At 53.4% G+C, this 115,343-nt stretch carries 101 protein-coding genes, 3 pseudogenes, 1 riboswitch and 1 other annotated feature (2 of these 106 cut by a window edge); of the genes and pseudogenes, 55 read left to right on the top strand and 49 right to left on the bottom strand.

The features are described 5' to 3' along the window. From HV127_RS19340 to dgcJ, 4 genes are all read right to left on the bottom strand, one after another. Positions 1 to 180, bottom strand: partial view of a glycoside hydrolase family 31 protein gene (locus HV127_RS19340; RefSeq protein ID WP_182238014.1) — the 5' portion only. Its footprint begins 1,857 nt before the window's first position; only the first 180 of its 2,037 coding nucleotides appear in the window; its start codon is at positions 178 to 180; its stop codon lies beyond the left edge, outside the window. 7 nt (positions 181 to 187) lie between these two features. Next, on the bottom strand, positions 188 to 1,531 hold the full coding sequence (locus tag HV127_RS19345; protein ID WP_182238016.1) for a glycoside-pentoside-hexuronide (GPH):cation symporter: 1,344 nt from the start codon (positions 1,529 to 1,531) through the stop codon (positions 188 to 190). A 202-nt stretch (positions 1,532 to 1,733) separates the two neighbouring features. Beyond that, on the bottom strand, positions 1,734 to 2,234 hold the full coding sequence (locus HV127_RS19350; RefSeq protein WP_182238018.1) for a YbaK/prolyl-tRNA synthetase associated domain-containing protein: 501 nt from the start codon (positions 2,232 to 2,234) through the stop codon (positions 1,734 to 1,736). 33 nt (positions 2,235 to 2,267) lie between these two features. Then, positions 2,268 to 3,764: a diguanylate cyclase DgcJ gene (gene dgcJ, locus HV127_RS19355; RefSeq protein ID WP_182238020.1), complete on the bottom strand. Its 1,497-nt coding sequence runs from the start codon at positions 3,762 to 3,764 to the stop codon at positions 2,268 to 2,270. Between the two features lie 344 nt (positions 3,765 to 4,108). Between dgcJ and HV127_RS19360 the strand changes: the two genes are divergently transcribed. Next, positions 4,109 to 5,278 (top strand): glycosyltransferase family 9 protein, encoded by a 1,170-nt coding sequence (locus HV127_RS19360; RefSeq protein WP_182240734.1) that lies wholly within the window; start codon positions 4,109 to 4,111, stop codon positions 5,276 to 5,278. A gap of 51 nt (positions 5,279 to 5,329) precedes the next feature. Here HV127_RS19360 and HV127_RS19365 read toward each other — a convergent pair whose 3' ends face one another. Together HV127_RS19365 and yeaG are read right to left on the bottom strand one after the other, a co-directional pair. Beyond that, positions 5,330 to 6,613, bottom strand: coding sequence for a YeaH/YhbH family protein (locus tag HV127_RS19365; RefSeq protein WP_181482626.1), 1,284 nt, complete (start codon positions 6,611 to 6,613; stop codon positions 5,330 to 5,332). Between the two features lie 132 nt (positions 6,614 to 6,745). Continuing rightward, positions 6,746 to 8,680, bottom strand: a complete 1,935-nt coding sequence (gene yeaG, locus HV127_RS19370; RefSeq protein WP_142514194.1) for a protein kinase YeaG — start codon at positions 8,678 to 8,680, stop codon at positions 6,746 to 6,748. A 426-nt stretch (positions 8,681 to 9,106) separates the two neighbouring features. Here yeaG and HV127_RS19375 point away from each other — a divergent pair, with 426 nt between their 5' ends. Next, positions 9,107 to 9,853 carry a MipA/OmpV family protein gene (locus HV127_RS19375; protein ID WP_182238022.1) on the top strand — a complete coding sequence of 249 codons (747 nt, stop codon included), beginning with the start codon at positions 9,107 to 9,109 and terminating at the stop codon, positions 9,851 to 9,853. Positions 9,854 to 9,946: 93 nt separating this feature from the next. Continuing rightward, positions 9,947 to 10,801 (top strand): aldo/keto reductase, encoded by an 855-nt coding sequence (locus tag HV127_RS19380; RefSeq protein WP_182238024.1) that lies wholly within the window; start codon positions 9,947 to 9,949, stop codon positions 10,799 to 10,801. Positions 10,802 to 10,895: 94 nt separating this feature from the next. On the opposite strand, the gene HV127_RS19385 is transcribed toward HV127_RS19380, so the two are convergent. Together HV127_RS19385 and gapA are read right to left on the bottom strand one after the other, a co-directional pair. Beyond that, the gene (locus tag HV127_RS19385; protein ID WP_182238026.1) at positions 10,896 to 11,780 is read right to left on the bottom strand and encodes a D-hexose-6-phosphate mutarotase; all 885 of its coding nucleotides are present in this window, start codon (positions 11,778 to 11,780) and stop codon (positions 10,896 to 10,898) included. 74 nt (positions 11,781 to 11,854) lie between these two features. Further along, positions 11,855 to 12,850, bottom strand: a complete 996-nt coding sequence (gapA, locus tag HV127_RS19390; protein WP_110273585.1) for a glyceraldehyde-3-phosphate dehydrogenase — start codon at positions 12,848 to 12,850, stop codon at positions 11,855 to 11,857. Positions 12,851 to 13,189: 339 nt separating this feature from the next. Here gapA and msrB point away from each other — a divergent pair, with 339 nt between their 5' ends. Both msrB and HV127_RS19400 read left to right on the top strand, forming a co-directional pair. Next, on the top strand, positions 13,190 to 13,603 hold the full coding sequence (msrB, locus tag HV127_RS19395) for a peptide-methionine (R)-S-oxide reductase MsrB (RefSeq protein ID WP_182238028.1): 414 nt from the start codon (positions 13,190 to 13,192) through the stop codon (positions 13,601 to 13,603). A 43-nt stretch (positions 13,604 to 13,646) separates the two neighbouring features. Further along, positions 13,647 to 13,922, top strand: a complete 276-nt coding sequence (locus HV127_RS19400; RefSeq protein ID WP_110273659.1) for a YeaC family protein — start codon at positions 13,647 to 13,649, stop codon at positions 13,920 to 13,922. A 54-nt stretch (positions 13,923 to 13,976) separates the two neighbouring features. Here the strand turns inward: HV127_RS19400 and yajD are convergent, their stop codons facing one another. Together yajD and HV127_RS19410 are read right to left on the bottom strand one after the other, a co-directional pair. Beyond that, a complete protein-coding gene (yajD, locus tag HV127_RS19405; protein ID WP_112217055.1) occupies positions 13,977 to 14,321 on the bottom strand; it encodes an HNH nuclease YajD in 345 nt (114 codons plus the stop codon). Between the two features lie 102 nt (positions 14,322 to 14,423). Further along, complete coding sequence (locus HV127_RS19410) at positions 14,424 to 15,677, bottom strand: glycoside hydrolase family 18 protein (protein WP_181482619.1); 1,254 nt, start codon at positions 15,675 to 15,677, stop codon at positions 14,424 to 14,426. Positions 15,678 to 16,004: 327 nt separating this feature from the next. On the opposite strand from HV127_RS19410, the gene HV127_RS19415 reads away from it, so the two are divergent. From HV127_RS19415 to HV127_RS31770, 8 genes and pseudogenes are all read left to right on the top strand, one after another. Continuing rightward, positions 16,005 to 17,081 (top strand): zinc-binding dehydrogenase, encoded by a 1,077-nt coding sequence (locus tag HV127_RS19415; RefSeq protein ID WP_182238030.1) that lies wholly within the window; start codon positions 16,005 to 16,007, stop codon positions 17,079 to 17,081. 27 nt (positions 17,082 to 17,108) lie between these two features. Next, on the top strand, positions 17,109 to 18,488 hold the full coding sequence (locus HV127_RS19420) for an MFS transporter (protein WP_182238032.1): 1,380 nt from the start codon (positions 17,109 to 17,111) through the stop codon (positions 18,486 to 18,488). A gap of 17 nt (positions 18,489 to 18,505) precedes the next feature. Further along, positions 18,506 to 19,549 (top strand): NAD(P)-dependent alcohol dehydrogenase, encoded by a 1,044-nt coding sequence (locus tag HV127_RS19425; protein ID WP_182238034.1) that lies wholly within the window; start codon positions 18,506 to 18,508, stop codon positions 19,547 to 19,549. Positions 19,550 to 19,573: 24 nt separating this feature from the next. Continuing rightward, positions 19,574 to 20,410, top strand: coding sequence for a ketose-bisphosphate aldolase (locus HV127_RS19430; RefSeq protein WP_096757304.1), 837 nt, complete (start codon positions 19,574 to 19,576; stop codon positions 20,408 to 20,410). Between the two features lie 4 nt (positions 20,411 to 20,414). After that, positions 20,415 to 21,362, top strand: a complete 948-nt coding sequence (locus tag HV127_RS19435) for a sugar kinase (RefSeq protein ID WP_182238036.1) — start codon at positions 20,415 to 20,417, stop codon at positions 21,360 to 21,362. Positions 21,363 to 21,371: 9 nt separating this feature from the next. Beyond that, complete coding sequence (locus tag HV127_RS19440; RefSeq protein WP_110273575.1) at positions 21,372 to 22,355, top strand: aldo/keto reductase; 984 nt, start codon at positions 21,372 to 21,374, stop codon at positions 22,353 to 22,355. A gap of 136 nt (positions 22,356 to 22,491) precedes the next feature. After that, on the top strand, positions 22,492 to 23,250 hold the full coding sequence (locus tag HV127_RS19445) for a DeoR/GlpR family DNA-binding transcription regulator (RefSeq protein WP_110273574.1): 759 nt from the start codon (positions 22,492 to 22,494) through the stop codon (positions 23,248 to 23,250). Positions 23,251 to 23,387: 137 nt separating this feature from the next. Then, positions 23,388 to 23,498 (top strand): annotated as a pseudogene (locus tag HV127_RS31770) (hypothetical protein); the annotation flags it as partial. A 148-nt stretch (positions 23,499 to 23,646) separates the two neighbouring features. Here HV127_RS31770 and HV127_RS19450 read toward each other — a convergent pair. After that, positions 23,647 to 24,627 carry an IS5-like element IS5 family transposase gene (locus HV127_RS19450; RefSeq protein WP_042934497.1) on the bottom strand — a complete coding sequence of 327 codons (981 nt, stop codon included), beginning with the start codon at positions 24,625 to 24,627 and terminating at the stop codon, positions 23,647 to 23,649. Between the two features lie 25 nt (positions 24,628 to 24,652). Between HV127_RS19450 and HV127_RS19455 the strand changes: the two genes are divergently transcribed. After that, positions 24,653 to 25,945, top strand: coding sequence for an MFS transporter (locus HV127_RS19455; protein ID WP_275944522.1), 1,293 nt, complete (start codon positions 24,653 to 24,655; stop codon positions 25,943 to 25,945). A gap of 144 nt (positions 25,946 to 26,089) precedes the next feature. Here the strand turns inward: HV127_RS19455 and pncA are convergent, their stop codons facing one another. The 3 genes from pncA to sppA form a co-directional block, all read right to left on the bottom strand. Beyond that, positions 26,090 to 26,731, bottom strand: a complete 642-nt coding sequence (gene pncA / locus HV127_RS19460; protein WP_182238038.1) for a bifunctional nicotinamidase/pyrazinamidase — start codon at positions 26,729 to 26,731, stop codon at positions 26,090 to 26,092. Between the two features lie 10 nt (positions 26,732 to 26,741). Further along, positions 26,742 to 27,758 carry an asparaginase gene (gene ansA, locus HV127_RS19465; protein WP_182238040.1) on the bottom strand — a complete coding sequence of 339 codons (1,017 nt, stop codon included), beginning with the start codon at positions 27,756 to 27,758 and terminating at the stop codon, positions 26,742 to 26,744. Positions 27,759 to 27,890: 132 nt separating this feature from the next. Next, positions 27,891 to 29,744 carry a signal peptide peptidase SppA gene (gene sppA, locus HV127_RS19470; RefSeq protein WP_182238042.1) on the bottom strand — a complete coding sequence of 618 codons (1,854 nt, stop codon included), beginning with the start codon at positions 29,742 to 29,744 and terminating at the stop codon, positions 27,891 to 27,893. Positions 29,745 to 29,910: 166 nt separating this feature from the next. On the opposite strand from sppA, the gene HV127_RS19475 reads away from it, so the two are divergent. Continuing rightward, complete coding sequence (locus HV127_RS19475; protein ID WP_182238045.1) at positions 29,911 to 30,462, top strand: NAD(P)H nitroreductase; 552 nt, start codon at positions 29,911 to 29,913, stop codon at positions 30,460 to 30,462. A 104-nt stretch (positions 30,463 to 30,566) separates the two neighbouring features. On the opposite strand, the gene phoC is transcribed toward HV127_RS19475, so the two are convergent. Continuing rightward, positions 30,567 to 31,313, bottom strand: coding sequence for an acid phosphatase PhoC (gene phoC, locus HV127_RS19480; RefSeq protein ID WP_110273568.1), 747 nt, complete (start codon positions 31,311 to 31,313; stop codon positions 30,567 to 30,569). A gap of 226 nt (positions 31,314 to 31,539) precedes the next feature. Between phoC and selD the strand changes: the two genes are divergently transcribed. The 4 genes from selD to HV127_RS19500 all read left to right on the top strand — a co-directional run bounded on the left by selD (position 31,540) and on the right by HV127_RS19500 (position 37,438). Then, positions 31,540 to 32,583, top strand: a complete 1,044-nt coding sequence (gene selD / locus HV127_RS19485; RefSeq protein WP_182238047.1) for a selenide, water dikinase SelD — start codon at positions 31,540 to 31,542, stop codon at positions 32,581 to 32,583. A gap of 4 nt (positions 32,584 to 32,587) precedes the next feature. Further along, the gene (locus tag HV127_RS19490; RefSeq protein WP_182238049.1) at positions 32,588 to 34,537 is read left to right on the top strand and encodes a DNA topoisomerase III; all 1,950 of its coding nucleotides are present in this window, start codon (positions 32,588 to 32,590) and stop codon (positions 34,535 to 34,537) included. Between the two features lie 301 nt (positions 34,538 to 34,838). Then, a complete protein-coding gene (locus HV127_RS19495; RefSeq protein ID WP_182238051.1) occupies positions 34,839 to 36,539 on the top strand; it encodes a molecular chaperone HscC in 1,701 nt (566 codons plus the stop codon). Continuing rightward, complete coding sequence (locus tag HV127_RS19500) at positions 36,536 to 37,438, top strand: J domain-containing protein (RefSeq protein ID WP_182238053.1); 903 nt, start codon at positions 36,536 to 36,538, stop codon at positions 37,436 to 37,438. The genes HV127_RS19495 and HV127_RS19500 overlap by 4 nt, the downstream gene beginning before the upstream one ends. A gap of 108 nt (positions 37,439 to 37,546) precedes the next feature. Here the strand turns inward: HV127_RS19500 and HV127_RS19505 are convergent, their stop codons facing one another. Further along, positions 37,547 to 38,527: an IS5-like element IS5 family transposase gene (locus HV127_RS19505; RefSeq protein ID WP_042934497.1), complete on the bottom strand. Its 981-nt coding sequence runs from the start codon at positions 38,525 to 38,527 to the stop codon at positions 37,547 to 37,549. A 200-nt stretch (positions 38,528 to 38,727) separates the two neighbouring features. On the opposite strand from HV127_RS19505, the gene HV127_RS19510 reads away from it, so the two are divergent. Both HV127_RS19510 and HV127_RS19515 read left to right on the top strand, forming a co-directional pair. Next, positions 38,728 to 39,750, top strand: coding sequence for a tetratricopeptide repeat protein (locus tag HV127_RS19510; protein WP_275944526.1), 1,023 nt, complete (start codon positions 38,728 to 38,730; stop codon positions 39,748 to 39,750). Between the two features lie 97 nt (positions 39,751 to 39,847). Continuing rightward, positions 39,848 to 42,232 carry an SEL1-like repeat protein gene (locus HV127_RS19515; RefSeq protein WP_182238065.1) on the top strand — a complete coding sequence of 795 codons (2,385 nt, stop codon included), beginning with the start codon at positions 39,848 to 39,850 and terminating at the stop codon, positions 42,230 to 42,232. 59 nt (positions 42,233 to 42,291) lie between these two features. Here HV127_RS19515 and gdhA read toward each other — a convergent pair whose 3' ends face one another. Both gdhA and HV127_RS19525 read right to left on the bottom strand, forming a co-directional pair. Beyond that, positions 42,292 to 43,635, bottom strand: a complete 1,344-nt coding sequence (gene gdhA, locus HV127_RS19520; RefSeq protein WP_110273561.1) for an NADP-specific glutamate dehydrogenase — start codon at positions 43,633 to 43,635, stop codon at positions 42,292 to 42,294. A gap of 182 nt (positions 43,636 to 43,817) precedes the next feature. Beyond that, the gene (locus tag HV127_RS19525; RefSeq protein ID WP_182238067.1) at positions 43,818 to 44,228 is read right to left on the bottom strand and encodes a pyrimidine (deoxy)nucleoside triphosphate diphosphatase; all 411 of its coding nucleotides are present in this window, start codon (positions 44,226 to 44,228) and stop codon (positions 43,818 to 43,820) included. A gap of 86 nt (positions 44,229 to 44,314) precedes the next feature. On the opposite strand from HV127_RS19525, the gene HV127_RS19530 reads away from it, so the two are divergent. Then, positions 44,315 to 44,932: a CDP-alcohol phosphatidyltransferase family protein gene (locus HV127_RS19530; RefSeq protein ID WP_182238069.1), complete on the top strand. Its 618-nt coding sequence runs from the start codon at positions 44,315 to 44,317 to the stop codon at positions 44,930 to 44,932. A gap of 135 nt (positions 44,933 to 45,067) precedes the next feature. Here HV127_RS19530 and HV127_RS19535 read toward each other — a convergent pair whose 3' ends face one another. The 8 genes from HV127_RS19535 to xthA form a co-directional block, all read right to left on the bottom strand. Further along, positions 45,068 to 46,375 carry a sulfurtransferase gene (locus HV127_RS19535; protein WP_182238071.1) on the bottom strand — a complete coding sequence of 436 codons (1,308 nt, stop codon included), beginning with the start codon at positions 46,373 to 46,375 and terminating at the stop codon, positions 45,068 to 45,070. A gap of 78 nt (positions 46,376 to 46,453) precedes the next feature. Beyond that, a complete protein-coding gene (locus tag HV127_RS19540) occupies positions 46,454 to 47,086 on the bottom strand; it encodes an ATP-binding cassette domain-containing protein (RefSeq protein ID WP_182238073.1) in 633 nt (210 codons plus the stop codon). Beyond that, positions 47,086 to 48,621 (bottom strand): ABC transporter permease subunit, encoded by a 1,536-nt coding sequence (locus HV127_RS19545; protein ID WP_182238075.1) that lies wholly within the window; start codon positions 48,619 to 48,621, stop codon positions 47,086 to 47,088. Before HV127_RS19545 ends, HV127_RS19540 begins: the two co-directional genes overlap by 1 nt. Further along, positions 48,594 to 49,754: an ABC transporter substrate-binding protein gene (locus tag HV127_RS19550; RefSeq protein WP_182238077.1), complete on the bottom strand. Its 1,161-nt coding sequence runs from the start codon at positions 49,752 to 49,754 to the stop codon at positions 48,594 to 48,596. Before HV127_RS19550 ends, HV127_RS19545 begins: the two co-directional genes overlap by 28 nt. A 9-nt stretch (positions 49,755 to 49,763) precedes the next feature. After that, a complete protein-coding gene (locus HV127_RS19555) occupies positions 49,764 to 50,315 on the bottom strand; it encodes a carboxymuconolactone decarboxylase family protein (protein ID WP_182238079.1) in 552 nt (183 codons plus the stop codon). Next, positions 50,312 to 51,010, bottom strand: coding sequence for a TVP38/TMEM64 family protein (locus tag HV127_RS19560; RefSeq protein WP_181482591.1), 699 nt, complete (start codon positions 51,008 to 51,010; stop codon positions 50,312 to 50,314). The genes HV127_RS19555 and HV127_RS19560 overlap by 4 nt, the downstream gene beginning before the upstream one ends. Continuing rightward, positions 50,997 to 51,662, bottom strand: coding sequence for a TVP38/TMEM64 family protein (locus HV127_RS19565; RefSeq protein ID WP_182238081.1), 666 nt, complete (start codon positions 51,660 to 51,662; stop codon positions 50,997 to 50,999). Before HV127_RS19565 ends, HV127_RS19560 begins: the two co-directional genes overlap by 14 nt. Before the next feature lie 183 nt (positions 51,663 to 51,845). Continuing rightward, positions 51,846 to 52,652: an exodeoxyribonuclease III gene (gene xthA, locus HV127_RS19570; protein WP_182238083.1), complete on the bottom strand. Its 807-nt coding sequence runs from the start codon at positions 52,650 to 52,652 to the stop codon at positions 51,846 to 51,848. A 195-nt stretch (positions 52,653 to 52,847) separates the two neighbouring features. Here xthA and HV127_RS19575 point away from each other — a divergent pair, with 195 nt between their 5' ends. From HV127_RS19575 to HV127_RS19615, 9 genes are all read left to right on the top strand, one after another. Beyond that, entirely contained in the window at positions 52,848 to 53,978 is a 1,131-nt protein-coding gene (locus HV127_RS19575; protein ID WP_182238085.1) for an RNA-guided endonuclease TnpB family protein, read from the top strand. Between the two features lie 423 nt (positions 53,979 to 54,401). After that, positions 54,402 to 55,622, top strand: coding sequence for an aspartate aminotransferase family protein (locus tag HV127_RS19580; protein WP_182238087.1), 1,221 nt, complete (start codon positions 54,402 to 54,404; stop codon positions 55,620 to 55,622). Beyond that, positions 55,619 to 56,653 (top strand): arginine N-succinyltransferase, encoded by a 1,035-nt coding sequence (gene astA / locus HV127_RS19585; RefSeq protein WP_182238089.1) that lies wholly within the window; start codon positions 55,619 to 55,621, stop codon positions 56,651 to 56,653. Before HV127_RS19580 ends, astA begins: the two co-directional genes overlap by 4 nt. Then, positions 56,650 to 58,128: a succinylglutamate-semialdehyde dehydrogenase gene (gene astD, locus HV127_RS19590; protein ID WP_182238091.1), complete on the top strand. Its 1,479-nt coding sequence runs from the start codon at positions 56,650 to 56,652 to the stop codon at positions 58,126 to 58,128. The genes astA and astD overlap by 4 nt, the downstream gene beginning before the upstream one ends. Continuing rightward, positions 58,125 to 59,450, top strand: a complete 1,326-nt coding sequence (gene astB / locus HV127_RS19595; protein WP_182238093.1) for an N-succinylarginine dihydrolase — start codon at positions 58,125 to 58,127, stop codon at positions 59,448 to 59,450. Before astD ends, astB begins: the two co-directional genes overlap by 4 nt. Before the next feature lie 9 nt (positions 59,451 to 59,459). After that, positions 59,460 to 60,422 carry a succinylglutamate desuccinylase gene (gene astE, locus HV127_RS19600; RefSeq protein WP_182238095.1) on the top strand — a complete coding sequence of 321 codons (963 nt, stop codon included), beginning with the start codon at positions 59,460 to 59,462 and terminating at the stop codon, positions 60,420 to 60,422. Positions 60,423 to 60,771: 349 nt separating this feature from the next. After that, complete coding sequence (spy, locus tag HV127_RS19605; protein WP_110273546.1) at positions 60,772 to 61,251, top strand: ATP-independent periplasmic protein-refolding chaperone Spy; 480 nt, start codon at positions 60,772 to 60,774, stop codon at positions 61,249 to 61,251. 224 nt (positions 61,252 to 61,475) lie between these two features. Continuing rightward, positions 61,476 to 62,018 (top strand): LemA family protein, encoded by a 543-nt coding sequence (locus tag HV127_RS19610; RefSeq protein WP_182238097.1) that lies wholly within the window; start codon positions 61,476 to 61,478, stop codon positions 62,016 to 62,018. A gap of 4 nt (positions 62,019 to 62,022) precedes the next feature. After that, positions 62,023 to 64,062, top strand: a complete 2,040-nt coding sequence (locus tag HV127_RS19615; protein ID WP_182238099.1) for a DUF2207 domain-containing protein — start codon at positions 62,023 to 62,025, stop codon at positions 64,060 to 64,062. Between the two features lie 41 nt (positions 64,063 to 64,103). On the opposite strand, the gene cho is transcribed toward HV127_RS19615, so the two are convergent. Both cho and nadE read right to left on the bottom strand, forming a co-directional pair. Further along, the gene (cho, locus tag HV127_RS19620) at positions 64,104 to 64,964 is read right to left on the bottom strand and encodes an excinuclease Cho (protein ID WP_182238102.1); all 861 of its coding nucleotides are present in this window, start codon (positions 64,962 to 64,964) and stop codon (positions 64,104 to 64,106) included. 104 nt (positions 64,965 to 65,068) lie between these two features. After that, complete coding sequence (gene nadE, locus HV127_RS19625) at positions 65,069 to 65,896, bottom strand: ammonia-dependent NAD(+) synthetase (RefSeq protein WP_182238104.1); 828 nt, start codon at positions 65,894 to 65,896, stop codon at positions 65,069 to 65,071. A gap of 230 nt (positions 65,897 to 66,126) precedes the next feature. On the opposite strand from nadE, the gene osmE (HV127_RS19630) reads away from it, so the two are divergent. The 7 genes and pseudogenes from osmE (HV127_RS19630) to chbG all read left to right on the top strand — a co-directional run bounded on the left by osmE (HV127_RS19630) (position 66,127) and on the right by chbG (position 70,955). Further along, positions 66,127 to 66,465, top strand: coding sequence for an osmotically-inducible lipoprotein OsmE (gene osmE / locus HV127_RS19630; protein ID WP_110273541.1), 339 nt, complete (start codon positions 66,127 to 66,129; stop codon positions 66,463 to 66,465). 284 nt (positions 66,466 to 66,749) lie between these two features. Further along, a complete protein-coding gene (gene osmE, locus HV127_RS19635; RefSeq protein WP_182238106.1) occupies positions 66,750 to 67,085 on the top strand; it encodes an osmotically-inducible lipoprotein OsmE in 336 nt (111 codons plus the stop codon). A 284-nt stretch (positions 67,086 to 67,369) separates the two neighbouring features. Next, positions 67,370 to 67,435 (top strand): annotated as a pseudogene (locus HV127_RS19640) (PTS sugar transporter subunit IIB); the annotation flags it as partial. 67 nt (positions 67,436 to 67,502) lie between these two features. Further along, a complete protein-coding gene (locus tag HV127_RS19645; RefSeq protein WP_042934497.1) occupies positions 67,503 to 68,483 on the top strand; it encodes an IS5-like element IS5 family transposase in 981 nt (326 codons plus the stop codon). 147 nt (positions 68,484 to 68,630) lie between these two features. After that, positions 68,631 to 68,735, top strand: a pseudogene (locus HV127_RS19650) (AraC family transcriptional regulator); the annotation flags it as partial. Positions 68,736 to 68,837: 102 nt separating this feature from the next. After that, positions 68,838 to 70,184, top strand: a complete 1,347-nt coding sequence (locus HV127_RS19655) for a 6-phospho-beta-glucosidase (RefSeq protein ID WP_112216771.1) — start codon at positions 68,838 to 68,840, stop codon at positions 70,182 to 70,184. 12 nt (positions 70,185 to 70,196) lie between these two features. Next, entirely contained in the window at positions 70,197 to 70,955 is a 759-nt protein-coding gene (chbG, locus tag HV127_RS19660) for a chitin disaccharide deacetylase (RefSeq protein WP_182238108.1), read from the top strand. Positions 70,956 to 70,994: 39 nt separating this feature from the next. On the opposite strand, the gene katE is transcribed toward chbG, so the two are convergent. Then, the gene (gene katE, locus HV127_RS19665; protein ID WP_182238110.1) at positions 70,995 to 73,253 is read right to left on the bottom strand and encodes a catalase HPII; all 2,259 of its coding nucleotides are present in this window, start codon (positions 73,251 to 73,253) and stop codon (positions 70,995 to 70,997) included. Positions 73,254 to 73,434: 181 nt separating this feature from the next. On the opposite strand from katE, the gene cedA reads away from it, so the two are divergent. After that, entirely contained in the window at positions 73,435 to 73,689 is a 255-nt protein-coding gene (gene cedA / locus HV127_RS19670) for a cell division activator CedA (RefSeq protein ID WP_228727478.1), read from the top strand. Between the two features lie 78 nt (positions 73,690 to 73,767). Here the strand turns inward: cedA and HV127_RS19675 are convergent, their stop codons facing one another. The 4 genes from HV127_RS19675 to hxpB all read right to left on the bottom strand — a co-directional run bounded on the left by HV127_RS19675 (position 73,768) and on the right by hxpB (position 77,555). Continuing rightward, entirely contained in the window at positions 73,768 to 75,159 is a 1,392-nt protein-coding gene (locus tag HV127_RS19675; RefSeq protein ID WP_142514219.1) for an L-cystine transporter, read from the bottom strand. A gap of 133 nt (positions 75,160 to 75,292) precedes the next feature. Then, on the bottom strand, positions 75,293 to 75,883 hold the full coding sequence (locus HV127_RS19680; protein ID WP_112216774.1) for a metal-dependent hydrolase: 591 nt from the start codon (positions 75,881 to 75,883) through the stop codon (positions 75,293 to 75,295). Between the two features lie 92 nt (positions 75,884 to 75,975). Then, positions 75,976 to 76,737, bottom strand: coding sequence for a 2-dehydro-3-deoxy-D-gluconate 5-dehydrogenase KduD (kduD, locus tag HV127_RS19685; protein WP_181482574.1), 762 nt, complete (start codon positions 76,735 to 76,737; stop codon positions 75,976 to 75,978). 149 nt (positions 76,738 to 76,886) lie between these two features. Continuing rightward, the gene (gene hxpB / locus HV127_RS19690; protein ID WP_182238112.1) at positions 76,887 to 77,555 is read right to left on the bottom strand and encodes a hexitol phosphatase HxpB; all 669 of its coding nucleotides are present in this window, start codon (positions 77,553 to 77,555) and stop codon (positions 76,887 to 76,889) included. Between the two features lie 274 nt (positions 77,556 to 77,829). Between hxpB and HV127_RS19695 the strand changes: the two genes are divergently transcribed. Further along, positions 77,830 to 78,366, top strand: a complete 537-nt coding sequence (locus HV127_RS19695; protein ID WP_182238114.1) for a YniB family protein — start codon at positions 77,830 to 77,832, stop codon at positions 78,364 to 78,366. 35 nt (positions 78,367 to 78,401) lie between these two features. Here the strand turns inward: HV127_RS19695 and yciA are convergent, their stop codons facing one another. From yciA to HV127_RS19720, 5 genes are all read right to left on the bottom strand, one after another. Beyond that, positions 78,402 to 78,800, bottom strand: a complete 399-nt coding sequence (yciA, locus tag HV127_RS19700; RefSeq protein ID WP_181482571.1) for an acyl-CoA thioester hydrolase YciA — start codon at positions 78,798 to 78,800, stop codon at positions 78,402 to 78,404. Between the two features lie 100 nt (positions 78,801 to 78,900). Continuing rightward, on the bottom strand, positions 78,901 to 81,081 hold the full coding sequence (locus HV127_RS19705) for a TonB-dependent siderophore receptor (protein WP_182238116.1): 2,181 nt from the start codon (positions 81,079 to 81,081) through the stop codon (positions 78,901 to 78,903). A gap of 195 nt (positions 81,082 to 81,276) precedes the next feature. Continuing rightward, a complete protein-coding gene (locus HV127_RS19710; protein ID WP_182238118.1) occupies positions 81,277 to 82,578 on the bottom strand; it encodes a voltage-gated chloride channel family protein in 1,302 nt (433 codons plus the stop codon). Positions 82,579 to 82,657: 79 nt separating this feature from the next. Further along, a riboswitch (Fluoride riboswitch) is annotated at positions 82,658 to 82,719 on the bottom strand. Positions 82,720 to 82,820: 101 nt separating this feature from the next. Further along, positions 82,821 to 83,360, bottom strand: a complete 540-nt coding sequence (locus tag HV127_RS19715) for a septation protein A (protein ID WP_110273526.1) — start codon at positions 83,358 to 83,360, stop codon at positions 82,821 to 82,823. Between the two features lie 51 nt (positions 83,361 to 83,411). Beyond that, positions 83,412 to 84,155: a YciC family protein gene (locus tag HV127_RS19720; protein WP_142514224.1), complete on the bottom strand. Its 744-nt coding sequence runs from the start codon at positions 84,153 to 84,155 to the stop codon at positions 83,412 to 83,414. 313 nt (positions 84,156 to 84,468) lie between these two features. Here HV127_RS19720 and ompW point away from each other — a divergent pair, with 313 nt between their 5' ends. After that, complete coding sequence (ompW, locus tag HV127_RS19725; protein WP_182238120.1) at positions 84,469 to 85,107, top strand: outer membrane protein OmpW; 639 nt, start codon at positions 84,469 to 84,471, stop codon at positions 85,105 to 85,107. A 136-nt stretch (positions 85,108 to 85,243) separates the two neighbouring features. Here ompW and HV127_RS19730 read toward each other — a convergent pair whose 3' ends face one another. Both HV127_RS19730 and HV127_RS19735 read right to left on the bottom strand, forming a co-directional pair. Further along, entirely contained in the window at positions 85,244 to 85,489 is a 246-nt protein-coding gene (locus HV127_RS19730) for a YmjA family protein (protein ID WP_182238122.1), read from the bottom strand. 294 nt (positions 85,490 to 85,783) lie between these two features. Continuing rightward, positions 85,784 to 86,731, bottom strand: a complete 948-nt coding sequence (locus tag HV127_RS19735) for a zinc-binding alcohol dehydrogenase family protein (protein WP_182238124.1) — start codon at positions 86,729 to 86,731, stop codon at positions 85,784 to 85,786. Between the two features lie 74 nt (positions 86,732 to 86,805). Between HV127_RS19735 and HV127_RS19740 the strand changes: the two genes are divergently transcribed. After that, the gene (locus tag HV127_RS19740; protein ID WP_182238126.1) at positions 86,806 to 87,261 is read left to right on the top strand and encodes a MarR family winged helix-turn-helix transcriptional regulator; all 456 of its coding nucleotides are present in this window, start codon (positions 86,806 to 86,808) and stop codon (positions 87,259 to 87,261) included. A 32-nt stretch (positions 87,262 to 87,293) separates the two neighbouring features. Here HV127_RS19740 and trpA read toward each other — a convergent pair whose 3' ends face one another. From trpA to HV127_RS19765, 5 genes are read right to left on the bottom strand one after another with little or no spacing between them, the layout of a single operon-like run. Further along, the gene (trpA, locus tag HV127_RS19745; RefSeq protein ID WP_112216786.1) at positions 87,294 to 88,103 is read right to left on the bottom strand and encodes a tryptophan synthase subunit alpha; all 810 of its coding nucleotides are present in this window, start codon (positions 88,101 to 88,103) and stop codon (positions 87,294 to 87,296) included. Next, positions 88,103 to 89,296 (bottom strand): tryptophan synthase subunit beta, encoded by a 1,194-nt coding sequence (trpB, locus tag HV127_RS19750; RefSeq protein WP_182238128.1) that lies wholly within the window; start codon positions 89,294 to 89,296, stop codon positions 88,103 to 88,105. The genes trpA and trpB overlap by 1 nt, the downstream gene beginning before the upstream one ends. A 9-nt stretch (positions 89,297 to 89,305) precedes the next feature. After that, the gene (gene trpCF, locus HV127_RS19755; protein WP_182238129.1) at positions 89,306 to 90,664 is read right to left on the bottom strand and encodes a bifunctional indole-3-glycerol-phosphate synthase TrpC/phosphoribosylanthranilate isomerase TrpF; all 1,359 of its coding nucleotides are present in this window, start codon (positions 90,662 to 90,664) and stop codon (positions 89,306 to 89,308) included. Positions 90,665 to 90,667: 3 nt separating this feature from the next. Continuing rightward, positions 90,668 to 92,263 (bottom strand): bifunctional anthranilate synthase glutamate amidotransferase component TrpG/anthranilate phosphoribosyltransferase TrpD, encoded by a 1,596-nt coding sequence (trpD, locus tag HV127_RS19760; protein ID WP_181482516.1) that lies wholly within the window; start codon positions 92,261 to 92,263, stop codon positions 90,668 to 90,670. After that, on the bottom strand, positions 92,263 to 93,825 hold the full coding sequence (locus HV127_RS19765) for an anthranilate synthase component 1 (RefSeq protein ID WP_182238131.1): 1,563 nt from the start codon (positions 93,823 to 93,825) through the stop codon (positions 92,263 to 92,265). The genes trpD and HV127_RS19765 overlap by 1 nt, the downstream gene beginning before the upstream one ends. A 35-nt stretch (positions 93,826 to 93,860) precedes the next feature. Then, positions 93,861 to 93,956, bottom strand: a sequence feature (Trp leader region). A 227-nt stretch (positions 93,957 to 94,183) separates the two neighbouring features. Between HV127_RS19765 and rnm the strand changes: the two genes are divergently transcribed. From rnm to HV127_RS19780, 3 genes are read left to right on the top strand one after another with little or no spacing between them, the layout of a single operon-like run. Further along, positions 94,184 to 95,053 (top strand): RNase AM, encoded by an 870-nt coding sequence (gene rnm / locus HV127_RS19770; protein ID WP_182238133.1) that lies wholly within the window; start codon positions 94,184 to 94,186, stop codon positions 95,051 to 95,053. A 9-nt stretch (positions 95,054 to 95,062) separates the two neighbouring features. Then, positions 95,063 to 95,683 (top strand): L-threonylcarbamoyladenylate synthase, encoded by a 621-nt coding sequence (locus tag HV127_RS19775; RefSeq protein WP_110273510.1) that lies wholly within the window; start codon positions 95,063 to 95,065, stop codon positions 95,681 to 95,683. A gap of 30 nt (positions 95,684 to 95,713) precedes the next feature. Further along, positions 95,714 to 97,609, top strand: a complete 1,896-nt coding sequence (locus HV127_RS19780; protein ID WP_182238136.1) for a DUF2207 domain-containing protein — start codon at positions 95,714 to 95,716, stop codon at positions 97,607 to 97,609. A gap of 384 nt (positions 97,610 to 97,993) precedes the next feature. Here HV127_RS19780 and HV127_RS19785 read toward each other — a convergent pair whose 3' ends face one another. Next, the gene (locus tag HV127_RS19785) at positions 97,994 to 98,257 is read right to left on the bottom strand and encodes a hypothetical protein (protein WP_181482510.1); all 264 of its coding nucleotides are present in this window, start codon (positions 98,255 to 98,257) and stop codon (positions 97,994 to 97,996) included. Between the two features lie 536 nt (positions 98,258 to 98,793). Between HV127_RS19785 and rluB the strand changes: the two genes are divergently transcribed. The 4 genes from rluB (at position 98,794) to HV127_RS19805 (ending at position 104,593) form a co-directional block, all read left to right on the top strand. Continuing rightward, positions 98,794 to 99,681, top strand: a complete 888-nt coding sequence (rluB, locus tag HV127_RS19790; RefSeq protein ID WP_110273507.1) for a 23S rRNA pseudouridine(2605) synthase RluB — start codon at positions 98,794 to 98,796, stop codon at positions 99,679 to 99,681. 179 nt (positions 99,682 to 99,860) lie between these two features. Then, positions 99,861 to 101,225: an MFS transporter gene (locus HV127_RS19795; protein WP_182238138.1), complete on the top strand. Its 1,365-nt coding sequence runs from the start codon at positions 99,861 to 99,863 to the stop codon at positions 101,223 to 101,225. 18 nt (positions 101,226 to 101,243) lie between these two features. Beyond that, on the top strand, positions 101,244 to 103,595 hold the full coding sequence (locus tag HV127_RS19800; protein ID WP_182238140.1) for a glycoside hydrolase family 3 C-terminal domain-containing protein: 2,352 nt from the start codon (positions 101,244 to 101,246) through the stop codon (positions 103,593 to 103,595). Positions 103,596 to 103,618: 23 nt separating this feature from the next. Continuing rightward, the gene (locus HV127_RS19805) at positions 103,619 to 104,593 is read left to right on the top strand and encodes an AraC family transcriptional regulator (protein ID WP_182238142.1); all 975 of its coding nucleotides are present in this window, start codon (positions 103,619 to 103,621) and stop codon (positions 104,591 to 104,593) included. Here HV127_RS19805 and cobO read toward each other — a convergent pair. Both cobO and HV127_RS19815 read right to left on the bottom strand, forming a co-directional pair. Next, positions 104,565 to 105,155 carry a cob(I)yrinic acid a,c-diamide adenosyltransferase gene (cobO, locus tag HV127_RS19810; RefSeq protein WP_182238145.1) on the bottom strand — a complete coding sequence of 197 codons (591 nt, stop codon included), beginning with the start codon at positions 105,153 to 105,155 and terminating at the stop codon, positions 104,565 to 104,567. The two genes, HV127_RS19805 and cobO, sit on opposite strands and share 29 nt — an antisense overlap. Beyond that, positions 105,152 to 105,913: a YciK family oxidoreductase gene (locus HV127_RS19815; RefSeq protein ID WP_110273503.1), complete on the bottom strand. Its 762-nt coding sequence runs from the start codon at positions 105,911 to 105,913 to the stop codon at positions 105,152 to 105,154. The genes cobO and HV127_RS19815 overlap by 4 nt, the downstream gene beginning before the upstream one ends. Before the next feature lie 254 nt (positions 105,914 to 106,167). On the opposite strand from HV127_RS19815, the gene sohB reads away from it, so the two are divergent. After that, on the top strand, positions 106,168 to 107,214 hold the full coding sequence (gene sohB, locus HV127_RS19820; RefSeq protein ID WP_182238147.1) for a protease SohB: 1,047 nt from the start codon (positions 106,168 to 106,170) through the stop codon (positions 107,212 to 107,214). Between the two features lie 56 nt (positions 107,215 to 107,270). Here sohB and HV127_RS19825 read toward each other — a convergent pair whose 3' ends face one another. After that, on the bottom strand, positions 107,271 to 107,522 hold the full coding sequence (locus tag HV127_RS19825) for a YciN family protein (RefSeq protein ID WP_004101388.1): 252 nt from the start codon (positions 107,520 to 107,522) through the stop codon (positions 107,271 to 107,273). Positions 107,523 to 107,933: 411 nt separating this feature from the next. On the opposite strand from HV127_RS19825, the gene topA reads away from it, so the two are divergent. From topA to acnA, 5 genes are all read left to right on the top strand, one after another. Then, on the top strand, positions 107,934 to 110,531 hold the full coding sequence (gene topA, locus HV127_RS19830; RefSeq protein WP_181482505.1) for a type I DNA topoisomerase: 2,598 nt from the start codon (positions 107,934 to 107,936) through the stop codon (positions 110,529 to 110,531). Positions 110,532 to 110,862: 331 nt separating this feature from the next. Continuing rightward, a complete protein-coding gene (gene cysB / locus HV127_RS19835; protein ID WP_110273501.1) occupies positions 110,863 to 111,837 on the top strand; it encodes an HTH-type transcriptional regulator CysB in 975 nt (324 codons plus the stop codon). 286 nt (positions 111,838 to 112,123) lie between these two features. Continuing rightward, positions 112,124 to 113,104 carry an IS5-like element IS5 family transposase gene (locus tag HV127_RS19840; RefSeq protein WP_042934497.1) on the top strand — a complete coding sequence of 327 codons (981 nt, stop codon included), beginning with the start codon at positions 112,124 to 112,126 and terminating at the stop codon, positions 113,102 to 113,104. A 177-nt stretch (positions 113,105 to 113,281) separates the two neighbouring features. Continuing rightward, positions 113,282 to 113,449, top strand: a complete 168-nt coding sequence (locus HV127_RS19845) for a YmiA family putative membrane protein (RefSeq protein WP_110273500.1) — start codon at positions 113,282 to 113,284, stop codon at positions 113,447 to 113,449. Between the two features lie 394 nt (positions 113,450 to 113,843). Then, positions 113,844 to 115,343: the 5' portion of an aconitate hydratase AcnA gene (acnA, locus tag HV127_RS19850; RefSeq protein WP_182238149.1), read on the top strand. It continues 1,173 nt past the right edge of the window; the window shows 1,500 of its 2,673 coding nt (coding positions 1–1,500); it begins with the start codon at positions 113,844 to 113,846; the stop codon falls past the right edge of the window.

Raw genomic sequence — 115,343 nt, forward strand, 5'->3', positions numbered from 1 at the left:
ATCCCGGGAGATTTCGGCCTGGCATGATTCTGGCGTCAGTAGCGCCTGAAGCTCCGAATTAAACTCCGGCGCACAGGTGGCGCGTACCCGCAGGCTGTTTTCGCCCCAGGGCTCAAGGCGTAAAATCTGCCGTTCGAAGCGCCATTCGATGGCGTTAGCATGCTGTATTAATTCGCTCATGGTGAGATCATCCTTTCACAAGAGATTGCGTTTTAGCCAAATTGATTTCCTGCATGGTCTGGTCATCAAGCTTGTACCAGCGCAGCGTGGCGAAGACCGCCAGCGAGAGTAGGCCGGGAACAACGGTAAACAGGGCGACGATGCAGTTCATTGCAAGTGATGTTTGTTCCGGCGCGTTGGCGACGTAGCCGCTAAAGCCCAGAGTCCAGCCGACGATAGCGCCGCTGAGGGCCATTCCCAGCTTGAGGACCGCGAGGAAGGTGGAGAATATGACGCCATCCATACGTTTACCCTGTCGCCATTCGCCGTAGTCGGCGACATCGGCCATCATTACCCACATCAGCGTGGTGGTGGCCTGATAAAGCGTGGAGATAATGAACGTCAGCGGGACCAGCACGAAAACGGATTTCGGCGCGAAGAATAGAGCGATGCTCAGCACCCCCGCCAGCACAGCGCAGTAGCCGAACATTTGAACTTTGTTGAAATTACGGGTCAGTCGTTTGGCCAGCAAGCTACCTGCGGCCTTGCCAAGAATATGCGCGCCTAGCATCCACATAAAGTAGCTGGCGCTGCCGAGGTAGTAAGTAACGAAGTACATCATCGCCCCGAGACGGATTACGCCAAAGCCAATGTTGGTCATCACCAGCACCGCGACGACCCGCCACTGATCGTTGCGCAGGAGATCGCGCAGTTCAGACAGATAGTTGTTATGGGTAGCGGGCGCTTTAATACGTTCACGGGTGTTGGCAAAGCAGATCCAGAACATAATCACCGCTGCGCTGGCCATAATCGCCATCGCCCAGCGATAGCCCGCCAGCTTATCCGCGCCGCCGAGGTACTCCGCCAGCGGCATCATGAAAAACGTCGACATTGCGCCGCCGAGCGTGGCAAGGAAGAAGCGCCAGGATTGCAGGGAGATACGTTCGTCATTATCGGGGGTGATCACCGCCCCCATCGAGCAGTAGGGAATATTGATGGCGGTATACATCAGCATCATGAAGGTGTAGCTGACGCTGGCGAAAATCATTTTGCCGGTCATATCCAGAGATTGCGGTACGGCGTAAGTCAGGAGGCAGCTCAGGCCAAATGGCAGGGCTAACCACAGCATCCACGGGCGGAATTTCCCCCAGCGCGAGCGAGTGCGGTCAGCCATATAGCCCATTGCCGGGTCGATGATGGCATCGGCGGTACGGGCGAGCAGAAACATCGTGCCGACAAAGGCTGCCGGGAGGCCCACCACATCGGTATAGTAAAACGTCAGAAAAATAATCACGTTATCCAGGCCGATATGGCTGGCCATATCCCCAAGGCCATAACTGATTTTTTCTTTACGGGTAACTTTAGTCGTCATTGATGTCACCTGGTGTCGTTAAGATACGGTTTCAGTAATTACGAGCTATAGTGTGGTTGAAGCTGGAGGGTTAACAATTGCGGGATTTGGTATCAGAATTACGTAAAATGCTTTTCGTGATACCGGTAACAAAGAATGCAAAATAAAATGCAACGTTATCGGAAATAACTCAGATAACGTTGCGATAGAGGCGAGGGAGGGGTCAGACCTCGCGGCGAAAGACCACCAGCTCGGGTTGGGCAATACGTAAATAGTCAGCGGTGTTGAGGATAATCGATTTGTCGAGCTGCCCGGCGTTGAAGGCGATTTCCGGGAAACGCTCAAATAGCAGCGGGTCGGCGACCAGACGCAGCGATGGGTGGAAGCTGAAAGGTGGAATTGCGCCAAACACGCAGGCGGTGAGAGTATCGACCTCTGCGGGGCTGGCCAGTGAGGCTTTGCTGCCGCCGATATGTTCGGCCAGGCGGGCTAAATCGGCCTGTTGATCGGCGGCAAGAATCGCCAGTACGTGTTGATTCACCCCATGACCTTTGACTTTACATACCAGCGCTTTTGCACCCTGACCCAGGGCCGTACCGCGGATCTCGGATACCGCTTCACATTTCCCGACGGCTTCATGCTCAACAACCCGGAAACGAGCATCGGATCGGTTAAGCAACTCGAGCAACTGCTGGTGGGTGCTCTGTATTACAGGCGCGTTCATGTCAGTCTGTCCTTGCGGGTTAAAGTATCCAGCTTAACCTTCTCGTGCCGGAAGTGGATGTTTTTTCTGTTTTTTATTTTCGTACAGCCGGGCATCGGCGATGTTCATCACGTCCACCAGGTTATCTCCCGACGCCATGCTGCAGGCTCCCCACGAGAAATTAACGCGTTTATTGATATCAACCGCCGTCAGGTGTTGGCGGATGCGCTCGGGAATATCCTGAGCATCTTCATTGGCGTAATCGATCAGAATCAGAAAGAACTCGTCTCCGCCCAGGCGAATACCGTAATCGCTTTTACGTATGGACGACGATATGGCCTGCGCGAGCATAACAATAGCCCGGTCGCCTTCGTTATGCCCCCAGGTATCATTAATGTATTTCAGTCGGTCGCAGTCGAGCGCCATAAACACGATGTTCACGCCCTGTTCCGTTAGCTTTTGCAGACGGGACTCAAGGATCGGGGAGAGGATTTTACGGTTGAAAAGACCGGTTAATGAATCGCTGATGTTTTCTTTGAAAACATCGGTATACAAACGGAAGTGCATCCGTACAAGATGCAGCAGTACGCCAGTAGATATCAGGTAAAACAGGAACAGCTTCCAGGAGCTAAGCAGGAAATACATCACGTCCAGCGACAGCGCGATCTGCATATTCTCTGCAACCTGATTGTTGTAGTGGGCATAGCCGAAAATATGCGTTTGGCTGCGGTGAACGATGATTTCGGTTGTTGAATCCGAGTCCGTTAAGGTGATGTCCAGATAGCGCCAGACTAAGGGGCGGTCGGCGGTATACAGGAGCTGTTCAATATCTTTGCGGGTGACATCGACCATCACGACGCCTTTGAGCAGATCCTGGTGATAGACTGGGGTCAAAAACGATAAAATATTCTGCCCTGTTATCGCGTCAACGTAGATGCTGGAAATCAGCGTACGGCCGCGAAGTAAACTATTCAGGTTAGCCTGTGAGATACCTAATTTGCCGTCGTGGAGAAAATTCCAGTTATCCAGCAAACTGTTTTTAATCTCAACTGGTGAATGAAAATAAACATATTTATTATTTAAATCAATGAAGTAGCGTAATTTTTTATCGGATTTATAAGGGCCGGTTTCGTGTCCGGGAGTGGTACTGTTACGGTCAATTGTTGTATCAAATACCTGCAAAGCGGGTAGATCGTTCACCCACGCCAGGCATGAAGTTTGATTAGCGCTGAGTGTGCCGTGAAGTAGAGGAAAGGTATACTCTGTAATATTCAGCCCGCTAACGTCACCTTTTGTTTGCATGCTGTCGCAAGCCAGCTGCGCGACGTCGGTAGAGGGAAGGGCATCTAACTTGCGAGCAAACTGGGAGATAATAAGCTGATTTTGATATTTATCGTAGAGAAAAGCGTACTCGCCTTTTTCGACGATATAGCGCATATATTCTGACATGTCCCGATGGCTGGCGACTAATTCATACACCAGAAATGAAGAGGTCAGAACAACCACGCCCGCAGAAATAAAATGGCGGAGTAATTTATTCTTTAATTTCATGATGATAGTTCCGCCAAAGTAATTGCGCTGATTTTATCATGCCCAGACTGGGTATGTCATTCAAACGGCTTACCTCCGGTGAGCAAATATTGACCGGGGATGGGGGGTAAGTAGCTTCTTAAGTATAAGGCAGCTATGAAAATTGGGTTGCCCGATGATATCCAGGCTAATTCCACAATTTACTCATTTTATCTTCAATCAGTTATGCTGGAATGACAAAAAGTATTACTATTCGTTCTGCGCCATAAACATAAGAATTTTATTTATCAAGCGAACTTTTCTTATTTTTATTAGTCCTTAGCAAGATCAGGAGAAGTACTGTTGATAGTGGTTACGAGGTTATGATGATGGAAAACACAGCGGTGCAGGTATCCCCCAGGAAGTTCAAAAAAATAAGAGAGCTGAACAGGCGCCGTAATTACTTTGTTAAGAAAGTACGCAATGTCTTGCGGGTTCATATCGCCAAAGCATTTTGGGATAATCGCAAACGCCATGATGTCGACTTGTCATCGGCTAAAACGGTTCTGATGATGCGTAATGAAGGGGCGATAGGCGATGTGGTTGTGGATTCGGCGCTGGTTAAATGCCTCCATGAGTCGGGGATGACCGTTGATTTCCTGCTGACAAAGTCAAACAGTCAGGTTATGCGGCACAATCCGCACATCCGTCGCATCTATGAAGCTGAAAATGTCAATTCCGCGGATTACCTGCGTAAATTCAAACACAATGTTCCTCAACCTGTAATTGATGAGCTTGCGAATAATAAGTACGATATTATTATTGACCCCTCGCTGTTTGATATCCCTGTACACAGAATGCTGCTGCTACGGCAAATAAAAGCTAAGTCAGTGCTGGGGTTTAATAAGTGGGCGTCGATTAACCACTACACCAAGTCCTTTGATTTTGACTGCGAAAACTGGCACGTCAGCAAGACATTTGCACTTATTGCCGATCACCTGAAGCTGGATAAAAAGCATCTGGAGTCCTATGACCTGCATATTCCGCAGGATACCTATCAGCAAGTTCGCGAGTATCTGGCCGGTTTGGATGGGCGTAAGGTGGTGATTAATATTTTTGCCGGGCATCAGGACCGCAGTTTGTCGCAGGAACAACTCGCGTCAATCATTGAAAAATTACGCTCAGATTATCCTGATATAAACATTGTCTTGCTCGATCATCGCAATGAGATCCGCATTCCTTTGCCCGAAAAGGTGAGGGTGAATCCGTTTAAAACGCTGCACCATACTATGGCGCTGATTGCACAAGCTGATTTGGTTATCTCACCGGATACTTCCGTTGTGCATATGGCGGCGGCATGGAAAAAACCGCTGATCGCCATCTATAAAGATGTGCGCATGAACAATCGGCTTTGGGCTCCTGGCTATGACAACGCGCGGCAGATCATTGTCCAGTGCGGTAAGGTGCATCAGAAGCAGAACCTCGCCAGCCTGATTATGGCTGAGATTGATTCTGACCTGCTGCCACTGACGCCGGAGTGTGAACAGGTTGGCTAAGTGAGGGTGGAAACAGCCAGCAACAACGCGTCGCTGGCTGTTTTGGATAGACTAACCGTCGGATTTTGACGTCTGCTTGTGGAACAGTTCGCGGAACACCGGATAGATATCCTCCGGGTCGCGGATATGTTGCATGGCAAAGTTCTCGAACGTTGACTGCAGGTGCTCATATTCGCGCCACAGCGTCTGATGTGCGCGTCGGGTTATCTCGATATAGCTGTAGTAACGCACAACCGGTAGAATTTTCTTCGCCAGCAATTCGTGACATAACGGCGAGTCATCAGCCCAGTTATCACCATCCGATGCTTGTGCAGCGTAGATATTCCACTGCCCCGGGTCGTAACGCTCCTTGACCACTTCATCCATCAATTTCAGGGCACTGGAGACGATCGTGCCGCCGGTTTCCTGCGAATAAAAGAATTCGTGTTCATCGACCTCTTTAGCTTGCGTATGGTGGCGTATATAAACGACATCCACGTTTTTATAGGTCCGGCTGAGAAACAGATACAGCAGGATGTAAAAACGCTTGGCCATATCCTTGGTTGCCTGATCCATCGATCCGGAGACGTCCATCAGGCAGAACATCACCGCCTGGCTTGAAGGCTCTGGTCGCTTTTCATAGTTCTTGTAGCGTAGGTCAAAAGTGTCGATAAACGGTACGCGGTCGATTTTCGCCCGTAGCTCGGCAATCTCTTTACGCAGGCGTTCCTCTTCCAGCAGCTGTGCTGGTTCGCTTTTGCTGATGATATCCAGATCTTCTTCCAGCGCGTGCAGTTGCCGACGCTTACCCGCTGTCATTGCAGTACGCCGCGCCAGCGAGTTTTGCAGCGAGCGAACGACGCTGATATTAGCCGGTACCCCGTTGGCGGTATAACCTGCACGGTGGCTCTTAAACTCCGTCAACTGCCGTTGCTGATTTTTTTTCAGGTTTGGCAGGGCCAGATCTTCAAATAACAGATCCAGATATTCATCTTTCGAAATCTGAAAGACGAATTCATCTTGTCCTTCGCCGTCGGCGCTGGCTTGTCCCTGACCGCTGCCACCACCGCCACCGCCGCCCTGTGGGCGTTCGATGCGGTCGTTTTGTACAAAGTGATCGTTACCCGGGTGCACGCGATTGCGCAGCCCGCCGCGACCCTGATGAAACATCGGCTCGTTAATATCGTCCGTTGGGATGGAGACGGACTCTCCGCTCTGAATATCAGTCACCGAGCGTTTATTGATAGCCTCGGAGATCGACTGTTTTATCTGCGCTTTATAACGGCGCAGAAAGCGCTGCCTGTTGACTGCGCTTTTGTTTTTCCCGTTCAGGCGTCGGTCTATGAACCAGGTCATATGCCCTCCTGTACTGCATTTGCCAACTGATGCCCTTGGTCATTCCGGCGGGAGCGTGTGCCCCGCAGCAGAATGTCACTGGGTATACGCAGTTTTATTAGCCCGGCAGTTATTGCCTGCCGGGCTGGTCTATCAGGATGATTTACGGACCCGCAGATACCATTCGCACAGCAGACGAACCTGCTTGCGGGTATAACCTTTCTCCATCATGCGGTCGACAAAATCATCGTGTTTCTTCTGCTCATCGGTTGACGTTTTCGCGTTGAAGGAAATGACTGGCAACAGCTCTTCGGTATTAGAGAACATTTTCTTCTCAATAACCGTGCGCAGTTTTTCGTAGCTGGTCCAGTTTGGATTACGCCCGCTGTTATGTGCTCTGGCGCGCAGCACAAAGTTGACGATCTCGTTACGGAAGTCTTTCGGATTACTGATCCCGGCCGGCTTCTCGATTTTTTCCAGTTCCGCATTCAGCGACTCGCGGTCAAACAACTGACCGGTATCCGGGTCGCGATACTCCTGATCCTGAATCCAGAAGTCGGCGTAGGTGACATAACGGTCAAAAATGTTCTGCCCATACTCAGAATAGGATTCAAGGTAGGCAGTCTGGATCTCTTTGCCGATAAACTCAGCGTATTTCGGGATCAGATAGCCTTTGAGGAACTCCAGGTAACGCTCGGATTGCTCCTGCGGGAACTGTTCGCGCTCGATTTGCTGTTCCAGGACGTAGAACAGATGTACCGGGTTAGCAGCGACCTCCGCGTGGTCGAAGTTGAATACCCGCGAAAGGATCTTAAAGGCGAAGCGGGTGGACAGGCCGTTCATCCCTTCGTCGACACCGGCATAATCGCGATACTCCTGGTAGGATTTCGCTTTCGGATCGGTATCTTTCAGGCTCTCGCCATCATAAACGCGCATTTTTGAGTAAATGCTCGAGTTTTCCGGCTCTTTCAGGCGCGACAGAATTGAGAAGCGCGATAGCGTTTCCAGGGTGCCTGGGGCACAAGGCGCATGGGTCAGTTCACTGTTGTTAAGCAGTTTTTCATAGATACGGATCTCTTCCGAGATGCGCAGGCAATAAGGCACCTTGACGATATACACACGGTCGAGGAAGGCCTCATTGTTTTTGTTATTACGGAAGGTAACCCATTCCGATTCGTTGGAGTGGGCAAGGATAATCCCGTTGAACGGCAGGGCTGAGATCCCTTCGGTGCCGTTATAGTTTCCTTCCTGAGTGGCGGTCAGCAGTGGATGCAGCACCTTAATTGGCGCTTTGAACATCTCAACGAACTCCATCAACCCTTGGTTGGCACGGCACAGGGCGCCGGAATAGCCGTAGGCATCCGGGTCATTCTGCGCGTAGTGTTCCAGCTTACGGATATCCACTTTACCCACCAGCGCGGAGATATCCTGGTTGTTCTCGTCACCCGGCTCGGTTTTGGCGATGGCAATCTGTTCCAGTATAGATGGCCAGACTTTTACCACGCGGAATTTAGTGATATCGCCGCCGAAATCATGCAGACGTTTGGCCGCCCATGGCGACATGATAGTCCCCAGATAGCGGGTAGGCACGCCGTACTCTTTCTCAAGAATCTGCGCATCTTCCTGCGGATTAAAAAGGCACAGCGGGTGATCGTTAACCGGACTGCGCTCCCCGTTGGCGCTCAGAACGTAAATCGGGACGCGCTGCATTAAGGACTTCAGGCGTTCGGCAAGCGATGATTTGCCGCCGCCCACGGGTCCCAGCAGATACAGAATTTGTTTCTTCTCTTCCAGCCCCTGAGCGGCGTGTTTTAAGTAAGAAACAATTTGCTCGATAGCATCTTCCATACCGTAAAACTCTTCAAACGCCGGATAGCGTGCGACAACCCGGTTTGAAAAGAGACGGGATAGCCTGGGTTCCAGGGCCGTATCGACCATGACCGGCTCACCGATGGCCATCAGCAATCTTTCTGCTGCGTTAGCATAAGCACTGCGATCTTGCCGACAGATGGTAAGAAACTCCTGCAGTGTGAACTCTTCGTCCTTGGCAGCTTCATAACGCTGGCGATAGTGATCGAATATATTCATGGCATGCCGTCCTTTCGTATTTAGCACAGGTTGAGAGCCGTTCATATGAATAGTGGGAGCTCCCGGAAGAGGTAAGCCGCACAACGTTCACTGATTCTCCAGCAACCCTTATGCCAGGTTGGCGAAGTCTCCGGATAACGTGCCCCGCAATTACTTCTTCTAAATTAAAGCGTAGATGCATTTGGAAAACTTGCATGGCACAGAAAATCAATTTCAATGACATATCAATAACTCATCAAGAAAAGCGACGGCTTTACTCACGTCTTGTCAACGGGCGTCATCACGCTGTCATTTTGTTGTCAGCCTGCAGTCATCTGAGGATGAGAAATTAGTTAGTTTAGTGTAATGACAGGTAAAGAATTTGAGGCATGACGTTTACAACGTTAAACTGCCTGCGCTGATTATTTGACAACAGGAATATGGATCGTGACTAAAATCAAACTTCTGGCACTTGGTGTGTTGATTGTGACTTCAGCATCCGTCGTACACGCTGAAGGGAAGTTCACTTTGGGTGCGGGTGTGGGTGTCGTCGAACATCCTTACAAGCAGTACGATGCTGATGTTTACCCGGTGCCCGTTATTAATTATGAGAGCGATAACTTCTGGTTTCGTGGTTTAGGTGGTGGTTACTACCTGTGGAATGATACCAACGATAAGCTCTCGATTACCGCCTACTGGTCGCCGATGTACTTTAAGCCGGGTGATAGCGACAGCCAGCAAATGCGTCGCCTGGATAAACGTAAATCCACAGTGATGGCCGGGCTTTCTTACGAACACCATACACAGTACGGTTTCCTGCGTACCGCCCTGGCAGGCGATACGTTGGATAACAGTAACGGCATTGTGTGGGATCTGGCCTGGCTGTATCGCTATACCAACGGTAACCTGACGCTTACGCCGGGTATTGGCGTGGAGTGGAATAGCGACAATCAGAACGAGTACTACTATGGCGTTTCGAAGCATGAATCAGATCGCAGCGGTATGCGTAGCTACGATCCGGATAGCAGCTGGAACCCGTACCTGGAGCTGTCGGCAAACTATCGTTTCCTCGGCGACTGGAGCGTATACGGCGTTGCACGCTATACCCGCCTGTCTGACGAAATCACCGATAGCCCGATGGTGGACAAATCCTGGAGCGGTGTGATTTCTACCGGGATCACTTACTCCTTCTGATTGTGCTTCTTTACAAGGCAATTCGTGCATCAAAACAGGGCGTAAAGCCCTGTTTTGCATTACGGTGGTGCAATCAAACGACAGGAGGAATTTATGGCAGAAAGGACAATACGTTTTGGTGAGCATGATGCAGTCCCGGTAATTGGTCAGGGTACCTGGTATATGGGCGAAAATCAGGCGCTGCATGCTCAGGAGGTCGCTGCACTACGTGCGGGCATCGATCTGGGGCTGACGGTTATCGACACGGCGGAAATGTACGCTGATGGCGGTGCGGAAGAGGTGGTGAGCGAAGCGATTCGCGGGCAGCGTGACCGTGTAGTGCTGGTTTCCAAAGTCTATCCCTGGAATGCTGGTGGGCGCAAAATAGCCAGCGCCTGCGAAGCCAGCCTGCGCCGCCTGAATACCGACTATCTTGATCTTTATTTGCTGCACTGGCGCGGTGATTATTCATTGCAGGAAACGGTTGAAGGCATGGAAGCGCTGGTGGCGCAGGGGAAAATTCGTCGCTGGGGCGTGTCGAATCTCGATTACGATGATATGCAGCAGCTCTGGCAGACGGACGGTGGCGATCAGTGCGCGACCAATCAGGTGCTCTACCACCTGGCTTCCCGCGGTATCGAGCATGACCTGCTGCCGTGGTGCCAGCAGCAGCGGCTGCCGGTGATGGCATATTGTCCACTGGCTCAGGCCGGACGCCTGCGCAATGGACTTTTAAATCATACCGTTGTGAAAAATATCGCTGAAGCCCGAGGCGTCACCGCCGCACAAGTGCTACTGGCGTGGGTGATTAGCCATCAGGGTGTGCTGGCTATCCCAAAAGCAGCAAGCATCGAGCACGTAGAGCAAAACGCTGCAGCGCTGGAAATTATGCTCAGTGCCGAGGAGCTGGCGCTTCTGGATAAAGCCTATCCGGCACCGGGAAGAAAAACGCCGCTGGATATGGTTTAAAGAAAAACCCCGACTCAGCGGGGCTTAAGTACCGTAGGCCGGGCAAGGCGTTGGCCGCCGCCCGGCACAAATACAAGACTATCCAATCTGGATCTTAGCGTTTCACCACGCGAATGGTTTGCGCCAGGCGCGAAGGTTTCTCTTCGCTGGCCTTCTGTGGCTCGATCGCGCAGCAGCTTTCTACACAAACGAAGGTTTTATAACCATCGTCAGGCATATCGCCCATGCTGACAGAAAGCGCCGGTCCTGGGTTCCAGCCTACCACGTTGCTGTTATGGTGATGGATAACGTCGATGTTGCGGTTCAACGCGTCGTCATGAATTACGCTGCAGGCATCCGCATTCAGATAAACGCGGTCGGTACGGTCAGGGAACGTCTGTACGCCGTCGCTTAATACACCCTCTTCGGCATTATTGACTTTATCAACGTAACGATCGCCAAGGCCGCTCACTTTCACCGCGGCGATATCACCAACATTGAAGTAGGTGTGCAGGGCGGAAGTGGTTTCAAATTCGCCGTGTGCTTCCAGCTCAATCTCACAGGTTTTACCCAGTTTGAAACGGGCTAATAGCGTGAACTCGTGCGGCCAGTACTGGCGAGTCGCATCGCTGCTTTGCAGTTCAAAGGTCAGCACCGCGCCGTTGTCGTCTTCTTTATGCGCTTTCAGCGTCCACGGCAGATTGCGCGCGAAGCCGTGTGAAGGCAGGCCTTGCTGTGCCGCTGGGCCAAACCACGGCCAGCAAATCGGTACGCCGCCGCGCAGGGCAACGCCATTTTTGAACGGTGTGTTACCGCTGAGCCACAGAACTTCTTCTTCTCCGGCAGGTTTCCAGGAGAGCAGATGAGCGCCCTGGAGGGCAAAGGAGGCTTTAACCTGCGGATGGTCAACGACGATTAGCTCAAGGTCATCAAGCTGACGGCGGGAGAGGACAGGGGTAAGCTGTTCGATAACCGGGAGGGCAAAAATTTTATTAATCATTACGCAATCCTTTATCTTCAGACAAAAAAAAGAGCGACCGAAGTCGCTCTTACAGATTACTTTCTCATCTCAACTTATTTGGAGATGTGAGCAATCAGGTCCAGAACCTTGTTGGAGTAACCCGTTTCGTTATCGTACCAGGAAACCAGTTTCACAAAGTTGTCGTTCAGAGCGATACCTGCTTTAGCATCGAATACTGAAGTGCAAACTTCGCCGTTGAAATCGGTAGATACAACGTCGTCTTCGGTGTAGCCCAGAACGCCTTTCATTGCGCCTTCGGAAGCAGCTTTGATTGCTTTCTTAATTTCTTCGTAAGAAGCAGCTTTTTCCAGACGAACGGTCAGGTCAACAACAGATACGTTAGGAGTCGGAACGCGGAACGCCATACCGGTCAGTTTGCCATTCAGTTCTGGCAGTACTTTACCTACAGCTTTAGCAGCACCGGTAGAGGACGGGATGATGTTCTGAGCTGCGCCACGACCGCCGCGCCAGTCTTTGTGAGACGGGCCATCAACGGTTTTCTGAGTTGCGGTGGTCGCGTGAACGGTAGTCATCAGACCTTCGATGATACCGAAGTTGTCGTTGATAACTTTAGCCAGCGGAGCCAGGCAGTTGGTGGTGCAGGATGCGTTAGAAACGATGTCCTGGCCTTCGTATTTGTCAAAGTTAGCGCCTTTAACAAACATCGGAGTGTTGTCTTTGGACGGGCCAGTCAGAACGACTTTTTTCGCGCCAGCAGTGATGTGTTTACGAGCAGTCTCGTCAGTCAGGAACAGACCAGTTGCTTCAGCAACTACGTCAACGCCTACTTCGTTCCACTTCAGGTTAGCCGGATCACGCTCAGCGGTAACACGGATTTTTTTACCGTTAACGATCAGATGACCGTCTTTCACTTCAACGGTACCGTTGAAACGGCCGTGAGTGGAGTCATACTTCAGCATGTATGCCATGTAGTCAGCGTCTAACAGGTCGTTGATTGCAACGATCTCGATGTCAGAACGTTCCTGAGCAGCACGGAAAACAATGCGACCGATACGGCCAAAACCGTTGATACCTACTTTGATAGTCATATATTCCACCAGCTATTTGTTAGTGAATAAAAGGTTGCCTGTAAAATTACAAAAACCTTACGCAGCGTCAAGCGGAATCGTGTCAATCATTGCGACAAATCAATCCTCAGCATACCTTTGCGCGATTGATTTACCCCACTTTCCCTTTGAGCCCAATTCCATATGGGGGCTGCGCCCGGAATTTTAAAGGGCATTAAAGATAAAAACGTGATCTTAATCACAATTGCGTAGCTGCCTTTTGGCATCGCCTAAGTTTAGAACAAAAGTTCACGCTTCATTGTTAATATTTTGTTAGAATTGACGCGAAAAGTTGTCCTTTACACAGCGAGAAGCAAGCCAATGTCGAATAAACCCTCCTCGGACGAGCTCAAAAAAGATTTGAGCGAGATGCAGTTTTACGTGACGCAGAATCACGGTACTGAACCGCCGTTCACCGGGCGGCTACTCCACAACAAACGCGATGGCGTCTATCACTGCCTGGTGTGCGATGCAGCGCTGTTTCACTCGCAAACCAAGTATGATTCGGGCTGTGGTTGGCCGAGTTTTTATGAGCCAGTCAGCGAGGACGCGATCCGTTATCTAACGGACTACTCCCACGGTATGCAGCGCACTGAAATTCGCTGCGGAAAATGCGATGCTCATCTTGGACATGTGTTCCCGGACGGTCCGCAACCCACCGGCGAGCGTTTTTGTGTTAATTCGGCGTCTTTAAGCTTCACCAATGATGAAAATGGTGAGCAAATTAAAGGTTGAAAAACCGATTCAGCAAATTATTCCAAAGCGGGGCTGGCGGAAGATGGAAATTGAACAAATTATCGATAGCATGACGCCGGAAGTTTATCAGCGTCTGGCGACGGCAGTGGAGCTGGGGAAATGGCCGGATGGCGTGGCGTTAACGGCGGAGCAGAAGGAGAACAGTCTGCAACTGGTTATGCTCTGGCAGGCCCGACACAACGTTGAAGCGCAGCATATGACTATCGATACCAACGGACAAATGGTGATGAAGAGCAAGCAGCAGCTAAAGGTTGAGTTTGGCATTACGCCTGAACCGATTGCGACGTTTAAATCCTGATAGCCTGGCCCGGCTGTTGAACGCCGGGCGCTGAAGCGTAATGAGCGCCTGGCGTTACTTCTTATTCATCATTGCTTTCAGATCGGCAAATGGGTTGTATTTTGCTTCGCCGATGTCTTTCTGCGCATCTTCGCCCGCCACCACCGTGGAGCCATACTGATCGGCTTCAGTGTATTTGGAATGTTCATGGTCGTGGCAATACAGGCACAGCATCTCCCAGTTGCTACCATCTTCCGGGTTATTGGAGTGATCGTGGTCGATATGGTGCACCGTTAACTCACGCAGGTTCGAATAAACAAATTCGCGCGAACAGCGCCCGCAGACCCAGGGAAAAATTTTTAGCGCCTTTTCGCGATAACCGACTTCAAGACGGGCGTAGTTTTTGGGGATAAAAGCCATAAGACCCCATGCCTCCTATAGAAAATGAAAAACTGCGCCAATGTCTGGCGCAGCGGATGGTGATAATCATAACCTATTGTGCCTGGCATGGCACAGAGTCGATCAGTGCTTGATCCCTAACGTCTCTGCGAGCTGTTTCGCTAACTGGTTTTGATCGTCCGCGCCGTACTCCCAGAACATCGCGCCTCCCAGGCCCTTGCTCTTGATGTACTCCGCTTTGATAGCCACCGAGCGTGGGTTCTCGTAGGAGAGGGCGAACAGCGCTTTACCGTCAGCCGACTGCACCGACAACCACGGGACCTTCGCTTCATCATCCCAGTGCTGAGTAAAACGCTTCTGCGGATCGTTGATTAGCTTCGCCACAATGTCGTTGTATTTCACATAGGTATCTTTGGTCAGATCAAAACCTAACGACTTGAACAGCTCAACTTGCTGTGCTTCGAAGTAAGGCTGCGTCGCCGGATTTTTCTGTGCATCAGGTTTGCTCCAGTCGATGCCCGGCTCGACGGCGCGTTTAGGCACCCGGCCATAGAAACCAATACCCAGGTTCATCTGGCTCGGTTTTAGACCAGCGGCAAGATAGTTATTGACTACAAAATCGGCGCTGTATTTATCCGCTGCCGCCACCGTCGGCCACTGCGTCGAGTCATACAGGTTGGAGTTGAAGTACTGGGTGCCGTACGCCATGTCGTAAGTCATCAGGTTGATGTAATCAAGCGACGGGGCAATCGCTTTCACATCCACCCAGCTTTTCGGACTCTCCGCGTTTGCGCCCACGGCAATGGTGACCAGCTTGTTATGCCCAAAGGCCGCCCGTAGCTCTTTCAGCAGGGCAGTAAAGTTATCCCGATCGGCCGGTTGGCTGGCGACCAGCCCCCATGCGCCGTTGACCGGATACTCCCAGTCGAGGTCGATACCATCAAGACCATATTTTTCAACAATCTCCTGTGCTGACTGAATAAATACCGCACGGGTCTCCTTCGTTGCCGCTGCGCCAGAGAAGCCGCGTGCCCCCCAGCCGCCGACGGAAAGCAGAACTTTCAGATTCGGATTCTGCTTACGCAATGTGGGAATTTTCTGCAAATCAGCCTGCACTTTCGGTGATAGCCAGATTTGATGCAGCTTGCTGGTGTCTTTTAGAGCGTCGTTGGTTTCGTCTTTTTCGTCGTTATAGACCAGACCAAACGAGTAGTTGAGATGGGTAATCTGGCGCACGTCCAGCTTATCGATATCGCCGCCAGGACCGGCAGTGACGTCACCACCACCGTTAAAGTAGCCGACGGACATCAGTGAGTTAGCGGAAACAACGCTCGCGCAGAGCAGGGGTAATGCTGCCAACAAAGGCAAAAGTTTCATATCTGATCCTCTTTGACTAAAAAGACATTAAAAACAAACACGCCACGGAAATGGCGTGGCGAAAAAACAACCTTAGCAGGCTAGCATCATCCACAATACAAAACTGCGAAGGTGTTCACGGCTGTACGTATAAGCGCAGCGGCACGCCTGTCGATTTTTCTTTCTTCCAATCCTCCACCTTCATGTAACACCCATTTCGCGGTATTTGTGATCCAAGTTGTGAAATGCAGATCATTATCTGTGTTTTAAAGATTTAATGTTGACCTTGAAGATGTTGTGGTTAAGTATTGGTGCCACTGATGCAAACTAAACACAAAGGAAGACGCAATGAAAGCACTGGCAAGATTTGGTAAGGCCTTTGGCGGCTATAAGATGATTGAGGTTCCGGAACCGGAATGCGGTCCGGATGACGTAGTGATTGAAATCAAAGCGGCGGCTATCTGCGGCGCGGACATGAAGCATTACAATGTCGACAGCGGTTCCGACCAGTTCAACTCCGTTCGTGGCCATGAATTTGCGGGCAACGTTGTGCGGGTGGGGGAAAAGGTCAAGGACTGGAAAGTTGGCCAGCGGGTGGTTTCTGACAACAGCGGACACGTCTGCGGCGTTTGTCCAGCCTGCGAACAAGGTGATTTTCTGTGTTGCACAGAAAAAGTGAATTTGGGTCTGGACAACAATACCTGGGGTGGTGGATTTTCGAAATACTGTCTGGTGCCGGGGGAAATCCTCAAAATTCACCGTCACGCGCTGTGGGAAATTCCGCAGGGCGTTGATTATGAAGAAGCGGCGGTGCTGGACCCCATCTGCAACGCCTACAAATCTATCGCCCAGCAATCTAAATTCCTTCCAGGCCAGGATGTGGTGGTCTTTGGTACCGGTCCATTGGGCCTCTTTTCGGTCCAGATGGCGCGCATTATGGGGGCCGTGAATATCGTGATGGTCGGGCTGGAAGAGGATGTTGCCGTACGCTTCCCGATCGCCAAAGAACTGGGCGCGACAGCTGTTGTTAACGGTTCCACCGAAGATGTGGTCGCGCGCTGCCAGGAAATCTGCGGTAAAGACAATCTGGGGCTGGTCATCGAATGCTCCGGTGCCAATATCGCCCTTAAACAATCGATCGAAATGCTGCGCCCGAATGGTGAAGTCGTTCGCGTCGGCATGGGCTTTAAACCTCTCGATTTCTCCATCAACGACATCACCGCGTGGAACAAAAGCATCATTGGTCATATGGCCTATGACTCCACGTCCTGGCGCAACGCCATTCGCCTGCTGGCCAGCGGCGCGATCAAAGTTAAACCGATGATCACTCACCGTATTGGCCTGTCGCAATGGCGCGAAGGCTTTGACGCCATGGTCGATAAAACCGCAATTAAAGTGATCATGACTTACGACTTTGATGAATAACCCCATTTATTAAAGGAAGGTTCCCGGATGGAACAGATAGCAAAACCGCACTGCGGCGCCAGGCTGGACAGGCTGCCTGACTGTCGCTGGCACTCATCGATGTTTGCCATGGTCGCCTTTGGATTACTGGTGTGCTGGAGTAATGCCGTCGGCGGATTAATTCTCGCGCAGTTAAAAGAACTTGGCTGGACCGATAATTCCACCACCGCTACGTTTTCCGCCATTACCACGGCGGGAATGTTTCTCGGCGCGCTTGCCGGGGGAATTATCGGGGATAAAACCGGGCGCAAAAATGCCTTTATCCTGTATGAAGCGATTCATATTATTGCCATGGTCGTGGGGGCGTTTTCGCCAAATATGACCTTCCTGATTGCCTGCCGTTTTGTGATGGGGGTGGGATTAGGTGCGCTGCTGGTGACTCTGTTTGCCGGGTTCACCGAATATATGCCTGGCAGAAATCGCGGTACCTGGTCCAGTAGGGTCTCGTTTATCGGTAACTGGTCTTATCCGCTGTGCTCGCTGATTGCGATGGGACTGACGCCGTTAATCAGTACTGAATGGAACTGGCGCGTGCAACTGCTGATCCCGGCGGTGCTATCGCTGATTGCCACCGCCATTGCCTGGCGCTGGTTCCCCGAGTCGCCTCGCTGGCTGGAGTCTCGTGGACGCTACGCGGAAGCCGAAAAAGTGATGCGGGCAATAGAAGAGGGCGTGGTTCAGCAGACCGGTAAGCCACTGCCGCCAGTGGTGATAGAAGATGACGGCAAGGCACCGCGCTCTGTTCCGTATTCGGCTTTATTAACCGGCGTATTACTCAAGCGCGTTATTTTAGGTTCCTTTGTTCTGATTGCCATGAACGTCGTGCAGTACACCTTAATTAACTGGCTGCCGACGATATTTATGACCCAGGGCATTAACCTGAAAGATTCCATTGTCTTAAATACCATGAGTATGTTTGGTGCGCCGTTTGGAATATTTATCGCCATGCTGGTGATGGATAAAATTCCCAGAAAGACCATGGGGGTGGGCTTATTAGTATTAATCGCCGTGCTGGGATATATCTACTCGCTGCAAACCAGCATGCTGCTGATTACGTTAATAGGCTTCTTCCTGATTACCTTTGTGTATATGTACGTTTGCTACGCCTCAGCGGTATATGTACCGGAAATATGGCCAACCGAAGCGAAACTGCGTGGCTCCGGACTGGCAAATGCGGTGGGGCGTATCAGCGGCATCGCTGCGCCTTACGCGGTCGCAGTATTGCTTAATAGTTACGGCGTGACGGGAGTGTTTGTACTGCTCGGGGCGGTCTCCATTATTGTCGCCATTGCCATCGCTACTATCGGAATTGAAACCAAAGGTGTCTCTGTCGAAAGTCTCGGTATTGATGCAGCCACCAGCAAATAATATTGATGGGAAAGAAAATGCAAAATTCAAAAGCAATATTAAAAACGCCCGGCACGATGAAGATTATCACCGCCGATATGCCGGTACCGAAAGAGCATGAAGTGCTGATTAACATTGAATATGTCGGTATTTGCGGCTCAGATGTTCATGGTTTCGAATCGGGTCCTTTTATTCCGCCAAAAGACCCCAACCAGGAAATTGGCCTCGGGCACGAATGCGCGGGTACCGTGGTGGCGGTAGGGAGTCGGGTATCCAAATTCAAACCTGGCGACCGGGTCAATATTGAGCCCGGCGTGCCGTGCGGCCACTGTCGTTATTGTCTGGAAGGTAAATACAACATCTGCCCGGATGTCGATTTTATGGCTACCCAGCCAAATTATCGCGGTGCGCTAACCCACTATCTGTGTCACCCGGAGAGCTTCACCTACAAGCTGCCCGATAATATGGACACCATGGAAGGGGCGCTGGTAGAGCCTGCGGCGGTAGGGATGCATGCCGCGATGCTGGCGGATGTTAAACCAGGGAAGAAAATCGTCATTCTGGGGGCCGGCTGTATCGGTTTAATGACTCTGCAAGCCTGTAAGTGCATGGGGGCAACCGACATTGCGGTGGTGGATGTGCTGGAAAAACGCCTGGCCATGGCCGAGAAGCTTGGGGCGACGACCGTCATCAACGGGGCAAAAGAGGACACGGTAGTCCGCTGCCAGCAATTCTCAGGCGAAATGGGGGCCGATATTGTTTTTGAAACCGCCGGTTCAGCCATCACCGTTAAGCAGGCCCCTTATCTGGTGATGCGTGGCGGCAAAATCATGATTGTCGGCACGGTACCCGGTGATTCGGCGATTAATTTCCTCAAAATTAACCGTGAAGTCTCGATTCAGACCGTCTTTCGCTATGCCAACCGCTATCCGGTCACCATTGAGGCCATCTCCTCCGGTCGTTTCGATGTGAAGTCGATGGTGACGCATATTTACGATTATGAAGATGTTCAGCGCGCGTTTGATGAATCCGTTAATAACAAACGCGACATTATTAAAGGCGTTATTAAAGTTAATCATTAATTAATTGAAAAGGGAGAAATAACCATGCTAGCAGATATTAAATATTGGGAAAACGATGCCCAGAATAAACATTATGCTATTGCCCACTTTAACGTGTGGAATGCGGAAATGTTAATGGGGGTGATTGATGCGGCGGAAGAGTCGAAATCGCCGGTAATTATCTCGTTCGGTACCGGGTTTGTCGGCAATACCTCGTTTGAAGATTTTTCGCATATGATGGTTTCTATGGCGAAAAAGGCCTCGGTACCGGTCATTACCCACTGGGATCACGGACGCAGTATGGAGATTATCCATAACGCCTGGACCCACGGCATGAACTCGCTGATGCGTGATGCTTCCGCTTTTGATTTTGAAGAAAATATTCGCCTGACCAAAGAGGCGGTCGATTTCTTCCACCCGCTGGGTATTCCGGTTGAAGCAGAGCTGGGCCATGTGGGTAATGAAACGGTCTACGAAGAGGCGCTGGCCGGTTATCACTACACTGACCCAAGCCAGGCGGCTGAGTTTGTCGAGCGTACTGGCTGTGACTCGCTGGCGGTAGCGATTGGTAACCAGCACGGCGTCTACACCTCCGAACCGAAACTGAACTTTGACGTGGTTAAACGCGTGCGCCAGGCGGTATCCGTTCCGCTGGTGCTGCATGGTGCCTCTGGTATTAGCGATGCGGATATTAAGAAAGCCATTTCATTAGGCATTTCGAAAATCAATATTCACACCGAACTGTGCCAGGCCGCGATGGTGGCGGTGCAGGAGAACCAGGACCAGCCGTTCCTGCACGTAGAGCGTGAAGTACGTAAAGCCGTAAAAGAGCGCGCGCTGGAGAAAATCAAATTGTTTGGTTCAGACGGTAAAGCGGAATGACAATATGGATAAGATCGAGGTTATTTGTATAGGGGCGGCTATTGTTGATATTCCCTTGCAGCCGGTGAGTAAAAATATCTTTGATGTAGATTCTTATCCGTTAGAACGTATTGCCATGACCACCGGGGGAGACGCGATTAATGAAGCGACGATTATTTCTCGTCTCGGTCATCGTACTGCGTTAATAAGCCGGGTAGGTGACGATGCAGCGGGTCATTTTATTGTCGACCACTGCCGTCGGGAGAATATTGATATTCAGAGCCTGAAACAGGATGCGGATATTGATACTTCCATTAACGTGGGTTTAGTCACAGCCGATGGTGAACGCACCTTTGTCACCAACCGCAACGGCAGCCTGTGGAAACTGAATATTAATGATGTTGATTTTGACCGTTTCTCGCAGGCAAAGCTGCTGTCGCTGGCAAGCATCTTTAATAGTCCCTTGCTGAACGGCAAAGCGTTAACGGCTATTTTCACTCAGGCGAAAGCGCATAAGCTCATTATCTGCGCCGATATGATTAAACCGCGGCTGAATGAAACCCTGGACGACATCCGTGAAGCGCTGAGCTATGTGGATTATCTGTTTCCCAATTTTGACGAGGCAAAACTGCTCACCGGGAAAGAGACACTGGATGAAATAGCCGACAGTTTCCTGAGCTGTGGTGTGAAAACGGTAGTCATTAAGACCGGCAAGAGAGGCTGCTTTATCAAGCGTGCTGATATGAAAATGGAGGTCCCGGCGGTGTCGGGAATTACCGCCATCGACACCATCGGCGCGGGAGATAACTTCGCCTCGGGGTTTATCTCCGCGCTGCTTGAAGGCAAACCGCTTCGCGACTGCGCGCTGTTTGCCAACGCGACGGCGGCGATATCGGTACTCAGCGTGGGTGCCACGACGGGCGTGAAAAATAGAAAGTTGGTTGAACAACTTCTCGACGAATACGAAGGGTAATAGCAGCAGATGAAAATGATTCCTTTAGGCAGTACGGATATTACGCTCTCCCGCATGGGGCTGGGCACCTGGGCCATCGGCGGCGGTCCGGCATGGAATGGCGATCTTGATTTGCAGGTGTGTATCGACACCATTCTTGAAGCGCACCGTTGCGGCATTAATCTGATTGATACCGCGCCGGGCTACAACTTCGGTAACAGCGAAGTGATTGTCGGGCAGGCGCTGAAAAAGCTGCCGCGCAGCGAGATCGTTGTTGAAACCAAATGTGGCATTGTCTGGGAGCGGGAAGGCAGCCTGTTTAACAAAGTGGGCGACCGCCAGCTGTATAAAAACCTTACGCCTGAGTCGATTCGCGAAGAGGTGGACGCCAGCCTGCAACGGCTCGGTATCGACAGCATTGATATTTATATGACCCACTGGCAGTCGGTAGAGCCTTGCTTTACGCCCATTGCGGAAACCATGGATACGCTTAACGCGCTCAAGAAAGAGGGGAAAATCCGCTCTATTGGCGCGGCGAATGTGGATGCCGGGCATATCAAGGAGTATCTCAAGCACGGCGAGCTGGATATCATCCAGGCCAAGTACAGCATCCTTGATCGGGCGCTGGAAGCTGAACTGCTGCCGCTATGCCAGCAGAATGGCATCATCGTACAGGTCTACTCACCGCTTGAGCAGGGGCTGTTGACCGGAACCATCACGCGGGATTATGTCCCTGGCGGTGCGCGGGCCAACAAAGTCTGGTTCCAGCGGGAAAATATGCTGCGGGTGATTGATATGCTCGAGCAGTGGCAGCCACTGTGCGATAAATATCGCTGCTCGATCCCGGCGCTGGCGCTGGCGTGGATTTTAAAGCAGAGTGATTTAATCACCCTGTTAAGCGGGGCGACGGCACCTGAGCAGGTACGTGAAAACGTTGAAGCCCTGACGATCTCGTTAACCGATGATGATTCATTATTGATGAGGCGAATGGCAGAGGCGTTGGATACGAAATAAGAGTGATGTTACTAACCTCTGTTTCTGTGTAAAAGAGTATTTAAATCTGTGATTCAGACATGTTCTTTTGAAAATAAACATAGCCTGTGAGATACTAAGGTCTTATTATTACTTTGCAGGAAACAGAGGTGTCATCGTGGCGGCAAAAGACAGAATTCAGGCCATTAAGCAAATGGTGGCTAATGATAAGAAAGTGGCGGTCTCTAATTTAAGCTCAATTTTTCAGGTGACTGAGGAAACCATTCGCCGCGATCTGGAAAAGCTCGAAGATGAAGGTTTTTTGACCCGAACGTATGGCGGGGCGGTATTAAATACCACTGCGCTGTCCGACAATATTCATTTTTATAAGCGCGCAAAGTCTTTCTTTGAAGAAAAACAGATTATTGCTCACAATGCATTACCGTTTATTAAAAATAAAACCACTATGGCTGCTGACTCCAGCAGTACCGCCATGGAATTATTAAAGCTGCTTAAGGAAAGAAACGACCTCACGTTATTAACCAACTCGGCGGAAGCATTTCATGAGCTTGCGCAGTCGGAAATTAAAGTGGTTTCTACCGGCGGTGAGCTGAATAAGAACACGCTATCGTTACAGGGGCGGATCACCAAAGAGATTATCAGTCGCTATCATGTTGATATCATGGTGATGAGTTGCAAAGGCCTGGACATGCAGAGCGGGGCGCTTGACTCTAATGAAGCGGAAGCGGAAATCAAGAAAACGATGATCCGTCAGGCGACAGAAGTGGCCCTATTGGTCGATCACTCTAAGTTCGATCGTAAAGCCTTTGTCCAGTTAGTCGATTTTAGTCATATTAATTATCTTATAACCAATAAGGCACCGGGTGCGGAGTGGATTGCATTTTGCAAAGAAAATAATATTCAACTCGTCTATTAACGTCAGATGAGGGTGCTGATATTATTTAAAATCGCATCGGGTTAATGCCAAAAAACTAATGATGATGGATGGCGCGGCAATTTTTATTCTGCCGCGATCGCCATACTTTATATTTTAGCTGAATTTGAGGCATCCAGATGGAACATTGTGACCCTATCGGCGCAAGATTAGATCGCTTACCCTTATCTCGATTTCATTTTCGTATTTTCGGCATTATTAGTTTCAGTTTATTAGTCACCGGTTTTCTTAGGGAAGGTGCGAATAAGCGGGGAAATTCTTCTCGGCTGACTCAGTCATTTCATTTCTTCATGTTTGAGCCGATTTTTTCTCCCGTAAATGCCTTGAATCAGCCTATTTAGACCGTTTCTTCGCCATTTAAGGCGTTATCCCCAGTTTTTAGTGAGATCTCTCCCACTGACGTATCATTTGGTCCGCCCGAAACAGGTTGGCCAGCGTGAATAACATCGCCAGTTGGTTATCGTTTTTCAGCAACCCCTTGTATCTGGCTTTCACGAAGCCGAACTGTCGCTTGATGATGCGAAATGGGTGCTCCACCTTGGCCCGGATGCTGGCTTTCATGTATTCGATGTTGATGGCCGTTTTGTTCTTGCGTGGATGCTGTTTCAAGGTTCTTACCTTGCCGGGGCGCTCGGCGATCAGCCAGTCCACATCCACCTCGGCCAGCTCCTCGCGCTGTGGCGCCCCTTGGTAGCCGGCATCGGCTGAGACAAATTGCTCCTCTCCATGCAGCAGATTACCCAGCTGATTGAGGTCATGCTCGTTGGCCGCGGTGGTGACTAGGCTGTGGGTCAGGCCACTCTTGGCATCGACACCAATGTGGGCCTTCATGCCAAAGTGCCACTGATTGCCTTTCTTGGTCTGATGCATCTCCGGATCGCGTTGCTGCTCTTTGTTCTTGGTCGAGCTGGGTGCCTCAATGATGGTGGCATCGACCAAGGTGCCTTGAGTCATCATGACGCCTGCTTCGGCCAGCCAGCGATTGATGGTCTTGAACAATTGGCGGGCCAGTTGATGCTGCTCCAGCAGGTGGCGGAAATTCATGATGGTGGTGCGGTCAGGCAAGGCGCTATCCAGGGATAACCGGGCAAACCGACGCATGGAGGCGATTTCGTACAGAGCATCTTCCATCGCGCCATCGCTCAGGTTGTACCAATGCTGCATGCAGTGAATGCGTAGCATGGTTTCCAGCGGATAAGGTCGCCGGCCATTACCAGCCTTGGGGTAAAACGGCTCGATGACTTCCACCATGTTTTGCCATGGCAGAATCTGCTCCATACGGGACAAGAAAATCTCTTTTCTGGTCTGACGGCGCTTACTGCTGAATTCACTGTCGGCGAAGGTAAGTTGATGACTCATGATGAACCCTGTTCCATGGCTCCAGATGACAAACATGATCTCATATCAGGGACTTGTTCGCACCTTCCTTAGCTATTCCGGGAACGTGGTGCTGGCAAAATTAGTCAGCAACGGCTGGTCAAATAATTATCTTAATGCCGCATTTACCTCGGCGCTGATGTTCGGCTATTTTATCGGCTCGCTGACCGGCGGTTTTATTGGCGATTATCTTGGGCGGCGCAAAGCGTTTCGCATTAACCTGCTGATTGTCGGGATCTCCGCAAGCGCGGCCTCTTTTGTCCCTAACATGTACTGGCTAATCTTTTTCCGCTGCCTGATGGGCACGGGAATGGGGGCGCTGATCATGGTCGGTTACGCCTCATTTACTGAGTTTATTCCGCCCGCCGTTCGCGGCAAATGGTCCGCACGGTTGTCATTTGTTGGCAACTGGTCGCCAATGCTATCAGCGGCAATTGGCGTCGTGGTTATTGCTTTTTTAAGCTGGCGGATGATGTTCTTGCTCGGCGGAGTGGCAATGCTGCTGGCCTGGTATCTGTCCGGTAAGTATTTTATTGAATCTCCTCGCTGGCTGGCAGGAAAGGGGCAGCGAGGCGCCGCGGAAAAACACCTCCTGGAAGTGGAAGCGCAAATCGAGAAAGAGAAGAATATTATCTTGCCAGATTTCCAGAATAGCGAACTGAAGGCGGACGAGTACCCGGAAAGCGGTTCCTTCTGGCTATTGTTTAAAGGGCAGATGCTGCAACGCACGCTGGTGGCGATTACCGTACTGATCGCGATGAATATTTCGCTTTATACCATTACGGTGTGGATCCCAACAATTTTCGTTAATTCGGGGATCGATGTGACGAAATCTATTTTAATGACGGCGATTATTATGATTGGCGCGCCGGTGGGGATTTTTATTGCGGCATTGGTTATTGACCGTTTTCCGCGGCGATTATTTGGCTCATCGCTGCTGATTATTATTGCGCTCCTTGGTTATTTCTATTCAATACAAACCGAGGAGTGGGCCATTTTGAGCTATGGCCTGGTGATGATCTTTTTCCTCTACATGTACGTTTGTTTTGCTTCGGCGGTTTACGTGCCTGAACTGTGGCCGACGCATCTTCGGCTACGTGGTTCGGGCTTTGTGAACGCCGTAGGGAGAATTGTCGCGGTGTTTACGCCCTATGGTGTGGCCGTATTGCTGACCCGCTATGGTTCAATCACCGTTTTCATTGTTCTCGGCGTGATGCTGGTGCTCTGCGCGCTAATTCTGTTTTGCTTTGGTATCGAAACTCGCAAAGTGTCGCTGGAGGAGATTTCGAGCATCGGGTGATGCTTTGCCGGTGTCCCGGAGGCGATGCTGCGCATCTGTCCGGGCTACCAAACCATGCGGGCCGGTAGCCCGGGCAAGGCGCTTTGCGCCGCTCCCGGGAGAAAGATCGTACGGTGTCAATATTGAGGTCTGACGCCAACAGAGTTACGCCTGAGTTTCTTCCCAGTCTGCCAGCGTATACAGCGTCGCGCCCGCCGCCGCCATTTCCATAAACGCGTGTGCGCTGTCCTGTGGCTGAATATTTACCCCGCGACAGCCGTCGGTAATCACGTTGACGGAATAGCCCAGATTCAGCGCATCAAGCACGGTAAACTTCACGCAGTAGTCGGTTGCCAGGCCAAGTACGGTTAGCTCGTCAATCCCACGCTCGCGCAACCACGCGTCAAGCTGGGTTTTCTGCCGATGACCGTTATCAAAAAAGGCGCTGTAGCTATCAATGACCGGGTTTTCGCCTTTATGGAACACGGCGGCAATATCCTGCTGTTTAAGCAGCGGATGCAGCGCCGCGCCTTCGCTATTCTGGATGCAGTGATCCGGCCAGAAGGTTTGCGCCAGGCCATCAAGTTCGCCCTGGGTATAGGGTTCAACCTGATGCTGGCTGGCAAAGCTGCCGTGATTCGCCGGGTGCCAGTCCTGACTGGCGACCACCGTTTCACCTCTCGCCAGACTCCATTCAATAAGCCGATTGGCGATGTCCACCGTACTATCGCCCTGCGGGACGGCAAGCGCACCGCCGGCGCAAAAATCGTTCTGTAAATCGACCAGTAACAGCGCGCGCTGGGTCATGTGCATCTCCTTACTCATCGGGGGTCAGTTCGCCACGTAGGTTTTCCTGCATTGCGCTACGGATAGCCTCAACGTCCAGATTCTGGCTCAGTAAATAGTGTAGCTTGGTCAGCGTGGCTTCAACGGTCATATCGAAACCGCTAATCACGCCTGCTTGCGCAAGGGCATTACCGGTGGCATAACCGCCCATATTCACTTTGCCGGACATACACTGAGTCAAATTAATCACCACGATGCCGCGCTGGCTGGCTTCGGTCAGCACCTGGATAAACTCGCCGTTTTGCGGAGCGTTACCTACACCATACGAGCGCAGAATGAGCGCCTTTACCGGCTGGAGCAGGAAGTTGCGTACCACATCGGCGGAAATACCGGGATAAATTGTTACCACGCCAATTGGCTGCGGGGTAATTGGGTGAACGATTAGCTCGCCCACGCCGTGCGGGGCCGGAGGCGTACCGAGGCGGCGGATATGGATCCCCGCTTCCAGCAGCGGCGCGAGGTTCGGCGACGCGAAGGCATTAAAACCATCGGCATGAGCTTTGGTGGTGCGGTTACCGCGATAGAGGCGGTTATTGAAGAACAACGACACTTCATTAATCGGGTAGTTGGCGGCGACGTACAGGGCGTTGAGCAGATTAATCTGTCCGTCAGAGCGCAGCTCGGCCAAAGGAATTTGTGACCCTGTCACAATGACTGGTTTACCCAGGTTCTCCAGCATGAATGACAGCGCCGAGGCGGTAAACGCCATGGTATCCGTGCCGTGCAGGATAACGAAGCCATCGTACTGGTCATAATGGTCACGAATGTCGTCAGCGATATGCTGCCAGTCCTCCGGCGTCATATCGGAAGAGTCCATCAGCGGGGCGTATTCGTGAATGGTGAAGTCCGGCATCTCCGGGCGGTGGAACTCGGGCATTAACGCCAGCTGACGCTGTAAATGGCCGGAAACGGGAATGTAGCCGTGTTCAGAACGCTGCATACCAATGGTACCGCCGGTATAGGCAACGTAAATAGATTTCTTCTGCATAGCATCGCTTAGGTTATATATGGACCGGCGAAGTATATACCCGACACGCCGCAAGTTGCAGGGGCGTTGGCTGCTTTTGTGTGTAATGGATGAAGTGTAAAAATGCCGCCCCGTGATTGGGGCGGCAGAGGATTAACGTATATTGGCGCAGGTTAAACAGAACGCGTAACGGTTTTGCGGATCGTTGAATGCCGCCATCTTGTCGCTTTCCGCTTTCACCGCGTTAGCCGCAGCAGCCACGGGCGCAGGCAGATACGCTTGTACCGCTGCCGGCAGCGCCGCGCGGACTGAACCGATCAGGCTATCTATCATCATTGAGAAGAAAGTGGGATCTTCCTGATAGTAATTGATATGCCACTGTTTCAGCTTCGCCAGCTCTGCAGCTTTCGCCACTGCGTCGTCAAAGTCGCCGAGGCCATCGACCAGACCGTTAGCCTTCGCATCTTCACCCGTCCAGACGTGGCCCTGAGCGATTTGGTCAATTTTCTCAGGCGTGCTCTTACGCGCGGTCGCCACCAGGGTGATGAAGCGCTTATAGCCATTTTCGATGGTCAACTGCATCAGCTGCTGCACTTCTGGCGGCAGCGCTTTGGTGGTGGAGACGTCGGCCAGCGGTGAGGTTGCCACACCGTCGGTGTGTACGCCAATCGACCCGAGCGTATTCTCGACGGTATTAATCACCCCAAAGATACCGATGGAGCCGGTGAGGGTGCTTGGGTTCGCCACAATGTAATCCGCCGGGGTTGAGATCCAGTAACCGCCGGAAGCCGCCATACCGCCCATCGACACAACGACTGGTTTACCTGCCGCTTTTGCCGCAGTCAGCTCTTCGCGAATCACCTCTGAGGCACTGACGCTGCCGCCAGGGCTGTTGACCCGCAGCACGATAGCTTTAACTTTCGGATCCAGACGCGCGTCGCGGATCTGCGCGGCGGTCGTATCGCCACCAACGTTACCCGGCGTTTCTTCGCCATCCATTATCGCGCCGTTAGCAAAGATAACGGCGATCGCGGAGCCCTGATCGGCAGGCGTTTTCACCGTGTAATCGTAGTAGCTGATAGCGCTGTAGTTGTTATCCGCTTTGCTCCAGCCAAACTGCTTGGTCAGCGCTTTTTCCACATCCGTGGAGGTGCCCAGCTCATCAACCAGCTTGTTATCCAGCGCGTATTTTGCCGTGTCGCCATCGACTTTACTCAGTCCGTCAATCACGCCCTGAGCACCTGGGAACAGCTGCTGAGCGGTAATCTGGCGGTTGGCGGCGATGGTGGTGAGGTAGTTCTGCCACAGCTCGCCAATCCAGCGGCTGTCCGCCTCGCGGGCTGCCGGAGACATATCGTCGCGAATAAACGGTTCTACCGCTGATTTATAGGTGCCGACGCGGAACACGTGGGTAGAGACTTTGAGTTTGTCGAGCAGCGATTTGTAGTACAGACCGTTGGTGGCAAAGCCGTGCAGATCCACTTCGCCCTGCGGTGAGAGCCAGATTTTATTGGCGAAGCTAGCCAGATAGTACTGACCCTGGCTGTAGCTGCTGCCAACAGCATACACTGGCTTACCGCTGTCGCGGAATTCGCGCAGCGCTTTGCCGATATACTGCATCGACGGCTGATCGCCGCCAGCAAAATTCTTCAGATCCAGCACGATACCGGTGATATTCCGGTCATCTTTCGCCTGACGAATGGTTTGCACAATATCGAACAGTGAGTTTTCCTGCAGACGATCGGAGCTGGCGCCAAACAGCTGACGACCAATAACCCCTAGTTTGCTGCTGGCCGAAGGTTTATCGACCACCACGCCGGTGATATCCATCAACAGCGCGCCGCGAGTGGTGTGCTCTGTTGTACTGCTGCTGAACTGGGCCCAGATGCCGACGCAGGCCAGCACCAGCACCAGGAAAACCACGTTCAGTGCGAGCTGGCGAATGAAGTTGAGTACTCGCCATGTCCATTTAAAAATTCCGGCGAGCAGTCGCCAAAGAGTTCGCATGTATTCTCCCTAAGCATTATCAAAAATGGGCGGACATCAGGGGCCGCCGCGTCTGGCTATCCTAAAGAGAGTGCCGACGGTTGTCAGCAGGAATCACCCGTTGGGCTGTAACAAAATCCTTGCGCATGTTAATTTTATGAAAAATCACATCACAGGAGTTATACAGATGGATGCTCTCGAACTACTGGTTAATCGCCGCAGCGCTTCGCGTCTGACCGACCCGGCTCCGGCGGGTGAACAGCTGGAAAATATTCTCCGTGCAGGCTTGCGTGCGCCGGACCATGGGACGCTACAGCCGTGGCGCTTCTTTATTATTGCCGATGAAGGGCGTGAGCGCTTTAGCCAGCTACTGGAAAAAGGTGCGGTGGCGGCAGGGGCAGATGAGAAGGCGATTGAAAAAGCCCGCAGCGCGCCGTTTCGTGCACCGCTGATTATTACCGTAGTGGCACGCTGCGAAGATCATCCAAAGGTGCCGAAATGGGAGCAGGAGATGTCGGCAGGCTGCGCGGTGATGGCCATGCAGATGGCGGCCGTCGCACAGGGCTTTAACGGCATCTGGCGCAGCGGTGCGTTAACCGAGAGCCCGGTGGTGCGCGAAGGATTTTCCTGCCGTGAGCAGGATAAAATAGTCGGTTTTCTCTATCTGGGCACGCCGCAGCTCAAAGCTTCAACCAACATAGCGCTGCCGGACAGCGCGCCGTTTGTGACGCGCTTCTGAGTCAGGCCGGGTGGCGGCTAGCGCCTGACCCGGCCTGTGCTTTGAGTCCGTAACCCGGACAAGGCGCGTCAAGCGCCGCCTCCGGGGATCCAACGGCGACGAAGTTACTTCTGCTGTTTAGCGAATTCGTCTTTCGCTTTCTGCAACTGTTGCTGGAAGGCCGGATTAGTATGCAGCGTGGCGACCACTGCTGAGCCGACAATCCGCGCCGCGTCTACGTCGCTCTGCCAGTGATAGCCGCAAATGACCCGGCTCTCACCCAGCTCAAATCCGCGTTTAAGAATTTCGTTTTGCCGCTGTGGATTGACCTCAGCCAGCACCAGCGCCGTTGCCCAACCGATAGACGTATGCCCGGAAGGATAGGATCCATTTTTCGACAGCGCATCCTGCTCGGTGGTGTTGCAGGTAGCGACACCATAAAACGCAAATGGCCGAATACGCATATACTTCTCTTTCGCGCCGCGCGTCGCCAGGTCACCAGCATCTTCAATCATATTGGTCAGTAACTTATGCAGCTCCGGCGCATCTTTCGCGGTGATGGGCGAACCGAAGGCGCCAGAGAAGGCATTGGCCACGCCGCCACCGCTCAGGTTCGCGTCTTCCACGGCTAATTTACCGCGCTCGGTGCCGCGCAATAGACGGCCTTTTTCATACATCGCCTGATCGTTTAAAAATGCGATGCTTCCTACTTCCGGTGGCGGCGGCAGCAGCGCCAGGCTATCAATGGCCTGGGCATTGGTCAGATAGTAGAGATCGGGTTTAGTGGTGACGTCGTTACCGGCTGGAGCCAGGGCGAAAGCGTTAATGGAGAAGAAACTGGCCAGGCAAAGGGCGAGAACGCGCTTTTTCATTAAAATTTCCTTACGTTGTTATATGTCCAGATGAAACAGAACTATTTTTGTCACATTTCTGTCATCTTTTAGTAAAGGTTAAAATGGCGTTAAAAAAAGGGTTCTGTATCGCAAAATCGGTTTTTTGTCTGCTTAATGAGCAACTATGCGCGATTTAGGACTGTCGTACTTATCACCTTGGCATTTGGGCGCTACCATAGCGGGATTGCAATGACAGGAGATGTCCATGAGCGAGCAAGCTATTCGTTTAACGCAATACAGCCACGGAGCCGGTTGCGGGTGTAAAATTTCCCCTAAAGTGTTGGAAACGATTCTGCAGAGTGACCGGGCGAAGTTTATCGACCCGAACCTGCTGGTGGGCAATGAGACCAGCGATGATGCCGCCGTCTATGACCTCGGCAACGGCACGTCAATTGTCAGCACCACCGACTTTTTTATGCCGATCGTCGATAGCCCGTTCGACTTCGGGCGAATTGCCGCGACCAACGCCATCAGCGATATTTTCGCGATGGGCGGTAAACCGATTATGGCGATTGCCATTCTCGGCTGGCCGATTAATACCCTGGCACCGGAAATCGCCCGTCAGGTCGTCGATGGCGGGCGCTTTGCCTGCCAGCAGGCGGGCATTGCCCTTGCGGGCGGCCACTCGATTGATGCCCCGGAACCTATTTTCGGCCTCGCGGTGACCGGCGTGGTGCCGACCGAGCGGGTGAAGAAAAACAGCACCGCTCAGGCAGGCTGCAAACTGTATCTCACTAAACCGCTGGGTATCGGCGTGCTGACTACCGCCGAGAAAAAATCGCTATTGAAGCCTGAGCATCAGGGGCTGGCGACGGAAATCATGTGCCAGATGAACCTCGTTGGTTCAGCGTTTGCCAACATTGAAGGCGTAAAAGCGATGACCGACGTCACCGGCTTTGGGCTGCTTGGCCACCTGAGCGAAGTGTGCCGTGGCGCGGGCGTGCAGGCGCATCTAACTTACGCGGATATCCCGAAACTGCCTGGTGTGGAAGCGTATATTGCCGCGGGCGCGGTACCGGGCGGTACCGGGCGTAACTTTGCCAGCTACGGTCATCTGATGGGCGAAATGCCGCAAGAGTGGCGCGATTTGCTGTGCGACCCGCAAACCTCCGGCGGTCTGTTGCTGGCGGTAACGCCGGATGCGGAAGCTGAGGTTCAGGCCGCGGCGGCTGAGTATGGTATTACGCTTGCCGCCATCGGCGAGCTGGTCACCGCCCGCGGCGGTCGCCCAATGATCGAGATCCGTTGATTTCATGCGGCTGTTTATTGCGGAAAAACCAAGTCTCGGTCGCGCCATCGCTGAGGTGTTGCCAAAACCACATCGTAAAGGCGACGGCTACATTGAGTGCGGTAACGGACAGGTGGTCACCTGGTGTATCGGCCACCTGCTGGAGCAGGCGCAGCCTGACGTCTATGACGGGCGCTATGCGCGCTGGAATCTGCTCGACCTGCCCATCGTGCCTGAGAAGTGGCAGCTTCAACCCAAACCGTCTGTGACCAAACAGCTTAACGTGATTAAGCGCTTGCTCGGCGATGCCCAGGAAGTGATTCACGCGGGTGACCCGGACAGGGAAGGTCAACTGTTGGTAGATGAGGTGCTGGATTATCTGCAACTGGCGCCGGAAAAGCGCCAGCAGGTACAGCGCTGCCTGATTAACGACCTTAACCCGCAGGCGGTGGAGCGGGCGATAAACCGCCTGCGTGCCAACAGCGAATTTATTCCGCTGTGCGTCTCGGCGCTGGCCCGAGCCCGCGCCGACTGGTTGTATGGGATCAACATGACTCGCGCCTATACCATTCTCGGGCGTAACGCGGGTTATCAGGGCGTGTTATCCGTCGGGCGCGTGCAGACCCCGGTGCTTGGCCTGGTGGTGCGCCGCGATGAAGAGATTGAAAACTTCGTCGCTAAAGATTTCTTCGACGTGAAGGCGCATATCGTCACGCCGAAGGATGAACGCTTTGTCGCTAACTGGGTGCCAAGCGAAGCCTGTGAGTCATATCAGGACGAAGAGGGGCGCTTGCTTCATCGTCCGCTTGCCGAACACGTTGTTAAGCGTATTGAAGGCCAACCGGCGACGGTTACCGCTTATAACGACAAGCGGGATTCCGAGCCTGCGCCGCTACCGTTCTCGCTTTCTGCGCTACAGATTGAAGCCGCGAAGCGCTTTGGTTTTAGCGCGCAGAACGTGCTGGATATCTGCCAGAAGCTGTATGAAACCCACAAACTCATTACCTATCCGCGTTCGGATAGCCGCTATCTGCCGGAGGAGCATTTTGCCGGTCGTCATGCGGTGCTTAACGCCATTAGCGTGCACGCGGCAGACCTGCTGCCGCAGCCGGTAGTGGACCCGGAGATCCGCAACCGCTGCTGGGATGATAAAAAGGTCGATGCGCACCATGCCATTATTCCCACCGCGCGCAGTTCGCAGGTTAAGCTCAGCGACAACGAGGAAAAGGTCTACGGCCTGGTTGCTCGTCAGTACCTGATGCAGTTTTGCCCGGATGCGGTGTTTCGCAAATGCCAGATCGATTTCGATATCGCCAACGGCAAATTTATCGCCAAAGCCCGTTTCCTGGCGGAAGCCGGTTGGCGAACGCTGCTGGGTAATAAAGAGCGCGATGAGGAAAACGACGGGACGCCTCTGCCGATAGTCGCGAAAAACGACGAGCTGCTGTGCGAAAAGGGCGAAGTCGTGGAGCGTCAGACTCAGCCGCCGCGTCATTTCACCGACGCGACGATCTTGTCGGCGATGACCGGGATAGCCCGCTTTGTGCAGGATAAGGATCTGAAGAAGATCCTGCGCGCGACTGACGGTCTGGGTACGGAGGCAACTCGCGCCGGGATTATCGAGCTGCTGTTTAAGCGCGGTTTCTTGACCAAGAAGGGGCGCTATATTCACTCAACCGATGCCGGGAAGGCGCTGTTCCATTCGCTGCCCGAAATGGCAACCCGTCCGGATATGACTGCCCACTGGGAGTCGATCCTGACGCAAATCAGCGAAAAGCAGTGCCGCTATCAGGATTTTATGCAACCGCTGGTAGGCACGCTGTTCCAGCTTATTGACCAGGCGCGCAGTACCCCGGTTCGCCGCTTCCGCGGCATTGTCGCGCCGGGCGATGGCAAGAAGAAGAGCGCTCCGCGTAAACGTACGGCGAAAAAATCACGGCCAGCAGATGAGGCGGGCGGAGAGGCAACTGCGTGAGTTTTCTCCCCCGTCGAGGGTCTGAATCGCCGGGGGAGAAAACGCAGACCAAAAATAGCATTCAATCCGTGAAATAACCTATTTTTAAATGTTCACTCTTCTCAACTTCAAATTATTATTCTTAAAGATATATTTCTTACGCTTATATATTAAATGATTGGTTTCCTATTATCTGGAACTTTATAGATAGAATTAAAGGTTTGTCATTGCTAAATGCTTTGGCTTATTCTTAAAAAGCTTATAATGGATTAATATTTTGCGCTAAAAAATTTTTTCTGGCCTATATAAACAGGGATGATAAATGATTATTGGAATAGATTTAGGTACGACAAATAGCCTGGTAGCAGTCTGGCAGAAGGGAAACGCGGTGCTGATACCTAATGCACTGGGCAAATTCCTCACTCCGAGCGTGGTGAGCGTCGATGACGACGGCATGGTGCTGGTGGGCGAGGCGGCCCGCGACCTGCAACTGGTGCGTCCGGCCAATTGCGCAGCGAACTTCAAGCGGATTATGGGCACTTCGCAGACTATTACGCTGGGGAAGCAGCTGTTTCGCCCGGAGGAGCTTTCCTCGCTGGTACTGCGTCAGCTAAAAGAAGATGCGGAGAATTATTTGGGCGAACCGGTGACTGAAGCAGTGATTAGCGTTCCTGCCTACTTTAGCGACGTGCAGCGTAAAGCGACCAAAATCGCTGCCAGCATGGCCGGATTGACCGTTGAGCGCTTAATTAACGAACCGACGGCCGCCGCGCTGGCCTATGGCTTACACAATCAGGATGATGAACATCAGTTTTTAGTCTTCGACCTTGGCGGCGGCACGTTTGATGTCTCTATCCTGGAATTATTCGACAATATTATGGAAGTGCGCGCCAGCGCCGGAGATAACTTCCTCGGCGGTGAGGATATTGTGGATATTCTGGTCGAGGCCTTTCGCCATCAGCAGGATTTCCCGGAAGAGATCGAATGGCGGGAGCCGACCCTACAACGGCAGCTACGAGTAGAAGCTGAGCGGGTTAAGCGAGCATTAAGCCTGCGTGAAACGGCCGTTTTCAGCGTGGAAATCGAGAGTGAGCGTTATCAGTGGGAAATCACCGAGGCGGATTTTGAGCTTCTGCTGGAATCGTTCTTTGCCCGTATTCGGGAACCGCTGGAAATGGCGATTCGCGACGCCCGACTGGATATCTCGCAGCTGGACCAGGTTGTTCTGGTAGGTGGAACGACGCGTATGCCGCTTATCCGCAGGCTGGTGGCGCAGCTCTTTGGTCGCCTGCCGGCAATGCATCTGAATCCGGATGAGGTGATAGCGCAGGGCGCGGCGATTCAGGCTGCACTCAAGATGCGCAAGAGCGAACTTGAGGATGTGGTGGTCACCGATGTTTGCCCTTACACCCTGGGCGTTAACACTTCAAGGTCACTGGGCCATACGCGGGAGTCGGGTTACTTTGCGCCGATAATTGAGCGCAACCGCAGTATCCCCTGCAGTCGGGTGCGGAATTTTTATACCGTTGATGACGACCAGACCAACGTTAATTTTAAAATCTACCAGGGCGAGAGCCGGATGGTGGAGGACAATATCTTTCTTGCCGAAATGTCTATTGCCGTGCCGCCAAAACCGGCGGGAGAGGTCGAAATACAAGTGCGTTTTACCTACGATATTAACGGTCTGCTTGATGTTGATATTCATGTACCGTTAACCGGCAACCGCCGCAGCCTGCTGATTGAGCAGCATCCGGGCACATTGACGGAAGAGCAGATCCAGCTGTCGCTGGCTAAACTCAGCGCGCTGAAAATTCACCCGCGCGACGAGCAGGCGAACCGAGCGCTGATGGCGCGTCTCGATCATCTCTATCAGTTGAGCCTTGGCGACGCCCGTGAATGGGTCAGCGAGTGCTCGCGGAAGTTCAGCTATCTGTTGGAAAAGCAGGAAAACGATCGGATCGCTGCTTTTCGTGAACAGGTTAATCAAATTCTCGACGGTATAGAAACGGACCGCCTGCTATGAATTGCTGGGAAATTCTGGGGTTAGCACCGGGGGCCGGGGAGCGTGAAATTAAACGCCGCTTTGCGCAGTTAGTGAAGGTCAACCGCCCGGAGGACGATCCGCAGGCGTATCAGCGGCTGCGCGATGCATATGAGCAGGCGCTGGCTTTTACGGATGATCACAGCTCGCAGCCAAATGTTGAGCCTTGCGCTACCGCGGGCGTCAGGCCGCTTGTTTTGCCGCGCGTTACGCCCGTTAGCCCGCCGCCTCCGGTTATCCGGGAGAATGGCTGGGCTGACGTGCTGGAGCTCCTGTTTGTGGAAAATCAGCGCCAGCCGGAAGCTGCCGACTCGCAGTTGGAGCAGGCGATGGTGGCTCTGGTCGCATTTGATCTGCAATCACGACTGGAATTTGAAACCACGCTGATGGCAAAGCTGGCGCGGGATCATCGTCCATTGCTGATGCTGGCGGCGGCGAAAAAGTATAAATGGTATCTGGTCGCGGATAAGACTGATACCAGCGCACACAACATCATTAATGATCATTGTCTGGTCTATCGGCGTATTGAGCAGAATATCGATCCGCTTTTTTTTAACGGCATGAGCAGCAGTGATGAAGTGGCATGCGGCGAAAAACTCTACGATATTTATGCTGCATTGCAGCATAATGCGCAGCGCCTGCAATGGTTTGATATCGCTGTACTATTGAAAATAGTCAGTTTTCCTCTTTCCTCTACATTCTTGGGTTTTTTAAGTGAAAAGATAGAGTGGGCGGTTCAGATTGAGCAAATGGCATCGACCTGGTCGTTAAGCGAACGGTTTTATTCTTTATCGCTTATTAATCATCTGGCTTATGAAAAAGTACTCGGCGCGATGGATTTAGGGAAGGTGCGAATAAGCGGGGAAATTCTTCTCGGCTGACTCAGTCATTTCATTTCTTCATGTTTGAGCCGATTTTTTCTCCCGTAAATGCCTTGAATCAGCCTATTTAGACCGTTTCTTCGCCATTTAAGGCGTTATCCCCAGTTTTTAGTGAGATCTCTCCCACTGACGTATCATTTGGTCCGCCCGAAACAGGTTGGCCAGCGTGAATAACATCGCCAGTTGGTTATCGTTTTTCAGCAACCCCTTGTATCTGGCTTTCACGAAGCCGAACTGTCGCTTGATGATGCGAAATGGGTGCTCCACCTTGGCCCGGATGCTGGCTTTCATGTATTCGATGTTGATGGCCGTTTTGTTCTTGCGTGGATGCTGTTTCAAGGTTCTTACCTTGCCGGGGCGCTCGGCGATCAGCCAGTCCACATCCACCTCGGCCAGCTCCTCGCGCTGTGGCGCCCCTTGGTAGCCGGCATCGGCTGAGACAAATTGCTCCTCTCCATGCAGCAGATTACCCAGCTGATTGAGGTCATGCTCGTTGGCCGCGGTGGTGACTAGGCTGTGGGTCAGGCCACTCTTGGCATCGACACCAATGTGGGCCTTCATGCCAAAGTGCCACTGATTGCCTTTCTTGGTCTGATGCATCTCCGGATCGCGTTGCTGCTCTTTGTTCTTGGTCGAGCTGGGTGCCTCAATGATGGTGGCATCGACCAAGGTGCCTTGAGTCATCATGACGCCTGCTTCGGCCAGCCAGCGATTGATGGTCTTGAACAATTGGCGGGCCAGTTGATGCTGCTCCAGCAGGTGGCGGAAATTCATGATGGTGGTGCGGTCAGGCAAGGCGCTATCCAGGGATAACCGGGCAAACCGACGCATGGAGGCGATTTCGTACAGAGCATCTTCCATCGCGCCATCGCTCAGGTTGTACCAATGCTGCATGCAGTGAATGCGTAGCATGGTTTCCAGCGGATAAGGTCGCCGGCCATTACCAGCCTTGGGGTAAAACGGCTCGATGACTTCCACCATGTTTTGCCATGGCAGAATCTGCTCCATACGGGACAAGAAAATCTCTTTTCTGGTCTGACGGCGCTTACTGCTGAATTCACTGTCGGCGAAGGTAAGTTGATGACTCATGATGAACCCTGTTCCATGGCTCCAGATGACAAACATGATCTCATATCAGGGACTTGTTCGCACCTTCCTTAGAATCAGGTCGTTATCACGCCTCAAAAGTGAGAGCAGTCTATATCAAAGAAGTTGAACGTGAGTATATCGTCTCTTGCTATGCGCAGGAGACAACTGAGAGTTGGGGTAGAAACTGCAACAGTATAGATATGGGTCACCCTTATCGTCATATTCGTTCCTGGCTTACGCATTCCGCAGAGCAAGGTAATGCGCATGCTCAACATCACCTCGGTTGGATTTATGAACGAGAGCGTAATAACTACCCTGCGGCACTCTGGTACGCTAAAGCGGCGGAACAAGGATTTACGCTTTCACAAAGCGCCCTGGCGCGATTGTATATCGCCGGGATCGGTATCTCTCAAGATTACCCGCTGGCTATAATGTGGTTTACCCGGGCGGCAGAGCAAAACTGTGATATCGCCATATATAATTTGGCGATCCTCTATCGTGATGGCATAGGGGTAAATCAGGATAAGAAGCTGGCGTTTGATCTGTTCCATCAGGCTGCGTGGAAGGGTAATTGGGGAGCGCAGAATGAAGTGGCGAAGATGTATGACCGGGGAGATGTTGTTGCGCAAAATTATCAGCAGGCGTTGCACTGGTATAATAAAGCAGCCGAACAAGGTCATTCCAAAGCGCAATATTGCTTAGGAAAAATCTACAGCGAAGGGATAATGACTTCTCCGGATTATCAGCGGGCGCTTTCCTGGTACAGCAAAGCGGCGGAACAGGAATATTCCGATGCGATGTTCGAACTGGGGTATCTTTATTATACCGGCGAATATGTTGCTGCTGATATTGAGCTGGCGGTTCACTGGTTTTTGGAATCGGGTCAGCAGGGCGTGTCTCAAGCGGCATTTATCCTCGCTGAGATTTATGCCACGGGTAAAGATGGAGTAAAAAAAGACGAAAGCAATGCCTGCTACTGGTATGAAAAAGCGGCTAGGTTAGGTTCCGTCGAAGCGCAGCACAGGGTCGCGGTGATGTACGCCAGCGGGACGGGCAAGGTGCAGGATTATCTTGAGGCATGGGCTTGGATCATTATTGCCGGGGGCGATAACCCGTATATTAATAAGGAAACCGTGCGGCAAAAATTATCGGATGAGGAGTTAGCAGAGGCGCAGGCAATGGCTGCGAGATATATTCGTATGTTTCAACTCCAAAAAGCGTGAATCAAGGGAAAGGAGTTCCGATATGACGTGCTGGGAAATATTAGGCCTGGAGTCGGGAGCCGAGCCGCGTGAAATTAAGCGCCGCTTTGCGCAATTAGTGAAGGTCAATCGTCCGGAGGACGATCCGCAGGCGTACCAGCGGCTAAGAAGTGCCTATGAAGCGGCTCTGAGCTGGGAAAAGAGCGATGATTTTTTCCCGGATGAAGCAGAGCGAGATAATATTCCGGTTCGTCAAGATCTTGCTGATATCCCTCAGCCGCAAATACGAACCCATCCTCGAGCGCCGGGCGCGGTGAGCGCGTCTTTGACCTGGCAAAATGTACTGGAGCGCCTGTTTCTGGCGAATGAAAAGCTCCCGGAAAATGCGCAGAAGCAGCTAGAAAGCGCTTTGTATGAACTCGAACTTCTGGACCTGAAATCGCGCATACGTTTTGAGGAGGAGCTGTTGCTCAACCTGCACCAACTATCGCGTCCGTTGCTGGTATTAGCTGCGGCAAAAACCTTCCGCTGGCACCTGGTTGCGGGAGGCGCTCAGGCCACGATCCAGACGGCGATAAACGAAGGCTGTATTCTGTATCGTAAAATTGAAAAAGAGATTGCACCTTTTTTCTTTGCCGAGATGTCGGCTAGTGATGAAGTTGAATGCGGCGATAAAATTAAAGATAGCTATTATTCCTTACGGGATAACGAGAAAAGTAAGAAGTGGTTCGATTTCGCGCTGCTGATGCAGATTGATCAGCTTCCGCTGTCGGTTTCGTTTTTATGTCAGCTCACAGAATTGGTTGAATGGTCATATAAACCGGATAAAGAACGCCGCGCGTGGTCTTTGTCCGACCGTTTTCATGCGCTGGCCGTCGTACATAAACAAAGTTATCGCAAGTTAATTACCGCGATGAACGTGCAGAATAATGGTTACGCATCGTCAATGGTGGTTAGCAGCTATCTAAGAGCTGCAGAGCAGGGCCATGTTTTTTCATATAACAAGCTCGCGGGAAAATATTATGTTGGCGCTGATGTTGAAAAAGATGGTATCCAGGCCGCATTCTGGTATATGCGTGCGGCAGAGGCGGGCCATATTTGTGCTCAGCACAATCTAGGGACTATGTATCGTGATGGTGTTGGCGTTGAAGCAAATGCGCAAGAAGCGTTTAAATGGTTTATGCAGGCCGCGCTGCAGGGTGATGACATGTCGCAATATACTGTGGGGTCTATGTATCAGTCAGGCTCTGGTGTTGAGCAGAATCAGATGTTGGCGTTTGAGTGGTATCTTAAAGCTGCTGAACAGGGGCATAACTGGTCACAGCTCGAAGTAGCAAAAATGTTACGTGACGGGATGGGGGTTGACTCAGATCTGGTTAAGGCTTTTGCCTGGTGCGTTAAAAGCGCAGAGAGTGGCTACGCTACCGCGCAAAATGAGCTGGGAATCATGTACTTTCATGGCTGGGGCGTCGCGCAGGATTATCACCAGGCCAGGAAGTGGTATCTCAAGGCGGCGGATCAGGGGGATTATACCGCGCAACATAATCTGAGTATTCTCTACCGGGATGGGCTGGGGGTGGAAAAAGATCTCCAAAAATCGTTTGAATGGTGTTATCAATCGGCCATCCTGGGCTTTGTTAATGCACAATATTCTCTTGGGCGTAAATATTATTACGGGCAGGGCATCTCGCAGAATTACACCCTGGCCTCTGAATGGTTTAGTAAAGCCGCTGAACAAAACGATTATCGTGCGCAATTTTATCTTGGTGATATGCATCGGCTCGGTGAAATTACCAACTGCGATGCGAAACAGGCGTTTTATTGGCTAAGTCTCGCGGTCGAACAGAACTACAGCCATGCACAGTTTGCCTTCGGGGCGCTCTACTTTGATGGTGTCGGTGTGGAGCAAAACAGTCGTATGGCTTTTCATTATTTCCATGCCGCAGCATTACAGGGGATGGCAGTAGCACAAAGTAACGTGGCCATTATGTTTCAAGATGGGAATGGCGTGGGTCAGGACTTCAATCAGGCATGTAAATGGTTCACGCTTGCGGCAGAAAACGGCGATAAGGGCAGCCTGTTTAACCTTGCGCAGTTGTATAAAAATCACCTTGCTGATTATCGTCAGGCTGTTTACTGGTTTACGCAGGCCTTTGAACAAGGCGAGGATATCGATGCGGCATTTATGTTGCATAAGATCTATCTGGAAGGCGGAGAGGGCGTAGAGAAGGACGAGGAGCAAGGTTTTACCTGGTGCATGCGGGCGGCGCTCAGGGGCGATAAAGAAGCTCAATATGCACTTTCTACGCTGTATCACCGTGGATGCGGGACCGAAAAAAGTAATGTCGATGCATGGGCATGGGCGCTTATTTATGGCCCAGTGGGGGCTATGCTGAGAATAAAATGGTCGATGTCACCGGAGGAAATTGCAGAGGCGCAAGCATTGGCGAAACAGTTAATCACGCAGTGTGGTCTGGAAAGCAGCTATTATCCATTGCCATAAAGAAGTTAAGTAATAAAAAAGAAACGCCCCACCTGTTTCGGTGAGGCGTTATCGGTGTCTTAAATCACACCCTGAGCCAGCATGGCGTCAGCGACCTTCACGAAACCGGCGATATTCGCGCCGCGAACGTAGTTGGTCTGCTTCGCTTCACCGCCGTATTCCACACAGGCGTGGTGGATGTCCAGCATGATGTGATGCAGGCGAGCGTCAACTTTCTCCGCTTTCCAGCCCATGCGCGCGGCGTTCTGCGCCATTTCCAGGCCAGAGGTTGCCACGCCACCGGCGTTAGCCGCTTTACCCGGCGCGAACAGGACGCCCGCTTCGAGGAACAGGTCGGTTGCCGCGATAGTGGTTGGCATGTTGGCGCCTTCCGCGACGGCCTTCACGCCGTTAGCAATCAGCTGACGGGCAGCATCGACGTCCAGCTCGTTCTGCGTTGCGCACGGCAGCGCGATATCTGCCTGTACGCCCCACGGCTGCTTGCCTTCAAGATAGGTCAGGCCGAATTCGCGGGCGTAATCGGCTACGCGACCATGGCTGCGTTCTTTAATATCGATCAGGCGGGCCAGTTTTTCTTTGGTGAAGCCAGCTTCGTCAACCACGGTGCCGTTAGAGTCGGAAGCCGTAATAACGCGCGCGCCAAGCTCCATCGCTTTCTCAATGGCATATTGCGCGACGTTGCCCGAGCCGGAAACTGCGACGCGAGCGCCTTCAAAGCCCAAACCGTGGCGTTTCAGCATTGCTTCGGTGAAGTAGATCAGGCCGTAACCGGTTGCTTCCGGACGAATCAGGCTGCCGCCGAAGGAGAGGCCTTTACCAGTGAACACACAGGCGCTGTTGTTGGAGAGCTTGCGCATCATCCCGGCCATAAAGCCCACTTCACGACCGCCTACGCCGATATCACCTGCCGGAACGTCGGTATCCGGGCCAAGATGACGATACAGTTCGGTCATCAGCGCCTGGCAGAAACGCATCACTTCGCCATCGCTCTTGCCTTTAGGATCGAAGTCGCTACCGCCTTTACCGCCGCCCATAGGCAGGGTGGTCAGGGCGTTTTTGAAGGTTTGTTCAAAACCGAGGAATTTCAGAATCGATAGGTTTACCGATGGGTGGAAACGCATACCGCCCTTGTACGGGCCGATAGCGGAGTTGAACTGCACGCGCCATGCGCGGTTTACCTGAACCTGATTACGGTCATCAACCCAAACAACGCGGAACTGGATAGCACGCTCTGGTTCAACCAGACGTTCAAGCAAATTCAGCTGACGATAGCGCGGATTTTCCTCAAGGAAAGGCCACAGGGTGGTCATCACCTCGCGGACTGCCTGAGCAAATTCAGTTTGATTTGGATCGCGCTGTTGAACGCGGGCGAGAAAACCTTCCAGAGTGCACGTCTGATCCATTGATATAAGTTCCCCTTATGATTGTGATTGCATTTATTTATTATGATTCGGCTCTTGAAAAGGCCGATTTTCCGACTATACCACCGGGAATCGTTAGTTAAGCAAGGAAAAATTGTCCAGAAAGCAAAATTTATAATTAGGCTTTGGTCATAATCAAAAACGATGACAATAGCCTGACAAAATTAGCGGGAAAGGAGAGATGCACGTTGGGCGATAAAGGCTTCCAGCAGGGGGATGTCGGCTGGCGCAAGATTGAAGGTTAAGGCTTCCTGCGGCGAGCACCAGCGTAGCTGGCTGTGGTAGTGGGCTGTTGGCTCGCAGCTAAATTGCGGGACCCACCAGGCGTGAAGGTGAATCAGGCGGGCGGAGACTTCGCGCTGATGGCTGGCGATATAGCATTGCGGTTGGGCGACGATCCCGAGTTCTTCCTGAAGCTCACGGGTCAGCGCCTGAGCTTGTGTTTCGCCTGGCTCGACTTTACCACCGGCAAATTCCCACATCCCCGGCTGGTCGGCGTGCGCAGGCCGTTGTGCCAGCAAAATTTGCCCGTTGCGTTCGATAATGGCGGCAACAACATCAATGGTTTTTAGCATGTGAATCATCGCTCTGTGCGGGATAATGGCCTATTATCACCGCCTTCCTGCCGTTCAAACAACCCTAAACCCGCTGGAGAGACTCCGTGCTTGACCGCCATTTACATCCTCGACTTAAACCCGTGCTCAACGCCATCGCCGCGCTGCTGGATCGCCCTGCAATTTCTCCCGATGGCCTGACGTTGTTTGGTTTTGCGATTGGCGTGCTGGCGCTGCCGTTCCTGGCGCTGGGCTGGTATCAGGCGGCGCTGGCGGCGATAGTATTCAACCGCCTGCTGGACGGTTTAGACGGCGCGCTGGCCCGGCGGCGCGGGCTGACCGACGCAGGCGGCTTTCTGGATATTTCGCTCGATTTCCTGTTTTACGCGCTGGTGCCGTTTGGCTTTATCCTCGCCGACCCGACGCACAATGCGTTGGCGGGCGGCTGGCTGCTGTTTGCTTTTATCGGTACCGGCAGCAGCTTTCTGGCCTTTGCTGCGCTGGCGGCGAAGCATCAGATAGATAATCCGGGCTATGCCCATAAATCGTTTTATTATATTGGCGGACTAACGGAAGGGACGGAGACCATCGCGCTGTTTGTGCTGGGCTGCCTGTTCCCTGAATGGTTTGCCTGGTTGGCGTGGATTTTTGGCGCGCTGTGCTGGCTGACGACCTTTACGCGGGTGTGGAGTGGTTATGTCACACTTAAACAGGTGGGAGTTTAGTGAGCATGTTTGATGCCGGGCGGCGGGTTCACCGTCGTCTGCGGTCCGGTAGCCCGGACAGATGCGTAGCATCGCCTCCGGGAAGCAGCACGCAGCAAAGCTGTTTCCCGGCGGCGCATGTTGCTAATAAGCGAATTACTTACTGCTGTCCGGACCGCGCTCCCCGCGAGAAACCGGGTTTTTCGGATTACTGCTCCACTCGTACCAGCCACCGTCGTACACCGAGACGTTTTGCCAGCCCATTGCCCGGGCGTACATAAACGTTTCTGAGGCGCGCCAGCCGGTGCCGCAGTAGAAAGAGACCTGCTGGCTCGGCAGAATATTCCATGATTTCCACATCGCAGCGATATCATCGGCGCTGCGCATGGTGCCGTCCGGATTATGGAAATCCTCCATGTGAGTGGAGTCGCTTCCGGCGTGCCCCCAGCGGGCACCGGCAATCTCACCCATCGGCTTGATGTAGCTGTAGCCGCTGGTGGTGCCAATAAACTCCGGCCAGGAACGAATGCTTACCAGCGAAGCGTCCTGACGATGCAGAAGGGCGCGAGCCTGTTCGGTATTGAGCATCAGCTGTGGCTGACCCGGAATCGTCGTGCCGAAATCCGGCTCGGATTTCTGTTTCGGCGGCGTTCCGCGCTCGACCGGCAGCCCGACATCGGACCAGGTTTTCCAGCCGCCATCGAGCAGGCGCACATCTTTCACCCCGGCATACAGCATGATCTGCGCCACGCGGGCTGCGGCATACACGTCTCGACCGTACAGAATCACCGTGGTGTCATGGCGAATACCGTGTTTTGCCAGCATCGCTTTAAGCTGCTCGTCGGAGACTTTATTCCACAGCGGCTCGCTTTCAACCTCGCTGGTGTCGATATAACCGGCACCCGGAATATGGTTGAGCAAATAAAACTTCGGCGCGCCCCAGGCGGCTTCAAACACCTTCCATTGTCCGGTAGGGGCTGCGGTCACCTTTTTACCCTGCTGAAGGTCGTGCAGCCACTGCGGATAAATCAGTTGCTCAAAATGCGGCAGCTTTTGCAGCCGATCTGACTGACTCAAGGCATCGCCGAGCGTGCTGAGATGGGTAAATCCGGCGGCCTGAAGCCGTGCTGCGACTTTGGCGTTGTCGTCCGCATTGCCGTACAGCGCAATCGGCGTTGTCGCCTGTAAATTATGTTGCTTAGCCCAGTCGCTGATTTGCTCGTCGCTCATGGCACCAAGCCAGTTGGCGGAAAGGTTAAGCGCTTTAGGTTCATGGCCCTGCGGGCCGTTGGCGCTTTGCGGCCAACCGTTATAGAAAGCGCTGAGACGCGTATCAATAGCGACGCCGTTTTGCTGTTGCAGGGTGGAAAGCGTGAGCGTTGGCATGGTTTCAGCGGCGAGGGTGGAAGTAGCAGCAAGCCCCATCAGTAGGGCGAGTGCGGTCAATTGAGAAACACGTTTCATCGAAATGCCCGACAGTAGAAAATTGAGCGGCAATTCTCCGCGTTATCAGTGAATAATTCTTTGCGATAGCGCAGGCTTTCAATGCCAGAGGCTCATATGCAAACAGCGCCCCCCAATGGGAGTATCCTGGCTGTCATGGGTGACCAGCACCGCAGGGATCGCCAGACGTGCCAGTTCGTCGAATACCCACTGGCGAAAGTCGGCGCGCAGGTCAACGTCGAGGCGATTAAACGGTTCATCCAGCAGCAGCGCTCGCGGTCGGGCCAGCAGGGACCGCAGCAGGCTGACCCGCGCGCGCTGGCCGCCGGAAAGCGTCGCTGGATCGCGGGAATAGAAACCCGCCAGCCCGGCGCGCTCCAGCGCCTGTTCCACCTGCGTTTTTCGCTGCATCCCTTTAATGTCTGCAGGAAGCGCTAGCAGCAGATTTTGCCCCACACTGAAGTGGTCGAACAGCAGCGCATCCTGAAACAAAATACCGATGCGTCGCCGCTCGATTGGCAAATTATCGCAGCGCTGGTTATCCAGCCATAGTTCGCCGGAGGCGCGGAAATTCTCTTCCAGCACACCCACCATCCAGGCAAACAGGGTCGACTTTCCGCTACCGGATGGCCCCATCAGCGTCAGGACTTCACCGGGAACCACTGAAAAATCCACATTGCGCAGCAGCGACTGTTTATCGAGCTCCAGGGTTAAGTTTTTGACGGTCAACATTAGCGTAATCCTTGTCGATAGCGGCCCGTCAGCCAGGCCAGCAGGGCGGTGAGGGCAAAGAAAATCGCCGGTAAAAGAAGCTGCCATAACGCCTGGGCGGCGAGGGTTGCCGTATCACCGCCGCTGCTCAGGGCCACGGCTTCGCTGGTGAGCGTTGGAATACGTCCGGCCCCCAGCCACAGAGTTGGCAGATATTGCGCGATGCTCACTGAAAAGCCAACCGCCAGCGCGGTCAACAAAGGGCGCGTTAGCGAGGGCAGAGTGACCAGCCAGAAAATGCGCCCCCGTTGCCAGCCGAGGGTGCGCGCAACCAGCACCGTGCGCGGGTCGAGACTACGCCACGCCGGGCGCAGGATAAACAGCATCCACGGCACCACCCACAGCAGATGTCCCCACAAAACGGTGAGCCACTCGCCATCCAGCCATGCATACAGCGCCAGCTGATATTGCCCGTCCGCCAGCGGTAACGCGGGCAGAACCAGCGGTAGCCAAATCCATCCACTGACGCGGGAGGGTCCAAGCTCCAGCCATAGCAGGCAAATCACCGCTCCGATAAGCGCTGAGCATATCCCCAACCATAAACTATTGCTGACGCTCTCGCTGACCGGCTGGGTATTTTGCGCGACGGCCGCGAGAAACAGGGCGCAGACCACGCCGCACAGTGGCAGGAAAATGGCGAACGTTTTCCCCGCCAGCGCTCGCGGCTGCGGTTGACGCATTCCCTCAACGCGCGGTATTCGCCGACGCCAGAGATGCCACGCGCCATATGCCCCGGTCGCCATAACGGCGAGGATCAACAGCAAGACCAGGCTGGCGATAGCGCCTTTGGCCTGCTGTGCATCATCGCCCTGGTTTAGCCATTGCCATGCCAGCACCGCCAGCGTCGGCGGGTTGCCGGGGCCGATCACCAGCGCGACGTCCACCACCGAAAGGCTCCAGGCGGTGGTCGCCAGCAGCACTATCGACAGCGACGGAAGCAGCGTCGGTAAAACCAGCCAATTCAGGCACTGCCAGCGACCATAACCGAGGCTTTTCAATACAGTGGCCTGCCCGGCCAGACGCTTCTCACCCAACAGGCCATAAACCACCCACAACAGAAAACCGCTCTCTTTAACCGCCATCGTCAGGCCCATACCGATGCCGTAGCGGTCGACCGTGGGGGATAAAAAGGGGCAGAGGCGATAGAGCCAGCCGCCCTCGGCAAACAGCAGCAGGGCAGCGGTGGCGAAAGCGATGTGGGGCACCGCCAGCAGCAGCGGAAGCCTTCTCACCAGCCGTTGCCAGCCAGTCGATGGCCAGAGTGCGGCAACAACAGTGGCGGTGATAAGCAGCGCGCCGCCAACCGACAGCAGCGTCGAAACCAGAGTCGCCGTTAACGCCTGAGTGAACTGTGGATCGGCAAACAGCGCCTGCCAGCAGGAGAGGCGCAGTGCTGGCAGCGCCATCAGTGAAGCCGCCGGGAGCAGCGGCAAATAGATCAGCGCCACCGCTCCCCAGGTTAGCAGCGTTAGTGCGTACCGTAGCGGCGCAGCCATTCCTGCTCCAGCGCATCAACCCAGGCTGCGTGCGGTTCGCCCAGCATCGGCGGCATATTTTGCGGCACAACGGCGTTAAAGGCCTGGCGCTGAGTATCCGTTAAACTCGCCGGATCCAGCACGCTGGGGTCGCCCCATATTGCCGGGTCAGCTTTGCGCAGTTGCGCTTCGGGCGAGAGCAGGAAATTGGCGACCACTTTTGCGCCCGCCGTGGCGCGTGCGTTGGCTGGGATCGCCACAAAGTGGACGTTACCGAGCATGCCCTTCGTGAAGCCAAAACCGTAGCTGTCCTCCGGTAGTTCGCCGCTGGCTGCTTTTTGCTGCGCGTGAAGCGGGTTGAAGGTCAATGAAAGCTTGAGCGTACCGCTCGTCAGCATCGTATCCATACGGGCGGGCGAGGCCGGGAAGTCGCGGCCCTGACGCCACAGCAGAGGGTGAAGATGGTCGAGATACTGCCACAGCGGCGCGGTCACGGCGGCGAAGGTGGCCTCCTGCGGCGGCTGGCTCAGGGCATCGGGTTGTTGGGTCAGCGTCAGCAGCAGTTGTTCGAGAAAAGCGGTGCCGGTGAAATCTGGCGGGCGCGGATAGGTGACGCTACCGGGATGCGCGGCGGCGAACGTCAGCAGTTCCTGCGCATTTTTGGGAGCATCAGGCGTTTGTGAGCGGCGGGCGATAAAGGTGAGCTGCGCGCCGCCCCACGGTGATTCCGCGCCGTCGGTGGGAATGGAGAAATCTTCACGTACCGGTTTTTGCGTATCGACAAAGCGCCAGTTGGGCAGCGTTTCCGCCCATTGAGTTTGCAGTAGATTTGCGCTTTTCAGAGTGCGGAAGTTTTCGCCGTTTACCCACAGCAGATCGATGGAACCACCTTGACTGCGCCCGGCCCGGGATTCGGTCTGGATGCGTTTAACTGCGTCTGCGGCGTCGGCGATATGCACGATGCGCAGGTCGATGGCGTAATCACGCTTTACTTCGCCGCTGACCCAATCGAGATAGCGGTTGACCGCCGGATCTCCACCCCAGGCGTTAAACCATACCGTCTGACCGCGGGCTTCTTGTTGTGTGGATTGCCAGTTGGCGCTGGCAGTCAATGGAGAGAGCAATAGTAAAGCCAGGATCAACAAACTGCGCATAACCACTCCTTATGGTTTTGAATCGGTTGGGATCTGGCATAGCCCCTGTGCGGGGATCGCCATCGCCGAATTAAAGCGCGCCGACAGGTTCTGTAAACCGATAAGCGCCGTGAGTTCGGTCAGCGCCTGGGCATCAAATTGCGCGGCCATTTTACTGCGCAGCGCATCGTTGACGACCGGAGGCGTCATGCTGGCGGCTTCGGCATACTCCAGTGCCAGCCGCTCACGCTCGCTGAACAATGCGCTGTTTCGCCAGTCGGCGACCGCCAGTAGCTTGTCACTGCTGCCGGTACGTTCCGCCAGCTTCATATTGGTAATATCAATACAAAACTCGCACAAGCAGAGCTGCGCAATGCGGGCGCTGACCAGCGATCGCAGTACCGGGTCGAGGGGTGAGCGTTTGCGCTCCAGATAGCCGACGAACATCGATACCAGGTAAAACACCAGCGGAATGCGCCCCCACCAGCGGATAGGGCTGAGTACTTCGCCGTAGTGGCGGCGGTGCAGCCAGGCCTGCGGGCGTAAGATCAGGGGAATTGACTTCAGGGGCGGTAAGCTCATCGTGAACTCCTCTTTTGCTGTTCAAGATAGAGGGCTTTTGCGACGACCACCACAATTGCCAGCGCAAATAGAATCGATAAACCGGTCACCAGCCAGAAGGTGCCGCCGGTGAGCAGGCTACCGGCCCAGGAGTAGACAATTGTCGCGGGTAGCTGGCCGACACCGGTGGCCAGCATAAAGTGGCGAAAGCGTATCGATGTGAGTCCGGCGGCGTAGCTCACCGGGTCGAAAGGGACGAACGGCAGCAGGCGGCAAATTAAGATGGTGTGTTTGCCGTAGCGGGTAAAAAAGCCATCCATACTCTGCAACACGCTTTTACCGGTGAGTTTCTCCACCACCTCGCGACCCAATACCCGGGCGATAAAAAAGCATAGCGCCGCGCCGGTCATGGAGCTCACCCATGAGAGCACGCCGCCCCAAAAGGCGCCGAACAGCGACGCGTTGGCGAAGGTGATCAGGAACGCGGGAAGCGGGGCGATGATAGCTTGCAGAACCATCAGTGCGAAGGAAACGAGCGCCGCCTGTGGACCCCAGGAGTCGATAAAGCGCTCAATCGCCTGCTGATCGAGTGTGGCAAAAGCCGCGAGGCTGTGCTGCATAAACGTATTTACGCCAGGTACCAGCCACCAGGCCAGCAGGGCGACGATCAGCACGATGCCGATCGCCGCCCGATAGTACGCGTTATAATTTTTCATCGTCAGCCTGTCGTTGTTCGGTATCGATTCGCCGGTAGCGGGCGTATCTTTTCGCCGCCTGTATCAGGGCAAATAAGGCCAGACCAGCGAGAGTCAGTTTAAGTACAAAGAGGGGCGTAATACCGTCGCGGAGAAGCTCGCTGGCCATCAGCGTATATATAAATATGCCGGGTAAGGTAGTGATGGCGGAAATAAAGGTAAATGACCAGAACGGAATAGCCGTCAGGCCATAGGCGTAATTTTGAATATTATAAGGGAATAACGGGATCAGCCGCGTCAGAATTAAAAAATCGGTTCCACTACGAGCGATACCTTTTTCGATTGCCTGAAATATCGCCGTCCGTCCGACATATTTTAACAGTAGATCGCGGCCCAGCCAGCGGGCAAACAGAAACGAAAGCGAAGAGGCGACGGTCGCGGCAAGCAGCGATAGTACGGTGCCCAGCAGCGGGCCAAAAATAATCCCTCCGGCAATAACCAAAATACTTCCTGGCATCAAACACAAGGTTGCGATAATAAACAGCAGAATATAGAGCGTATAGCCGAAGGTTCCGCTCTGAAGGATAACCTCGCGCAGATGATGAAAATGAGTCACCAGCTCGGTAAAACCCGACTGCTGAATAATACAGGCGACAATGCTCAATACGACCACAACAAAAAGCAGCTTATATTCTGCTTTATGACGGCTTCTTTTGCATTGGGTTCTCCTGTCTTGCGCGGGCGGTAAAAGTGCGCGCGACAGTATAATAGTTTGCCGCCGTTCACAATCTATTACCGCGGCTTTTTTGATATGGCTCAGGCTCTCCGGGGCAGAGAGCCTGATGCAGGGAGAGATTTATGGTTTGAAGGTTGCCCAAACCGGCGCGTGGTCGGACGGTTTTTCCATGCCACGAATCTCATAGTCAATGCCGGTTTCGACACAACGCTGCGCCAGCGGATTACTCGCCAGCAGCAGGTCGATACGCAGGCCGCGGTTGTCATCAAAGCCCTTCGAGCGGTAATCGAACCACGAGAAATGCTCGTTGTCCTGCGGGTTTGCATGGCGGTATGTATCGACCAGACCCCAGCCCAGCAGACGCTCCATCCATTCACGCTCTTCCGGCAGGAACGAGCATTTGCCGGTACGCAGCCAGCGCTTGCGGTTCTCTTCGCCGATACCGATATCCAAATCGGTGGGGCTGATATTCATATCGCCCATGATCAGCACCGGATTTTCTTTGTTCAGCTCGGTATCCAGGTAGTTTTGTAGATTTTGATAAAACGCCGCTTTCGCCGGGAATTTGGTTTCATGATCGCGGCTTTCACCCTGCGGGAAGTAGCCGTTAATGACCGTGACGTTGCCAAATGGGGAAGGGACTTCCGCCATGATAATGCGGCGCTGGGCCTCTTCACCGTCGTTTGGGAAACCGCGACGTACGGAGACAGGCGTTTCTTTGGTCAGAAGCGCGACGCCGTAATGACCTTTCTGCCCATGATAAAAAACGTTGTAGCCAAGCTTCGCCACGTCTTCAAGCGGAAACATATCGTCGTGAACTTTGGTTTCCTGCAGGCCGATGACGTCGGGCTGGTGTTTGTCGATGATGGCGGCCAGCTGATGCGGGCGGGCACGCAGGCCGTTGATATTAAAGGAGACAAATTTCATAGTTGCTGCCACTGTGCAAGGTGAATAGTGCAGGGATGGTAGCAGAAATTCGCCGGTCTGGCTGCGCTTAGACGTTTTATCAATTTGCGCGTAAGACCTCGCCCAATCGGGGGGGGATATAAGCGCGGTAACTGCGTAATTTTTGTTGACCTTCGTCAACATCGCTTATATTTTTCAGCGTATTTTATTAGCCCTATGAAACGCGCCTATAAATATCGATTCTATCCAACACCCGATCAGGTTGAGCTTTTGGCTCAAACGTTCGGGTGCGTGCGTTTTATCTATAACAGCATCCTTCGCTGGCGCACTGACGCGTACTATGAGCGCCAGGAGAAAATCGGCTATACGCAAGCCAGCACCCGCTTAACAGCACTGAAAAAGGAGCCAGAATTTGCCTGGCTCAACGACGTTTCCAGCGTGCCGCTACAGCAAGCCTTGCGCCACCAACAAGCCGGATTCTCAAACTTTTTCGCCGGACGTGCCAGATACCCGACATTCAAAAGCAAACGCCATAAACAGGCCGCTACGCTCACCGATGCTGCGTTTAAATACCGTGATGGCAAGTTGTACATGGCAAAGAGCAAAGCGCCTTTAGACGTGCGCTGGAGTCGCCCTTTGCCATTTGTCCCTTCCACGGTCACGATCAGCAAAGATACCGCCGGGCGGTACTTTGTTTCGTGCCTCTGCGAGTTTGAGCCTGTATCACTGCCGATCATCGCTTCCATGGTCGGTATTGATGTTGGTTTAAAAGATTTATTCGTCACCGATACCGGATTCAAGTCCGGCAATCCCCGCCATACCGCTAAATACGCGGCACGCCTGGCGCTACTCCAGCGCCGTTTAAGTAAAAAGGCCAAAGGCTCGAAAAATCGCGCCAAAGCCCGCTTAAAGGTGGCCCTACTCCACGCGAAAATTGCCGATTGCCGAATGGATGTCTTGCACAAGGCCACCCGCAAACTGATTAACGATAACCAAGTCGTTTGCGTCGAATCCCTCAAGGTGAAGAACATGCTCCGCAACCCGTCGCTATCTAAAGCGATAGCAGACGCAGGCTGGGGTGAGTTCACGCGCCAGCTGGCATATAAGGGCGAATGGGCCGGGCGTTCAGTGGTCGCAATCGACCCGTTTTTCCCGTCCTCAAAACGCTGTAGCTGTTGCGGTTTCACCCTGCAAAAGATGCCTCTTGATGTTCGTAAATGGCACTGCCCAGAATGCGGCGCAGACCATGATCGTGACGTTAACGCGGCCCGTAATATCAAAGCTGCCGGGCTGGCAGTGTTAGCCCACGGAGAGCCTGTAAATCCTGAATCGCATAAAGCGGCTTAGGTTCGGTTCCGTGAAGTGGGAATTCTCGCCCTTTAGGGCGGGGAGCAGTCAATCTGCCAATTGCTGTGGTCGGTAGCCCATAGCCCGTTTGCACAAACTGTGCACCATTCTGGAACGCGATGCGCCAAAAAAGGGCGAATATTACCGATAAATTTCGTAGAGGATCACAATTACAGAATTATATCTTACCTCTGCATAATCTTTCTTTTTTTTCCACTGCAAAAGGCTCACGTGATATTTTTATTCACTTTTTATGCATTTTGTGTGAATAAGTGGCTTTTGTAACTTGTTGATATTTCGTTGTTGACCTCGATTTATGCATTTTTTCCTCTGGCTGGCACGAACCGTGCAATCTACATTTACACCGTGATAACCATATTTATTAACATTATTTAAACTTTTTATTTACCGGAAGAGGTCGATATGTCTCAGTCAATTACGCGTAGCAACTTTGATGAATGGATGATGCCTGTATACGCGCCAGCGGCTTTTATTCCGGTACGTGGCGAAGGTTCACGCCTGTGGGATCAGCAGGGAAAAGAGTATATCGATTTTGCCGGCGGTATTGCGGTTAATGCCCTCGGCCACGCGAATCCTCAACTGGTGAAGGCACTGACCGACCAGGCGGGGAAATTCTGGCATACCGGTAACGGCTATACCAATGAACCGGTATTGCGCCTGGCTAAACAGCTGATTGACGCCACCTTTGCCGACCGGGTCTTTTTCTGTAACTCGGGGGCTGAAGCCAACGAAGCGGCGCTCAAGCTGGCGCGTAAATACGCTCACGACCATTTCGGTAGCCAGAAAAGCGGCATTGTCGCGTTCAAAAATGCCTTCCATGGCCGCACGTTGTTCACCGTTTCCGCTGGCGGCCAGCCCGCCTATTCGCAGGACTTCGCGCCGTTGCCGCCGCAAATTCAGCACGCTATTTACAACGATCTTGATTCGGCAAAAGCGCTGATTAATGACGATACCTGCGCGGTGATTGTCGAGCCAATGCAGGGGGAAGGCGGCGTAGTGCCAGCCGATCCCCATTTCCTGCGCGGTCTGCGCGAGCTATGCGATGCGCATAACGCACTGCTGATTTTCGATGAAGTGCAGACTGGCGTCGGACGCACCGGTGAGCTGTACGCCTATATGCACTATGGCGTCACGCCGGACGTGCTTTCGACCGCTAAAGCGCTGGGCGGTGGTTTCCCGATTGGCGCGCTGCTGGCTACGGAGCATTGCGCGAGCGTAATGACCGTCGGTACCCACGGCACCACCTACGGCGGCAACCCGCTGGCCTGCGCGGTGGCTGGAGAGGTGTTATCCATCGTCAATACCCCAGCCGTGCTCAACGGCGTTAAGCAGCGCCATCAGTGGTTTAGCGAACGACTCAACGCCATTAACGCGCGTTACGGCCTGTTTAAAGAGATCCGTGGTCTGGGGCTGCTGATTGGCTGCGTGCTGAAAGAGGAATATGCCGGGAAGGCGAAGGCTATCAGCAACCAGGCGGCGGAAGATGGGCTGATGATCCTGATTGCTGGTGCGAACGTGGTGCGCTTTGCGCCCGCGCTAATTGTCAGTGAAGAAGAGGTTAACAGCGGGCTGGATCGCTTTGAGCTGGCCTGCAAACACTTTCTTGCGGGGGTCTCATCATGATGGTGATCCGTCCTGTTGAAAAAGGGGATCTGCCGGGGTTGATGACCCTGGCGGGCGAGACCGGCGGCGGCCTGACGTCGCTTCCGGCTGATGAGGCGACGCTCGCTGCGCGGATTGAGCGCTCGCAGATGACCTGGCGCGGTGAGCTGCCGAAAAGCGAACAGGGCTATGTGTTCGTACTTGAGGATTGCACCAGCGGCGCGGTCGCGGGGATTTGCGCTATCGAGGTTGCCGTTGGGCTGAACGATCCTTGGTACAACTACCGCGTCGGGACCCAGGTCCATGCTTCGAAAGAGCTTAACGTCTATAACGCCTTGCCGACGCTGTTTCTCAGTAACGACCATACTGGCAGCAGCGAACTGTGTACGTTGTTTCTCGACCCGAAATGGCGCAAAGAGGGCAACGGCTACCTGCTGTCGAAATCGCGCTTTTTGTTTATGGCCGCGTTCCGCGAGCGCTTCAACGAAAAAGTGGTGGCGGAGATGCGTGGGGTTATCGATGAGCATGGCTATTCGCCGTTCTGGGAAAGCCTCGGCAAACGTTTCTTTGCGATGGAATTTTCCCGCGCTGATTACCTGTGCGGCACCGGACAAAAGGCATTTATTGCCGCGCTGATGCCGAAGCATCCGCTGTACATCGACTTTCTATCCGATGAGGCGCGCGCGGTGATCGGCGAGGTCCATCCGCAAACGGCCCCGGCCCGCGCGGTGCTGGAGAAAGAGGGCTTCCGCTATCTTAATTACGTCGACATCTTCGACGGCGGTCCGACGCTGGAGTGTGAAATTAACCGCGTCAGGGCGATTCGCAAAAGCCGGCTGGTCACCGTCGCAGAAGGAGAGCCAGCGCCTGGAGAGTGGCCAGTGTGTCTGGTCGCCAATGAGCAATATCAGCAGTTTCGCGCCATGTTAATTCACGCAGATCCGGAAACCGATCGCTTAATGTTAAGCGCGCGCGAACTCGATGCCCTGAAATGCCACGTCGGCGACCCGGTCAGACTGGTTCGCCTGTGCCCCGAGGAGAAAAAATCATGAGTTTATGGATTAATGGCGATTGGCAAAGCGGTCGCGGCCCGGCCCGAACTAAAAACAATCCGGTGAGCCAGGCGCTGCTGTGGCAGGGTAATGATGCGGATACCGAGCAGGTTACGCTGGCGGTGAGCGCTGCCCGTCAGGCGTTTCCGGCTTGGGCGCGTCAGCCCTTCGCTGCGCGTCGGACGATAGCGGAAAAGTTTGCCGCGCTGCTGGAGGCGAACAAGACGGAATTAACGGCGATCATTGCTCAGGAGACCGGCAAACCGCGCTGGGAAGCGGCAACGGAAATCACTGCGATGATCAATAAAGTGGCTATTTCAGTGAGTGCTTATCATAGCCGTACGGGAGAGGCGCAGACCGCAATGGCCGACGGAGCCGCGACGCTGCGCCACCGCCCGCATGGCGTACTGGCAGTGTTTGGCCCCTATAATTTTCCCGGACATCTGCCTAACGGGCATATTGTTCCGGCGCTGCTGGCGGGAAATACCGTGGTTTTTAAACCCAGTGAGCTGACCCCGCAGAGCGGTGAGGCGGTGGTGAGGCTGTGGGCCGAGGCGGGTCTGCCTGCGGGCGTGCTTAACCTGCTGCAGGGGGGACGTGAAACCGGCGAGGCCCTGAGCGGGCAGGCGGATATCGACGGCCTGCTGTTTACTGGCAGCTCGCATACTGGTTTCCAGCTGCACAAACAGCTGGCGGGCCAGCCGGAAAAAATTCTCGCCCTCGAAATGGGCGGCAATAATCCACTAATTGTCGATGAGCCGCAGGATATCGACGCCGCTGTCCATCTGACGATTCAGTCGGCGTTTATTACCGCCGGACAGCGCTGTACCTGCGCGCGTCGTCTGCTGGTTAAACGCGGTGAGGCGGGCGATGCGTTTCTGCAACGGCTTGTGACAGTGTCACAAAAACTCATCCCCGATGCGTGGGATGCTGACCCACAGCCGTTCCTCGGTGGGTTAATTTCAGCGCAGGCGGCGCAAAAGGTTCATCAGGCGTGGCTGGCGCATGTGGCAAACGGTGGCAAGACGCTGCTGGAGCCGCGCTTGCTGCAGGCCGGAACGTCCCTGCTGACGCCCGGCATCGTCGAGATGAGCGAGGTGGCGCAGGTGGCTGATGAAGAGGTGTTCGGCCCGCTGCTTTGTGTCTGGCGCTATGACGACTTTGACGAGGCGATTACCCTTGCCAACGCGACCCGCTTTGGGCTCTCGTGCGGGCTAATCTCCGCTGAACGCGAGAAGTTTGACCGTCTGCTGCTGGAGGCGCGGGCCGGGATTGTTAACTGGAACAAACCGCTGACCGGAGCCGCCAGCACCGCGCCGTTTGGCGGCACCGGCGCCTCCGGCAACCATCGCCCTGGCGCCTGGTATGCCGCAGACTATTGCGCCTGGCCGATGGCGAGCCTGGAGTCACCGGATTTGTCGCTACCGGCAACGCTAAGCCCAGGGCTGGATTTCCAGCAGGAGCCAACCCAATGAAAGCCTGGGAAGTGAACTTTGATGGGCTGCCGGGTCTGACCCACCACTATGCGGGATTATCGTTTGGTAACGAGGCATCGACCAAACATCGCTATCGGGTGTCGAACCCGCATCTGGCAGCGAAGCAGGGGCTAAAGAAGATGAAGGCCCTTGCTGACGCGGGCTATCCGCAGGCGCTGATCCCGCCGCAGGAGCGACCAAATTTGCCGCTGCTGCGCCAGATTGGCTTTACCGGCAGCGATGAGCAGGTGCTGGAAAAAGCGGCGTGCCAGGCCCCCGATCTATTGTCAGCGGTCAGCTCCGCCTCATCGATGTGGGTGGCGAACGCCGCCACGGTCTCGCCGTCCGCTGATTCCCTGGACGGGCGGGTGCATCTGACCGTCGCCAATCTGAATGATAAATTCCACCGCGCCAGCGAAGCGCCGACCACCGAAGCGCTGCTGCGGGCTATTTTCCCTGATGAACAGCACTTTGCGGTACACGGCGCGCTGCCTCAGGTCTCGCTGTTCGGCGACGAGGGGGCGGCAAACCATAATCGCCTCGGCGGCGAATATGGTGCGCCGGGCGTACAGCTGTTTATTTATGGTCGCCAGCAAGGGGGCGAAAGCCACCCGCAGCGCTACCCGGCGCGGCAGACGCTGGAGGCCAGCCAGGCCGTTGCCCGCCTGAACCAGGTTAATCCCCGGCAGGTGATTTTCGCCCGGCAAAATCCGGCGGTGATCGATAAAGGCGTTTTTCATAATGACGTCATCGCGGTGAGCAACCAGCAGGTGTTGTTCTGCCACGAGCAGGCGTTTGTTGATCAGCCGCAGCTGCTGCAACAGCTGGCGCAGCAGGTTCCTGGATTTACGCCTCTCGTCGTACCGGCAAGCCAGGTCTCGGTCGAAGATGCGGTGGCAACCTATCTGTTCAACAGTCAGTTGCTCAGTAAACCCGAAGGCGGGATGCGGCTGATTCTGCCGCTGGAAGCGCAGGAGCATCCGGGTGTCTGGCGCTATCTTAACCGGCTGGTGGCTGAGGATAACCCCATTGACGAGCTGCAGGTCTACGATCTGCGTGAAAGCATGGCCAACGGCGGTGGCCCCGCCTGCCTGCGCTTGCGGGTGGTGCTGAACGAAAGCGAGCTGAAGGCCGTCAATCCGGCGGTCATGATGAACGACGGGCTGTTCGCGACGCTTAATGACTGGGTGGACCGCTACTACCGCGATCGTCTGACTCAGGCGGATCTTGCCGACCCGCAGTTGCTGCGAGAAGGGCGTGAGGCGCTGGATCGCTTAACGCAAATCCTGCGCCTCGGCGCGGTCTATCCGTTCCAGCAATAAGGAGGCGTTGTGGATGACTTTCTGGCATTAACCCTGGCGGGGCGTTTACCCCACCATTTTCATGGCCAAACTGCGCACTTTCGCTGGCACTGGCTTGACTGCGGTATTTTGCAGCTTATCCCCCATGAGTCCTGCGATCGTTCGCTGGTGCTGTCAGCCGGGCTTCACGGTAATGAAACCGCACCGGTTGAAATCACTGATTTACTGCTGCGTCAGCTATTTCGCGGAGAGCTACCGCTACGCTGGCGGCTGCTGGTGATCCTCGGTAATCCACCGGCTTTGCGAGCGAACAAGCGCTATGTGCACAGTGATATCAACCGTATGTTTGGTGAGCGCTGGCGAGCGTTTAGTCCCAGTGATGAAACCGCTCGCGCCAGGCAGTTAGAACGTGCAGTGACGCGGTTTTATGCCGCAAGCTCGGGGGAACGCTGGCATTTGGATTTACACACCGCCATTCGCGGCTCGCTCCATCCTCGATTTGGCGTGCTTCCGGCGCGGGATAAACCGTGGGATGACGATTTTCTGCGCTGGCTGGGCGCGGCGGGTCTGGAAGCGCTGGTGTTTCATCAGCAACCGGGCGGCACCTTTACCCATTTCAGCTGTGAACGTTTTGCTGCGCTTTCCTGTACGCTGGAGTTAGGCAAGGCGTTACCGTTTGGCGACAACGATCTGAATCAGTTTGCTGCGACCCAACATGCGTTGGCACGTCTACTGGCGGGGGATATGACGCTGGAGGAGGGGCAAACGCCGCTGCGCTACCGGGTGATACAGCAAATCACCCGCAGCAGCGAACTGTTTCGACTGCATATGTCGGCGCAGACGCTCAACTTCACGTCGTTCACCGCCGGTACGCTGCTGGCCGAAGATGGCGATATCCGCTACGTGGTGGAAAGAGCGCAGGAATATGTGCTGTTTCCCAACCCTGGCGTTGCTTTTGGCCAGCGGGCCGGGCTGATGCTGGAGCGGTTCTAGATATTCCGTCGTCCGGTCGGGCGGCGGGGTATTGCGTAATTGGCTTTCCGCCTTAATCTTATTTTTTTGTGCGCTGAAGATTGATTGCAGATTATTCCTGGTTAAATGCTTTGTTTTTAATCTTTGCTGATTTATAATCTCCATAATTTCTCGATAAAACAGCCTGTTAATTATTTATCCTTGCAATTCTCTCCTTATTTTTCATATTTTCTCCACAATTGGCGAGAAAATGTTTTTTACACTTTCATTGTTTTACGCTTGCTCTGACTAATTGACGATAAACGTCGTAAAGTTTATCTCGTCAACACGGCAACGCGCCGTAAGAATAACGCAAAGTAAGGATTGAACTATGAAGAAGATTACTGCACTGTTTGTTGCCTCTACTCTGGCTCTGGGCGCGGCTAACCTGGCTCACGCGGCAGACGCTACCGCCACTCCAACCGACAGCAAGCCGATGATGCATCATAAAGGCAAAGGCGGCCCGCACGAAATGATGTTCAAAGGTCTGAACCTGACCGATGCGCAGAAAACGCAAATTCGCGACATCATGAAAGGCCAGCGTGAAAATATGAAGCGTCCGTCTCTGGATGAACGCCGCGCGATGCATGAACTGGTCGCCAGCGACACCTTCGATAAAGCGAAGGCGGAAGCACAGATTGATAAGATGGAAGCCCAGCACAAAGAGATGGCGCTGGCCCGTCTGGAAACCCAGAACAAGATTTACAACATTCTGACGCCGGAACAGAAAAAACAGTTTAATGCCAATTTTGAGAAGCATCTGACAGAACGTAAAGCGCCTGAAGGTAAAATGCCTGCACCAGCTGAATAACTCAGCGCGCTGACTTAAGACCGCCGGTCTTGCCCAATAATGCCAACAGGCTTTGGGCAGGGCCGGCGGTTTTTTCTTTATATATAGCCGGTTAACCGAAAAATGCCCGGTTAGTTAAACCCGATTTACCCCACGGGGTCGAGTGTGTCAGGATAGATACCCTTGGTATCATTGCAGGTGCATGCAAAATATTAATGCTGCCTGCTATTTTATGGATTTAACATATGGAAATGTATATCGGTCTGGCCATTATCGTTGTGGTACTCGTCTGGGTCGTCATGACCTATAACCGTTTTATCTCCCTGCAGCGTTTCAAAGATGAAGCCTGGAGCGGCATTGCCGTACAGCTCAAACGTCGTCACGACCTGGCACCTAATCTGCTAAGCCTGGTGAAACGCTATGCGCAGCATGAAAAGGAACTGCTGGAAGAGATATCCCGCCAGCGTGGCGAACTGGTGGGCAATACTCGTCAGATAGCGGATAACGAGCGCAGCTACGCTGGCACGCTGGGGCGCATATTTGCGCTCGGCGAAGCTTATCCTGAGCTCAGAGCCAGCGAAAACTTTCTCTCCCTGCAACAATCCCTCAGCGAAATAGAAGAGCAGTTGCAAATGGCTCGCCGCTACTTCAACGGTACGGTACGCGATTTCAATATTCTGGTGGAGTCTTTCCCCAGTCTGCTGCTTGCGCGGCTGTTTAATTTTAAAACAGAAGTGTTTTTTGAGCTGGACTCTCCCGAAGAGGCCAAATCGCCTCGGATGGAGTGATTGCATGTTCAATTTGTCCACCCGCCTGCTGCGTGTTTTCGGGCTGCTGCTGTTTTTGGCCAGTAATGCCATATTCGCTTCAGATAACGTGATTATTCTCAAAGATGCCTCGCAGCTCCCGCCAGGTGCGATCCCGGCGTATGAGCATATTCTCTCTTTTGACTCCCGGGCGCGTTTTAACCCGGATGGCAGCATGGAGATGCAAGAAAATATTAAGGTGCTTGCGCTGGGAAAAGAGATCCGCAGAGGGATTTTCCGCACGCTACCGCTGACCTGGAACCGCCAGGACGGCAAGATTTTCAGCGTTGATTATGAGATTAAATCGGTTTCGCGCGATGGTGAATATGAGCTCTATAGCCTTGATAAAGAGGCCAAAACGCTGACGTTGCGTATTGGGAGCGCACAACAAACCCTCAGGCCGGGGATCTACAATTATGAGATTCGCTATCAGATCAGTAACCATTTCAGCCGCTTTCCCGAGTGGGATGAGCTTTACTGGAACGTGACGGGAAACGACTGGGCCTGGCCGATAACCAGGGCCAGCTTTCGTCTGGAGCTGCCGGGAGCAGCCGATAATCTCAATGTAGACTCCAAAGACGCCAGGCTGCGCTCTATTGACGTGTATACCGGATTCGCAGGGACCAAGGAGCACAATGCGGAGGTTCTGCCCGACGGTAGCGTGCGTACTCTGCGGCCGCTGGCAAAAGGGGAAGGGCTGACCGTTGTCTATACCTGGCCGCGGGCGATTCTTGCTGCTGCTCCGGCACCGGAAGCCGCGTTGCCGCTGGTGCATCTCCTTATTCCGACGCTGAAGACCAGTGTGATATGGCTGCCGTTGCTACTGATGGCGTTGTACTACGGCCTTTGGTGGCGAAAACACGTGATCAAAGCCGGGCTGAGGAAGCCGCCGGTCGTGCCGCTCTTTTCGCTGCCTGCCGGGATGTCGCCTGGCTATCTGCGTTTTCTCATCCGGCGTAAATATGATGATATCGCTTTTAGTAGCGACCTTTTGGGGCTGGTAGCGAAGCGTGGGATGGCGGTGAAGGGGGACGAAAATCAATCCCATAGTCCCTGGCTTTCAGACTCGGGCGAAAAACAGATGCTGACTCGTTTGCCCGTTGAGGGGAACAGCCGCTTAAACAGCGATGATCTACAGCTATTAAGCACGCTATTTAAAGGCAAAAGAAAGAATATCGACCTCAGCGTAGCCCATCAGAAGTCGATGCAGAATGGCCGCGATCGGCAGGAGAAACGCTGTGAATCCCAGCGAGCGAAACTGTTTCGCAAATGGGCGCAGCCGCTGCGACGCTGCATCTATATTGCACTGCTGATGCCGGTGATTTGCGGTATCTGGGTTAACGTTGAGGCCGCGCTGCTCACCATCCCGGCTGCGCTCTTTATGCTGATCGGCGGGACGATGTTAACTTTTCTGCTGCGCTTTTTATGCCATCCACGGGAAATGCGGCGCGCCTGGGGGATGGGCCTGCTATTTTTTGCTGTGATCTTTGGACCTTTAGCGACGCTGGGGGGAGGGCTTTTTCTCTTCGGGATATTGCCTGTAACCCAGCTTCCTGCCGGTTATATCGGCGCGCTGCTGGCCGCGATCGTGCTATGCATTTTTGTCGGCTGGAAAACGCCTCGTTATACGCAACAGGGGCTGGATGAGTTAGCTATCGCCAAAGGGTTGAAACTGTATCTCGGCACCGCTGAAAAGCATCGTTATCAGATTATCTATCCGCCCGCACAGATGATTACCCACTTTGAAGAGCTGCTGCCGGTTGCGCTGGCGCTCGGGGTGGGGAAAACCTGGGCCGATACCTTTGCGCACTATCTGAGCAGTACCGGCGCAATGTCGGCGGCGTTTGCCAGCGCCGACTGGGGGAGCGTAAGTCACTTCAGCGAGTCCTGCCGAACGTCTTCGATGCCAACGCCCAGCAGCAGTTCAGGATCTGGCTCATCAGGCTCGAGCTACAGCGGTTCGGGATCTTCCGGCGGCGGCTCGTCCGGCGGTGGTTCGGGCGGCGGAGGCGGAGGCGGCTGGTAAATGCGGAGAAATAGCCCCGGCGTAAACCGGGGCTAATCAGCTCATAGCGGATGAAGCTTATAGCTGCCGCTGAGCAGCGGTTTGCACAATATTTTATAACCGTCATGATCAAATTTGGCCGACAGGCGCGTTAACGCTGACGCTTGCGATAGAGAATCGACGGCACCCAGCCACAGCCAGTTATGAATGATGTGATATTGCGTCATGTCACCACTGCTTTCTTCCAGCGCGACCGCGCCGGGCCACGGCCAGCATACCAACTGCATTTTTTGCATATTTTCACGCAGTCGTTGATGGTGCGCGTCTGTGCTTTCTTTACCACAGCAGGCACCCGCGCAGCGGCCCAGCGCGGAACGAAAGCAGGCGCGGCCACGGTTGAGCGGTTCCAGCCCCATAAGTCCGTAACAGAGGCGATGTTCATCGGCGATTTTTTGCAGTGCCTGGAGCGCTGCGCGGCGGTTTGCAAACAGACCATAGAGATCGTTTTGCTGTGAGAAATCCAGTTCGCTCGCGTAGACCACCTGTGGGCGGGAGTCCATCAAACGTAACGAACACAGTTGGCGGTTTTGCCGCAGGCGTTTATTAAACAAAGGCTGCTGCTCTTTGATGAGCTGCGCTTCTAATAATAAAGCGCCGAGTTCGCCCGCCGTGCGTTGCCAGGTAATACGCCGCGCCTGGCGTAGCATTGCGGCTTCGTTCGGCGTGCGCAGGTGAGACAGCACCCGACTGCGGATATTGATGCTTTTCCCGATATAAAGCGGCAGAGTCTCGCTTTCACCGTGAAACAGGTACACCCCTGGCTGCTTTGGCAGCGCTTCAAGCCATGGACGCAGGTGTTCGGGATATTCATAAATTGCTGCCGCTTCAAATTCGAGACGCGGTGCGGATTGCCTTCTTGCCACTATCACTCCTGATGCTGTTTATTTATCCAGTATAGCAGTTGCAATAAAAGGCGAGAAGGGCAAAAAACAACCCCGACCTGAGCCGGGGTGAAAGGAGAGGGGCGTTACTTTTTCCAGAAGTCGTCGAATACGGTAATCGGCGGCCGACGTTTATGTTCGGTTTTGAGATACCAGCCTTCGATGGTTTTGGCGATTTTCTCGTCCAATGTTTTGCCTTCCAGATAGTCGTCAATGTTGTCGTAGGTCACGCCCAGCGCCACTTCGTCCGGCAGGGAGGGGCGATCGTCTTCAAGATCGGCGGTCGGCAGCTTTTTATACAGATGTTCTGGACAGCCTAACTGCGCCAGCAGCTGTTTGCCCTGACGTTTGTTGAGGCGGAAAATGGGGTTAATGTCGGTACCACCATCACCGTATTTGGTGAAGAATCCAGTAATCGCTTCCGCAGCATGGTCGGTCCCGACCACCACGCCATGGGTCATCCCCGCAATACTGTACTGCGCCTTCATACGTTCACGGGCTTTTTCATTGCCGCGAACAAAGTCGCTAAGTTCGATGCCCGTTTCACGCAGTGCCTGTTCGCTGGCCAGCACAGCGCCTTTAATATTGACCGTTAATACGCGATCCGGCTGAATAAAGGCGATGGCATCCTGGCAATCCTGCTCATCCGCCTGCACGCCGTAGGGCAAACGGACGGCAATAAATTGCAAGCTGCTATCGCCCGTTTCGGCACGCAGTTCGTTGATGGCCAACTGGCACAGTTTGCCGGTCAGCGTTGAGTCCTGTCCGCCGCTGATGCCAAGAACCAGTGATTTAATAAAAGGATACGTTTGCAGGTAAGACTTGAGAAAGTCTACGCTGCGGCGTATCTCGCCTTCGACATCGATCTGGGGTTTTGCGCCCAGCGCCTGAATAATTTCTTGTTGTAGCGTCATCGCGCCCTCCGGGAAGTGAATCTGTTTGGCAATCAGCAAGGGTTTAAGCTACCTCTTTGACGGTAAAACGACAAGGATCACAGTTTTGAGTGACGCAAAAGCATGCAACCTCAAGGACATAGCTTTTATTATTGGAAAGCTCTTAATTTTTGCTCATTTCCACCTTCGGCTTGAAAAATAACGATATTTATTCCAGGCTTATTAACACGCCAAAAAAAAGAGGATGGTATATGAACAAGAATTTTGCAGGATTTCTGGGCGCAGCAGCAGTATTGACCATGCTGGCAGGGTGTACGGCCTATGACCGTACCAAAGATCAGTTCACGCAGCCGGTGGTTAAAGACGTTAAAAAAGGTATGACCCGTGCTCAGGTAACGCAAATTGCCGGTAAACCTTCATCTGAAGTCACCATGATTCATGCGCGTGGTACCTGCCAGACATACATCCTGGGTCAACGCGATGGTAAAATTGAAACCTATTTCGTTGCCTTAGACGATACGGGACACGTTATCAATTCTGGCTATCAGACCTGCGCAGAGTACGACACGGATCCGCGCAACAGCAAGTAAGATACCGCCGTATTGCTGATTTCTACGTAAGCCCGACCAGTGGTCGGGCTTTTTTATGATTTGTCATGCTTATTTAATTGCGCGAATTATTTGAGGGAAATGTGAGGGTAGTCAAAACGCGAGGTCAATGAGAGACAATTATGTTCAAGGAGGAATTATCCACGCGCTGAACGATGCCGTATACTCAATGCATAAACAATACTAATTCAAAGAAACACGTCTTACCGCCTCTCTGACATCAAGGATGCTGAGAGGATCAGGTCACACACATTGAGGAAGCGTTCATGGAAAAGAAACATATCTACCTGTTCTGTTCTGCTGGGATGTCTACATCTCTGCTGGTGTCTAAAATGCGGGCACAGGCTGAGAAGTATGAAGTGCCGGTTATTAAAGACGTTAAAAAAGGTATGACCCGTGCTCAGGTAACGCAAATTGCCGGTAAACCTTCATCTGAAGTCACCATGATTCATGCGCGTGGTACCTGCCAGACATACATCCTGGGTCAACGCGATGGTAAAATTGAAACCTATTTCGTTGCCTTAGACGATACGGGACACGTTATCAATTCTGGCTATCAGACCTGCGCAGAGTACGACACGGATCCGCGCAACAGCAAGTAAGATACCGCCGTATTGCTGATTTCTACGTAAGCCCGACCAGTGGTCGGGCTTTTTTATGATTTGTCATGCTTATTTAATTGCGCGAATTATTTGAGGGAAATGTGAGGGTAGTCAAAACGCGAGGTCAATGAGAGACAATTATGTTCAAGGAGGAATTATCCACGCGCTGAACGATGCCGTATACTCAATGCATAAACAATACTAATTCAAAGAAACACGTCTTACCGCCTCTCTGACATCAAGGATGCTGAGAGGATCAGGTCACACACATTGAGGAAGCGTTCATGGAAAAGAAACATATCTACCTGTTCTGTTCTGCTGGGATGTCTACATCTCTGCTGGTGTCTAAGGAAGGTGCGAACAAGTCCCTGATATGAGATCATGTTTGTCATCTGGAGCCATGGAACAGGGTTCATCATGAGTCATCAACTTACCTTCGCCGACAGTGAATTCAGCAGTAAGCGCCGTCAGACCAGAAAAGAGATTTTCTTGTCCCGTATGGAGCAGATTCTGCCATGGCAAAACATGGTGGAAGTCATCGAGCCGTTTTACCCCAAGGCTGGTAATGGCCGGCGACCTTATCCGCTGGAAACCATGCTACGCATTCACTGCATGCAGCATTGGTACAACCTGAGCGATGGCGCGATGGAAGATGCTCTGTACGAAATCGCCTCCATGCGTCGGTTTGCCCGGTTATCCCTGGATAGCGCCTTGCCTGACCGCACCACCATCATGAATTTCCGCCACCTGCTGGAGCAGCATCAACTGGCCCGCCAATTGTTCAAGACCATCAATCGCTGGCTGGCCGAAGCAGGCGTCATGATGACTCAAGGCACCTTGGTCGATGCCACCATCATTGAGGCACCCAGCTCGACCAAGAACAAAGAGCAGCAACGCGATCCGGAGATGCATCAGACCAAGAAAGGCAATCAGTGGCACTTTGGCATGAAGGCCCACATTGGTGTCGATGCCAAGAGTGGCCTGACCCACAGCCTAGTCACCACCGCGGCCAACGAGCATGACCTCAATCAGCTGGGTAATCTGCTGCATGGAGAGGAGCAATTTGTCTCAGCCGATGCCGGCTACCAAGGGGCGCCACAGCGCGAGGAGCTGGCCGAGGTGGATGTGGACTGGCTGATCGCCGAGCGCCCCGGCAAGGTAAGAACCTTGAAACAGCATCCACGCAAGAACAAAACGGCCATCAACATCGAATACATGAAAGCCAGCATCCGGGCCAAGGTGGAGCACCCATTTCGCATCATCAAGCGACAGTTCGGCTTCGTGAAAGCCAGATACAAGGGGTTGCTGAAAAACGATAACCAACTGGCGATGTTATTCACGCTGGCCAACCTGTTTCGGGCGGACCAAATGATACGTCAGTGGGAGAGATCTCACTAAAAACTGGGGATAACGCCTTAAATGGCGAAGAAACGGTCTAAATAGGCTGATTCAAGGCATTTACGGGAGAAAAAATCGGCTCAAACATGAAGAAATGAAATGACTGAGTCAGCCGAGAAGAATTTCCCCGCTTATTCGCACCTTCCCTATGAGTCGGGGTACAGTAGCCCAAGTTTGTTTATTAAAACATTCAAAAAGCTGACTTCGTTTACCCCCAGCAGTTATCGGAAGCATCTCACCAGTATTAATTAAGCGGGCGCGGAATATTCCGCGCGGTCTAAATATTCAAGTTAACTGTCCGTATTTACGCGGAGAGTGGGGTACGTATATGCGTAGTCCACAAGGGAGAAAATAATGAGCCAGAAATTGAAAGTCGTGACTATCGGTGGCGGCAGCAGCTATACCCCGGAATTACTGGAAGGGTTCCTGAAACGTTATCATGAACTGCCAATTACCGAACTGTGGCTGGTGGACGTCGCAGAAGGGCAGGAAAAGCTCGATATTATCCACGCCCTGTGCCAGCGCATGGTGGAAAAAGCCGGCGTGCCGATGAAAGTCTATAAAACCCTCGATCGCCGCGCGGCGCTGGAAGGGGCGGATTTCGTGACCACCCAACTGCGCGTTGGCCAACTGAAGGCGCGTGAGAAAGACGAACGCATTCCGCTGAGTCATGGTTATTTAGGCCAGGAAACCAACGGGGCGGGCGGTTTGTTTAAAGGCCTGCGCACTATTCCGGTCATTTTTGACATCGTAAAGGATGTGCAGGAAGTCTGCCCTAACGCCTGGGTGATTAACTTTACCAACCCGGCAGGTATGGTGACCGAAGCGGTCTATCGCCACACCGGATTTAAGCGCTTTATCGGCGTGTGCAATATTCCAATCGGCATGAAGATGTTTATCACCGACGTGCTGAAGCTGAGCCCGAGCGATGAGCTGAACATCGATCTGTTTGGTCTGAATCATCTGGTGTTTGTCCGCGACGTGCTGGTTAACGGCGTTTCGCGCTTTGACGAACTGCTGGACGGCGTGGCTTCCGGTCGCCTGACCGCAAACTCAGTGAAAAATATCTTTGATTTGCCGTTTAGCGAAGGGCTGATTCGCTCACTGCGCCTGATTCCGTGCTCCTATCTGCTCTACTACTTCAAGCCAAAAGAGATGCTGGCGATTGAAATGGGTGAGTACTATAAAGGCGGTGCGCGCGCACAGGTTGTGCAGAAAGTTGAGAAACAGCTGTTCGAGCTGTATAAAAATCCGGATCTGAACATCAAACCGAAAGAGCTGGAGCAGCGCGGCGGGGCATACTACTCAGACGCAGCCTGTGAAGTGATCAATGCCATCTACAATGATAAGCAGGCCGAGCACTACGTGAACGTGCCGCATCATGGCCACATTGATAACATCCCGGCCGACTGGGCGGTGGAAATGACCTGCACGTTGGGCCGTGATGGCGCGAAACCGACACCGCGCATCACGCATTTCGATGAGAAAGTGCTGGGGCTGATTTACACCATTAAGGGTTTTGAAGTGGCGGCCAGCGAAGCGGCAATCAGCGGCAAGCTGGATGATGTCCTGCTGGCGCTTAACCTGAGCCCGCTGATCCACTCCGATCGTGATGCCGAAAAGCTGGCACGGGAGATGATCCTCGCGCACGAGCAATGGCTGCCAAACTTTGCGGCGACTATCGAAAAACTGAAACAATAAAGGGAGCGGCTCATGGAACGCGTGTTGATCGTGAATGCCGATGATTTTGGCCTCAGCAAGGGGCAAAACTACGGTATTGTCGAAGCTTGCAAAAATGGTCTGGTAACCTCCACGACGGCACTGGTCAACGGCGCGGCGATCAGCCACGCCGCCCAGCTCAGCCGCTGTGTACCGGAGCTGGCGGTCGGAATGCACTTTGTCCTGACGCTGGGCGAACCGTTGTCGGCGATGCCGGGCTTAACCCGCGAAGGGCGTCTGGGTAAGTGGATTTGGCAGATGGCGGAAGAGGATAGCCTGCCGCTGGATGAAATCGCGCACGAGCTGGAGTGCCAGTATCGCCGGTTTGTCGAGCTGTTTGGCTATGAGCCGACGCATATTGATAGCCATCACCACGTGCATATGATTGCGCAGATCTACCCCATCGTGGCGGCGTTTGCACGTGAGAAGGGCGTGGCGATGCGTATCGATCGCCAGCTAGCGACCCTTTCCGGGCTGGAGCAGGATGCAGCGCGCAGCAGCGAGGGATTTGCCAGTGAATTTTATGGTGAAGCCGTTTGTGAAGGGTTGTTTTTGCAAACTCTGGAAGCATCCATCCAGCGTGACGAAAAGTCGCTGGAAGTGATGTGCCACCCGGCTTTTGTCGATAACACCATTATGGGCAGCGCTTATTGTTACCCGCGTCTGACCGAGCTGGACGTGCTGACATCTGATTCGCTGAAGTACGCGATAGCCGAACGCGGCTATCGGCTCGGAACCTATCGCGACGTATGACAAGTAAAGAGGCCCGGCATTTATGCTGGGCCTTGTTTTTTATGCAGGAATTACGGCGATTTTAGCGCTTCTTGACCACACCCGATGTGCCGCCATCAGGGTAATCAGTTCATCCATGGATTTGCCATCTATCGCGTCCGTTTCAACAATCCCTTCTTCACCCTGACTGGCGACCTGAAGCGACGTTTTACACGGTCTGGCATCACCTGCCAGCAGAATCGGCTTCAGATGTTTGTAGCCTTCCAGCAGGTAATAGTGGAAATCACCGTTGTTGCTCAGGCTTTGCAGATCGCCGCCGGGAACGATGACCGCATCTACGGTTAATGAAGGCGACCCGGCAAAAGTCCCGGCAACCGGCAGAGTGGTACCATCGTCGGCCTTCACCTCACCCATACGGGAATAGAGTAGTTTGGCATGCACTCCCTTTGCCTTGAGCGCTTTCAGCAGCACCAACAGCTCTTTGGCGACCGGACGATCGTTAAGTAACACCGCCACCACACGACCCTTCACGTCTCCACTGGGAATAGCGTACAAGCTCAGGGTAGGGTCCTTTTTCAGGCCATTAACATCCGGCGGCGGCGTGATGCTACGTTGGTCGTCAGTGAGTTCGATACCGAGATTTTTACCCACAGCCTGAGCCAGCTGCAGGTCGATATGCGCCAGTTGATCGACAACCCTCTCGCGGATCCACTCCCTGACGACTTTGCTCAGCTCAAAACTAAAAGCGTCGATAATATGCTGCTGCTCAAGTGGCGTCTGGCTGCGCCAGAACAGTAGAGGCTGAGAGTAGTATTCGCCGAACGACGGGCTGCGCTGGCGAATTTTTTCGCCGTCTACCCGCTCGGCGTAGGATTCGAATCCTCCGCGTTTAGCGGCTGGCGGCGTCTCGCGAGGCCAGTTATCGTTGATTGAGTTAGGTTCATAGTTTGCCGGGTTGGTATCAATATCCATGCGATGCATACCGTCGCGCTGGAAATTATGATACGGGCAGGTGGGCTTATTAATAGGAATCTTATGGAAATTAGGTCCGCCAAGACGGCTAATCTGCGTATCGGTATAGGAAAATAAACGGCCCTGCAGCAGCGGATCGTTGCTGAAATCTATCCCCGGCACGATGTGCCCGGGATGAAACGCAGCCTGTTCATTTTCGGCAAAGAAATTATCCGGGTTGCGATTGAGGACCATTTTCCCGACCCGTTGAACAGGGACCAGCGCTTCCGGAATAAGCTTGGTGGGGTCCAGCAGATCGAAGTCATAGGCAAACTCATCCTCCTCGGGGATGAGCTGTAGCCCCAGTTCATACTCGGGGAAATCTCCCGCTTCAATGGCTTCCCATAAATCACGACGATGGAAATCAGGATCGCGACCTGTCAGCTTCTGCGACTCATCCCACACCAGAGAGGCCTTGCCCGCTACTGGTTTCCAGTGAAAACGTACAAAGGTTGCTTTGCCTTCGGCATTTATCAGGCGGAAGGTATGGATACCGAACCCTTCCATCGTGCGATAGCTGCGGGGTAAACCGCGATCGGACATCGCCCACATTACGTTGTGCAGCGTTTCTGGCTGTAGTGATACGTAGTCCCAAAAGGTGTCATGTGCACTTTGCCCTTGCGGGACGGCCCAATGAGGTTCCGGTTTTACCGCATGGACGAAATCAGGGAATTTGAGCGCGTCCTGGATAAAGAAGATGGGGGTGTTATTGCCGACCAGATCAAAAATGCCCTCGTCGGTATAGAACTTGGTGGCGAAACCGCGAATGTCGCGCACCGTATCGGCGGACCCTGCACCGCCCTGGACAGTAGAAAAGCGCACGAACACCGGGGTTTTCTTCTCCGGGTCGGAGAGAAAATCGGCTTTGGTGATGTCGCTCAGATTTCTATAGGGCTGAAAGTAGCCGTGCGCTGCGGAGCCTCGGGCGTGGACGATCCTCTCGGGGATGCGTTCATGGTCAAAATGGGTAATTTTCTCGCGCAGGATGAAATCTTCCAGCAGCGTGGGGCCACGTTTGCCCGCACGCAGCGAGTTTTGATCGTCAGCGATACGTACGCCCTGGTTGGTGGTGAGCGCAAAATCCTCGCCGCCTTTACGGTGATTATCCAGCGCGTCAAGCTTACCGCTATGCGTATCCGGGGCTTTTATACTGCCAGGCGCGGTCGGCTCTTCACCCGGAGCGGTGGGGTGCGGCGTGGGTCGCCAGTTCTGGTCATTGGGTGCTAAAGAATCGAGACCTGGTTTCGCTTCCCGGTCATCGTGAACCGGTGACTGGTGGGTTTGTGGTTTATGGTGTTTCTCTGACATTGCTCGCTCCTGTTTTCATTACTGAAAATGGTCGTTGCTGAACCAAAACCCTTCTAACTATAGAACATCTGTTCCAGCAGATTTTATTCCAGGACTTTTACCTTTTAAGGATAATAAGCAGGGGGCGACGAAAGGGGGCGCTTTCAGCTATGATAGGGGTTTATGTTTCCCGCTTTGTTTAGTGAATCTATTTGTGATGAAACCACATCGCCAACAAAATCGTCAGGTCATTAGCTACGTGCCTCGAGTGGAGCCAGCGCCGCCGGAACACGCCGTCAAAATGGACGGTTATCGCGATGTCTGGGTGCTGCGCAATAAGTACGTCGCCTTTGTGCTGGTGGACGAACATTTTCGCCGTTCACCGCCGTTTAACGTGCCGGAAGCGGCGCAGCGCTGGGCGGAGCAGATGAGGCAGGAAGGCGAGATAGATGCCTGAGGGCGCGCGCTAAAACAAAAAAACCGCTGAGGTCATCAGCGGTTTTTTTATCTCTGAAGGCTTTATGGCCCTCTCAGATTAGCGGTGGGCCAGTTCGGCATCCTCTTCGCTATCAAGAATGGTTTTGTCGGTTTGACGCAGCCACTGGCTGGTCAGGGTACCGGCGGTCATTGAACCGCTGACGTTCAGCGCGGTACGACCCATATCAATCAGTGGTTCAACTGAAATTAACAGCGCCACCAGCGTCACCGGCAGACCCATTGCCGGCAGAACGATCAGCGCAGCAAAGGTTGCGCCGCCGCCAACGCCCGCAACGCCTGCGGAACTGACGGTGACAATGCCCACCAGGGTGGCAATCCATAGCGGATCGAACGGGTTGATACCGACGGTCGGAGCGACCATGACTGCCAGCATCGCCGGGTAAAGACCCGCACAACCGTTCTGGCCAATGGTCGCGCCGAATGATGCTGAGAAGCTGGCGATAGATTCTGGTACCCCCAGTCGGCGGGTTTGCGCTTCGACGTTCAGCGGAATAGACGCAGCGCTGGAGCGACTGGTGAAGGCGAAGGTCAGCACCGGCCACACTTTGCGGAAGTACTTCAGCGGGCTCACGCCGTTCACTGCCAGCAGCAGGCCATGCACCACGAACATAATGCCCAGGCCGAGATAGGAGGCGATAACGAAGCTGCCGAGCTTGATGATGTCCTGCAAGTTAGAGCCAGCAACCACTTTGGTCATCAGCGCCAGCACGCCATACGGCGTTAACTGCATAACCAGACGCACTAACTTCATAACCCAGCTTTGCAGCGTGTCGATGGCGGTGAGCACGCGCTGGCCTTTGGCGACGTCATCTTTCAGCAACTTCAGCGCCGCGACGCCCAGGAAGGCCGCAAAGATAACCACGCTGATAATCGACGTTGGGTTCGCGCCGGTCAGATCGGCAAACGGGTTCTTCGGTACGAAAGAGAGGATCAGCTGCGGGACGCTCAGGTCCGCCACTTTACCGGCATAGTTGCTCTGAATGGCGTTAAGACGAGCGGTTTCCGCGCTGCCTTGCACCAGCCCTTCAGCGGTCAGGCCAAACAGATTGGTAACCAGAACACCGACCAGTGCTGCAATCAGCGTGGTGAAAAGCAGGGTGCCAATGCTCAAAAAGCTGATTTTACCCAGCTGTGAAGCGTTATGCAGACGGGCGACCGCGCTCAGGATAGAGGCGAAGACCAGCGGCATAACGATCATTTGCAGCAGCTGAACATAGCCGTTGCCGACGATATTGAACCACTGGATAGAATCCTTCAGCACCTGGCTGTCGGAACCATAGATAAATTGCAGCGCCAGGCCGAAAATAACGCCGATAACCAGACCGACCAGTACTTTTTTAGCGAGGCTCCACTGTTTGTGGCGGGTTTGAGCCAGCGCCAACAGCAAAACCGCGAACACGATAACGTTCGCTATTAATGGAAAATTCATCCCCGTTCTCCTGATATCTTTTTTACCGGGTTGGTCAATAACCAACTCTTATGACGGCAAGGGTAGCAGAAGGCGTTATTCGTTACTTATATTCAAATGGAATTGATTATAACTAAATGGATAACTCGCTTGTTTATTGTCCTGCCTGGTGACTAATAAATCGATTAAAGGTGGTTTGCAGCGTGTTAATCATGCTTGATGACCAGCGCACGGCGCTATTATCGGCAAAAGTCTGCGGCATCCACACCGCATAGATGAAGAGCGCCATACACAGCGCGCGCTCTAGCTGGTTGCCTTTACGCGGTGCGAGGATAGGTAAGCGAAAGCGCCAGCGGCATGGCCAAAGCAGCGGCACTCCCGCAGGAGTCAGCATGTCGGCAAGGATATGGCTGAGATAGCCCAGCACCAGTCCCTGGACAGCGTCCGCCGGGATTATCCAGCCATCGGGCACTTTTAACGAGAACAGCGCAAGAGCGCCGAAGACAACCAGCAGGCTATGGGTGAAGCCGCGATGACCAAAGGCGCGGGCTATCGGTTTTGAAATCCAGCGTAAACGCTGCCCGAGAAATGACTTAGGGTGATCGATGTCGGGCAGCAGGCAGGTCAAAATTGCGGAAGGGACAATATGCCACCAGTCACCCTGGGCCAGCACGGGGGTTAATTCCGCGTTTTTCGCAAATACCGCACAGGCGATAGAAAAGAGAAGGTGACCTTCCGCCGTCATGATAAGAAACCCTAAACTGTCAATTCATACAGTATAGGGTTTTTATACAGTGTGCGGAAGAGGTGACGGTGTAACTCTTTGTCACAAAACCATCAACGTGCCAGCCAGCCTCCGTCAACCGCCAGAGTATAGCCACTGACGTAATCTGCTGCCTTAGAGGCGAGGAATACCACCGGCCCTTGCAGGTCATCCGGAACGCCCCAGCGCCCGGCAGGAATGCGGTCGAGGATCTCTTTACTGCGCTCGGCATCATCACGTAATTGCTGAGTGTTGTTGGTCGCCATATATCCCGGCGCGATGGCATTAACGTTGATGCGATGTCCCGCCCATTCATTAGCCATCAGGCGAGTAATGCCGAGAACGCCGCTTTTTGAGGCAGTATATGAAGGCACTCTAATGCCGCCCTGAAAGGAGAGCATTGAGGCGATGTTAATGATTTTTCCGCCATCGCCTTGCTGAATAAACTGCCGGGCGACCGCTTGCGAAAGAAAAAAGACCGATTTCAGATTCAGATTCAGGACGTCATCCCAATCTTTTTCTGAAAAATCGAGTGCATCGGTGCGGCGGATTGTGCCAGCGTTGTTGACCAAAATATCGACTCTGCCCATCGCAGCAACGGCCTGAGTGACAATCGAGCCAATCTCATCCTGGTGACTCAAATCGGCCTGGATAGCGGTGAAGCGTCGGCCCAACGCCTGAACCTTTTCCGCCGTTTCATGGGGAATTCTACGATTGACCCCGACGATATCGCACCCGGCCTGCGCAAGGCCCAGCGTCATGCCCTGGCCGAGCCCGGTATCACAACCCGTTACGATAGCGACCTTACCCGTAAGGTCAAAGGCGTTCAGTACCATATGCACCTCTGTATGCTGATTTCATGCGTTAAATAACGCCATTGAGGACAAGCATAGAGGGAGGAGGAAGAAAAAACAATTAAAAATGAAACGGTGTTTTAATTTTGTGATAATGGGATAGGGATACCATCCCATTATCACCGGATGGCTTAACCGAGCAGGTCGGTCAGGGTGAGGGATTTCAGGCTCGTTAGCTTCACATCGGCCAGCACAAAGCGAGGATCGCGGCTATTCTCTTCTTCAGGCACGACAATAGAGCGCATCCGCGCCGCTTTGCTGGCAATCATGCCGTTGACAGAATCTTCCAGCGCCACGCAGTTCAGCGGGCTGACGCCAAGTTTTTCCGCACAGTTCAGATAAACCTGTGGATGCGGTTTGCTGAACGGCAGCATTTCGGCGGAAGCGAGTGCATCAAACTGGTCGCGCAGTTCAAACATGGTGAGGACTTTTTCCAGCATCCGCAGCGGCGATGCTGAGGCCAGGCCGATTTTCAGCCCCTGCGCTTTACACATCGCCACCGCTTCCCGCGCGCCGGGCAGGAGCGGGCGTGCTTCTTCAACCAGTTGGATAGCGCGGTTGATAATTCGCGCGGTCACTTCGGCGCGATCCGGGCCTTTCCACGGCTGCTGGGCAAACCACAGGTCGACGACTAAATCGATGCGTAGCCCCAGAATATCGGGCATTTCACTGCGGCGGCTGATATCCACACCAAGGCTTGCAATCACCTCCAGCTCTGCCTTATCCCATAGCGGTTCGGAATCAATCAGTAATCCATCCATATCAAAAATTGCGGCATGAATCTGTCGCCTGGCTGACATAAGTCCCTCTCCTGTAGCGTAAGTAGATAACGAATTGGCACTCATGGTATATCATACCGCGCATTATTGGGCGAAATTCGCCGACGAAGGTAGACTTAGAGCGTATACCACCAGGCGTTTTTGGCGCAGCCACTTTGGACACGGACAGCGCGCAGAAACCGGAGCGTACATGAAGTACGTGAGGATTTTGAGCACTGCCCTGGTCCAAAGTGGCAAGTGAAATAGCCTGAGATAGGTTCTTAGAGTGGCTAGAGCGTCTTAACAAGGGGAACCCATGACGTATCAACAAGCTGGACGCATTGCAGTACTTAAACGTATTTTGGGGTGGGTGGTGTTTATTCCGGCAGTTATCTCGACGCTGATTTCGGTGCTGAAGTTTATGTACGAGCACAGCGAGAAAAAGCCGGGGATTGATGCGGTGATGATGGATTTTGCGCACGTGATGATCGAGATGATGCGCTTCAATACGCCGTTCCTAAATTTCTTTTGGTACAACTCGCCGCTCCCGGACTTTAAGCACGGCATGAATATCGGCTTCTGGATTATCTATATCCTGATCTTTGTCGGGATGGCGCTGCAGGCATCCGGCGCGCGGATGAGCCGTCAGGCGAAGTTTCTGCGTGAGGGGGTTGAGGATCAGCTGATTCTTGAGCAGGCCAGGGGGGCGGAAGGGCTGACGCGCGAGCAGATCGCCGAACGTGTCGTGGTGCCGCGTCATACTATTCTGGTGCAGTATTTCCCGCTGTACGTGCTGCCGGTGATTACCATCGTGATCGGCTACTTCTTCTTTTCTTTACTCGGTTTCCTGTAATCAGATAGCCCGGCAAGGTTGCCGGGCTATCTGCATTATTGGGCAGGCAGCGCGCGCGGCTTGCCCTGGTTATCCACCGCAACGTAGATAAACAGCGCTTCGGTTGCCTTGTAGCGTTGGCCGATTGGCTCAGACGACACTTTCTTTACCCATACTTCCATATTGATGGTCACCGAGGTATTGCCGCGCTTCACGCAGTCGGCGTAGCAACACACCACATCGCCGACCGCGACCGGACGTAAAAAGGTCATGCCGTCGACGCGTACGGTCACCACGCGACCATGGGCAATTTCTTTCGCCATAATGGCGCCGCCGATATCCATTTGCGACATCAACCAGCCGCCAAAAATATCGCCGTTGGCGTTAGTATCCGCTGGCATCGCCAGGGTGCGTAAAACCAATTCGCCCTTCGGCGCGAGATCTGTTGTTGTCATTCGGTACTCTGTACTCGTCAAAGATGATCAGGCGCGATGCTACTATGAAAAGGGCGTGGAGAGAATAGGGGGAGACGCCCGCTAATGCGGGCGTAGAGGTTTAGAAGGAGAGCGTGACGCCAGCGTAGTACGCACGACCCGGTTCGTTGTAGGTCGACGCGCCCGAGTTTTCGCGATAAAGCTGCTTATCGAACAGGTTGCTGATCCCGGCATTCAGGCGTAAATCTTTCATCAGCTGATAGTTACCGCCAATACCGACGACAGAATACGAACCGACTTCGTTGGTGGCCAGTACGCCAATCTCGTTACGAATTTCAGCGTATTCGCGCGGTTTCTGCCGACCGTACATGGTCCAGTTCACGTTGGCCGAGAGCTTGCTGTTAATCTGCCAGTCGAGCATGGTGTTGATGGTATATTTCGGAATGACGGACAGCGGGTTGCCGGTATCTTTGTTTTCCGATTTGATCATATAGGTGGCGTTGGTGCGCCAGTTCAGCGTATCGGCAATCACCGGTACCAGCAGGGTCCCTTCAAGACCTTCGACGACCGCCTTACCGCCGTTCTGCCACTGGAGAATATAATTCCCATCAGAGGTATAGCCCAACACGTCGGTACCGGAGACGATTTTGTTTTTGTAATCGTTACGGAACCAGGTGATACCGGCATTGTAGCCATTTAAGTTAAATTCAAGGCCGACCTCTTTGTTGATACTGATTTCCGGATCAAGGTTTGGGTTACCCAGCAGATAACAACCATTCCCGGTGAGGTTGGTCGGGCAGCCGTTACCGTTCGTGCGCAGCAAATAGCCATCGCTGGACTGGTACAGGTTCGGTGCTTTAAATACCCGGGCAATACCCGCTTTGACCTTAAACATATCGCCCAGATCCTGCGACAGGTTCAGGCTCGGGCTCCAGTTGCTGCCGAAATCGTTGTGATAGTCAAAACGCAGTCCGGGGATAATATTGGTGCCCGGCGTCGCTTCAATATTGTCTTCGAGATAGAGACCGGTGAGGGTGGCGCTATTTTTCGTGCTGCGCTCAGACGGGTTGCCGGAAGTGCCAGGGACTTCTTCGGTCACGCTGGTGGCCTGCATCGACGCCGGATCGTTCAAATCATCGCGATTCCACTCCATACCCAGCGTAAGCGTCTGCTCAGCCAGCCAGTTGAATGGAATATTGAGTTCGCCGGTTGAACGCCAGGATTCCAGGCGGCTGGTGGCGTATTTATCGCTATTGATCATCCCCTCTACGCGGCCGGTAGAGCCCTCCTGCAGGCGGGTATTGTTGGTTTTTTCGTAATAGACGCCCGCTTTAGACTGGCCCCAGTCCCAGATACCGTTATAGGTCAGGCCCCAGGTCTGGCGATACATGCGGTTTGTTTCCTGGCCGTATAGCGTATCGATCAGACCATTTGGGCTCATGTTGCTGTTGCTGTACTGCGTATCACCGGCGTAGATGTTGCCCTGGCGGCTGTAGGCATAGCTGAAATCGACAATCTGCTGCGGCGTGACTTTCCATGACAGCAGGGCGTTAATATCTTTATTGCGCACGCCTTCGCGGCCTGCGGCATAAGAGCCATTTTGCGCGCTATTGATGTCCCAGGCATCCGGCTCGGTTTTGTTGATATTGCCATACAGACGCATCGTCAGGGCATCCCCGGCCAGCGGTCCGTTAAGGTTAAAGTTAGCCCGGTTGGTGGAACCTTCTTTATTATTTTCCGGCTGATTGGTATAGAGCGAGAGTGAGCCATGCCAGTCGTTGGTCGGGCGCTTGGTGATGATATTGACCACGCCGCCTGCAGCGCCAGAGCCGTAGCGAGCAGCCGCGGGGCCGCGCAGAACTTCGATGCGCTCGACCATTTCCGGCGGAACCCAGTTGCTGTCGCCGCGGGTATCGCGCTCGCCGCGCCAGCTATAGCGCACCGAGTTTCTCGAACTGACGGGCACACCATCGATAAGAATCAGCGTGTTTTCCGGCCCCATGCCGCGAATATCAATCTGTCGGTTGTTGCCGCGGCTGCCGCTGGCGCTGTTGCCGGTCAGGTTAACGCCGGGCATTTTACGAATGATTTCAGACAGATCGTTAACCGGCGGATCTTTAGCAATATCTTCTGCGGTGATAATCGAGACGCCCGGCTGCTGCTTTAGCGCTTCTTCCGCGGTTCCCCGAACCACCATCGTTTCGGTATCCAATTCAGCCTCTTCGGCGAAAGCCCCTGGGCTAAGCAAACCAGCGATGGCCAGGGCCAGGGGAGTGGCGATGTGATTTTTCTGCGATCTCATTTTAAATATCCATATCAAGTCATGAAAAATTGAGATCGAGAATATCAATGATAATTATTATCATTACAATTGCGAGAGGCGAATCTCCATGAAATCCTCACAATTGCCGCAACTTTCCAGCATCTGGTAGATATCGTGAAGGAGTCGGTAAGGTTTACCGTACCGACTTGCTGGGATGTTCCTGGCCTGAAGAGATTATTTGCCCATTGTTTTATCGGTTTTCTGTTGCTGATACCACGCGGGAAGCTCTGCCAGACTAATACCCGTCGGCACATAGCCCTGTTTCAGACAGGCGACCCGCTGCGCGCGATAAATGCTGGTATATCCTGAAACCAGCCAGGCGACAGCGCAGGCTAGCGCAGCGTAAATGTCGATTTCAGAACCAAACAATTCGATTGCCATCAGCGTCGATGCTATAGGGGTGTTAGCTGCCCCAGCGAAGACGGCGACAAAGCCAATCCCGGCCAGAAAGCTCACCGGCATATGTAGCAGCGGAGCCAGCGCATTGCCAAGCGTCGCGCCGATATAAAATAGCGGCGTCACTTCTCCGCCTTTAAAACCGCTCCCTAAAGAGGTCACGGTGAAAACCAGTTTGCCGAGAAAATCCCACGGAGCTAGTGGATGCTGAAAGGCATCCACAATCACCGGTATGCCGAGGCCAATATAGCGATCGCCATGAAACAGCCAGACGGCAGCAACAATGAGCAAACCGCCGGTAAACGGGCGCATTGGCGCATAGCGAACATATTTTTTCATTAACCCGCCAATGAAATGCGTGCTGTCAGCGAAAACGCGTGCCGCCAGGCCAAAGCAGCAACCCGCGATAACCATTGCCGCCAGGGTCCAGAAGGTGAGGGGTGGAATGCTGGAAACGATATAGTGGGTGTGTTGCACCCCCCACATGATCCCGACACGATCGGCGACGATTGCGGCGACCAGACACGGGAAAATGGCGGTGTAGTTCATCCTTCCGATGGCCAGCACTTCCAGCCCAAATAGCGCGCCGGCGAGCGGAGTGCCGAAAATTGAGGAGAAACCGGCGCTGATCCCGGCCATGAGCACCGTCCGTCGCGTGTCGTCGTCGAGGCGAAAAATAGGCGTAAATTGATCGGCAATCGAGGCTCCCATCTGTACCGCAGTCCCTTCACGGCCCACTGACGCCCCGCACAGGTGCGATATCACGGTGCCGAAAAAGACCAGCGGTGCCATACGCAGGGGGATCACACATTTAGGATCGTGGACTTCTTCCAGAATGAGATTGTTACCGGCCTCCACGCGGGTGCCGTAGTGCAGATAAATCCAGCCGACGGCAAAGCCCGCGATCGGCAGCAGCCAGATAAGCCAGCGATGCGTTTCACGCGTTGCAGTAGCCCATTCAAGGGAGAAAAGAAAGAAAGCCGATGCCGTACCCGCCAGGACGGCGATGATAAAGGCGAGAAACAGCCATTTCCCGAGGAAGAAAAACAGGGTGAGTTGTGAAAATCGGGGTGCACGCATCGTTATTTCCTTAGAAGGTTAACCTTCCCGGACGCGGTGCCTGCAATACGGATATGCCTGCTCATTCCCGGTCCGGGAATAAAAAGCAGGCATCATTAGCCACATGGCGGTTCAAGAGGGAATGCCATCCTCTATACGAAATATCTTACGGCATGAACCGTTTCAGCTGAAGTTTTTTATGCGTTGTATATAAAAAGAGAGGAGAAGGCGGCACGCAGGGAATTGTGCGTGCCGAAGCGAACTTAGTGATTGTCGTCCTGCGGCATATGGCGATAGATGTAAACGCCGCTTAGCAGGGTGAACACCAGCGTCATAGCGGTTAAACCGAAGACTTTAAAGTTGACCCAGATATTCTGCGGCAACCAGAAGGCGATGTAGATATTCGCCAAACCGCAAAGAATGAAGAATACCGCCCAGGCCAGATTCAGACGCGACCAGACCTGCTGCGGTAGCGTCAGCTCTTTACCCAGCATGCGCTGGATTAGCGGCTTTTTCATTACCCACTGGCTAAACAGTAGAGCGCCAGCGAACAGAACATAGATGACCGTCACCTTCCATTTTATAAACTCATCGTTATGGAAGAAAATGGTCAGGCCACCGAAAAATGCGACCAGGACAAAGGTAATCAGCGCCATTTTCTCGACTTTGCGATAGCGCACCCAGCTATAAATCAGCACGATGGCGGTGGCGATAATCAGCGCGGTCGTTGCGGCGTAGATATCGTAGAGCTTGTAGAATGCGAAGAAGACTACCAGCGGTAAAAAATCCAGAAACTGCTTCATACATCGATTCCGTCGTTCAGAATGGGCCGGGAGCGCCCGACCCAGATTAAGTTAGTTGCGAATAAGCATATACAAGCGGAATAAATAGATCAGCAACAATGCGGAGATCAGGTTGCTGATGGTATTTATCACGATTGCGCCAACGTTTGGCGTCAGTACGGCAAAGCTGGATGCAAACAGCAGAAGTAGGGTTTTCGCCAGCAGCCAGCCGATTATCGCGGGTGCAACCAGGCGAATATTGGCCCATGCCAGACGCATACTGCTGCGCAGGGCGCTGAAAACACCCATTTTGTCCTGAACCAGCATAATTGGCGCGAATGAAAGGACGATCGCCAGCAGCACGCCAGGCACCACCACCAGCATCATCCCCATTTGCACGACAAAAGTCGTGAGCAGGATCAGCAGCAGCAGCTTTGGCAGCACTGGCGCAGAAGCACCAATCGCACGTAAGGCACTGACGCGTTGACCTGCGGAGATCATCTGAATCATCAGCAGAACGCCGCCCGCAAGGATCGCATTGCCCACCAGTCCAGAGAATGTAGAGGCTGCCGAAGCTCGTAGCAGGACCTGCTGCTGTTCCGGCGTCATACTTTGCACCAGCTCGAACAACCCGACGCTACCCGTCAGGCTATCGCCTTCGCTCAGAATCGATAATTGCTCTTCACTGGGTGAAAAGGCATGGCCAAGTACTACCGTAATAAGCGCGCACAACAATGCAATCAGCAAAATAGTGACGAACTGATTACGGAAAAAGTTTCCGGTGTCACGGTAGACGGACTTCGCCGTGATAGACATGCATTCTCCTTGAGTCTTGCAGGTGTTAACTAGCCGGCGATTGTACCGCAAATCGTGCCTGGGTAGCAGTCTCTGCTCCTGCGCGCTAAGTATATCTTTGTAAATAGAAGGCACAATCAGCGGTCCATCGCCTTAGCTCCAGTAAAAACAGAAAATTGATACGGTATGTTTATCGCTAGTTATATGAAAAAAGTGAAAATTAATCTGGATCAATAAATGTTAAATTTTCCGACTTTGTGTGATCTATGTTGGATCAAACATACTTCATTGTAGGTATATTCTTGCGCTGAATAACCATAATGAGGAAGTGGATATGAAAAAGTTAGCAGCGGCATTTGTTATTCTGGGCACTCTCTCCAGCAGCAGCGTCTGGGCGCATGAAGCTGGTGAATTTTTTATTCGCGCAGGTTCGGCAACGGTAAGGCCAACGGAAGGGGCGGGCGGTACATTGGGAAGCCTGGGGGGATTTAGCGTCAGCAATAACACGCAGCTCGGCCTGACCTTCACCTATATGGCAACCGATAATATCGGGGTTGAGCTGCTGGCCGCGACGCCGTTCCGTCATAAGGTAGGCACCGCAGCAACCGGTAATATTGCCACCGTTCACCATTTACCGCCGACCTTAATGGCGCAGTGGTACTTTGGCGATTCGAGCAGCAAGCTGCGTCCATATGTTGGTGTGGGTATCAACTACACCACCTTCTTTGACGAAGGTGTGAACGACAATGGTAAAAATCAGGGGATTTCCGATCTGAGCCTGAAAGATTCCTGGGGTGCTGCGGGTCAGGTCGGTATGGATTACCTGATTAACCGTGACTGGCTGATTAACATGTCGGTGTGGTACATGGATATCGATACTAAGGCGGACTACAAGTTGGGCGGCGTTAAGCAGCGCGACGATATACGCCTGGATCCGTGGGTGTTTATGTTCTCTGCGGGCTATCGTTTCTAAAATTTCGGCAAAGCTGGTCGCAGTATGACCAGCTCTTACTTTTTTATTCTGTAACAATCATACCGCGAATGGTTTGGCTTGATAGTGACTTACTATGAAAGGATACATTGGCCTGCGTACATCGTTTTAACAAGATCTACTCATTGCCCCATTTATTAAGGAAGTTCGCGATATCATCAATACGCTGCTCATTGATCCCTGCTTGAATGGCCATTTCTCCCTGCGCCTCCTCGCTGATTTCCTCGTTATTCATCAGGCGAGTAATCAGCAACTGAAAATAGCGGGCCAGAGGTTCACGTTCTGACTCGCTCACCGGATCTGCGGATTCGGTCGAATACTCATCAGCAATGTCATAATATTTCAGTGGTACTTCATCGTTCATCAGTTGCTCCGTAGAGTTAGTGTCAGCTGCAATGTCAGTCGCAGAATGGGTTAAATAGATTTTATTGATTTACGAAGGGATTGTCTCTCCCATTGCTGGTTAAGACAACTGGTGCGCAAGGTGTGTCAGCTATCATAAAAAAAAGCCCGCACAAGTGCGGGCAAAAATACTGGAAGCAATGTGAGCAATGTCGTACCGAATACCTGAGTTGTTTACTCAACTATTCGGTAATGAGAAAGATAATATTTCTCATTTAAGATATCAACCCCAACTTTTGTGCGGAAGCGCTTTTTTTTAATCGACGATAAAAACTGTGCGTTTCTGGCTGTCATCCTGTGGCCAGACCGTGGCAACGTCTTGAAGCCGCCGTGCAGTGGTGGCAATGGTAAATCTCCCGGCGACCGAGGCCTGCAGCATTTCCCCGGTCGCCGCCAGCAGTTGTGGCATGGACAGGCTACCAATCCCACTGCCCATCAGTTGCAACGGTGCAGAGCGTAATACCGCGCCGCTGAGCGTGATATCGGCGGCGGCAAGTGAACCGACCTGAACAAAGCGTACCGGCGCCTTCCCTGGACTATGCTTTGCCAGCGCAGGGAGCAACAGTTCAGCACTGTGACCCCACAGGTAATCGACGACGACATCAATCTGCTGCGCTGCCAGCTCCGCAAACTGCGACCGTACGGTGGCATCATCTTCGCTTAAGTTGACTATTTTATCGGCCCCGAGGGAGGCGAGCTTTAACGCGTTGCGCCCGGTGGCAATCACCTTTTTGGCCCCCAGAAAGCGGGCGATTTGTACCGCCAGCTGTCCGGCGCTACCGGTCGCACCGTTGATAAGCACCGTTTCTCCGGCCTTGAGACCCGCGCGCTTGACCAGCGCCGCCCATGCGGACATGCCCGGATTAGCCATTGCGGCGGCGGTAACGTCGTCCAGATCATCCGGCAGCGGCAGGCAGTGGTTTAGCGCGACCGGTGCCCACTGTGCCATGCTGCCCCATGGCGCGGTGGGGAAGGCGAAATAAACTCGCTGACCGTCAGGCAATGCTCCGGTGCCATCAATCCCGACGCCGAAAGGCAGGCGGCCATCAAAACTGTAATGTTTGCCGGAGGCCCGGCTTTTCACGACATGGCTGATAGCGCAGGCACGCACTTTGACCAACGCCTCATGTTCAGTGGGCTGCGGGTCGCTAAAATCGGCCCAAATCGGGCCTTGTTGCAGGTCAAAAACGACGGCTGCTTTCATAGTATTCTCTCCTGGGATGATTATGTGTAAAATGCACATATCAGTTAACGGCACTATACCCGGTTAAATAATATATGCAACATGCACATAATAATTACGATATCAGCGAGTTTCACGGTGCGCTGCTCGACATCATCAGCGTGATGAACCAGCCGGTGCGCGATGAGCAGATACTGCAGGCTGCTGGGGTTCAGCTTGATCAGATCCTCTTCCCGCTACTGGTGGCGGTAGGACGCAGGGGGCCGGTGGGGGTCGTGGAGCTGGCGGATAGCCTCGGGCGAGATTACACCACCGTCAGTCGGCAGGTGAAGAAACTGGAAGCGCAAGGGCTGGCGCAAAAGCAGCCAAACGCCAAAGACCGGCGGATTAGCGAAGTCACGCTTAGCGAAGCGGGTCAAGCTATGATCGAACGTATCTCGGTTGCAAGAACGCGGCTGATGAATCAAGTGCTGGTGGGATGGGCGCAAGAGGATGTGATGGCGCTGTTTCGTTTGACGCGCAAGTACGCGGACAGCTTACAGCAGAAATAACCGCCCGGCGCAGTGCCGGGCGGCAGGCGTGCTTAGGCCGCTTTGGTGGCGGCTTTGAGGCTCTGCACAAAGGTCTTCAGTTCAGACAGCATAGCCTGCGGGTCGTTAACGTTACGCTCAATGATTTTGACGATCGCAGAACCGGAAATCGCCCCGGCAGCGCCGGCATCAATCGCGGCGGTGACCTGCTCCGGCGCAGAGATACCAAAGCCCTGCAGCGGTGGCGCAGCGTTATATTCGGCCAGCTTTTCAATCAAATGATGCAGCGGCAGCGCGGCGCGGTTTTCCGCGCCGGTCACGCCCGCACGAGACAGCAGATAGGTATAGCCGCGACCGTAGGAAGCAATCTGGCGCAGCAGGTCGTCATCGGCATTTGGCGGGCAGATGAAAATTGGCGCGATATTATGGCGCAATGCGGCCTGGCGGAACGGTGCCGACTCTTCGACCGGTACATCGGCTACTAGCACTGAATCAACGCCCGCGCGTTCGCATGCGGCATAAAATTCATCAATGCCAGGGCTGAACACCAGGTTTGCGTACATCAGCAGGCCGATCGGGATGGTCGGGTGCTTTTGACGAATTGCCGCCAGCATTTCAAAACATTGTGCTGGCGTGACGCCTGCGGCAAATGCGCGCAGGGCTGCGCCCTGAATGGTTGGGCCGTCCGCCAGCGGGTCGGAGAATGGGATACCCAGCTCCAGCGCATCGGCACCCGCTTCAATCAGCGTATCAATAATTTTCAGCGATTGTTCCGGGTTAGGGTCGCCGAGCGTCACGAAGGGAACAAATGCGCCTTCCTGGCGAGCTTTCAGTTGTGCAAACAGCGTCTCGTAACGTTCCATCAGATTTCCCCTCGCGCTTTCAGAATATCGTGTACGGTGAAGATGTCTTTATCGCCGCGACCGGAGAGGTTAACCACCAGCAGCTGCTCTTTTTCCGGGTTCTCACGCATCATTTTCAGCACGTGCGCCAGGGCGTGGGATGATTCTAGCGCCGGGATAATCCCTTCATGACGGGAAAGTTCTTTAAAGGCATCCAGCGCCTCATCATCGGTAATTGATACGTAGTCGGCGCGACCAATGCTGTTCAGATAAGCGTGCTGCGGGCCAACTGACGGGAAGTCCAGTCCAGCGGAAATGGAGTAGGACTCCTCAATTTGCCCGTCCTCGGTCTGCATCATCGGCGATTTCATACCGAAGTAGATACCAACGCGCCCGTGCTTCAGCGGTGCGCCGTGTTCGCCGGATTCGATCCCGTGGCCCGCCGGTTCCACGCCAATCAGGCCAACAGTGGTTTCGTCGATAAAGTCGGCGAACATGCCGATAGCGTTAGAACCGCCACCGACGCAGGCGATAACCGCATCCGGCAGGCGACCTTCTTTCTCAAGAATTTGTACTTTGGTCTCTTCGCCAATCATGCGCTGGAATTCACGCACGATGGTTGGGAACGGGTGCGGGCCGGCGGCGGTCCCGAGCATATAGTGGGCTTTTTCATAGCTGCCGGACCAGTCACGCAGGGCTTCGTTACAGGCATCTTTCAGCGTTGATGAGCCGCTATGTACCGGGATCACTTCTGCACCCATCAGGCGCATACGGAAGACGTTCGGCGACTGGCGCTCGATATCTTTTGCGCCCATATAAATGCGGCATTTGAGGCCGAGCAGGGCGCTGGCGAGGGCAGAGGCTACACCATGCTGACCTGCGCCGGTTTCGGCGATGATTTCCGTTTTGCCCATCCGTTTCGCCAACAGCGCCTGACCGAGCACCTGGTTGGTTTTATGCGCGCCGCCGTGCAGCAGGTCTTCACGCTTCAGATATAGCGTGGTACGGGTACCTTCAGTGAGGTTACGGCATTTGGTCAGCGCGGTCGGGCGACCGGCGTAGTTTTTCAGCAGGTCGGTAAATTCGGCCTGAAATGCCGGGTCCTTCTGCGCGCTAACGAACGCTTCTTCAAGCTGGCGCAGGGCGGGCATCAGGATCTGCGGAACGTACATTCCGCCGAATTCGCCAAAATAGGGGTTCAGTAAAGTACTCATTGTTGCTCCTTAATATGCGCGCAGCGTTTGAAACACCGAGGCCAGTTTGCTGGCATCTTTAATACCCGGCTGTGACTCCACGCCTGAATTAAAATCGAGTCCGGCACAACCGCTTTTGGCGGCTTCTACACAGTTATCGGCGCCGAGGCCGCCTGCTAACAGCACGTTACGCAGGTCCTGACCTTGCAGCAAAGACCAGTCGAAACGCTGGCCGGTGCCGCCCTGACCGTTATCGAAAACGTATTTATCGACATGGTTCAGATTGCGTTGCGGCAGCGTTTCGCCAACGCTGAGGGCTTTCCATATTTGCACTTTGGCCGGTAACTCGGCGCGCAGGGCATCGATATAGCTCTGGTCTTCACCACCGTGCAACTGGACGGCGGCTAAGTTCAGGCTTTCAACGCGGGCGGCAACCTCTGCCACCGGCGCATTGCGAAATACGCCGACGTAGCTCAGGGGAGCGCTATCAATAACCGCTTTCGCCTGGGCTTCATTTACCGCTCGCGGCGAGGTGGGGACGAAAATCAGTCCGCCGTATACGGCGCCGGATTCATACGCGACCTGGGCATCCTGCGGACGGGTGAGGCCGCAGACCTTATTTTCGCCGAGCAGCACGCGTTTCACTGCGGTATTCAGATCGTCGTGTTCCATCAGCGCTGAACCAATCAGGAAGCCATTGGCGAAGTGGCTCAGTTCACGCACTTCGGCATAAGTATGGATGCCGGATTCGCTGATCACCGTGACGTCATGGCCGAGTCGTGGTGCCAGCGTGCGGGTGCGGTTGAGGTCAATCGACATATCGCGCAGGTCGCGGTTGTTGATACCGACCACTTTGGCCTTCAGCGCGATGGCGCGTTCCAGCTCTTCTTCATTACTGACTTCGGTCAACACGCCCATATTCAGGCTGTGCGCGACGGCGGCGAGCTGGCGATATTGTTCATCATCAAGCACCGAGAGCATCAGCAGGCAGGCATCGGCCTGATAGTAGCGCGCCAGGTAAATCTGGTAAGGATCGATGGTGAAATCCTTACACAGAATCGGCTGCGGTGCGATTTTGCTGACAATTGGCAGAAAATCGAAGCTGCCCTGGAAATATTTCTCATCGCACAGCACCGAAATAGCCGATGCGTAGTGCTTGTAGACCCCGGCGATGGTCGCCGGGTCAAAATCTTCACGAATCAAACCTTTTGACGGCGAGGCCTTTTTGCACTCGAGAATAAACGCGGTGCGGGTACCGGCAAGGGCATCGTAAAAATTGCGCTGCGTCGGCACGACGTCATTTTGAAAGCTGGCTAACGGTTGTTGTTGTTTGCGGGCTTCTACCCAAATCGCTTTGTCGGCCACTATTTTTGCTAAAACGGTCTGCATTATTTACCCTCTTGCCGCTAATGCGGTCACTTTGTCATAGGCCGCTCCGCTGCGCAGGACCTCGATGACGTGCTGTGCGTTGGCCTTCAGATCTTCGTGCCCATGTAAACGCATCAACATGGCGACGTTGGCGGCGACGGCGGCTTCGTGAGCGGCTTCACCTTTACCTTGTAGTAAGCGTGTCAGAATGTCACGGTTTTCTTCCGGCGTGCCGCCAGCCAACTGTTCCTGATGGTAAGGCGTCAGGCCAAAGTCGGCGGCGGTCAACTGATAGCTCTTGATTTCGCCGTTGTTCAGTTCAGCGACCACCGTCGGCGCGTGGAGCGACACTTCATCCATGCCGCCGCTGTGGACCACGGCAGCACGCTGATACCCCAGTACGCGCAGGGTTTCCGCAATCGGCAGCACCAGTTCCGGGCTATAAACGCCAATCAGCGCCAGCGGCGGGTGCGCCGGGTTGATCAGCGGCCCCAGCACGTTAAACAGGGTGCGGGTCTTGAGCTGCTGACGGACCGGCATCGCGTGACGGAATCCGGTGTGATACTTCGGTGCGAACAGGAAACAGACGCCCATCTCATCCAGTGCCTGGCGAGATTTATCGGCATTCATATCGAGATTAATACCGAAGGCTGCCAGCAGGTCAGATGAGCCTGATTTACTTGAAACGCTGCGATTGCCATGTTTCGCTACTTTCAGGCCGCAGGCGGCGGCAACAAAGGCGCTGGCGGTCGAAATATTGATGCTGTTGCTGCCGTCGCCGCCAGTACCAACGATATCGGCAAACAGGTAATCAGGGCGCGGGAACGGCGCGGCGTTTTCCAGCAGCGCGGTAGCGGCCCCGGCAATTTCCTGCGGATGCTCACCGCGCACTTTCATACTGACCAGCGCAGCGGCCAGTTGCTCGGGCTTGACTTCGCCGCGCACTACTGCGGAGAACAGCTGATGGCTCTCCTGCTGGCTCAGGGTCTCGGCCTGATACAGTTTTTCCAGAATTGGCTGGATAGTGTTGGTCTGCTCCAGCTTTTGCAACGCCCATGCCAGCGTTTGCTCCAGCAGGCGTGCGCCCTGGGTGGTCAGAATCGACTCTGGATGGAACTGGAAACCGCAGACGCGATCTGCATCGTGGCGCACCGCCATCACCATGCCGTTAAAGTTGGCGTTGATCGTCAACCCTGCCGGGATATTGCTGCCGACCAGCGAGTGGTAGCGCGCAACCGGCAGTGGGTTAGTCAACCCGGCAAACATCGCCTGACCATCATGTTCAATGCTTGATGCTTTACCGTGGAGGATTTCACCAGCCTGCCCGACGTAACCGCCGTAAGCTTCGACAATGGCCTGATGACCGAGGCAGATGCCGATAATCGGCAGCTTACCACGCAGTCGGGTCAGCAGTTCAGGCATGCAGCCTGCTTCGCTCGGCGTGCCCGGTCCGGGAGAAAGCATCAATACCGGGTTTTTCATGGTGCCGATGCGCTCAATCAGCGCCTGCGCCGGGACTGAGTTGCGGTAAATCACCACGTTATGGCCGTTCGAACGCAATTGGTCTGCCAGGTTATAGGTAAATGAATCGATATTATCGAGCAGCAGAATGTCGGCCATTAGAAAATCTCCTTCGCGTGATGGGCCTGGGCGATAGCGCGCAGCACCGCGCGAGCTTTATTACGGGTTTCATCCGCTTCAGATTGGGGAACGGAGTCGAGCACGATACCGGCACCGGCCTGTACCGTGGCGATGCCATCCTGCACGTAAGCAGAACGAATCACGATGCAGGTATCGAGGTCGCCGTGGGCGGTAAAGTAACCCACCGCGCCGCCGTAGCTGCCGCGGCGTTTGCCTTCAGCGGCGGCGATAAGCTGCATTGCGCGCACTTTAGGCGCACCGCTCAACGTGCCCATATTCATACAGGCGCGATAGGCGTGGAGCACGTCGAGATCGTTGCGCAGCTCGCCAACCACGCGGGAGACGAGGTGCATCACAAAGGAGTAGCGATCGACTTTGGTTAAGTCGGCCACGTAGCGGCTGCCCGGCGTGCAGATGCGGGCGAGGTCGTTACGCGCCAGGTCAACCAGCATCAGGTGTTCGGAAAGCTCTTTGTGATCGGTGCGCATCTCCAGCTCAATGCGGCTGTCGAGATCGCGGTCCAGCGAACCGTCGGTACGGCGACCGCGCGGGCGGGTTCCGGCAATCGGGTAGATCTCAATCTGGCGGCTGACGGCGTCATATTTCAGCGAGCTTTCCGGCGATGCGCCGAACAGGGTGAAATCGTTATCCTGCATAAAGAACATATACGGGCTGGGGTTGCTCTTCTTCAACACATCGTAAGCGGCGAGCGGCGACGGGCAGGGCAGCGAGAAACGGCGCGATGGCACCACCTGGAAAATTTCACCCGCGCGGATGGCGCGCTGCATTTTACGCACTACGGCACCGTACTCTTCATCACTCTGATCGCAGTCGCAGCGCATTTCGGCAACTGTTGTCACCGGCAGCGGCGCGGGCGGCTCATTCAATTGCTGACGAAGCTGGGCGATGCGCTGTAGCAGACGCTGTTTTTCATTTTCCAGCGGGGTGAACAGGCTCGCCTGGATGCGGGTGTTTTTAGTCTGATGGTCGATAACCAGCAGCGTTTCCGCCAGATAGAAACAGTAATCCGGGCAGGCGGTATCGCTTTCCAGCGGCGGCAGGTTTTCGAAGCCGGCGACCAGGTCATAAGCAAACAGTCCGCCGAAGAACATGGCTTCGCGCTCGTCCTGCGGCACGGTAACCAGCTCTTGCAACAGGCGGAAAGTGTCAAATACCGATAATGAACATAAGCGGGCGTCTTCATCAAGCAGTGCGCTGACAGGAGGGAATGTTAACACCCGCCCATTTGGCTGGCGCTGATTATCAATACCCGAAGGCAGAGTGTTATCCAGCAAATCCAGCAGCGCCGTGCCGTTAGCGGAGAGCGCCTGAATAGTGACAGTGTCACCTAGCGCGGTAATGCGCAGCGCGCTATCCACCAGCAGCAGGCTCTTTAAATCATCCTTACTGTCGATATCCGCGGATTCCAGCAGCAGGGTGGCCGGACGCGCACCGCATAGCTGGTGGAATAACGCCGTCGGGTTTTCCCGATAGATGGCGTCGCTGGTGAGAAGCTCGAGTGCCGGTTTTGATGTTTGCATTATTGTTCTCGCCTGTTCGGTATAATAATTTGTCCAATAAAAAGCCCGCTCATTGGCGGGCCGGGTATCTGTATGCTGAGTGCAAAACGCGATCACGCCGCCCGATAACAGGAGCTACGCCACCAGCCGTGCAGAGTGATAAATTGCGTTTTCATCGTTGATACCCCTTCATGTGAACTTGCGTACTAGTTAACTAGTCCGGAGGTGTAAAGTCAACCCCTGTTTGCAGATTTTATCGGTGAGTCGGTATGATGATGCGCCTGGTGAGATTATCAATAATTTGAATCACCGAAACGCAGCCAACTTTCCTGTCACTTAAAGTATGACGGGTACAGGTTTATGTCCAGCAGGAGTCATCTTGAGCAACACCAACTACGCAGTGATTTACGACCTGCACAGCCATACCATCGCCTCCGACGGGCGACTGACTCCACAAGAACTTGTTCATCGCGCTCACCAGATGCGCGTCGGCACCCTGGCGATTACCGATCATGATACCGTGGCGGCGATCCCCGCCGCCAAAGCGGAAATTGAACGTGCAGGTTTACCGCTAACGTTAATAAATGGCGTGGAGATTTCCACGTTGTGGGAAAACCACGAGATTCATATTGTCGGGCTGAATATTGATATTGCCCATCCGGCGATGACCGCGTTACTTGATGAGCAGAAAGCACGTCGCCAGCTGCGGGCTCAGCTGATTGCAGAACGGCTGGATAAAGCACGGATCCCCGGTGCCTGGGAAGGGGCGCTGAAACTGGCCGACGGCGGGGCGGTGACGCGCGGCCATTTCGCTCGTTTTTTGGTCGAAGGGGGTTATGCAAACAACATTGCTGACGTCTTTAAGAAATATCTCGCGCGTGGGAAAACCGGTTACGTTCCGCCACAGTGGTGTACAATAAAACAAGCGATTGATGTCATTCATCATTCTGGCGGCAAAGCGGTTATTGCCCATCCTGGGCGCTACGACCTCTCTGCCAAGTGGCTGAAAAGATTGTTAGCCCATTTTAGTGAGCAGGGCGGCGATGCGATGGAAGTCGCTCAATGCCAGCAGGCACCGCATGAGCGCGCACAGCTTGCTGCTTACGCCGTGCAGTTTGGCCTTCTCGCCTCCCAGGGGTCTGATTTCCATCAGCCTTGTCCGTGGATCGAGCTGGGCCGTAAACTTTGGCTACCCGCTGGCGTAGAAGGGATCTGGCGCAGTTGGGAAGTGGCCGTAGAACAAAATTGAGAGGGAAGTATGAGCCAGTTTTTTTATGTCCATCCGGAAAACCCGCAGGCGCGGTTGATAAACCAGGCGGTGGAAATTGTGCGTAAAGGCGGGGTTATCGTATATCCGACTGACTCTGGTTACGCATTAGGCTGCAAAATCGAAGATAAAGGTGCGATGGAGCGGATTTGTCGTATCCGTGATTTGCCAAACGGCCATAACTTTACCCTGATGTGCCGCGATCTATCCGAGCTGTCGACCTATTCATTCGTTGATAACGTGGCGTTCCGGTTGATTAAAAACAACACGCCGGGTAACTACACCTTCATCCTCAAAGGGACCAAAGAGGTGCCGCGTCGTTTGCTGCAGGAAAAGCGTAAAACTATCGGTATGCGCGTGCCGTCGAACCCGATTGCGCAGATGCTGCTGGAAACTCTCGGCGAGCCGATGCTCTCAACCTCACTGATGCTGCCGGGAAGCGAGTTTACCGAATCTGACCCGGAAGAGATCAAAGATCGCCTTGAGAAACAGGTGGATCTGATTATTCACGGCGGCTATCTGGGCCAGCAGCCGACCACGGTTATCGATCTTACCGAAGATGCGCCGGTGGTGGTGCGTGAAGGTGTAGGGGATGTGAAGCCGTTCTTGTAATCTCCCAATTGTTCCACGGAAGGAATAGTGATGAAATGGACATTGATGTGTCGGTTTTTTCTTTTGCTATGGCTGTTCAGTGCTCCGTTCAGCCATGCGCGTTCAGATATTTTATCCCCCTCGACAGAAGCTATTTCTCTGTTTGACGTCCAGGCCACTATGCGCCCGGACGGCGTGCTGGATGTGCAAGAAAACATTCACTTCCAGGCGCGCAACAGGCAGATTAAACACGGTTTTTTTCGCGATCTTCCGCGCATGTGGGTGCGACCAGACGGTAACGCGGCCCTGCTGACGTATCATGTTATCGGCGTGACCCGTGACGGCAAACCTGAACCCTGGCAGCTTCGCTGGCGCAGGGGGACCATGAGAATCGTCGTGGGGGATGAACAGACTCTTCTGCCGGAAGGCGACTATCGCTACCAGGTGCACTATCAGGTCAGCAACGCGTTTATTCGCGATGGCGATGATGACGTGCTTATCTGGAACGTCACCGGCGATAGCTGGTCGTTCGAAATATACCAGGTTCGCTTCGCGCTGCAGCTGGCGGATGCTCAAGGGGATCCGTTTAAGCAGATCGACTTTTTTACCAACGATTATGGCGAAAGGTTAAAAAACGGTCACCTTCTGCCGGGCGGACACATTGAGTCCCGCGAACCCTTCTACCAGCAGGATTTTACCGTACTCTATCGCTGGCCTCGGGCGCTGTTGCCTGATGCCGCAGAGCCGCAGGCGACTCATCTTCTCCCGCATCTTTTTATCCCCACGCTATCGTCGTTGATCGTCTGGATCCCCTGCGGGTTGTTGGCGGGTTATTTCTTGTTTTTATGGCTACGCAGACCTCACTTTACCCCGGTTGACGTGCCGGAGCTGACGTCAATGTCCACGGAGTTTTCGCCCGGTTATCTGCGCATGGCGGCAAAGCAGACTTATGACGATAAAGGCTTTTGCGCTGATGTGACTAACCTGATTGTGAAGGGGCGGGTGGCGCTGGAGAGTGTGTCGGGTGACAAAACGCAGCAATACCTGGTGAGGGTTCATTCGGGGGCGAGCAGAAAAAGCGATATACCGACCCAGGAAGAGCAGCTATTGATGGATCTGTTGTTCCGCAAGGGCGATAAGGTGGTGCTCAAAGGGCGCTACAATAGAACGCTGCGTAAAGCTTTTATTCGGATGGAGAAACATTATCGTCAGCAGCATAAGGGCGCGGGATATCGGCCTTTGAGCTTCCTGTTGTGTGGGATTGTGGCGATATTTGTGACTCAGGCTCTTGCTAATGCACAGAGTCCGGGCTGGACGGCCAGAACCTTAACTGCGGATTGTTTTGCGGGCCTTTTCTTCGTTCTTCCGCTTCTCTTTAGCGGCGTTAACCTGGTGGTTGAGAGCGATCTCGGCAAACCGATTCGCAAGAGTTTACTGGCAACGTTGTTCTTTCCGCTTATCGGTGGTGGCCTGATTTTTCTGCTTCTATGGGCAAAAATGGGTTTTTCGCTCTTTCAATGGTATATGCCCGCCGGATACTTCAGCGCCTGGTGCCTGACCGGTTATATCACCGCGCTGGGCTTTTGCTTGCTTCCACAGCTTACGCAATCAGGCCAGCAGCGCTTTGCCCGGGCCAGGGGGGTAATCCACTATCTGGAACGCCTGGAGGCCGCGACGTACAGCGGACGACGGCGCAAAGGCGAGTCCCGTTATCTGGATATTTCATTGCTTAGCTGGGCGGTGGCCGCAGGGTTGGGTAAGGAGTGGGCCAATCGCCTGGCTCCATCCCTGGCGGCGGCGATTAAGACGCCGGAGATAGCCAGATCCGGGATGTTGTTGTCCTTACAGGCGCATTTGAGCAGTGGGGCCTCCAGCGTTTCTGGTTTCGGCAGCGGCGGAGGATTTTCCGGCGGCGGTGCAGGAGGCGGCGGCGGAGGCGGATGGTAATATTTTTCCTGGTACGCTGAAGCTGTCTTTTCCTTCTTGAATGGAATTTGTGTATTTTTATCGACAGGTTAATAATGAAAACTATTAATTATAATAGGTGCACGATTAAATATTATGTGTGTTTTTATGATGCAGTAGCAGTGGGTTTAAAATTAACCTGAACCGTGATTTTTTATGAAATGACAGGGGCCTTAAGCCCCTTCATGATTAAATGTATATACCCGTCATACTTCAAGTTGCATGTGTGTTGGCTGCGTCAGTTCACCCCAGTCACTTCCTTGCCGCGTACTCGGCCTTCGGGGCCAGCGCAAGCGCTGTTCAAGGCACGAGTGCTTTGTCCTGCAACTCGAATTATTTAGGGTATAGATTGTGACTTTATTGTGATTATGTATCGTCTGAACCAGCGTGGGCTGAGTCAACGCAAGGAATGACGGTATGCTGAGTCATGTTGAGCAACGATTCAATTTCAGAGAGTTTGTTTCTTAGTTTTACCGGTGATGGCATATTTCTTAATGAAAGAATGCAAATATCACCTTGTGCAACCACCATGTTTATGTCGGAAATTTTGATTATCATTTCATCGTTATTGCATGTTCTTATTTTGGCGTAACACACATCACGAAGTTTGAGGTGTTCAATGTTTTTCATTTTCAAAACTCATTTTTAAAATTAGACCGGGTATATGAGCTCATTCCAGACTTTTTGTTTTTAATTGAATAATGAATCCCAAAGGGGGTAAAACGAAATGTGAATTGAGAATAATCCTAAAAATTATAAATGGCAATACAATCATTAGTGTTATTGATGAAACAGGCCGCAACCGAGCAGGCACTGACCCGCAATGATGAACTTCAACGCCTCTATGTCCCGAAAGCCTGATGACCGGCCTTTCCGGCCACAGGAAAATCCGTCAGCATGAATCATAATTGATAAGGATTGTTTGTATCCTGGTGGAAAAGCGCGGCCACATGAAACGCAAAGAAGCATTCATCTTAAAGTTCGTGTACCATGTTCGCCCACGCGAGAGGGCATGTCTCAATTGTGGCCGTTAAAACGACGCAGAACATGATATGCCTGGATGCAAAATATATATACAGAACATGGTGTTAGATCATAATTTTGATAGCGTCATGTTTTTCGAAGTATACCAGACGCCTGGGAAGGCGACACCTTAAGGATGCTCAATGAGCGAGAAATTACAAAAAGTGCTGGCCCGCGCTGGCCACGGCTCCCGCCGTGAAATTGAATCTAAAATCGAAGCTGGCCGCGTCAGCGTCGATGGCAAAATCGCTACTCTCGGCGATCGCGTTGAAATTGTCCCTGGTTTAAAAATTCGTATCGATGGTCACCTGATTTCGGTTAAAGAGTCTGCGGAACAAATCTGTCGCGTGCTGGCGTACTACAAGCCAGAAGGCGAGCTGTGTACCCGTAACGACCCGGAAGGTCGTCCGACGGTATTCGATCGTCTGCCAAAACTGCGCGGCGCGCGCTGGATTGCCGTGGGTCGTCTGGATGTAAATACCTGCGGTCTGCTGCTGTTCACCACCGACGGTGAACTGGCAAACCGCCTGATGCATCCGAGCCGTGAAGTTGAACGCGAATACGCCGTGCGCGTGTTTGGTCAGGTTGATGAAGATAAGCTTCGTCAACTGTCTCGTGGCGTACAGCTGGAAGACGGTCCGGCGGCGTTTAAAACCATCAAATTCACCGGCGGTGAAGGGATTAACCAGTGGTACAACGTGACGCTGACCGAAGGGCGTAACCGTGAAGTTCGCCGCTTGTGGGAAGCCGTTGGCGTACAGGTTAGCCGTCTGATCCGCGTTCGTTATGGTGATATTCCGCTGCCGAAGGGCCTGCCTCGCGGCGGCTATACCGAGCTGGACCTGGCGCAAACCAACTACCTGCGTGAGCTGGTGGAGTTGACGCCGGAAACCACCTCAAAAGTGGCGGTCGAGAAAGATCGTCGTCGCATGAAAGCGAACCAAATTCGTCGTGCGGTCAAGCGCCATAGCCAGGTCGGCAATAACAATAATAGCCGTCGCTCCAGCAGCCGTAATAACGGTAACGGTTAATGACTTTCGTTCCGGCGGGTAACCGCCGGAATTTTCGCTTTATTTTCTCCTGCCTGTGATATCTTTCACACTTCTGCATAAAGACAAAAAACGGGAAATTCCCGGACAAATAACGCAAAGCGCTGTGCCAGCCAACGCCATATACTGACGCCACTGATTACATAAACGGGTAGCCAAAAATGGATACAGCAGGAAAACTATCGGCAAGCTATGTGGTTATCGGCGTGAAAGAAAAAATAGGCTACGGCTTTGGTGACTTTGCCTCTAATTTATCATTCGGCTTTGTTTCACTTTTCTTATTATATTTCTATACTAACATTTACGGCATTAGCGCAGTGCAGGCGAGTTTGATTTTTGTTATTGCTCGCGTTATTGATGCTGTTTTTAATATCTTGATTGGTTTTGCTATCGATAAAACGCATAGCCGCTACGGCAAGTTACGTCCATGGTTATTATATGGATCAATACCGCTCGGTTTTTTAACCGTATTGTGTTTTGTGCCTTTTGGTGGCGAGGCGAAATTCTATTTTGCGTTGATCTCTTATACTATTTATTGTCTGGCATATACGGCGGTGAACACGCCATACTCAGCGTTAACCAACCGTTTGACTCAGCATGAAGCGTCCCGCTCATCGCTGTCGGTATACCGCTTTGTATTGGCGATTGTCGGCTATCTGATTGTTTCAACTACCGCGGATATGCTGATTTCACCGTTTGACGATAAGCAGTTGGGCTACGTTTTTGCGGTCTCTTGCTTCGCTCTGCTGGCGACTTTTTTGTTTCTTGCCTGCTTTGGGATGACTAAAGAACGGGTAGGTGAAGAAGAGGAGACGCCTGCGCCGACGTTAAGGGAAATGCTCCGCGCGGTGGCAGGTAACACACCGCTGATTAACCTGTCGCTGTTTACCGTCTTTTTCTATATTGCCTATACCGTATGGATGGCGATAGCGATCTACTTTATTAAATATATTATCGGTAATGAAGGGTTTACCTCAACCTTCTTTATGATTCAGTCTGCGGCCTATATCGTGGGTACCGTTATTTCGGAAAAAGTCATTGCGCTGATCGGTAAGAAGAAAATGACGCTGGTTGCGCTGCTGATTGGTATCTTCGGTGTGCTAATGCAATATTTTATTGCCGGCGACAATATCTGGCTGATCATGACCGGGGTATGCTTGTACAGTATTACGTTAGGGATGGGGTTTGTTTCCATGTGGTCAATGATTGCCGATACCGTTGAATATGCTGAGTGGCATCATGGTGTGCGGACTGAAGGCGCAATTTATGGCTTCTTTAATTTTATCACCAAAATAGCGATGGCGATTGGCGGCGGCTGTGCAGGGTGGATGCTGGATTATTATCATTATGATGCTGGCAATATTTCGAGCAGCGCAATCAATGGCATTAATATTTTGATGACGTTATTTCCCGGTGCGATGTTTGCGCTAAGCGCAATATTTGTCGCCTGCTATTCGCTGGATGAAAAAACCTATCGCGATATTGTGCAAAAAATCAGCCTGCGTAAACAACAGAACGCGCTTTAACCTCAGGGAGCCAGAGAGATGAATAACGATTTTAACACGACCCTCGCCGCGATGAGCGTAGAAGACAAAGTAGCGCTGCTGACAGGTAGCGGCCTGTGGCGCACGGCTTCTCTACCACAGCATGGTATTGCAGATATCGTCATGACGGACGGTACTTACGGCGTTCGTTACAGCAGTGCGCAAATTGATGGCCGTGAAAAGTGGAGCATGGATGACTTTATCTCGGTCATCACCCAGACCGCAGACCAGGCCAGCGCAGAAGAATCTGCAGCGAAGGGGGGCAGTGAAGCGCTTTTCAGCGCCTCGCTTCCGGCAACCTGCTTTCCGAATGGCTCCAGCCTGGCCTGTAGTTGGGATGTGGAGCTGGTTCATCAGATGGGGCAAGCGCTGGGGACAGAGTGTCAGCAGATGGGCGTTGGGATCCTGCTTGGCCCGGGCATCAACATTCGTCGCACTCCGCTGGCGGGCCGCGGCTATGAATATTACGCCGAAGACCCGGTAGTCAGCGGCGACATCGCCGCGGCGCTGATTAACGGCCTGCAACAGGAGGGGGTTGGTGCCAGCCTGAAGCACTTTGCAGCGAATAACTCGGAGTACCGCCGCACGGAAATGGACTCGATTATTGAAGAACGGGCGCTGCGCGAAATCTATCTGGCGGGTTTCCAGCGCGCGATTAAGAAATCCCAGCCGTGGACGGTGATGTCCTCTTACAATCGCCTTAACGGGGTGCAGACGTCCCAGGACCCGTTTTTGCTCACCCAGGTACTACGCGATGAGTGGGGATATGACGGCCTGGTGATGTCCGACTGGTACGGGATCAAGGACCGTCCGGCCTCGCTGATGGCGGGCAACGACCTGGCGATGCCGGAAACCCGACGCGATAAACAAACGTTGCTGGCGGCGATTGAATCAGGCGAGGTGCCGATGGCAGTCGTGGATCGCGCCTGTTGGCGAATGTTGACGCTGCTGGATAAAGTCCAGCGTCATCGTCGCCCGCAAACGCGCGCTGATTTTCCGGCGCACCATGCGCTGGCGCAGCAGCTGGCAGCCGAATCTATCGTCTTGCTGAAAAATGAAGATGATCTGCTGCCGCTGCGCTCAGGGAAGACGCCACGCATCGCGGTGCTGGGTAAGCCGGCGCAGGAGCCGGTGATTCAGGGCTCTGGATGCGCAACCACCGTGCCGTATCTACTGGATCGTCCGCTGGATGAAATTTTTGACCTCGCCGGGGATGATTTTAGCGTCTCCTGGGCGGTGGGTGCCCCGGACGATCTGCGCTGTGATGAACAGGCTTTGGCACAGGCCCGCGCCGTTGCGCAGGAGGCGGATGTGGCGGTGATCTTTGTCAGCACCGCCGTCGGTGAAGATGGCGAGAATGGCGATCGTCAGGACCTGAATATTCTGCCGGTTCATGAGCGGCTGATCCGGGAAGTGGCGGCGGTCCAGCCGAATGTGGTGGTGGTGCTGGCCAACAGCGATGCGGTCGTCATGCCATGGCTTGGCGAGTGTAAAGCGCTGCTGGAAACTTTCTTCGCCGGGCAGGGCATGGGCCGCGCGGTGGCGGAAATTCTCTTCGGCCAGCGTAACCCGTGCGGTAAATTAACCGTGACGGTTCCTAATTCGCTGGAAGAGACCCCCGCATGGCTGCACTATCCGGGAGAGAATCTACGCCATCACTACGGAGAAGGGCTTTTTGTCGGCTATCGTTACTACGATAAACGCCGCCTGACGCCGCTGTTTCCGTTCGGCTTTGGCTTAAGCTATACCCGATTTGTTTACGATAATATCGCGCTCTCAGCCTCCCGATTAGGGGAAAACGAGATTCTCACCGTTTCGTTTGATCTGACCAACTGCGGGGCATTCGCCGGTAAAGAGGTTGTTCAGCTATATGTGAGTGCGCCTGACGGGGAACTGATTCGTGAAGTGCAGGCATTGAAGGCGTTCAGTAAAGTGGAACTGGCCGCAGGGGAAACTCGTCGCGTGAGCCTGCAACTGCCTGTTGCCGAGCTGGCCTGTTACCACCCAGGCCTTGGAGACTGGGTGGTGACGCCGGGTCTCTGGAAGCTCCGCGTTGGTAGCTCATCCCGCGACCTGCCGCTCTGTGCTGAAATGACAGTGGACTGCCCGCCGCGCTATGTGCCGCTACGCGATGATAATTCGCTCCAGCAGCTGATCCAACAGCCGGAGGCCTTTGCCCGCGTGGTGAATCTGATCGCTGATAAGAGCCCGTTGCCGGTGGATCAGGTGCGTGAAAAGCTGATTCGACTGGCTCCGGATCTGTTCTGCGGGTTGCTGATCGCGTTGACTGAATTCTTAGCATTGGATATCGATCGTGATGAGCTCAATGCCGTGCTGGCGGGGCGTAATTAACGGCTTACGACAGGAGATTGCGCATGTTCCCTTTTTCAGTCACTCATTCTCGCGCAGTGATGCAAACCGGACGGCAAACGGTAAACAGCGGCTATGAGCTGATTGCTTTTGACGCAGAGAAGCTGAACGTGTTTGCCGCCGAGGTGCGTTACTGCGAACCTCACTGGCATCCGGCTCCGGAGCTGATTACCGTGCTGGCGGGGCGCTTTACGGTCTCCGTGGGGCAGCAATGCGTAGAGCTGGCGCAGGGGGATATGCTGTATATCAACGCTGAAGAAGTGCACTCGCTTAGCGCGGAGGAGACGGGAAGCCAACTGGTGACCGTACAGTTTTCTCCCGGCCTGTTTGATGAGTTACATCCTTCTCCACTGCTGAGTTGGTGCACTTCCGGGCAGGTTTATTCGTCAACTGACAACGACGTACATCGACGCCTGGCGGCATTACTGGAGCGGTTGATTGATAACCACCCGCCGTTTCAACGCATCGCGGCGATTTATCTGTTATTAGATGCGATAGTGACCGCCGGGAAGCCGACGCAACATGCGGAAAGTACGCTGCGTGAAGAGGCGATGATCAAGAAAGGCATTGATTTTATTAATCAGCATTTTGACCAACCGCTGACCCTGAGCGAAGTCGCCAGCCATAGCGGGATGAGCTACTCATGGTTTTCGCGGCTGTTTAAAAAGGTCAGTCGGCATAATTTCAAAGAGTATCTGACGCTGGTACGGCTGAATAAAGCCCGCACCTTACTGCGAGACACCCGAACACCAATCACCGATATCAGCCACAGCTGCGGCTTTCAGGAGCATAAATACCTGATTGCCGCATTTAATAAATACTGTGGGGTGACGCCGACCGAATATCGTAAACGCTTTGTCTCGCGGCAAAACATTCTCGAAAGCGAACTGGCTATGGGGGAAGATTGCCTGTGCCTGCCGCTTAATTATGCGTTGCTTGAACGGCTGACGCTTAGTAATCGATCCCCATCTGCGCCTTAATTCCGGCATCAAACGCGTGCTTAACAGGGCGCAATTCGCTGACGGTATCGGCCAGTTCGGTAATTTCACGATGGCAACCGCGACCGGTAATAATGACCGTTTGATGCGCAGGGCGGTTGCGCAGGGCAGTCAGCACGTCTTCCAGCGGCAGGTAGTCATAGGCCACCATGTAGGTTAGCTCGTCCAGTAAAACGAGATCCAGGCTTTCATCGGTCAGCATTCTGCGCCCATGTTCCCAGACGGCGAGGCAGGCGGCTGTGTCGCTTTCACGATCCTGAGTATTCCAGGTGAAGCCGGTGGCCATCACCTGAAATTCAACGCCGTGCGGTTCAAGCAGATTGCGCTCGCCGTTCGGCCAGGTGCCTTTAATAAACTGCACAACACCGGCCTTTTTGCCATGCCCGACGGCGCGGGTAACGGTGCCAAAAGCAGCGGTAGTTTTGCCTTTACCGTTGCCGGTAAACACAATCACAATGCCGCGTTCTTCCTGGGCTGACGCCACACGGGCATCGACCTTATCTTTTACCCGCTGCTGGCGTTCACGGTAGCGTTCATCACTCATTGTGCGATTCCTGGTTTGCGGCCCGGTTGGGCGTCAAAAGTCATTCCCGTCTTGCGACGGCTGTCGTCGCCCATCAGCCACAGATAAACCGGCATGATATCGGCAGGCGTTTTCAATTTTTGCGGATCTTCGGTTGGGAAAGCGTTGGCGCGCATTTTGGTGCGCGTGCCGCCAGGATTGATGCAGTTAACCCGCAGATGGCGGCTTTGATACTCCTCTGCCAGCACCTGCATCATGCCTTCGGTGGCAAATTTGGACGCCGCATAAGCCCCCCAGTTCGCTCGCCCCTGACGACCCACGCTGGAGGAGGTGAAGACCAGAGAACCGGACTCAGATTTGAGTAATAAAGGAAGCAATGCCTGAGTGAGCATAAAGGTGCCATTTACGTTCACCTGCATAACCTGCTGCCATACGTCCGGCTTTTGTTCATCCATTGGGCAGATATCGCCCAGCAGACCCGCGTTGTGCAGGACGCCGTCGAGGCGCGGGTAGTGAATAGCAATCTTCTGCGCCAACTGCTGGCACTCCTGCGGCGTGCAGGTCAACAGGTCAAGCGTGAACCATGGGGCAGGAATACCTCCTGCTTGCTGAATCTCTTGTGCGACGCGACGCAGCTTCTCTTCATTACGGCCAACCAGGATCACGCTGGCGCTGTAGCGGGCATAGGTCAGGGCGGCTTCACGGCCAATGCCGTCGCTGGCGCCGGTAACCAGGATGATGCGGTCCTGTAACAGGTGACGTTGCGGTTGATAATGCACGGCGACTCCTCGGGCGATCTGCTGACGATCGCGCTGGCTATTCGGTATCTTACTTTTGCGCTTTATGCCTGAAAGCGCCTGCTATTGCAATCAGCGAAACGGAAAGTCTTCGCGGAATTAATATCTTGCAACGATTTCATCGTCGCTGAAAAAAACAGGAATGCGCCTCGCATGCGACGCAAAGCACAAAGACTTCTCGCAGATGGCTGATGTACACTGTGCGTCAACGTCAGTGCTTTACACAAGGTGAAAACGTGGAATTACTTGCTCAATATGGCCTGTTTTTGGCCAAAATCGCGACCATTGTTGTCGCTATTGCGGTTGTCGTCGCCATTATTGTTAACCTGACTCAGCGCAAAAGGCAGCGCGGTGAGCTCCGGGTGACCAATCTTAGCGAGAAATATAAGGAGATGAAGGAAGAGCTGGCGGTTTCGTTGCTCGACGGCCCACAGCAAAAACTGTGGCACAAAGGGCAAAAGAAAAAGCTTAAGCAGGAAGCAAAAGCGGCAAAGGCGCGCGCGAAGTTGGGTACGGCAGAGCCAGAAGGCAAGCCGCGCGTTTGGGTGCTGGATTTTAAAGGCAGTATGGATGCTCACGAAGTCAGCAGCCTGCGTGAAGAAATTACCGCGGTGCTGGCAGCGGTGAAAGCGCGGGATCAGGTTGTTATTCGCCTGGAAAGCCCCGGCGGCGTGGTGCATGGCTATGGTCTTGCCGCTTCGCAGCTGCAGCGCCTTCGTGATAAACAGATCCCGTTAACGGTTGCGGTAGATAAAGTAGCGGCCAGCGGTGGCTACATGATGGCCTGCGTGGCAAATAAAATCGTCTCTGCGCCGTTTGCCATTCTTGGTTCTATTGGCGTCGTGGCGCAGATCCCTAATATCAACCGCTTCCTGAAAAACAAAGATATCGACATTGAACTGCATACGGCCGGACAGTACAAACGTACCCTGACGATGCTGGGCGAAAATACCGAAGAAGGGCGACAGAAATTCCGCGAAGACCTGAACGATACGCATCGTCTGTTCAAAGATTTTGTTCACCAAATGCGTCCCTCGTTGGATATCGAACAGGTGGCGACCGGCGAACATTGGTACGGTACTCAGGCGCTGGAAAAAGGCCTTGTGGACGCAGTGGAAACCAGTGATGAACTGCTGCTGGGACTGATGGATAAGCACGAGGTCATCAGCGTGCGTTATCAACAACGTAAGAAGATGCTCGACCGCTTTACCGGCAGCGCGGCTGAAAGTGCCGACAAACTGCTGCTACGATGGTGGCAACGCGGACAAAAACCGCTGATGTAAACAAAACAACGCGAGGCTCACGCCTCGCGTTGTCGTATTAGCCCGGCAGGTAATGGTTAATCTGCCAGGTGATATTTATCAGACAGCTCATGTGCGAGGTATTTGAACATATTAAATACCGCCGTACTTTTTGCCGTTGGCAGACCCTGCTCATCAAGATAAAACTCGCCGCTGAACACCAGCACGCCGTTACGCTGAACGACGTCGGTAGCCTCGATCCCGGCTAACGTATCCTCATGTTCGCGAATGAGTTTATTGGCTTTTTCAAGCAGCGTCTGGCGATCGATGGGTTGGGTTGTACCTTGCATAAATGCCTCCTGTGGTTCTTCGCCGGTAGTCTACGCCGCGCGGCGGCGAGGGGCAAATTTTCCATTAATCTTGTTGGGGGAACCGCAGAGGCCTAATAAACATCAGTTTAGTGGCGGGATTTGCTTTTGCATGCTAATAAAGTTGCGTAACGAATTTTATCAGGTACAGTGTGACGCTTTCAGCGATCTGGCAGCAGATTTGCTTGACATTCGGCCAAAAATTATTCGTGCTATGTCGCCTGGCAAGATAAAGCCAGCAAACTCAGCAATCTGGTTTTATGGATGTGAAACCAATGCAAAGGGTTGATATCCATCGACAACGACGCAACATTAAGTTGTGACGTGTCGCCAGTGGATGGTGAATCAATGTGCGATGTATTCCTGGATGAATCAAATTAGGTAAAGGTGAATATGGGTAAAGCTCTCGTTATCGTTGAGTCCCCGGCAAAAGCCAAAACGATCAATAAGTATCTGGGTAATGACTACGTGGTGAAATCCAGCGTCGGTCATATCCGCGATTTGCCGACCAGTGGCTCAGCTTCCAAAAAGAGCGCCGACTCTACCGCCACCAAAGGGGCTAAAAAGCCTAAGAAGGATGAACGTGGTGCTCTGGTCAATCGTATGGGCGTGGACCCGTGGCATGACTGGGATGCGCACTATGAAATACTTCCGGGTAAAGAAAAGGTCGTCGCGGAACTCAAGCAGTTGGCAGAAAAAGCCGACCACATCTATCTCGCAACCGACCTTGACCGCGAAGGGGAGGCCATTGCATGGCACCTGCGGGAAGTTATCGGTGGTGATGAGCAGCGCTATAGTCGCGTGGTGTTCAATGAGATCACCAAAAATGCTATCCGTCAGGCTTTTGAAAAGCCGGGCGAACTGAATATTGACCGTGTTAACGCCCAGCAGGCGCGTCGTTTTATGGACCGCGTTGTGGGTTACATGGTGTCTCCACTGTTGTGGAAAAAAATTGCTCGTGGTCTGTCCGCAGGCCGCGTTCAGTCCGTTGCCGTACGTCTGGTTGTTGAGCGCGAACGCGAAATTAAAGCGTTTGTTCCGGAAGAATTCTGGGAAATTGACGCCAACACCACCACGCCTGGTGGCGACGCGCTGGCGTTGCAGGTAACGCATAAAGCCGACAAGCCATTCCGTCCGGTGAATCGTGACGAAACTATGGCTGCGGTCAGCCTGCTGGAAAAAGCGGGTTATAGCGTCCTTGAACGCGAAGACAAGCCAACCAGCAGCAAACCTGGCGCACCATTTATTACCTCCACTCTGCAGCAGGCGGCCAGCACGCGTCTGGGCTTCGGGGTGAAGAAAACCATGATGATGGCGCAGCGTTTGTATGAAGCGGGCTACATCACCTACATGCGTACTGACTCCACCAACCTGAGTCAGGATGCAGTAAATATGGTTCGTGATTATATAGGCGATAATTTCGGCAAGAAATACCTGCCGGAAAACGCCAATCAGTACACCAGCAAAGAGAATTCGCAGGAAGCGCACGAAGCGATTCGTCCTTCCGACGTGAACGTGGTGGCGGAATCGCTGAAAGATATGGAAGCGGATGCGCAGAAACTGTATCAACTGATCTGGCGCCAGTTTGTCGCCTGTCAGATGACGCCTGCGCAATACGATTCCACCACGCTGACCGTAAAAGCGGGTGATTTTAAGCTCAAGGCGCGCGGTCGTACGCTGCGCTTTGATGGCTGGACGAAAGTGATGCCAGCGCTGCGTAAAGGCGATGAAGACAGGGTTCTGCCGGTGGTTAAACAGGGCGATAGCTTAAGCCTGGTTGAACTGCTCCCGGCACAGCACTTTACCAAACCGCCTGCGCGCTTTAGCGAAGCTTCTTTGGTTAAAGAGCTGGAAAAACGCGGTATCGGCCGTCCGTCCACCTATGCGTCGATCATTTCGACCATTCAGGATCGCGGTTATGTGCGCAGTGAAAACCGTCGTTTCTACGCAGAGAAAATGGGTGAGATCGTTACCGATCGTCTGGAAGCCAACTTCCGCGAGCTGATGAACTACGACTTTACCGCGCAGATGGAAAACAGTCTTGACCAGGTGGCTAACCACGAAGCCGAGTGGAAGAAGGTGCTCGATAGCTTCTTCGGCGACTTCACCAACCAGCTGGAAAAAGCAGAAAAAGCCCCTGAAGAGGGCGGTATGCAGCCGAACCAGATGGTGCTGACCAGCATCGACTGTCCGACCTGTAGCCGTCAGATGGGCATCCGTACCGCGACGACCGGCGTCTTCCTGGGTTGCTCAGGCTATGCGTTGTCGCCGAAAGAGCGCTGCAAGACTACCATCAACCTGGTGCCGGAAAACGAAGTGCTGAACGTGCTGGAAGGTGATGACGCCGAAACCAACGCGTTGCGCGCCAAACGTCGCTGCCAGAAATGCGGCACGGCGATGGACAGCTACCTCATCGATCCGAAACGTAAACTGCACGTCTGCGGTAATAACCCGACCTGTGATGGCTACGAGATCGAAGAGGGCGAGTTCCGCATCAAGGGCTATGATGGTCCGATCGTTGAGTGTGAAAAATGTGGTTCCGAAATGCACCTGAAGATGGGGCGTTTTGGTAAGTACATGGCTTGTACCAACGATGAGTGTAAAAATACGCGTAAGATCCTGCGTAACGGGGAAGTGGCACCACCGAAAGAAGATCCGGTTCCGCTGCCAGAACTCCCGTGCGAGAAATCAGACGCTTACTTTGTGTTGCGTGATGGCGCAGCAGGTGTTTTCCTGGCTGCGAACACCTTCCCTAAATCGCGTGAAACTCGCGCGCCGTTAGTGGAGGAGTTGTATCGCTTCCGCGATCGTCTGGCTGAGAAACTGCGTTACCTGGCCGATGCGCCGCAGCAGGATCCGGAAGGCAACAAAACAATGGTGCGTTTTAGCCGTAAGACTAAGCAACAGTACGTTGCTTCAGAGAAAGACGGTAAAGCGACAGGCTGGTCAGCCTTCTATATTGATGGCAAATGGACTGAAGCGAAGAAGTAAGCGCTATGACCGCTAAGAAGGGCCGCATCGCGGCCCTTTTTTAACATCACAGGTCACTGATCTACAACATTTAATCCTGTATTTCCCCCGCCTTATAACCGGCTTATTATTTTTCGTTAGTATCTATACACTGTAGATATAAATGATATAGTGGTTATAGCTAATCTCTTTTTTATTATCAAATCGTCTTATACATCATCGTTTTCAGGATGCGTTGTGGCGCCAGCATGGCGAGTCGCAGGGATGGTAGGGTATTGCTTGCCTGCCAGGAAGTCGCCTGAACGTAAAATGTATTAAGCGGGTTCATTTTACGCGTTATCGGATATCAGCCATGAAACTACAGCAGCTCCGCTACATCGTTGAGGTTGTTAACCATAATCTGAACGTCTCCTCTACTGCCGAAGGGCTGTATACCTCACAGCCAGGCATCAGCAAGCAGGTCCGCATGCTGGAAGATGAGCTGGGAATTCAGATTTTCGCCCGCAGCGGCAAACATTTAACTCAGGTGACTCCCGCCGGGCAGGAGATCATCCGCATTGCTCGTGAAGTATTGTCAAAAGTGGATGCGATAAAGTCGGTCGCCGGTGAACACACCTGGCCTGATAAAGGTTCGCTGTACGTTGCGACCACTCATACTCAGGCTCGCTACGCGCTCCCGGGAGTGATTAAAGGGTTTATCGAGCGCTATCCGCGCGTCTCATTGCACATGCATCAGGGCTCGCCAACGCAGATCGCTGAGGCCGTCTCGAAAGGTAATGCTGACTTTGCGATCGCGACCGAAGCGCTGCATCTCTATGATGATTTAGTCATGCTGCCGTGCTATCACTGGAACCGCTCCGTGGTTGTGACGCCGGAGCACCCGCTGGCTTCCCGAGGTTCGGTATCTATCGAGGAACTGGCGCAGTATCCGCTGGTGACCTACACCTTCGGGTTTACCGGTCGTTCCGAGCTGGACACTGCTTTTAACCGTGCCGGGTTGACGCCACGCATTGTCTTTACCGCAACCGATGCTGATGTAATAAAAACTTACGTGCGCCTGGGCCTTGGGGTAGGGGTTATTGCCAGCATGGCAGTCGATCCTGTCTCCGATCCGGATCTGGTCAAACTTGATGCCAACGATATTTTCAGCCACAGCACGACTAAAATCGGCTTCCGTCGCAGTACCTTCCTGCGAAGCTATATGTATGATTTTATTCAACGTTTCGCCCCACATCTGACGCGTGATGTCGTCGATACCGCTGTGGCATTGCGTTCAAATGAAGATATTGAAGCGATGTTCAAAGATATTAAGTTACCGGAAAAATAAGCGTAAAAATAATAATGGCATCCTCAAGGGGATGCCAAATCCTATGATGGCCTATAATTGAATATCTAAACCTCGTCTGAATCACAATTTTTGCTAACTCATCCTACCACATTTGCAAATATACCCGTCGCGATCAAAGTATTGATGAAATTTATCTTCTGAGAGGCAAATTCACTGGATTAATACTGAATCCATAATTAAGATTTATCTGTACTTAGGGAAGGTGCGAACAAGTCCCTGATATGAGATCATGTTTGTCATCTGGAGCCATGGAACAGGGTTCATCATGAGTCATCAACTTACCTTCGCCGACAGTGAATTCAGCAGTAAGCGCCGTCAGACCAGAAAAGAGATTTTCTTGTCCCGTATGGAGCAGATTCTGCCATGGCAAAACATGGTGGAAGTCATCGAGCCGTTTTACCCCAAGGCTGGTAATGGCCGGCGACCTTATCCGCTGGAAACCATGCTACGCATTCACTGCATGCAGCATTGGTACAACCTGAGCGATGGCGCGATGGAAGATGCTCTGTACGAAATCGCCTCCATGCGTCGGTTTGCCCGGTTATCCCTGGATAGCGCCTTGCCTGACCGCACCACCATCATGAATTTCCGCCACCTGCTGGAGCAGCATCAACTGGCCCGCCAATTGTTCAAGACCATCAATCGCTGGCTGGCCGAAGCAGGCGTCATGATGACTCAAGGCACCTTGGTCGATGCCACCATCATTGAGGCACCCAGCTCGACCAAGAACAAAGAGCAGCAACGCGATCCGGAGATGCATCAGACCAAGAAAGGCAATCAGTGGCACTTTGGCATGAAGGCCCACATTGGTGTCGATGCCAAGAGTGGCCTGACCCACAGCCTAGTCACCACCGCGGCCAACGAGCATGACCTCAATCAGCTGGGTAATCTGCTGCATGGAGAGGAGCAATTTGTCTCAGCCGATGCCGGCTACCAAGGGGCGCCACAGCGCGAGGAGCTGGCCGAGGTGGATGTGGACTGGCTGATCGCCGAGCGCCCCGGCAAGGTAAGAACCTTGAAACAGCATCCACGCAAGAACAAAACGGCCATCAACATCGAATACATGAAAGCCAGCATCCGGGCCAAGGTGGAGCACCCATTTCGCATCATCAAGCGACAGTTCGGCTTCGTGAAAGCCAGATACAAGGGGTTGCTGAAAAACGATAACCAACTGGCGATGTTATTCACGCTGGCCAACCTGTTTCGGGCGGACCAAATGATACGTCAGTGGGAGAGATCTCACTAAAAACTGGGGATAACGCCTTAAATGGCGAAGAAACGGTCTAAATAGGCTGATTCAAGGCATTTACGGGAGAAAAAATCGGCTCAAACATGAAGAAATGAAATGACTGAGTCAGCCGAGAAGAATTTCCCCGCTTATTCGCACCTTCCTTAGTTGTTATTAACGATTGGTGGTGAAAAAATGATTAGTGATATCGATTATATGAAGTATGCGATGTCACAGGAACGTGACAAGACTGAGATAGATCCGGTTTTGAGAAGTAAGGCCTGGAGCGCCGTTATCCTTGGGCTTGCGATGTTCTGGAGCGTCATTGCTCTGGTTGTCTGCAACGTGTGGTTACTTAACTAGAGCACATTTCCAGTCAAATTGATTGTGTCTTTTTTATGACAAACTGGATTTGAGAACTATTTCTATTCGATAAAATAACAGTCATAAGGAGTATATATTTTTTGCCTTTTTGGTCTCTCTCTATAAATTTACTCTGCTGAACTAATCGTCAAAATAGTGGCGATTAGTTCTTCTTTTGTACTCGTGTACTAATACAACTCCGCAGTAATAAAACGCACCTCATTCAAACCTTCTCAATATTTTTAGCACCCATTATTCAAAATTTCTGTCTTGATGCGTTTCATCGATTTTAGCAATTTGGGTTGTTATCAAAATGTTACGTCAAAGATGTGTTATCTTTAATAATGTCCCTGAGGAGGATCAGGGCTTGCTATCCCTATGTTAAGGAGGAGCTATGTCGTCAACCCTACGAGCCGCCAGCAAGGAAACCTTACAGGTTAATGATAAGACCTGGCATTACTACAGCTTACCGCTGGCCGCCAAAGAATTGGGCGATCTGTCACGTTTACCTAAATCGCTCAAAGTACTACTGGAGAACCTTCTGCGCTGGCAGGACGGTGATTCGGTGACCGCCGAAGATATTCACGCCCTGGCCGGATGGCTGAAAAATGCTCATGCTGATCGAGAGATCGCCTACCGACCGGCGCGTGTGCTGATGCAGGATTTTACCGGTGTTCCCGCAGTGGTGGATCTGGCAGCGATGCGTGAAGCGGTAAAACGCCTGGGAGGCGATACCGCCAAAGTGAATCCGCTCTCTCCCGTCGATCTGGTCATTGACCACTCGGTGACGGTAGACCGCTTTGGCGATGATGATGCATTTGAAGAGAACGTCCGTCTTGAGATGGAGCGTAACCACGAACGCTACGTATTTTTGCGCTGGGGACAGCAGGCGTTCAGCCGCTTCAGCGTGGTGCCGCCGGGCACCGGGATTTGCCACCAGGTTAACCTTGAGTACCTTGGCAAGGCGGTATGGAGTGAAGAGCAAAACGGCGAATGGGTGGCGTACCCGGATACCCTGGTCGGGACCGACTCGCATACTACGATGATCAATGGCCTCGGCGTACTGGGGTGGGGCGTTGGGGGCATCGAAGCGGAAGCCGCGATGCTGGGGCAGCCTGTTTCCATGCTGATCCCGGATGTTGTCGGTTTCAAGCTGAGCGGCAAGCTGCGTGAAGGTATCACTGCCACCGACCTGGTGCTAACCGTGACGCAAATGCTGCGCAAACACGGCGTAGTGGGTAAATTTGTCGAGTTCTACGGAGATGGACTTGATTCACTACCTCTGGCAGACCGTGCCACCATCGCTAATATGTCGCCGGAGTACGGCGCGACATGCGGTTTCTTCCCTATTGATGCCGTCACGCTGAGCTATATGCGCCTGACCGGGCGCAGCGAAGAGCAGGTGGCGCTGGTGGACGCCTATGCGAAAGCGCAGGGGATGTGGCGACAGCCAGGGGATGAACCGGTCTTCACCAGCTCTCTGGCGCTGGATATGGGGACCGTAGAAGCTAGCCTGGCAGGGCCGAAGCGTCCGCAGGATCGCGTTGCTTTGGGTGATGTCCCTAAAGCTTTTGCCGCCAGCGCCGAGCTGGAAGTTAACCATGCGCAGAAAGACAAACGGTCCATCGACTATACGTTGAACGGACAGCAATATTCACTGCCGGATGGTGCGGTGGCGATTGCCGCGATTACCTCATGTACCAACACTTCTAACCCCAGCGTGTTGATGGCCGCCGGCCTGCTGGCAAAAAATGCTGTCGAGCGGGGACTAAAGCCGCAGCCGTGGGTGAAGGCCTCGCTGGCGCCGGGTTCGAAAGTGGTCTCCGACTATCTGGCCCACGCAAAGTTGACGCCATTTCTTGATGAGCTGGGCTTTAACCTGGTGGGGTATGGT

The sequence above is a fragment of the Klebsiella sp. RHBSTW-00215 genome (genome assembly GCF_014103785.1).
In the GTDB taxonomy this organism is placed as follows: Bacteria; Pseudomonadota; Gammaproteobacteria; order Enterobacterales; family Enterobacteriaceae; genus Klebsiella.

Bases quoted from the DNA above. Each gene is read 5' to 3' on its own strand.
- HV127_RS19550 (WP_182238077.1), bottom strand. From the start codon at position 49,754: ATGCGCAGTTTGTTGATCCTGGCTTTACTATTGCTCTCTCCATTGACT.
- HV127_RS19535 (WP_182238071.1), bottom strand. From the start codon at position 46,375: ATGAAACGTGTTTCTCAATTGACCGCACTCGCCCTACTGATGGGGCTT.
- HV127_RS19740 (WP_182238126.1), top strand. From the start codon at position 86,806: ATGCAACATGCACATAATAATTACGATATCAGCGAGTTTCACGGTGCG.
- HV127_RS19450 (WP_042934497.1), bottom strand. From the start codon at position 24,627: ATGAGTCATCAACTTACCTTCGCCGACAGTGAATTCAGCAGTAAGCGC.
- HV127_RS19430 (WP_096757304.1), top strand. From the start codon at position 19,574: ATGCTAGCAGATATTAAATATTGGGAAAACGATGCCCAGAATAAACAT.
- yeaG (WP_142514194.1), bottom strand. From the start codon at position 8,680: ATGAATATATTCGATCACTATCGCCAGCGTTATGAAGCTGCCAAGGAC.
- HV127_RS19785 (WP_181482510.1), bottom strand. From the start codon at position 98,257: ATGAAAAACATTGAACACCTCAAACTTCGTGATGTGTGTTACGCCAAA.
- sppA (WP_182238042.1), bottom strand. From the start codon at position 29,744: ATGCGAACTCTTTGGCGACTGCTCGCCGGAATTTTTAAATGGACATGG.
- ansA (WP_182238040.1), bottom strand. From the start codon at position 27,758: ATGCAGAAGAAATCTATTTACGTTGCCTATACCGGCGGTACCATTGGT.
- HV127_RS19710 (WP_182238118.1), bottom strand. From the start codon at position 82,578: ATGCGTGCACCCCGATTTTCACAACTCACCCTGTTTTTCTTCCTCGGG.
- HV127_RS19510 (WP_275944526.1), top strand. From the start codon at position 38,728: ATGGGTCACCCTTATCGTCATATTCGTTCCTGGCTTACGCATTCCGCA.
- HV127_RS19505 (WP_042934497.1), bottom strand. From the start codon at position 38,527: ATGAGTCATCAACTTACCTTCGCCGACAGTGAATTCAGCAGTAAGCGC.
- rluB (WP_110273507.1), top strand. From the start codon at position 98,794: ATGAGCGAGAAATTACAAAAAGTGCTGGCCCGCGCTGGCCACGGCTCC.
- cysB (WP_110273501.1), top strand. From the start codon at position 110,863: ATGAAACTACAGCAGCTCCGCTACATCGTTGAGGTTGTTAACCATAAT.
- HV127_RS19360 (WP_182240734.1), top strand. From the start codon at position 4,109: ATGATGGAAAACACAGCGGTGCAGGTATCCCCCAGGAAGTTCAAAAAA.
- HV127_RS19795 (WP_182238138.1), top strand. From the start codon at position 99,861: ATGGATACAGCAGGAAAACTATCGGCAAGCTATGTGGTTATCGGCGTG.
- HV127_RS19825 (WP_004101388.1), bottom strand. From the start codon at position 107,522: ATGCAAGGTACAACCCAACCCATCGATCGCCAGACGCTGCTTGAAAAA.
- HV127_RS19425 (WP_182238034.1), top strand. From the start codon at position 18,506: ATGCAAAATTCAAAAGCAATATTAAAAACGCCCGGCACGATGAAGATT.
- HV127_RS19675 (WP_142514219.1), bottom strand. From the start codon at position 75,159: ATGAATTTTCCATTAATAGCGAACGTTATCGTGTTCGCGGTTTTGCTG.
- HV127_RS19610 (WP_182238097.1), top strand. From the start codon at position 61,476: ATGGAAATGTATATCGGTCTGGCCATTATCGTTGTGGTACTCGTCTGG.
- HV127_RS19655 (WP_112216771.1), top strand. From the start codon at position 68,838: ATGAGCCAGAAATTGAAAGTCGTGACTATCGGTGGCGGCAGCAGCTAT.
- HV127_RS19735 (WP_182238124.1), bottom strand. From the start codon at position 86,731: ATGAAAGCAGCCGTCGTTTTTGACCTGCAACAAGGCCCGATTTGGGCC.
- ompW (WP_182238120.1), top strand. From the start codon at position 84,469: ATGAAAAAGTTAGCAGCGGCATTTGTTATTCTGGGCACTCTCTCCAGC.
- hxpB (WP_182238112.1), bottom strand. From the start codon at position 77,555: ATGTCAGCCAGGCGACAGATTCATGCCGCAATTTTTGATATGGATGGA.
- msrB (WP_182238028.1), top strand. From the start codon at position 13,190: ATGTCGAATAAACCCTCCTCGGACGAGCTCAAAAAAGATTTGAGCGAG.
- pncA (WP_182238038.1), bottom strand. From the start codon at position 26,731: ATGACCCAGCGCGCGCTGTTACTGGTCGATTTACAGAACGATTTTTGC.
- astB (WP_182238093.1), top strand. From the start codon at position 58,125: ATGAAAGCCTGGGAAGTGAACTTTGATGGGCTGCCGGGTCTGACCCAC.
- HV127_RS19440 (WP_110273575.1), top strand. From the start codon at position 21,372: ATGAAAATGATTCCTTTAGGCAGTACGGATATTACGCTCTCCCGCATG.
- gdhA (WP_110273561.1), bottom strand. From the start codon at position 43,635: ATGGATCAGACGTGCACTCTGGAAGGTTTTCTCGCCCGCGTTCAACAG.
- HV127_RS19345 (WP_182238016.1), bottom strand. From the start codon at position 1,531: ATGACGACTAAAGTTACCCGTAAAGAAAAAATCAGTTATGGCCTTGGG.
- HV127_RS19385 (WP_182238026.1), bottom strand. From the start codon at position 11,780: ATGATTAATAAAATTTTTGCCCTCCCGGTTATCGAACAGCTTACCCCT.
- HV127_RS19560 (WP_181482591.1), bottom strand. From the start codon at position 51,010: ATGAAAAATTATAACGCGTACTATCGGGCGGCGATCGGCATCGTGCTG.
- spy (WP_110273546.1), top strand. From the start codon at position 60,772: ATGAAGAAGATTACTGCACTGTTTGTTGCCTCTACTCTGGCTCTGGGC.
- nadE (WP_182238104.1), bottom strand. From the start codon at position 65,896: ATGACGCTACAACAAGAAATTATTCAGGCGCTGGGCGCAAAACCCCAG.
- kduD (WP_181482574.1), bottom strand. From the start codon at position 76,737: ATGGTACTGAACGCCTTTGACCTTACGGGTAAGGTCGCTATCGTAACG.
- HV127_RS19780 (WP_182238136.1), top strand. From the start codon at position 95,714: ATGAAATGGACATTGATGTGTCGGTTTTTTCTTTTGCTATGGCTGTTC.
- HV127_RS19575 (WP_182238085.1), top strand. From the start codon at position 52,848: ATGAAACGCGCCTATAAATATCGATTCTATCCAACACCCGATCAGGTT.
- trpCF (WP_182238129.1), bottom strand. From the start codon at position 90,664: ATGCAGACCGTTTTAGCAAAAATAGTGGCCGACAAAGCGATTTGGGTA.
- chbG (WP_182238108.1), top strand. From the start codon at position 70,197: ATGGAACGCGTGTTGATCGTGAATGCCGATGATTTTGGCCTCAGCAAG.
- HV127_RS19840 (WP_042934497.1), top strand. From the start codon at position 112,124: ATGAGTCATCAACTTACCTTCGCCGACAGTGAATTCAGCAGTAAGCGC.
- HV127_RS19715 (WP_110273526.1), bottom strand. From the start codon at position 83,360: ATGAAGCAGTTTCTGGATTTTTTACCGCTGGTAGTCTTCTTCGCATTC.
- HV127_RS19645 (WP_042934497.1), top strand. From the start codon at position 67,503: ATGAGTCATCAACTTACCTTCGCCGACAGTGAATTCAGCAGTAAGCGC.
- trpD (WP_181482516.1), bottom strand. From the start codon at position 92,263: ATGGCCGACATTCTGCTGCTCGATAATATCGATTCATTTACCTATAAC.
- HV127_RS19475 (WP_182238045.1), top strand. From the start codon at position 29,911: ATGGATGCTCTCGAACTACTGGTTAATCGCCGCAGCGCTTCGCGTCTG.
- HV127_RS19765 (WP_182238131.1), bottom strand. From the start codon at position 93,825: ATGCAAACATCAAAACCGGCACTCGAGCTTCTCACCAGCGACGCCATC.
- osmE (WP_110273541.1), top strand. From the start codon at position 66,127: ATGAACAAGAATTTTGCAGGATTTCTGGGCGCAGCAGCAGTATTGACC.
- HV127_RS19495 (WP_182238051.1), top strand. From the start codon at position 34,839: ATGATTATTGGAATAGATTTAGGTACGACAAATAGCCTGGTAGCAGTC.
- HV127_RS19490 (WP_182238049.1), top strand. From the start codon at position 32,588: ATGCGGCTGTTTATTGCGGAAAAACCAAGTCTCGGTCGCGCCATCGCT.
- HV127_RS19380 (WP_182238024.1), top strand. From the start codon at position 9,947: ATGGCAGAAAGGACAATACGTTTTGGTGAGCATGATGCAGTCCCGGTA.
- HV127_RS19350 (WP_182238018.1), bottom strand. From the start codon at position 2,234: ATGAACGCGCCTGTAATACAGAGCACCCACCAGCAGTTGCTCGAGTTG.
- HV127_RS19805 (WP_182238142.1), top strand. From the start codon at position 103,619: ATGTTCCCTTTTTCAGTCACTCATTCTCGCGCAGTGATGCAAACCGGA.
- HV127_RS19720 (WP_142514224.1), bottom strand. From the start codon at position 84,155: ATGTCTATCACGGCGAAGTCCGTCTACCGTGACACCGGAAACTTTTTC.
- yajD (WP_112217055.1), bottom strand. From the start codon at position 14,321: ATGGCTTTTATCCCCAAAAACTACGCCCGTCTTGAAGTCGGTTATCGC.
- HV127_RS19800 (WP_182238140.1), top strand. From the start codon at position 101,244: ATGAATAACGATTTTAACACGACCCTCGCCGCGATGAGCGTAGAAGAC.
- HV127_RS19400 (WP_110273659.1), top strand. From the start codon at position 13,647: ATGGAAATTGAACAAATTATCGATAGCATGACGCCGGAAGTTTATCAG.
- gapA (WP_110273585.1), bottom strand. From the start codon at position 12,850: ATGACTATCAAAGTAGGTATCAACGGTTTTGGCCGTATCGGTCGCATT.
- astD (WP_182238091.1), top strand. From the start codon at position 56,650: ATGAGTTTATGGATTAATGGCGATTGGCAAAGCGGTCGCGGCCCGGCC.
- HV127_RS19705 (WP_182238116.1), bottom strand. From the start codon at position 81,081: ATGAGATCGCAGAAAAATCACATCGCCACTCCCCTGGCCCTGGCCATC.
- HV127_RS19540 (WP_182238073.1), bottom strand. From the start codon at position 47,086: ATGTTGACCGTCAAAAACTTAACCCTGGAGCTCGATAAACAGTCGCTG.
- HV127_RS19525 (WP_182238067.1), bottom strand. From the start codon at position 44,228: ATGCTAAAAACCATTGATGTTGTTGCCGCCATTATCGAACGCAACGGG.
- HV127_RS19420 (WP_182238032.1), top strand. From the start codon at position 17,109: ATGGAACAGATAGCAAAACCGCACTGCGGCGCCAGGCTGGACAGGCTG.
- trpA (WP_112216786.1), bottom strand. From the start codon at position 88,103: ATGGAACGTTACGAGACGCTGTTTGCACAACTGAAAGCTCGCCAGGAA.
- HV127_RS19500 (WP_182238053.1), top strand. From the start codon at position 36,536: ATGAATTGCTGGGAAATTCTGGGGTTAGCACCGGGGGCCGGGGAGCGT.
- HV127_RS19555 (WP_182238079.1), bottom strand. From the start codon at position 50,315: ATGAGCTTACCGCCCCTGAAGTCAATTCCCCTGATCTTACGCCCGCAG.
- xthA (WP_182238083.1), bottom strand. From the start codon at position 52,652: ATGAAATTTGTCTCCTTTAATATCAACGGCCTGCGTGCCCGCCCGCAT.
- HV127_RS19730 (WP_182238122.1), bottom strand. From the start codon at position 85,489: ATGAACGATGAAGTACCACTGAAATATTATGACATTGCTGATGAGTAT.
- yciA (WP_181482571.1), bottom strand. From the start codon at position 78,800: ATGACAACAACAGATCTCGCGCCGAAGGGCGAATTGGTTTTACGCACC.
- HV127_RS19615 (WP_182238099.1), top strand. From the start codon at position 62,023: ATGTTCAATTTGTCCACCCGCCTGCTGCGTGTTTTCGGGCTGCTGCTG.
- HV127_RS19680 (WP_112216774.1), bottom strand. From the start codon at position 75,883: ATGACGGCGGAAGGTCACCTTCTCTTTTCTATCGCCTGTGCGGTATTT.
- HV127_RS19580 (WP_182238087.1), top strand. From the start codon at position 54,402: ATGTCTCAGTCAATTACGCGTAGCAACTTTGATGAATGGATGATGCCT.
- dgcJ (WP_182238020.1), bottom strand. From the start codon at position 3,764: ATGAAATTAAAGAATAAATTACTCCGCCATTTTATTTCTGCGGGCGTG.
- katE (WP_182238110.1), bottom strand. From the start codon at position 73,253: ATGTCAGAGAAACACCATAAACCACAAACCCACCAGTCACCGGTTCAC.
- HV127_RS19545 (WP_182238075.1), bottom strand. From the start codon at position 48,621: ATGGCTGCGCCGCTACGGTACGCACTAACGCTGCTAACCTGGGGAGCG.
- selD (WP_182238047.1), top strand. From the start codon at position 31,540: ATGAGCGAGCAAGCTATTCGTTTAACGCAATACAGCCACGGAGCCGGT.
- topA (WP_181482505.1), top strand. From the start codon at position 107,934: ATGGGTAAAGCTCTCGTTATCGTTGAGTCCCCGGCAAAAGCCAAAACG.
- HV127_RS19410 (WP_181482619.1), bottom strand. From the start codon at position 15,677: ATGAAACTTTTGCCTTTGTTGGCAGCATTACCCCTGCTCTGCGCGAGC.
- HV127_RS19435 (WP_182238036.1), top strand. From the start codon at position 20,415: ATGGATAAGATCGAGGTTATTTGTATAGGGGCGGCTATTGTTGATATT.
- phoC (WP_110273568.1), bottom strand. From the start codon at position 31,313: ATGAAAAAGCGCGTTCTCGCCCTTTGCCTGGCCAGTTTCTTCTCCATT.
- HV127_RS19455 (WP_275944522.1), top strand. From the start codon at position 24,653: ATGACAAACATGATCTCATATCAGGGACTTGTTCGCACCTTCCTTAGC.
- trpB (WP_182238128.1), bottom strand. From the start codon at position 89,296: ATGAGTACTTTACTGAACCCCTATTTTGGCGAATTCGGCGGAATGTAC.
- HV127_RS19695 (WP_182238114.1), top strand. From the start codon at position 77,830: ATGACGTATCAACAAGCTGGACGCATTGCAGTACTTAAACGTATTTTG.
- osmE (WP_182238106.1), top strand. From the start codon at position 66,750: ATGGAAAAGAAACATATCTACCTGTTCTGTTCTGCTGGGATGTCTACA.
- cobO (WP_182238145.1), bottom strand. From the start codon at position 105,155: ATGAGTGATGAACGCTACCGTGAACGCCAGCAGCGGGTAAAAGATAAG.
- HV127_RS19365 (WP_181482626.1), bottom strand. From the start codon at position 6,613: ATGACCTGGTTCATAGACCGACGCCTGAACGGGAAAAACAAAAGCGCA.
- HV127_RS19845 (WP_110273500.1), top strand. From the start codon at position 113,282: ATGATTAGTGATATCGATTATATGAAGTATGCGATGTCACAGGAACGT.
- HV127_RS19415 (WP_182238030.1), top strand. From the start codon at position 16,005: ATGAAAGCACTGGCAAGATTTGGTAAGGCCTTTGGCGGCTATAAGATG.
- astA (WP_182238089.1), top strand. From the start codon at position 55,619: ATGATGGTGATCCGTCCTGTTGAAAAAGGGGATCTGCCGGGGTTGATG.
- HV127_RS19775 (WP_110273510.1), top strand. From the start codon at position 95,063: ATGAGCCAGTTTTTTTATGTCCATCCGGAAAACCCGCAGGCGCGGTTG.